Here is a 115,343-nt window from a genome sequence, read left to right as displayed (position 1 = left end):
GTTCCAGGACCATATCCTTCAGTACTAGGATTAAGGAAACCTGCTGGTTTTCCGATATATGCACCGTCTACATCGTTAGCATAAACTGCTAATCTAGGGTCACCTTCAGCTAACATATAATCTACTAATGGTTTACCCATTCCCCATTCTCCTTGTCTACCTGTTAATACGATATCGTAAAATGGATTCGCGTTTGGTAAAGCAATTGTTTCAAATGAGATAAAAGCTTCATCATCGTTAGATGTTATTAAATTTCCAGAATTAACTAAAGCTTGTAATTCTGCAGCATCAAATAAAGAGGTATCAGAAATACGCATCATTGCTCTAAATTTAACTGTAGTAGCAAATTTAAGCCATTTAGAAATATCTCCACCATAGATTAAATCTTGAGACGCTGTTATAGATCCAGAACCTGATTCTAAATGCGCTATAGCTTCGTCTAACATTGTAAATATTCCCTTGTATACGTCTTCTTGAGTATCGTAAGCAGGATTGTAAATTCCTTCGTCTGCTCTATTTGCTTCAGACATAGGGATGTTTCCAAAATTATCTGTTAAATATTGGTAAGCCATAGCTTGTAATACTAAAGCAGTACCTTGAACAGCTTGGTTATCTGCTTCTGCTGCTAATCTTTCCATTTCTACAGCATCTGCAATTACAGAACCGTAAAGAACTGTCCAGAAATTGTTAATAGAACCAAGTCTTGGATAATATCTATCTGCATCATTATACTGTGTTTTAGATATGTGTTGGGTCCAGTCTGAAGCCGCTTCACCTGCAATAAAGTAATTGTGAACTTCGTTAATTAAAGTTCTTTCTATGAAACCCAATTGTAAATCTTCAGTGATTACGGTAGGGTTATTAGGATCTGTATTGGTTTCTTCAAAATCATTATCACAAGCAGTAGTAAAGACAAGCAAACCTGTAATAGCGATTAGAGACCATGATTTAAATATATTTTTCATTTTCATTTCTATTAAAATTTAACATTAAGGTTTACACCAATTGTACGTGTAGAAGGCGTTTGAGCGTATTCTAAACCTTGTTGACCAGTGCTTACACCGAATGCAGTTTCTGGGTCAATATGTGGAACGTTTTTAGATATAATAGCTAAGTTTCTAGCATTTATTCCAAAGTTGATAGCTTGTAATCCTGTGTTTACAAAATACTTGCTTGGGATTGAGTAAGAAATTGAAAGCTCTCTCCATTTAACAAATGAAGCATCGTATACAGATGATTCTGCAATGTTTTGGTTATAAGCTGCAGAGTAGTAGTTTTGAGCACCTACAACTACGTTGTTTGCTACAAATCCACCATTACCGTCTGCCATTTCTCCAGAACCAATAACTCCAGTTTCTCTACCTACAAGAGTTTCTTCAAGTACTCCTGATAACATACCCCAAGTATTTGTTTGTGAGTAAACATCTCCACCTTCTTTAATATCAAATAATGTTCTGAAAGTAAATCCTTTCCAAGATGCGTTTATTGCTACACCTCCAACCCAGTCAGCTTGAGAGTTTCCTAATACTTTTGAGTCACCAATAACTGGTAATCCGTTTTCGTATAAGATTTCTCCATTAGGAGTACGTGCAAAAGCAGGTCCCCAGATTGCACCAATGGCTTCACCATTTCTAGCTTGTGTATTAACATTCCATAAACTACCGTAGTCTAAGTTAATTACACCTTCTCCTTCTACATCGCTTACTTCGTTTTCGTTCTTAGCAAAGTTTACGTCTATACCTAAGTTAAATCCATCGCCTTGGCTTCTAACTAAGTCAACACCTAATACCAATTCGATACCTTTGTTTGCTACTGTAGCAGCATTTTTCCATACACTTGTAAATCCAGAAGCAGCAGACACTTGTAGTGGCATAATTACATCTTCGTTTAACTTGTCGTAGTATGTGAAATCTACACGTAATCTATTAGCAAAGAAACGCGCATCTAAACCAAATTCTGTTGCAGTTTCAGTTTGAGCAGTAATATCTGGATTCCATTGTGTATTTGGGTAAAGCGCTGTTGGCGTACTACCGTTTAATGGAGATGAAGATAATTCGTAAGTTGGCGTAACACTGTAAGGTACTAATGGTCCAGCACTACCTGTTTCTGCCCAAGATGCTCTTAATTTTAAGAAACTTACGACATCAGATTTCATGTTTAGCATATCGCTAACTACTGCACTTAAAGATGCAGATGGGTATAAAATACTGTTATTTTTAGATGGTAAAACACTTGCCCAGTCATTACGTACTGTAGCGTCTAAGAATAAGAAATTTTTATAACTTAATTGACCTGTTGCAAATAAACTATTAATTTTATAATCACTACTGTCGTCTGTAATTAGTGGTGCTCCTGAAGAGTTAGATAAGTTAAATAAACCGTCTAATACTAAGTTTTCTGCTGTTCCTGCAAATAAAGTGTAATTGTTACTCATCATTTGTCCACCGGCGCTAACTGAAACTCCAAATTGGTCGTCTGATCCATAACTATCATCGAAAGATAATATTGCTTGGCTGTTTACTTCGTAACGATTTCTTTTTACAAGAGAGTAATATCCGTTTCTGTTATCTACAGTACCGAAATTTCTCATTGTTTCTCTTGAGTCATCAAAGTAGTCGATACCTGTACTCATGTTAAGGGCTAATTTATCAGAAATTTGGTAACCTAAGTTTGCTGTACCAATCCATCTGTTACGCGTCCATGGGTGTAAGTTATTATCTAAAGCCCAGTATGGGTTGTTGTTGTAAGCTGTATTCCAGTTTAGAGGTGTTGTAATACCATCTCCTGCAATATCTACTAAAGGTAAATTTTCCCAGTCTCTAAGAGCTCCGAAATCTACTTGTCTTGCACTCCATACTAATTGACCTACTTGGTTGTCTGGATCTCCATAACCAACAGCATTTCTTTGATCTGAAGAAGATTGGATAAATCTAGAACTAAAACCAACTGTCCATTTTTCTCCTAATTCGTAATTTACATTTCCAGAAATGTTATATTTCTTAAGATCTGTATTGTAGATAATTCCTTTAGAATCTACTAATCCTAAAGATAAACGGTAAGTTGAAGTATCTGTTCCTCCAGAAAATGAAACTGTATTATCTGTTGTAATACCAGTACTATAAAAATCATTTTCAACACTGTTTGGGTTAGATACCCATGGTAATGCTTGAGGATTGTTTGGATTATCGATAATTGATTGGTATTGAATAAAGTCATATCCAGCATCTAAAGCAGGACCCCAACTTTCGTCAATTCCACCATCTCCACTGTTACCATCTACATATTCGAAGTAGTTTGGGCTATATCCTTGACCATAAGAGTTTTGGTAGTCTGGAAATACATAAGCATTTGAAAAACTAACAGAACTGTTAATTTCTACACCTAAAGATTTACCGTTTTTACCAGATTTTGTTGTAATAACAAGAACTCCGTTTGTACCTCTCATCCCGTATAAAGCAGTGGCTGCACCACCTTTTAATACGTTTACAGACTCGATATCTTGAGGATTTATATCTGCTAAACCATTAGGAACATCAGTCCCTGCACTAGATCCAGTGTAAGTGTTGTTGTCTATTACAGCACCATCAAGAACTATTAAAGGTTGAGAGTTTCCGTAAATAGAAGAAACACCACGAATAGTAATACGTGAAGATGCACCTACATCTCCAGATGATTGTGTTATGTTAACACCTGCAATTTTACCAGATAATGAATTTACTACGTTTGTAGTAGGTACATTAGAAATCGCATCAGATTTTACTTGCTGAGAAGCATAACCAATAGCTTTTTCATCTTTCTTAATACCAAGTGCTGTTACTACTACTTCGTCTAACTGTGCTAAATCTTCTCTTAAAACAACATTAATTGTATTAGATGAAGCTACAGTTACACTTTTAGTCTTGTAACCAATAAATGAAAAAGATAATGCATCTCCGCTAGCAGCAGTTAATGTATATTCTCCATCGAAATTAGATTGAGTACCTTGAGATGTACCTGAAATTATAATGTTAACTCCAGGAAGTGGTAATCCGGTCTCATCCGAAATTGTCCCTGAAATTGTTTTTTCTTGTGCAAAAGCAAACTGCACAACGAACGCTAGAAATAGCGTTAGAATTCCACTAAACTTTGTTTTCATGTTTATTTTATTTGAATTAGTCTGACCCAAAAATCATAATAATAAGTTAATAAAACAATATTTTTATATTAAAATATTCGAAGATGTCTGATTTCAAACCTAATAATAGACAGTATTGTCAATAAAATGTGCGATTCGTTGTGTACTTTTTTGCGTTACTCATATTATAATGTTAATATTTTGTTTTTACATTGGCATAATGTGTTTTTAAAGGGGGCGCAATTGTTAATACTGTAAAACCCTTGCAGATGTAGACTAGTTTGAATATGCTATAAATTATTTTATATGTTTTGTAGGAAAATTCTTTAATATTTAGAGTTGTTACAGAATTAATAACCAATTATTAGCATAATAATTTATTGATGTTATTTCTGTTGTCGTAATCTTGGATTGTTAGGAAATAATATTTAACAATTTCTTAATATAGGTATAACTATGTGTGATTTTGCTCGTAAATTGGAGCTAAAATCGTAGAATTAATTACTTTTTTGTTGAATAAAGTGTTGAAATTGAAATATAAGAACACTTAGGATAAGACTTTGTTTACTTCTATTAATATTGGTTTTGGATGATTCTAGACACGTTTATTTTTTAGTTTAAAATAGGTTGTATTTCTTGTTTGTTGCATGTGGATTTCTAAGGTTTGTAACCTTGCTGTGTCCAATTTTCACGTTTTCAATTTGATTACTATAGTTAAAGATGGATTTGGATTATTTACATCATTAGGGTTACTGCTTGCTATTTTTATAGAAATATCTATGCTTTCTTTTTACTCCTTAACAAGTAGAACTCCTTGGAATCTGTTTTTAGTAATCTACTTCGATATCTAAGGTATTTATCTACTGCGTAAGGTGTGCCGAAATAATATTTTGTTATCTAACTGGAGTGTAATCTATGTGATGTTGGATTATCGTTTTACATATCGTAATACCTTTTACATAGTCATTTCATGTGGTACAGTGATTTCATTTGTACGAATCTCTATTCGTTTAGTATGTCCCTTTGTAGTTTTCTACATGGGTCTTATTTTGAGATTAACCAGATCGTATTATGATGTATATGTTTTAAAAACTATAGATGGATTATATAATTTAGGTTCAACTTTTGGTTAAGAAAGATATAAACCTAATTAGGTTTTGGTTTATACAGTTTATCTTATAAAATAATTTCGGACTTGCTGTAGAGTACCTACTTGATTAAGTTAAGTATTAAGTACTACTTGGATGTATGTAATATAATAGGAAAGAATATTGCTGCGATCTAAAAATAAGAGGTAATACTTAAGTGTACTTTTGAATCGCTTATATTAAAAGGTGAGTTCTCAGTTTTACCGTTGGCATAATTCATTTTTAAAAGGCCTGCTTTTGTTAGTATTGCAAAACCGACTCCTAGTGCTATTAGTTTTTCTTTTTGATTAATCATTTGATTTTCGAAATAAGAAAAGTCAGTAATGCTATTAATAAATATCGTTGGACTTAGTTGTAATCTGTATTCTAAATTAAAAACACCATACAAACTCGCTACTAAACTATTTTCTTCAAAACCACGTATAGAATTAATCCCTCCAAAGCGTAATAATTCGTTTTCTAAATAGGTGTCGGATTTTAAGCCGCTAACTGCTATTCTGGAATACAGACTATTTTTTGTATTTAAATAGAAAATATTAGATAGATCGATATTATATTGGATTTGGTTCTCCTTCGTTGTTTGGTAGGTTCGGTCTCCAAAACCTAGATTTACATCTGCGTAAGATTTTATAGGAAATAAATTGTTGTCTTCATCTGTGTGAGTGAAGTTATATTTAGATTGAAAAAAGTTTGAGTTATAATCGTCTATTACTGTAGAAAGATTTTCTTTAAGTAGGTTATTCGACTGCGAAGATGTTATTCCCAGGTAGGTGGTGTGTTCTGTTTTAAATTGATAATATAGTTTCAAGGATTGGTTTACAGTGGTAAAAGAAGAATCTTTTTTAAAAATGTTTAATTCAACATTAGCACCTATTGGAGATTTAAAGATATAAGGTGCATCCAGATTTATATTGAATGTCTTTTGGTTATTTTCGTCACTGCGATACAGTAGTTTTATCGATTCTCCGTAATTCAAATTATTTTGTAGTAACATATTTAGATAGCCACTAAATTCTAACTTATTAGTATTGTCGTTCGTGGTGAACCCCAAGTAACCATCAAAATTATTACTTTTCTGTTTTTCCACATATATATATAGTGTTGTAGAATCTTTTGTGAAGAGTACTTCGGTATCTCGTATTAAATTTGCAAAAGATAATTTGTTAAGTGTATTTGTTTTCTTTTTAATGTCTTCCATGTTAAAGACATCTCCCGTTTTAAGTCGTGCATATTGTTTTATAAATTTCTTTGGAAATTTTTCATATCCTTTAATTATAATATGATCAATGTGACGTTGGATTGTTTTTTTAGAAGATATTAAATCTGCGTGAACACTATCGTTTTTAATAGTTATATTTTGTAGTTGTAATGTTGTAAACGGTAAACCTTGTTCTGCTAATTTTAAATTTAATGCGTTAAGAGATTGCTTTGTCTCTTGTAATGGAAGTGTAATAAATTTGTTATTAGATTCTATTCCGAGTGATTTTAATAGCTGATAATGTATATCGGTATACCTTATATATATATAGGAGTAATTTTTGTTAAGGGTTAAGTAAGCTTCAAATAAAGAATCATTGCTTTTTTTAAAGTCTGTTATTTTATGGTCTAAATAACCTGTACTGTTAAGTGTTTTTGATAAATTTTGTATTTCTAATATGATACTATTATAGTCTGTATGCTGGTTGACATATGTAAGTGTATCGATAATAGGACGATCTGTATCTAATTTACTGTGAATTTTCAGTGTTAAATTCTGACACAATACATGAGACGATATGATTAGAAGAAGGCTTAAAAAAAATATTTTAGGTTGCACTATATGACTTTCTTTTAGAATTGTAAAACTAACGGAAAAAGTATACTAAATATATGAGGATGTGAATAAAAGTTAAATTCTATTGAAAATTAATTGATTAGGGTTTGAAAAATAAAAATAAAACCTTACATTTGCAGCCCTCTAAGAAGAGGTATTTTATAAATTTTATAGAAAAATATGCCAACAATTTCACAATTAGTACGAAAAGGAAGAGCCAAAATAACCAAGAAGAGTAAATCGGCTGCTTTAGATTCGTGTCCTCAAAGACGAGGGGTTTGTACGCGTGTTTACACTACTACACCTAAGAAACCTAACTCTGCAATGCGTAAAGTAGCAAGGGTTAGATTAACTAACGGTAATGAAGTGAACGCTTATATCCCTGGTGAAGGTCACAATTTACAGGAGCACTCGATAGTATTGGTTAGAGGTGGAAGGGTAAAAGATTTGCCAGGAGTTAGATATCACATCGTTCGTGGTGCCTTGGACACAGCAGGTGTTGCAGGTAGAACACAACGTAGATCTAAGTACGGTGCAAAACGCCCTAAGAAGTAATTAAAATCTTTTAAAGAAAAGACATGAGAAAAAGAGCAGCAAAAAAGAGACCGCTTTTACCAGATCCGCGTTTTAACGATCAGTTAGTAACTAGATTCGTTAACATGATGATGTGGGATGGTAAGAAATCGGTAGCTTTTAAGGTATTTTACGATGCAATTGACATCGTAGACTCAAAAAAAACAGACGAAGAAAAAACAGCTTTAGAGTTGTGGAAAGAAGCGTTATCTAATGTTATGCCTCACGTAGAAGTACGTAGTCGTAGAGTAGGTGGAGCAACATTCCAAATTCCAATGCAAATTCGTCCAGACAGAAAAGTTTCTACAGCAATGAAATGGCTTATTAGCTTTTCACGTAAAAGAAACGAAAAATCTATGGCACAACGTTTAGCATCAGAGATTTTAGCTGCGGCTAAAGAAGAAGGAGCGGCTGTTAAGAAAAGAGTTGATACTCATAAAATGGCAGAAGCAAATAAAGCATTCTCACACTTTAGATTCTAAATAAAATGGCAAGAGATTTAAAATTAACTAGAAACATAGGAATTGCTGCTCACATTGATGCTGGTAAAACAACAACAACGGAGCGTATTCTTTATTATACTGGAGTTTCTCATAAAATAGGTGAAGTGCATGATGGTGCTGCGACTATGGACTGGATGGAGCAAGAGCAAGAGCGTGGTATTACTATCACATCTGCTGCTACAACTTGTGAGTGGGTATTTCCAAGATTAGATGGTCAGCCAACTGCAGATTCTCAAGGATACCATTTTAATATTATCGACACTCCTGGTCACGTTGATTTTACGGTTGAAGTAAACCGTTCATTACGTGTATTAGATGGTTTAGTTTTCTTGTTTAGTGCAGTAGATGGTGTTGAGCCTCAATCTGAAACTAACTGGAGATTAGCAGATAATTACAAAGTGCCTAGAATAGGTTTTGTTAATAAAATGGACCGTCAAGGATCTAATTTTTTAGCAGTTTGTGATCAAGTAAAAGAAATGTTAGGTTCAAATGCTGTGCCTATAGTTTTAAACATTGGTGATGAAGAAAACTTTAAAGGTGTTGTAGATTTAGTTAAAAACAGAGCTATCATCTGGCATGATGAAACACAAGGGGCAACTTTTGATATCATCGATATTCCAGAAGATTTAAAGGCTGAAGCTAAAAAATATAGAGCATTACTTATTGAGGAAGTTGCATCTTATGATGAAAACTTACTTGAAAAATTCATGGAAGATGAAGATTCAATTACAGAAGAGGAAGTGCACAACGCACTTAGAGCTGCTGTAATGGATATGGCTATTATTCCTATGATTTGTGGTTCTGCTTTCAAAAATAAAGGGGTACAATTCTTATTAGATGCTGTATGTCGTTATTTACCTTCTCCAATGGATAGAGAAAGTGTTATAGGAACTAATCCTGACACAGATGTAGAAGAAAGACGTAAGCCAGATGTAAAGGAGCCATTCGCTGCTTTAGCATTTAAAATTGCAACTGATCCTTTCGTAGGTCGTTTAGCATTTTTCCGTGCATATTCTGGACGTTTAGACGCTGGATCTTATGTGTTAAATAACCGTTCTGGTAAAAGAGAACGTATTTCACGTATCTACCAAATGCATGCTAACAAGCAAAATGCTATCGATTATATCGAAGCAGGAGATATTGGAGCTGCTGTTGGATTCAAGAGTATTAAAACAGGAGATACGCTTTCAGATGAAAAGCACCCTATTGTTTTAGAATCTATGGATTTCCCAGACCCAGTAATTGGTATTGCTGTTGAGCCAAAAACAAAAGCAGATGTAGATAAAATGGGTATGGCTTTAGCTAAATTAGCAGAAGAAGATCCTACATTTACAGCGCGTACTGATGAGGCTTCAGGACAGACTATTATTTCTGGAATGGGTGAGTTGCACTTAGATATTATTGTAGACCGTTTAAGACGTGAGTTTAAGGTTGAAGTAAATCAAGGTCAACCTCAAGTGGAGTACAAAGAAGCTATTACACAAGCTGCAGATCATAGAGAAGTCTATAAGAAGCAATCTGGTGGTCGTGGTAAATTCGCAGATATTGCATTTACTGTTGAACCAGCCGATGAAGGTGTTGTAGGTCTTCAATTTGAATCTATTATTAAAGGTGGTAACGTTCCTAAAGAATTTATCCCTTCAATTGAAAAAGGATTTAAAGCAGCAATGATCAATGGACCATTAGCTGGATACGAGATAGACTCAATGAAAGTGACATTGAAAGATGGATCTTATCATGATGTGGATTCTGATGCATTATCTTTTGAATTGGCTGCAAAGTTAGGATTCAAGAATTGTGCTAAAGCTGCTAAAGCGGTGATTATGGAGCCTATTATGAAAATTGAAGTTATTACTCCTGAAGAAAACATGGGTGATATCGTGGGTGATTTAAATAGAAGAAGAGGACAAATGAGTAGTATGGGAGACAGAGCAGGTGCAAAAACTGTAAAAGCTACCGTACCATTATCTGAGATGTTTGGTTATGTTACTACATTAAGAACATTATCTTCAGGTCGTGCTACATCAACTATGGAATTTTCACATTATGCTGAAACACCTTCTAACGTATCTGAAGAAGTGATTAAGGCAGCTAAAGGTACAGACGCTTAAAACTAAGAATATGAGTCAAAAAATCAGAATTAAACTAAAATCTTACGATCATAACTTAGTAGATAAGTCTGCTGATAAGATTGTAAAAACTGTAAAAAGTACAGGTGCAGTTGTAACGGGACCAATTCCATTACCAACACACAAGAAAATTTTCACTGTATTACGTTCTCCTCACGTTAATAAAAAAGCAAGAGAGCAATTTCAATTAAGTTCTTATAAGAGATTACTTGATATTTATAGCTCTTCTTCTAAAACTATTGACGCTTTAATGAAACTTGAATTGCCAAGTGGAGTAGAAGTAGAGATCAAAGTTTAAGTAGAGAATACTTTCACAAGTAAAGTTTACAGAAACATTAGTTTCAAAAACATGTCCTAAGCTGCGAGCGAAGGAAAAACGGTAAAAATACATTCAGGGTTGAACGTGTTTTGACCCTGAATTTTTTTATAAATAATACTAATAAATAAATTAATAATTATGTCTGGGTTAATTGGAAAAAAAATCGGTATGACCAGCATCTTCGATGAAAATGGAAAAAACATTCCATGTACAGTAATCGAAGCTGGACCATGTATCGTTACCCAAGTCAGAACTGAAGAAGTTGATGGTTATATAGCCCTTCAACTTGGTTTCGATGACGCGACAGAAAAAAGTGCTACTAAAGCTGACTTAGGTCATGCTAAAAAAGCAGGAACTTCTGTAAAACGCAAAATCGTTGAATTTAAAGGTTTTGATGCGGAGTACAAATTAGGTGATGCAATCACTGTAGAGCACTTTGTAGAAGGTGAATTCGTAGATATTGCTGGAACTTCAAAAGGTAAAGGTTTTCAAGGGGTTGTTAAACGTCACGGCTTTGCTGGGGTAGGACAAGCAACTCACGGTCAACACAACCGATTAAGAGCACCGGGTTCTATTGGAGCGGCATCTTATCCTGCAAGAGTATTTAAGGGTATGAAGATGGCAGGAAGAATGGGAACTGATAGAGTAAAAGTTGAAAATTTAAGAGTTTTAAAAGTAGTTGCTGAAAAGAATCTACTTGTGGTTAAGGGATGTGTTCCTGGTCATAACAACTCTTATGTAATCATTGAGAAGTAATGAAAGTAGCAGTTTTAGATATTAATGGAAAAGAAACTGGAAGAAAGGTAGACCTTTCTGATTCAGTTTTTGCTATAGAGCCTAACAATCATGCTGTGTATTTGGATGTTAAACAATATTTAGCAAACCAAAGACAGGGAACTCACAAAGCTAAAGAGCGTGCTGAGATTTCTGGATCTACACGTAAGATTAAAAAGCAAAAAGGAACTGGTACCGCTAGAGCAGGTAGTATTAAGTCTGGAGTTTTTAAAGGTGGTGGACGTATGTTCGGACCAAGACCAAGAAACTACAGTTTCAAACTTAACAAAAACCTTAAGCGTTTAGCACGTAAATCAGCATTAACAATTAAAGCTTCAGAAGAAGCAATTGTTGTAATAGAAGATTTAAATTTTGATTCAGCTAAGACTAAAAATTTCACTAGTGTATTGAAAGCTTTAGACTTACAGAATAAAAAATCTCTATTTGTGTTGGGTGCGTTAAATAATAATGTATATTTGTCATCACGAAATTTAAAGGGCTCTGAGGTTCTATTGAACTCAGAATTAAGCACTTACAAGATTTTAAACGCAAATAAAGTAGTTCTTTTAGAGAGTTCTTTAGAAGGAATTGAATCGAATTTAAGTAAATAAGGAAACGATGAGTATCTTAATTAAACCTATAATAACAGAAAAAGCGACTGCAAACAGTGAATTAAACAACTGTTTTAGCTTTATGGTTAATACAAAGGCGAACAAGGTAGAAATTAAAAAAGCAGTGGAAGCTGCTTATGGCGTTTCTGTTGAAAAAGTTCGTACAATAAATGTCCGTCCAGATAGAAGTACTAAGTTTACAAAAACTGGTATTCAACATGGTAAAACAAATGCTGTTAAAAAAGCACTTGTACAACTGGCGGAAGGTGAAGTGATTGATTTATACAGTAACATGTAATTAGACAAAAATGTCAGTAAGAAAATTAAAACCGATCACACCAGGTCAGCGATTTAGAGTAGTTAATGGATTTGACGCCATTTCTACTGATAAGCCGGAGAAAAGTTTATTAGCTCCGAAGAAAAGATCAGGTGGTAGAAACAGTCAAGGAAGAATGACCATGCGCTATATTGGTGGTGGGCATAAACAAAGGTATCGTATCATTGATTTTAAAAGAACTAAAGCAGGAATCCCTGCTGAAGTAAAATCAATTCAGTACGATCCAAACAGAACAGCTTTTATTGCATTATTAAATTACCAAGATGGTGAGAAAACATACATAATTGCGCAAAACGGATTACAAGTTGGTCAAACAGTTGTATCTGGGCAAGAAGGTGTGGCTCCAGAAATTGGTAATGCAATGCCATTAAGTCAAATTCCATTAGGAACAATTATTTCTTGTGTAGAGTTACGTCCAGGACAAGGAGCTGTTATGGCTCGTAGTGCTGGTGCTTTTGCTCAGTTAATGGCAAGAGATGGTAAATTTGCAACAATTAAACTTCCATCAGGAGAAACTAGATTAATTCTAGCTAACTGTATGGCTACAATAGGTGTTGTGTCTAACTCAGATCATCAATTACTTGTATCAGGAAAAGCTGGTAGAAGCAGATGGTTAGGAAGAAGACCTCGTACAAGACCGGTAGTAATGAATCCTGTAGATCACCCAATGGGAGGTGGTGAAGGTAAATCTTCTGGAGGTCACCCTCGTTCAAGAAATGGTATACCTGCTAAAGGATTTAGAACCCGTTCTAAAACAAAAGCGAGTAATAAGTATATTGTAGAACGTAGAAAGAAATAAGACATGGCAAGATCATTAAAAAAAGGACCTTACGTTCATTATAAACTTGATAAGAGAGTCCAAGAAAATGTTGACGGCGGAAAGAAAACGGTAATCAAAACATGGTCTAGAGCCTCAATGATTACTCCAGATTTCGTTGGACAAACTATCGCAGTACACAACGGACGTCAATTTGTCCCTGTATTTGTTACTGAAAACATGGTAGGACATAAATTAGGAGAATTTTCACCAACAAGATCTTTTAGAGGTCACGCAGGTGCTAAAAACAAAGGTAAAAAGTAAGCTATGGGAAGTCGTAAAAAACAGATGGCAGACGCTATTAAGGAAGATAAAAAGCAAGTTGCTTTTGCTAAACTTAATAACTGTCCTACGTCACCAAGAAAAATGCGCTTAGTAGCCGATTTAGTGAGAGGTGAAAAGGTAGAAAAAGCGCTTAATATTTTGAAATTTAGCTCGAAAGAAGCTTCAAATCGTTTAGAGAAATTGTTATTGTCTGCAATTGCAAACTGGCAATCTAAAAACGAAGATGCAAGTATCGAAGATGCTGAGTTGATAGTAAAAGAGATTAGAGTAGATGGCGGATCTATGTTAAAAAGATTACGTCCAGCTCCTCAAGGTCGTGCGCACAGAATAAGAAAGCGTTCTAACCACGTTACAATCGTAGTTGGAGCTAACAATAATATACAAGCTTAATAGATATGGGACAAAAAACAAATCCAATCGGAAATCGCTTAGGAATTATCAGAGGATGGGAGTCTAACTGGTACGGAGGAAACGATTATGGCGACAAATTAGCCGAAGACGATAAGATCAGAAAGTACGTTCATGCACGTCTATCTAAAGCAAGTATATCAAGAGTAATTATCGAAAGAACTCTTAAACTTGTAACCGTTACTATAACTACTGCAAGACCTGGTATTATTATCGGGAAAGGTGGACAAGAAGTAGACAAGTTAAAAGAAGAACTTAAGAAAATTACTGGTAAAGAAGTTCAAATAAATATATTTGAAATCAAAAGACCAGAACTTGATGCATTTTTAGTAGGGTCAAGCATTGCTCGTCAAATTGAGAACAGAATCTCTTACAGACGTGCAATCAAAATGGCTATTGCTGCTACAATGCGTATGAATGCAGAAGGAATTAAGATCCAAATTAGTGGACGTTTAAACGGGGCAGAAATGGCACGTTCAGAACACTACAAAGATGGACGTATTCCATTATCTACATTCAGAGCTGATATTGATTATGCTTTAGTTGAGGCACATACTACTTATGGTAGATTAGGTGTTAAAGTATGGATCATGAAAGGTGAAGTATATGGTAAAAGAGAGCTTTCTCCGCTTGTTGGATTGTCTAAGAAGCAAGGAAAAGGTGGACCACGAGGAGGAGGAAATACTAACAAACCTCGTCGTAGAAAGTAATTTTTTAAAGTAAAGAAAAATGTTACAGCCTAAAAGAACAAAATTTCGTAAAGCACAAAAAGGACGTATGAAGGGTAACTCTGGTAGAGGGCACCAATTATCAAACGGAACTTTTGGAATAAAATCACTTGATTCGAATTTTTTAACATCGCGTCAAATAGAAGCAGCACGTATCGCCGCTACACGTCACATGAAAAGAGAAGGTCAACTTTGGATAAAAATATTTCCAGACAAGCCTATTACAAAGAAACCTCTTGAAGTACGTATGGGTAAAGGTAAAGGTGCCGTTGAATATTGGGCAGCTGTTGTGAAGCCAGGTAGACTACTTTTTGAAGTAGGAGGAGTACCGTTAGACGTTGCAAAAGAAGCATTACGTTTAGCAGCTCAAAAATTACCGGTAAAAACAAAGTTTGTTATCGCTAGAGATTACGAAGCATAATTTATTTGATGTTATGAAACAATCAGAAATTAAAGAATTATCTACTGCTGAGTTACAAGAGAAACTTGGTGAGACAAAAAAGAGTTATTCAGACCTGAAAATGGCACATGCAATATCTCCTTTAGAAAATCCAATTCAATTACGAAACGTAAGACGTGACGTAGCTAAAATTGCGACAGAAATAACTAAAAGAGAATTACAATAATTCTGCTGAAAGATGGAAAAAAGAAATTTAAGAAAAGAACGTGTAGGAGTCGTTACTAGTAACAAGATGCAAAAATCTATAGTTGTTGCTGAAGTTAAAAAAGTAAAACACCCTATGTATGGTAAGTTCGTGTTAAAAACGAAGAAATACGTTGCACACGACGAGACTAACGATTGTAATATTGGAGATACTGTAAAGATCATGGAAACACGACCTATGAGTAAATCTAAATGTTGGAGATTAGTTGAAATAATCGAAAGAGCTAAGTAATTATGTTACAACAAGAATCAAGATTAATCGTAGCAGATAACACTGGAGCAAAGGAAGTTTTAACTATCCGTGTTCTAGGTGGAACTAAAAGAAGATACGCTTCTGTAGGAGACAAAATAGTTGTTTCAGTTAAGCATGCAACTCCTAATGGAAACATTAAGAAAGGTGCTGTTTCTACTGCAGTTGTTGTACGTACTAAAAAAGAAGTAAGACGTCCAGACGGATCTTATATTAGATTCGACGACAATGCTTGTGTATTATTAAACCCAACGGGTGAGATGAGAGGTACACGTGTATTTGGACCTGTTGCTAGAGAACTTCGTGATAAACAATTCATGAAAATTGTATCATTAGCACCTGAAGTGCTTTAATGACTAATAAGATGACAAAGCTTAAGATAAAATCAGGAGATACAGTAAAAGTAATAACTGGAGATCATAAAGGATCTGAAGGGAAAGTACTTAAAGTATTAACAGATAAGAACAAAGCGATTGTTGAGGGTGTAAACTTGGTGAAGAAACATACTAAGCCAAGTGCACAAAGCCCTCAAGGAGGAATCGTAGAAAAGGAAGCTCCAATTCAAATATCTAATCTATCTTTATTAACTTCTAAGGGTGAAACTACTCGTATTGGTTATAAAGTAGAAGATGGTAAGAAAGTGAGATTTTCTAAAAAATCTAATGAAGTAATATAGTTATGGCATATTCACCGAGACTTAAAGAAGAGTATAAAAGCAAAGTAATTGCTGCTCTTACAGAAGAATTTGGATATAAGAATGTTATGCAAGTTCCAAAATTATCTAAGATAGTAATATCTAAAGGTGTTGGAGCTGCTGTTGCAGACAAGAAGTTAGTAGACTACGCAGTAGAAGAACTAACAACTATTTCTGGACAAAGAGCTATAGCAACTATATCTAAAAAAGATGTTGCATCTTTCAAATTACGTAAAGGAATGCCAATTGGTGCGAAAGTTACGTTAAGAGGAGAAAGAATGTACGAATTTTTAGACCGTTTAGTTACTTCAGCCTTACCTCGTGTAAGAGATTTTGGCGGAATTAAAGCAACAGGATTTGACGGAAGAGGTAATTATAACCTTGGAGTTACAGAACAAATTATCTTTCCAGAAATTGACATTGATAAAGTGAACAAGATTTCAGGAATGGATATTACTTTTGTAACATCTGCCGAAACTGATAAAGAAGCAAAATCATTATTAACTGAACTAGGTTTACCTTTTCAAAAGAACTAAGATATGGCTAAAGAATCAATGAAAGCCCGTGAGGTTAAAAGAGCAAAAACAGTAGCAAAATATGCTGAGAAACGTAAAGCTTTGAAAGAAGCTGGAGATTACGAAGCATTACAAAAGTTACCAAAAAACGCTTCTCCTGTACGTATGCATAATAGATGCAAACTAACAGGTAGACCTAAAGGTTATATGCGTACCTTTGGTATCTCTCGTGTAACATTTAGAGAGATGGCAAATAACGGCCTTATACCAGGTGTAAGAAAAGCAAGCTGGTAAAATTTAATTTTTAATTGGTTTAAGGTTCAACGGAGTGTTGAAAACCAAAACCGCAATTTAATACATATGTATACAGATCCAATAGCGGATTATCTAACAAGAATTAGAAATGCTGTGCGTGCTAACCACAGAGTGGTAGAGATACCTGCTTCTAACTTGAAAAAAGAAATCACAAAAATATTATTCGACCAAGGATATATTTTAAGTTACAAATTCGATGATTCTTCAGTACAAGGGACTATTAAAATAGCCCTTAAGTACAACAAGGAAACTAAAGAGCCTGTAATTAAGAAGATTCAAAGAATCAGTAAACCAGGTTTACGTAAGTACGCAAGTTCAACCGAACTACCTAGAATTTTAAATGGTCTTGGTATTTCTATCATTTCTACTTCTCACGGAGTAATGACAGGAAAACAAGCCAAAGCAGAAAACGTAGGTGGTGAAGTATTATGTTACGTTTACTAATTTAAAGACTATAAGAAATGTCAAGAATAGGTAATAACCCAGTTGCGATTCCAGAAGGAATTACAGTTGATATTAACGAAAATATTGTAACAGTAAAAGGAAAATTAGGAGAGTTATCTCAGGAATTTTCTGATGTTACAGTAAAAGTTGAAGATGGAAACGTTATAGTTGAGCGTTCTTCTGATAGAAAAGAAGAAAAATCTAAACACGGTCTTTATAGATCTTTAATCAATAACATGATTGAAGGTGTAACTAAAGGATTTACTAAGGAATTAGAATTAGTAGGTGTTGGATATAGAGCTAGTAATCAAGGTCAAAAACTTGATTTAGCATTAGGATTTTCTCACAATATTGTTTTAAACATTGCTGATGAAGTAAAAGTTGAAACAATATCAGAGAAAGGTAAAAACCCTATAATTAAATTATCTTCTCATGATAAGCAACTTGTTGGACAAGTAGCTGCTAAGATTAGAGATTTTAGAAGACCTGAGCCGTACAAAGGAAAAGGTATTAAGTTTGTAGGAGAAATATTAAGAAGAAAAGCAGGTAAATCAGCTTAATAATTTATAAGTTATGGCGTTAACAAAAAACGAAAGACGATTAAGAATTAAAAGCAGAGTTCGTAAAGTAGTTTCTGGAACAGAAGCTAGACCGAGATTATCTGTTTTTAGAAGTAATAAAGAAATTTATGCTCAAGTGGTAGATGATGTAACTGGTAAAACTATCAGTTCAGCATCTTCAAGAGATAAAGATATTAGTGCTGCAAAAGGATCTAAAGCAGAAATTGCTACTCTAGTAGGAAAATCTGTAGCTGAAAAAGCTTTAAAAGCAGGTGTAGACACTATCTCTTTTGATAGAGGTGGATATTTATACCATGGTAGAGTAAAATCATTAGCTGAAGGAGCTAGAGAAGCAGGACTTAAATTCTAAGAAATTATGTATCAAAAATACAAAAGCGCAGAGCTAGTAAAACCAAGTGGATTAGATCTTAAAGATCGTTTAGTTGGTGTACAGAGAGTTACAAAAGTAACTAAAGGTGGTAGAGCATTTGGTTTTTCAGCAATCGTTGTGGTTGGTGATGAAGCAGGTGTTGTAGGTCACGGTTTAGGAAAGTCTAAAGATGTTGCAAGTGCTATTGCTAAAGCGATAGAGGATGCAAAGAAGAATTTAGTTCGTATTCCAATCATAAAATCTACTTTACCACATGAACAAAAAGGTAAATTTGGTGGGGCAAGAGTAAACATTATTCCTGCAGCTCCTGGTACAGGGGTAATTGCTGGTGGAGCTGTGAGAACAGTTTTAGAAGCAGTTGGAATACACGATGTTTTATCTAAATCTCAAGGATCATCAAATCCTCATAACGTTGTTAAAGCAACTTTCGATGCATTACTTCAATTAAGAAGTGCTAAGAAAATTGCTAAAGATAGAGGCGTTTCATTAGAAAAAGTTTTTAAAGGTTAATAGCGATAGAGATGGGAAAGATTAAAGTAACGAAAGTTAAAAGCGCAATTAAACGTACACAAAGACAAAAGAGAACTTTAGAAGCTCTAGGTCTTAAACGTATTGGGCATGTCGTAGAGCATGAAAACACACCAAATATTCTTGGTATGGTTGCTAAAGTTGAACACTTAGTTTCTGTAGAAGAAGCTTAATAATAAACTGAGAAATGGATTTAAGTAAATTAAAACCTGCAGAAGGTTCAGTTAAAAATCAAGGAAAAAGAATAGGTCGTGGACAAGGTTCTGGTAAAGGTGGGACTGCTACACGTGGTCACAAGGGAGCTAAATCTCGTTCTGGTTATTCTAGGAAACTTGGATTTGAAGGAGGGCAAATGCCACTTCAAAGACGTGTACCTAAATTTGGTTTTATTAATATTAACCGTGTAGAGTATCAAGGTGTAAACTTAGATAAATTACAACAGTTAGTTGATGAAAAGAAAATTAACGACACAGTAAATTTAGACTCATTAATGTCTATAGGTGTAACTGGAAAGAATGATCTAGTTAAAATCTTAGGTAGAGGTGAACTAAAAGCAAAATTAAAAGTAACTGCTCATAAATTTACTGCTTCAGCAAAAGCTGCTATCGAAGCTGCAGGAGGAGAAGCTGTAACTTTATAATCACGTAATAGAGCATGAAATTTATAGAAACGTTAAAGAATGTTTGGAAAATTGAAGAACTAAGAAATAGAATCATCTTAACGGTGGGTCTATTATTAGTTTATCGATTTGGTGCACAAGTTGTTTTACCTGGTATCGATGCAGCACAATTAGAAACCTTACAAAGTAATACAGATTCTGGATTACTTGGTTTACTTAATGCATTTACAGGTGGAGCTTTTGCTAATGCATCAATATTCGCTTTAGGTATTATGCCTTACATTTCTGCTTCTATTGTAGTGCAATTAATGGGAATAGCAATTCCTTACTTGCAAAAATTACAAAAAGAAGGCGCAAGTGGGCAAAAGAAAATTAATCAAATCACGCGTTGGTTAACTATAGCGATCTGTTTGGTGCAAGCACCAGGTTATTTAGCAAGTTTACCTAGTTTAGGTATTCCACAGAGTGCGTTCTTATTAGGACAAGGTGGTTTATTCTATTTTTCTTCTATAGTCATCTTAGTTACAGGTTGTATCTTTGCAATGTGGTTAGGGGAAAAGATTACGGATAAAGGTATTGGTAATGGTATATCACTTTTAATTATGGTGGGTATTATTGCACGTATGCCATTGTCTTTCTTCCAAAACGCAGCATCTCGTTTAGAAGGGAATAATGTAATGTTAATCCTTATCGAGTTAGTGTTGTGGTTTGTTATTATCTTTGCATCTATTATGCTTATTATGGCAGTGAGAAAAATCGCTGTTCAATATGCAAGACGTACTGCTTCTGGAGGATATGAGAAAAACATTATGGGATCTAGACAATATATTCCATTAAAACTTAACGCTTCTGGAGTAATGCCAATTATTTTTGCTCAAGCAATTATGTTTGTGCCAGGTTTAATAGGAGGGACTTCTATGATGAAGGATTCTGCTGCGGGACAATGGTTACAATCACAATTTTCTGATATATTCGGATTTTGGTATAATTTATTATTCGCATTCTTAATTATCATATTCACGTATTTTTATACTGCGATTACTGTTCCTACGAACAAGATGGCAGACGATTTAAAACGTAGTGGAGGTTTTATTCCAGGGATTCGTCCAGGGTCTGAAACATCTGAGTATTTAGATAAGATTATGTCTCAAATAACATTACCAGGTTCTATTTTCCTTGCTCTTATTGCTATATTTCCAGCGATAGTTGTAAAGTTAATGAACGTACAATCGGGATGGGCTTTATTTTTTGGTGGTACATCGCTATTAATTTTGGTAGGAGTTGCAATTGACACGATGCAACAAGTAAATTCTTACTTGTTGAATAGACACTATGACGGCTTGATGAAAACTGGTAAAAATAGAAAAGCAGTAGCTTAATATATTATACAATGGCAAAACAAGCAGCAATAGAACAAGACGGAACAATTATAGAGGCATTATCTAATGCTATGTTTCGTGTTGAGTTGGAGAATGGTCACATTGTGACTGCTCATATATCTGGTAAAATGCGTATGCATTACATTAAATTGTTACCAGGTGATAAAGTAAAATTAGAAATGAGTCCTTACGATTTAACTAAGGCTAGAATAACTTATAGATACTAATACGATGAAAGTAAGAGCATCAGTTAAAAAAAGAAGTGCAGATTGTAAAATCGTGCGTAGAAAAGGTAGACTTTACGTAATTAACAAAAAGAATCCTAGATTCAAACAAAGACAAGGGTAGTTATGGCAAGAATTGCAGGTGTAGACATACCAAAACAGAAAAGAGGAGTGATCTCTTTAACTTATATCTATGGAATAGGTAGTACTAGATCACAACAAATTTTAGCAGAAGCTAAAGTTGACGAAAATACAAAAGTTCAAGATTGGACGGATGATGAAATAGGGGCTATTCGTGAAGCTGTTTCTAAGTTCACTATTGAAGGTGAATTACGTTCTGAAACTCAATTAAGCATTAAGCGATTAATGGATATTGGATGTTACAGAGGTATTCGTCATAGAGCGGGTCTTCCTTTAAGAGGACAACGTACTAAGAACAACTCTAGAACTAGAAAAGGTAGAAGAAAAACTGTTGCTAACAAGAAGAAAGCAACTAAATAATTAAAAGTCATTAGTATTTAGATGCTAGATGAATCTGCTTGAAATCGCAAGGTTTAGGATTCTATCACTAACAACTAACAACTAGAAACTAAAATAATATGGCAAAGTCAAATACAAAAAGTACTAAAAAACGTAAAGTTATAGTAGATGCTGTAGGAGAAGCTCACGTTACTGCTTCTTTTAACAACATTATTATTTCTCTTACCAACAAAAAAGGAGACGTTATTTCTTGGTCTTCTGCTGGTAAAATGGGATTTAGAGGATCTAAAAAGAACACACCTTACGCAGCACAATTAGCTGCAGAAGATGCTGTTGCTGTTGCTCAAGAGGCAGGTCTTAAAAAAGTAAAAGTTTATGTTAAAGGACCAGGGAATGGTAGAGAATCTGCTATTCGTTCTATTCATAATGCAGGTGTTGAAGTAACAGAAATTATTGATGTTACTCCATTACCACATAATGGATGTCGTCCTCCAAAACGTAGAAGAGTATAATTTTACATTAAATATCAAAAAAAATTAATATCAGCTATTTTACAGTTGGTATTAATTTTTTTATATGTAAATTTGCACACTTTAAAAAAATAATTTAACAAGTATAACAAAGAGATTAACGATTATCGAAGGATAAGATTAAGACCTTAATTCATAATCACTCTTTAAAATCAATTTATTATGGCAAGATATACTGGTCCTAAAACTAAAATAGCTCGTAAGTTTGGTGAAGCTATTTTTGGAGATGACAAATCTTTCGAGAAAAGAAATTACCCTCCAGGTCAACACGGAGCTAACAAGCGTCGTGGAAAAAAATCTGAATATGCAATCCAATTAATGGAAAAGCAAAAAGCGAAATATACTTACGGTATATTAGAGCGTCAATTTAGAGGTTTATTCAAAAAAGCAACTGCTTCACAAGGTATTACTGGTGAAGTATTATTACAATTATGTGAATCTAGATTAGATAACGTTGTTTATAGAATGGGACTTTCTCCTTCTAGAAGTGGTGCTAGACAATTAGTATCTCACAGACATATTACTGTAAATGGTGAGTTGGTAAATATTCCTTCTTACAATTTAAAAGCAGGAGATGTTGTTGCTGTAAGAGAAAAATCAAAATCACTTGAAACTATTGATAGATCTCTATCAAATTCAAGTCAAGTTTTCGAATGGATTACTTGGAATAATGAAACTAAGCAAGGAACTTACGTTTCTGTACCTGCTAGAATTCAGATTCCTGAAAACATTAACGAGCAGTTCATAGTAGAACTATATTCTAAATAATAATTAACAACTATTGGTATTTAGCCAAAGGGTTTATTCGTGTTTCTTCAAACTTATAATCCGCGCAACTAAATAACAATTAAAACGAAGAAAATATGGCAGTATTTAATTTTCAGAAGCCCGATAAAGTAATCATGATCGATTCTACCGATTTTCACGGTAAATTCGAATTTAGACCTTTAGAACCTGGTTATGGATTAACAGTTGGAAATGCTTTAAGAAGAGTTTTACTTTCTTCTTTAGAAGGGTTTGCAATTACATCAGTAAGAATAGAAGGTGTAGATCATGAGTTTTCAACAATACCTGGTGTTGTAGAAGATGTTACAGAAATAATTTTGAATTTAAAACAAGTACGTTTTAAAAGACAAATAGAGGATGTAGATAACGAATCTGTTTCTATTTCTATTTCTGGACAAGACAAAATCACGGCTGGCGATTTCCAAAAATATATTTCCGGTTTCCAAGTTTTAAATTCAGATTTAGTTATCTGTAATTTAGATCCTAAGGTAACAGTAAATATGGAAATTACTATTGAAAAAGGGAGAGGTTATGTTCCTGCAGAAGAGAATAAAAAAGCTACTGCACCAATTGGAACTATCTTTGTAGATTCTATATATACTCCTATTAAAAATGTTAAGTATAGTATTGAGAATTACCGTGTAGAACAAAAGACAGATTACGAAAAATTAGTTTTCGAAATTGAATCTGATGGTTCTATTACGCCTCAAGATGCTTTGACTGAAGCTGCTAAGACGCTAATTCACCACTTTATGTTATTCTCTGATGAGCGTATTACATTAGAAGCGGATGAAATTGCACAAACTGAAACTTATGATGAAGAATCCCTTCACATGAGACAGTTGCTTAAAACTAAACTTGTAGACATGGACCTTTCAGTTCGTGCTCTTAATTGTTTAAAAGCTGCGGAAGTTGATACGTTAGGTGATCTTGTATCATTTAATAAAAACGACTTAATGAAGTTCCGTAACTTCGGTAAAAAATCTTTAACAGAGCTTGAAGAGCTTGTTAATGTTAAAGGTTTAAACTTTGGTATGGACTTATCAAAATACAAATTAGATAAAGATTAATTAATCATATTTTGCTCCTCGATCACGAGTTTGGTAGCAAGATGATAACACAAATGTCATGAGACACGGAAAAAAAGTAAATCACTTAGGTAGACAAACAGCTCATAGAAAAGCTATGCTTGCTAATATGGCTTGTTCTTTAATAGAGCACAAACGTATTAATACTACTGTTGCTAAAGCTAAAGCTTTAAAACAATTTTTTGAGCCTTTAGTAACTAAGTCTAAAGCTGATACAACACACAACAGACGTATTGTATTTAGTAAATTAAGACAAAAAGAAGCAGTAACTGAATTATTTAGAGATGTTGCTACTAAAGTAGGTGATAGACCAGGAGGATACACACGTATCATTAAACTTGGAAATCGTTTAGGAGATAATGCTGATATGGCAATGATAGAATTAGTTGATTACAACGAAATCTATAATGCTGGTAAAGCAGAGAAGAAAACTACACGTAGAAGTAGAAGAGGTGGTTCTAAACCAGCTGCTGCTCCTGCTGTAGACACTACTGAAGCTTCTAACGAAGAAGAATAAATGTTAATAGCATTATATAAATAAAAAGAGGCTACCCTATTTAGGGTGGCCTTTTTTTTTATATTTGCGTGAAAAAAATTATGAAGTATATAATAATATTATTATTCAGTGGTTTTATTAGTACCACGATTAGTGCTCAAACAAATACTAACACGATGGTTGATGCCTCAAATGAGCATCAAGTTAGTGCATTACCAATTACTGCAGGTGCAACCATTTCGACTTATAATGTAAATAAGAGCTCAGATATAAAGGGGTCTATTTATTTATATGATGATTGGTATAACGATGGTAAAATCTTCTTTTCTAACAATGCTAAAGCATATAGTTTGCCTACCTCAAATTTTAATATTCAGTCTAGACGATTTGAAATGAAGTATGCCAAGGATTCTTTATTTGTAATAAATTCATCTCATATAGATAAAATTATAATTCGCGATAAAACCTTTAAGTTATTTAAAGATCCTGATTATAATAGTAATGCTCTATTTGAGGAAATTTTTTCTTCAGATGATATATTGTTAGTTAAAAAATATAAACTTGCTGTAAACGAGGGTCAGGTTAATCATATGACAGGTCGTAAACTTAGTCCAGACAAGTATATTAAAAAGGAGATATATTATATTTCAAAACATCCAGAGCAGGAGGATTTTAATGAAGTTAATTTTAATAAAAAATTAGTATATAGCTTAGTCGACAAGGATAATCAAGATAAAGTGAAGGCTTTTTATAAAGAAAAGAACTTGTCTTATAAAGATGAAAATGATTTAAAAATTCTTCTTAATTATTCTAAGTCTTTATAAGTTTAATCAATTTTGTAACGTATTTTAAAAAATGAAATATCAAAAAAGAAATAAGGCAGTTGTATTGTTAGCCGATGGTACTATTTTTCATGGTAAAGTTGTGGGGAATAGAGAAGGTACTGCATTTGGAGAAGTTTGTTTTAATACTGGTATGACAGGGTACCAAGAAATTTTTACAGATCCTTCGTATTTTGGACAATTAATGGTGGCTACCAATGCACATATTGGGAACTATGGTACTGAAGAAAGTGAAATTGAATCTGATGGAATTAAAATTTCTGGATTAATTTGTAAAAATTTCAGTTACAATTATTCAAGACCTTCAGCCGATTTAAGTTTAGAAGATTTTCTAAATAAAAATAATTTATTGGCTGTTTCAGATATAGATACACGTGCACTTGTAAGTTACATTAGAGATAATGGAGCCATGAATGCTGTTATTTCTACAGATGTGGATAATATAGAAGGTCTTAAGGCGAAACTGAAGGATATTCCTGAAATGAACGGGCTTGAGTTGGCTTCAAAAGTGTCTACTAAAGAACCTTATTTTGTAGGAGACGAAAATTCAGATATTAAAATTGCTGCTTTAGATTTAGGTATTAAAAAGAATATCTTACGAAATTTAGCTAAACGTGGGGCTTACATTAAGGTGTTTCCTTATAATTCTACTTTCGAAGATTTAAGTGCTTTTAATCCTAACGGATATTTCTTATCTAATGGACCTGGTGATCCTGAACCTTTAACTTCTGCTCAGGAAGTGGCAAGAGAAATTATAAAGAGAGATTTACCTGTATTTGGTATTTGTTTGGGGCATCAAGTTATTGCCTTAGCGAATGGTATTTCTACCTACAAAATGCATAATGGGCATCGTGGTATTAACCATCCTGTTAAAAACTTAATTACTGGTAAAGGTGAAATAACATCTCAAAACCATGGTTTTGCAGTCAATAGAGAAGAGGTTGAAGCCCACCCAGATTTGGAAGTGACTCATGTGCATTTAAATGATAATACATTGGCTGGATTAAGAATGAAAAATAAGAATTGTTTTTCAGTTCAATATCATCCGGAAGCAAGTCCTGGACCAAACGACGCCAACTATTTGTTTGATCAATTTATAGAGAATATCAAGAAATAAATATTAAAAACCTCAAAAAAAGCTTGCTTTATTTGAGGTTTTTTTGTTACGAAAACAATGTAGTAATATTATAAGATAAATATAACCTTATTTCTTAAAATGTAGACTTACAATTTTGTAATTTAGTGTTTTATAACAAAAAAATTAACTTTTTAAATACTAATACGATGAGTAGAATTATCAAGATTCATGCAAGACAAATTTTAGATTCCCGTGGAAATCCAACAGTTGAAGTAGATGTAGAAACAGAAATTGGAGCATTTGGAAGAGCAGCAGTTCCTTCAGGAGCATCTACAGGAGAGCATGAAGCAGTAGAATTGAGAGATGGTGGAGATTCTTATATGGGAAAAGGAGTTTCTAAGGCTGTAGATAATGTAAACAGTATTATAGCTGAAGAATTATTAGGAATGTCTGTATACGATCAAAATCAAATTGATCAAGTCATGATAGATTTAGATGGAACGCCTAACAAATCAAAATTAGGGGCTAACGCAATTTTAGGGGTGTCTTTAGCAGTAGCTAAAGCAGCAGCTTTCGAATTAGGAGTGCCTTTATATCGTTATGTAGGTGGTGTTTCTGCAAATACATTACCAGTACCAATGATGAACATCATTAATGGTGGTTCTCATAGTGATGCGCCTATTGCGTTTCAAGAATTTATGATCATGCCTGTTAAAGCTAAAAACTTTACACATGCAATGCAAATGGGAACTGAAATTTTCCATAACCTTAAAAAAGTATTACACGATAGAGGTTTAAGTACTGCTGTAGGTGACGAAGGTGGATTTGCTCCAACTTTAGAAGGTGGAACAGAAGATGCTTTAGACTCTATTAAATTGGCTGTAGAAAAGGCTGGTTATACATTCGGAGATGATGTTATGGTTGCTTTAGATTGTGCTGCGGCAGAATTTTTTGTTGATGGAAAATACGATTATACTAAATTCGAAGGTCCAACAGGTAAGATCAGAACTAGTGAAGAACAAGCTGAATACTTAGCTGAATTATCTGCTAAATACCCAATAATCTCTATTGAAGATGGTATGGATGAAAATGACTGGGCAGGTTGGAAATTACTTACTGACAAAATTGGAGATAAAGTGCAATTAGTTGGTGATGATTTATTTGTAACTAACGTAGAGCGTTTATCTCGTGGTATCGAAGAAGGTATTGCAAATTCAATTCTAATTAAAGTTAACCAAATTGGATCTTTAACAGAAACTATCGCAGCAGTAAATATGGCTAAAAATGCAGGGTATACTTCTGTAATGTCTCACCGTTCTGGAGAAACTGAAGATAACACTATTGCAGATTTAGCAGTAGCATTAAATTGTGGTCAAATTAAAACGGGTTCTGCTTCTAGAAGTGACCGTATGGCTAAATACAACCAATTATTACGTATCGAAGAAGAATTAGGAGATGTAGCTTATTACCCACAAGGGAAAGCTTTTAAATTCTAATATTTTTTTAAAATATATTCTAAAAACGATTATTTGTGAAAATAATCGTTTTTTGTTATTTATATATTTACGTATTAATTAATTATTGATATTGGATTTATATTAATAATTAGTAATAGATTTTGTATTTTAGCGCGAATCAAGAAAAAAAACAAAAAAACATAAGTATATTAATATGTCAAAACAAGCCACAATTGAAATCGATGGGGAAAAGTACGAATTTCCTATAATAACAGGAACTGAAAATGAAGTCGCAATCGATATAACTACTTTAAGAACTGCTACAAAAGGAGTAATTACGTTAGATTCAGGTTTTAAAAACACTGGGTCTTGTGAGAGTGCTATTACCTTTTTAGATGGTGAAAAAGGAATTTTAAGATATCGTGGTTATTCTATAGAAGAACTTGCTCAGAAAGTAGACTTCTTAGAAGTTACTTATCTTTTAATCTTTGGAGAATTACCTACAAAAGCTCAGAATGATAAATTTCATGATGATATTAAAGCGCAATCGGCAGTCGATGAAGATATAAAGAAAATTTTAGATGCTTTTCCAAGGACCGCACATCCAATGGGAATAATATCTTCTCTAACAAGTGCTTTAACAGCATTTAACCCGTCTTCTGTGAATGTAAATTCAGAAGAGGATATGTATAAAGCCATCGTTAAAATTTTAGGTAAAATGCCTGTTTTAGTAGCGTGGACTATGCGTAAGAAACAAGGTCTTCCTTTAGATTACGGAGATGACGAATTAGGATATGTAGAAAATATTCTTAAAATGATGTTTTCTAGACCTAGTACTAAATATGTACAAAACCAAGTTTTAGTAGATGCGTTAGATAAATTATTAATTTTACATGCAGATCATGAACAAAATTGTTCTACATCTACAGTAAGAATAGTAGGTTCTGCTCATGCAGGATTATTTGCTTCAATTTCTGCTGGTATTTCTGCCTTATGGGGACCACTTCATGGTGGTGCTAATCAAGCCGTTTTAGAAATGCTTCAAGCTATAGAAGCTGATGGTGGTGACACTAAGAAGTATATGGCTAAGGCGAAAGATAAGAATGATCCATTTAGATTAATGGGATTCGGACACCGTGTATATAAGAATTTTGATCCAAGAGCAAAAATCATTAAAAAAGCGGCAGACGATGTACTAGAGGCTTTAGGAATAGAAGATCCAATCTTAGAAATAGCTAAAGGTTTAGAGAAAGAAGCTTTAGAAGATCAATATTTTGTTGATAGAAAATTATATCCAAACGTTGATTTCTATTCAGGTATCATATACAGAGCAATGAATATTCCACAAGAGATGTTTACTGTTATGTTTGCAATCGGACGTTTACCAGGTTGGATCGCACAATGGAGAGAAATGCGTTTAAGAAAAGAACCAATTGGTCGTCCTCGTCAATTATATATTGGTGAAACACTAAGACCTTTTATTGAAGTTGAAAATCGTTAGTAGATAACGATTTTATAATCAAATGTCATTTTGAATAATTTTAAAGCATAATTTTGTTTTATAAATATTCGGAATGACATTTTTATTTAAAAAGATATGTTGTCATTAAAAGTAACAAATGAAACCTCGCGGTTACGTGCCGTTGTATTAGGAACAGCTATTTCTAACGGTCCAGTGCCTTTAATTGAAGAAGCTTACGATCCGAAGTCCATTGAACATATTAAGGCAGGAACCTATCCTTTAGAAGCCGATATGGTTAAGGAGATGGAAGCTGTTGCAGAAATCTTTAAAAAGTACAATGTAAAGGTCTTTCGTCCTAAACTTATCGAAGATTATAACCAAATTTTTGCTAGAGATATTGCATTTGTAGTTGGTAATAAATTTATAAAAGCAAATATACTTCCCGATCGCGAACAGGAGTTAGAAGCACTTCAAGATGTTATTAATTTAATTCATCCAGATCATATTATTACACCTCCAGAGGAAGTACATATCGAAGGAGGAGATGTAATGCTTTTTAACGATCATATTTTTATCGGAACCTATAAAGGAGACGATTACTCAAGTCATATTACAGCACGTACCAATCTTGAAGGTGTGAAATTTATAAAAGAGCTGTTTCCTGATAAAATTGTAAAAGAATTTGATCTGGCTAAATCAAATATAGAGCCTAGAGATAATGCATTACATTTAGACTGTTGTTTTCAACCAGTTGGTAGAGATAAAGCTATAATTTATAAAGATGGGTTTAGAGACGAATCTGATTATTTGTATTTAGTAGATTTATTCGGAGCATCTAATCTGTTTCATATATCAAGAGATGAAATGTATAATATGAACAGTAATATATTTTCTATTGATGAGAATGTTGTCATTTCAGAAGTGAAATTTCTTAGACTAAACACGTGGTTACGCTCTAAAGGTGTAATCGTAGAGGAGGTTCCTTATGCAGAGATTTCTAAACAGGAAGGTTTATTACGTTGTTCTACTATGCCACTAATTAGAGACTAACTGAAATCTATTTTTGTAAGACGCTTAAAGGTATAATACTATTGGTTTTTAATTAGTTTCATTTACATTTGTTGTAGAATGCATAACACACTTCAAGGCTATATACCAGAACATTCAATTCCTCAAGTATTGGAATTACTGGCTAACGATAAACTCGATTTTATTGTAAAACGAGAACGTAAAACGAGACACGGAGATTATAGAAAATTGAAGAATGGGAGACATCTCATTACAGTTAATTCTAATTTGAATTCATATCGGTTTTTAATTACCCTAATTCATGAAATTGCTCATTTTGAAGCCTTCCAGAATTATGGACAGTTTATAAAACCACATGGTAAAGAGTGGAAATTTACTTTTCAGCATTTAATGTTGCCTTTTTTAAATCCAAAGGTATTTCCCATTGATCTATTACCTTTATTAGCAAATCATTTTAAAAATCCGAAGGCAACTAGTGACACAGATCATATTTTATCTTTAGCTTTAAAACAATATGATGATAATTCGGATAAAACTTATATTTTTGAAGTGCCGCGTGGTAGTATATTCAAAATACATAATGGTAGGCAATTTAAAAAAGGTAATAAGCGTGTAAAACGTTTTGAATGTATTGAAATAAAAACGGGAAAAACGTATTTATTTAACCCGAATGTAGAAATAGAACTTATTTAATAACAAGTAAGAATGAACAAGAATAATTACGCCATTATTATGGCAGGCGGAGTAGGCTCAAGATTTTGGCCTATAAGCAAAAACAGTTTTCCAAAACAGTTTCACGATATGTTAGGAACTGGAGATACTTTAATCCAAAAAACATTTCAGCGTTTAGCAAAATTTATTCCTAAACAGAATATTTATATTCTTACTAATGCCGACTATAACGACCTTGTTTTGGAACAACTTCCAGAAGTGTCTCAAGAGCAAGTGGTTTTAGAACCAGCGATGAGAAATACCGGACCTTGTATTTTATATGCTGCATTAAAAATTCAGAAGGAGAATCCAGATGCTTTAATGTTAGTAGCTCCAAGCGATCATTGGATCGAAGACGAAGATGCGTTTGCTAAAAATGTAGTAACGGCTTTTGATTTTTGTCAGGAAAAAGATGCTTTAATGACATTAGGTATTCAACCGACATTCCCAAATACAGGATATGGATATATCGAATTTGATACAGAAACAGAAAATGTTGTAAAACAAGTAAAGCAATTCAGAGAAAAACCAGATTATGAAACAGCAAAATCCTTTATAAAGCAAGGTAATTTTGTATGGAATGCTGGTATTTTTATGTGGAGTGTTTCGAGTGTGGTAAAAGCATTTAAATCTAATCAACCAGAATTATTTCAATTATTTGAAAACGGAATTCCCGCATATAATACCGAATTAGAATCTGAATTTATTGCGGAAAATTACGAGAAAGCAGAAAATATTTCTGTGGATTATGCAATTATGGAAGGGGCGAAAAATGTTTATGTTTTATCTGCCGAATTCGATTGGAACGATTTAGGTACTTGGGGAAGTTTATACGATAAGTTAGATAAAGATGCCGATAATAATGCCGTTGTAAACGCTAGAACTTTAGTAAAAGATGCAAGTGGTAATATGATTAGAACTAAGGGCGATAAAATTGTTGTCGTAGAAGGTTTAAATGATTATATTATAATAGATAAGGATGATGTCCTTTTAATTTATCCAAAAGAGAAAGAACAAGATATAAAACAATTGCGTAATAAAGTTAGGGACGTGTTTGGAGATGAATACTGTTAATTTATGAGCGAAAATAAATTTAATTTCGAAGAGGATGAAGCAGACAAAGTGAAAGCTTCAACACAAAAATCGACTGTAGAGAATTCTAAGGAAGGTATTAAGAAAGATGCGAAAGGCTTACTTGAAAACCTTAGGAATTTTTTGTCAGAACTTTTAGATTTCAGACAAGATACAGATCAGCAAGCGACTATAGATGCGATTAAAGGAGATATCCCTTTTAAAGGTGCTACCGCTTGGATTTTGATTTGTTCTATCTTTGTCGCCTCTATCGGATTAAATGCAAATTCTACAGCAGTGGTTATTGGTGCCATGTTAATCTCTCCCTTAATGGGGCCTATTTTAGGAATTGGATTATCGGTTGCAATTAATGATATCGATACGCTTAGAAAATCCCTTATTAATTTTGGGGTCATGATACTATTAAGTGTTTTGACCGCATTTTTATTTTATAAATTTTTCCCTTTACAAGAAGAATCTTTAGAGTTATTAGCACGTACAAAACCTGATATTAGAGACGTTCTTATTGCCTTTTTTGGTGGTGCGGCGCTAATTATAGCGCGTACTAAAAAAGGAACAATCGCATCTGTGATTTTTGGTGTAGCGATTGCAACAGCCTTAATGCCTCCTTTATGTACAGTAGGATATGGATTAGCTGTCGCTTTCGACGATTTCTCTAAAGGAATTGGCTATGCTTCAGGTGCTTTTTACTTGTTTATAATAAATACTATTTTTATTGCTTTAGCAACGTTTATTGCACTTAAGATTTTACGTTTTCCAATGATTAAATACGTAAATTCTAAGAAAAGAAAGCGTATATCACAAATAGCTTCTGTATTAGCTATAGTAGTTATGATTCCTGCAATGTGGACATTTGTAGATGTTTTAAAAGAGAGCAATTTTAATAGAGAAGCTCAGTTATACTTAGACCGAGAATTAAAAGGGTTGCCACAATATGAGTACATTAAAAAGAATGTTGTTTACAAATATTCGAATAGTAAAGACGGTTCTATTTTTGAATTCAATACCTATGGTTTAGGTTATATTCCTGTAGAAACTATCCAACTATTAAAGGCTAGATTAGCGGATTATCCTTCTTTACAAAATTCTCATTTTGTATTCAATCAAAATAGTTCAAATGTGGATAACGTGAAATATATGGAGCAATTACGATATCGTGATTCTTTAGATTTACTTTCTCAAACTCAGAAAATTGCGTTTTTAGAAAAAAAAGTTGGTCAGCTGCAGTATTTAGAAGATAAAACGATTCCGTTTGAAAGTATCCTTAAAGAGGTTCAAATTAACTATGATAACTTGGTCTCATTTAGTTATGCTCCTGTAATTACCTCAAATTTTAAAAAGATTGATACGGTGCCTGTTTTCGGAGTAAGTTGGAAAGAAGGCATGAAGGAAGAGTCTTTAGTAAAAGATCAAGATAAGTTAGAGCGTTGGTTAAAATATAAATTAAAGTTAGATACTTTAGTTATCGAACGTGTGAAACATTAATTGTTTTCTTCGATATACATCTTACGTACCTTTTTAAATAACTCTGAGGAATAAACAAAGTCTGTTACAACTTCATTGTCCGTTCTAAAAATGGTGTCTTTAGAACCTTCCCAGGCCTTTAGACCATCTTTTAAAAATATAATTTTTTCGCCAATTTCCATCACCGAATTCATATCGTGAGTATTTATAACGGTGGTAATATTGTATTCGTTTGTGATTTCTTGAATAAGATTATCTATAACAATAGCTGTTTTTGGGTCTAATCCAGAATTGGGTTCGTCGCAAAATAAGAACTTTGGTTTATTCACTATGGCACGTGCTATAGCAACTCGTTTCTGCATACCTCCGGAAGCTTCAGAAGGAAGTTTATTGTGAGCTCCTTCTAGATTTACACGTTTTAAAACAAAGTTAACACGGTCGTCCATTTCACTGTTACTTTGTTTAGTAAACATCTGTAAAGGAAATTTTACGTTTTCAGCAATCGTCATAGAATCAAATAAAGCACTGCCTTGAAACACCATGCCTATTTCTGCTCTAATTTCACGTTTTTCTTCATCAGATAATTTTGAAAATATGCGTCCTTCATATGCAATACTTCCAGACTCATAATTGAATAAGCCTAAAAGACATTTTAAAAATACTGTTTTACCAGAACCACTTTGTCCGATAATAAGGTTTGTTTTTCCTTTTTCAAACGTCGTGCTAATTCCTTTTAAAATGTGAGAATCTCCAAAGGATTTCTGTAAATCTTTAACTTCAATCATTAGCTTAATAAGATTTGTGTTAGTATAAAATTCAATGTTATTATGGCAACACTGGTCCAAACAAACGATACTGTACTTGCTTTACCAACATCTAAAGCTCCACCTTTCATATAAAAACCATGATATGCCGGAATGGTTGCTAAAAGTAATGCAAAACCAATGGTTTTTATAAAAGCATATGCAATATGATATGGAATGAAATCTTCTTGAAGTCCAATAATATAATCGTTTACAGATGCAAAATTACCAAAAGCACATGCCGCTAATCCACCTACAATTCCTAAAAACATAGAAATAGAAATAACAAAAGGATATAGCATTAATGCAATCAATTTAGGGAAAACTAAATAGTTAAGCGCATTAATTCCCATTACCTCCAAAGCGTCTATTTGCTCTGTTACACGCATAGTACCAATACTAGAGGTGATAAAAGATCCTACTTTCCCTGCCATAATTATGGAAATAAAAGTGGGAGCAAATTCTAAAATTACAGATTGCCTAGTGGCAAAACCTATTAACGATTTCGGTATTAATGGATTATCCATATTTAAAGCTGTTTGAATAGTAACAACACTTCCAACAAAAAAGGAAATGAATGCAACTATACCCAAAGAACCAATAATTAAATCATCGATGTCTTTAAGAATGAGTTTTTTCATAACCGACCACTTCGTCGGTTTCTTGAAAATCTCAATAATCATTATGGCGTAAGCGCCAATACTGTGCAGATAGCTCATAGAATGTTTTGTAAGTGCTAAAGTAAATAAATACTATAACTTATTTAATGATTATTTAAGTTAAGAAAGATTTTAAAATCTTAATTTTGTTTTAGAAATAATATAATGTTTATGAAAAATTCAATTTTACTTTTTACAGCTTGTTTACTTTATGTTGCAGGTTTTGCACAAAAAGCTCAAGAAACTGAGTCTTCAAAAATATACGTAAAACCAAAGTTAGTGGTTGGTATAGTAGTTGACCAAATGCGCTACGATTATTTAACTCGATTTTATAATAAATATGGTGAAGGTGGGTTTAAGCGCATGATGGATGAAGGTTTTAACTGTAAGAATAATCACTTTAATTATATCCCTACATATACGGCACCTGGGCATGCCTCTGTTTATACAGGGACGTCTCCTGCTAATCATGGTATTATAGGGAACAATTGGTACGACAAGGAAACTAAAAGCAGTGTATACTGTGCTGGCGATGAGAATGTAACTCCTGTAGGAACTGAGGATGTTGCAGGGAAGATGTCTCCAAGTCGTATGTTAACGACAACATTCGCAGACGAAAATAGATTATTCACTCAAATGGAAGGTAAAACTATCGGAATTTCTATTAAAGATAGAGGGGCTATTTTACCTGCAGGTCATACGGCAAATGCGGCTTACTGGTTTCATGGTAAAGATGAAGGCGTATTTATCTCGAGTACATATTATCAAGAAGAATTACCTAAATGGGTAACAAAGTTTAATTCATCTAAAACTGCAAAATCTTATTTAAAAGATTGGAATACCCTTTATAATATTAAAAATTATACAGAAAGTGGTAGTGATTTAAATGAATTTGAAGGTGGTTTTAAAGGTAAGGATGAGGCAACTTTTCCATATGATTTAAAAAAGCTTAGTAAAAGTAATGGCGGTTTTGATATTATTAAAGCAACACCTTACGGAAATAGTATAGTAGCAGATTTTGCTATAGCAGCAATTAAAGGAGAAGATTTAGGTAAGGATGATGTCACCGATGTTTTAACTGTTAGTTTTTCGTCTACAGATTACGTAGGACATAATTTTGGAGTGAATTCAAAAGAAGTGGAAGATACGTATTTACGTCTAGATAAAGATTTAGAACGTTTATTCAAGATCTTGGATAGTTATGTTGGTAAAGGTGAGTATACAGTATTTTTAACTGCAGACCATGGAGCTGTAGATGTCCCTTCTTATTTGCATTCTCATAATGTACCAGCAGGATATTTTGGTAAAGACGAGTTTAAAGAGAACTTAAATAGCTTTATGGCTAAAAAATACGGAGCTTCAGATCTAATCGAAAACATCAGTAATAATCAGATTTTTTTAAATCGTGATAAAATAGATCAATTAAACTTGAACTTGGGAAATGTACAACAAGAGGTTGCTAATAAATTAATTTCTCTTGAGGATATTTATGTAGCGTATCCTGCCACCGAAATCGGTAACAACGGATATTCAAATGGGATACAAAATTTATTTAAGAATGGATATAATCAAAAACGTTCAGGAGATGTACTTTACCAATATAATCCAGCAGTAATATCTTATAGTAAAACCGGATCTACGCATGGTTCAGGATTAAACTATGATACACATGTACCGTTATTATTCTTCGGGAAAGGAATTAAACATGGAAGTACGTTACAAAAAACAGAAATTATTGATATTGCTCCAACGATTTCAGGAATGTTAGGAATAAGCTTTCCTAATGGTGCTACAGGGCAACCTTTAGAATTTGTTTTAGATAACAATTAAAATTAGCATTTAAAGCTTACAAAATTTATGTAGAAAGTAGTTCTTAGGAGCTACTTTCTGTATAAAAAATAATTATTTACAAGATCAATATAAATACGTTTAGCTTCGTCTTGGGTAATATCTTTAACTTGGAATAATGCATTAGTTTTAAATGCATTTATAATAGGTTTCCCCGAGCTAGGTCTTCCATAATCGTTTGTAGCTTTTTTGTAGTAGGCATACAGGCGTAATAGAAAATCTGCTGGAAAAGGTCCAGGAAGATTACTGATGCGTTCTACGGCATCTCTAAAGTCAATATCTAATTCTTCAGAAGTCATTATAATTCAGCTATAATACTTTCTCCACCTTTAACTTTTTGGTTAAGGCTAACATTAATTTTCGTTCCTAGAGGTAAAAATAAATCTACTCTAGATCCAAATTTTATAAATCCAGAATCACTCGCTTGCATGGCAACATCTCCTACTTTAGCATAGTTCACAATGCGTTTAGCTAATGCTCCTGCGATCTGGCGGTGCAATACTTTTATTTTCTTATTATTTTCTACAACTACCGTAGTACGTTCGTTTTCTTCACTTGCTTTTGGGTGCCAAGCAACTAAAAACTTCCCAGGATGATATTTACTAAATACTACTTTTCCTCCAATAGGATATCGTGTTACATGCACGTTTAAAGGCGACATAAAAACACTGACTTGTAATCGTTTTTCGTTGAAATATTCTTTTTCGAAAACTTCTTCTATAACTACGACTTTACCATCTACAGGAGATAATACCTCATTTTCGTTAAGGATTCCATTTCGTTTAGGGTTTCTAAAGAATTGTAAAATAAGAATTAAGAAAACTAGTAGAGTGAAAAATAATAGGTATCTCAACCATAATATTGATACTAAATTATCAACGATTAAAAACGAAATAACCACTGATACAAAAGTGATTAAAATAATTTTGAAACCTTCCTTATGAAACATAATCTATAAGTCTTAAAAATAAATAAATGAATGGTGCTGCAAAAATAATGCTATCTAATCGGTCAAGTAATCCGCCATGTCCTGGCATAATTACCCCACTATCTTTAACATTAACCTGGCGCTTAAACTTAGATTCTACTAAGTCTCCTAATGTTCCAAATACACTTACAATAATAGCTAAAAAGAGCCATTGAGTAAAGATTAGGGAGTGGGTAAAGGTAGCAATAAAATAGCTAGCAATACAAGCAAAAAATAGACCGCCAATAAAGCCTTCTACCGTTTTTTTAGGTGAGATTTTTTCAAATAATTTTTGTTTCCCAAAGTTTTTACCCACTAAGAAGGCAAAAGTATCGTTTACCCAAACTAAAATAAATGATCCTAAAAGTATACTCGGGTTATATTCATTCCCAAATCTTGCTATCAATAGAAAGAATATAAATGAACTAGAAAGATAAAAGCTGGTTAATAGGAAGCGTTTAAACTTGAATAGTGGAATACCTTTTTTTGAAAATAAATCTTTGGTCAGAAATAAATTCACAAAGATAGAAAGGACAAGTAATATTTGAGTTGCTTCATGAAAGCCTTTTAATTCTGGAGAAAGCATATGCCAATATCCAAAACCAAAATACATAAGTATAAAAATGGCAAAAGGATAAAAGGCTCGAAACTCTATTAGCTTTTTAAATTCAGCTATAGAAATAATTCCAAAAATAAAAAACAGTACTGCTAATGCGTGCTCGTTGTATAAGGATCCAATAAGTAATACTATATATATTAGACCAAATATAGCTCTAGTAACAATTTCTTTCATGTTAAAGGTCTTCTAAAAGAAGTAAATAAAGGTTTTTAGAATTACTTCCGTAGGTCATGAAGTTTTTTTCCTCAACAGATTTAAAATGTTTTATGGTAGTAATATTTGTTGGTATTCTTTGGGTGTTTTTAGACTTAATACCCCTTAATCCTTCACCTATACTTGCGACAATCTGACTAGTTGTAGCGAATACTATAAAGTTGTCAGGTAAATCTACAAGTTTCTTTTCCGCTATTTGTTTAGAAGTGATAAGAAGTGACCCATCGTCTGCAATTAAGTTTTCACAACTTGTTAAAAAATAAGTTGCATCAGTATCGTTTGGTTTGGCTAGGTTTAAACTAGATGAACCAAAACGTTTTTTTAATTCGTTATCTAGAAAAAGTATTTTTTTGTCCTCCCAATTATTTTCTTCAATTATAAAATCTAAGGTTTGGAAAATTTCATCTAAATTTTCACAATACAAAAATTTACCCCCATTAGATTTAAAGTTTATTGTAAACTTTTCGTCTATGGGTAAATTAATTTCAGGCATATATTTGCCTCTTTCCTCAGATTGTATTTCCTCTTCTGATTTGTTTGATTTGGAACCAAAAAGTTTTCTAAATAGACTCATTAAGACTTTTGCTATTAATCTGTATTATTTCGGGGTTCTTCAAAGATAAAAAATCTTAAACTAACCTAACGATTAATTTAAGATTTTTCGTGTTATTAAGCTTTTGGGGCTTAATAAATTATTTATCTAAAAGAGGTTTCAATTCAGGGTCGAAAGGACGTCTCCCAAATATTTTCTCAAGATTATCTTTAAAGATTACTTCTTTTTCTAAAAGAACATCAGCCAACTCAGTAAGTTTGTCTTTGTTATCTTCAAGAAGTTTTAAAGCTCTTTGGTATTGATTTTCAATGATGTCTGAGATTTCTTTATCTATAAGTTCAGCTGTTTTTTCACTATACGGTTTTGTAAAACCATATTCGTTTTGTCCAGAAGAATCATAATAAGTTAGATTACCTACTTTGTCACTTAAACCATAAACAGTAACCATAGCTCTCGCTTGTTTTGTTACTTTTTCAAGATCACTTAATGCTCCGGTAGAGATTTTATTAAAAATAACTTTCTCTGCAGCACGACCTCCTAATGCAGCACACATTTCGTCTAGCATTTGTTCAGGTCTAACAATTAAGCGCTCTTCTGGTAAGTACCAAGCCGCCCCTAATGAGCGTCCACGTGGTACAATAGTTACTTTTACAAGTGGTGCAGCATGTTCTAGCATCCAACTTACAGTAGCATGACCAGCTTCGTGATAAGCAATAGCTTTCTTTTCGCTAGGCGTAATTATTTTATTTTTCTTTTCTAAACCACCAACAATACGATCTACAGCATCAAGGAAATCTTGTTTGTCTACTGCTTTTTTACCTTGTCTTGCAGCGATTAAAGCCGCTTCGTTACAAACGTTGGCAATATCTGCTCCAGAGAAACCTGGTGTTTGTTTCGCCAAGAAATCTGTATCTAAGTTTTCAGATTTTTTGATTGGTTTTAAGTGAACTTCAAAAATTTCTTGACGTTCTCTAATGTCCGGTAAATCAACAAAAATTTGTCTGTCAAAACGTCCAGCACGCATTAATGCACTATCTAAAACATCGGCTCTGTTTGTTGCAGCTAATACAATAACATTTGTATTGGTACCAAAACCATCCATTTCTGTTAATAATTGATTTAACGTGTTTTCTCTTTCATCGTTAGACCCTGACATGTTATTTTTTCCTCTTGCACGTCCGATAGCATCAATTTCATCAATAAAAATAATTGCTGGAGACTTTTCTTTTGCTTGTTTGAATAAATCTCTCACACGAGATGCACCAACACCTACAAACATCTCAACGAAATCTGAACCAGATAGAGAGAAGAAAGGTACTTTAGCTTCACCAGCAACAGCTTTTGCTAATAACGTTTTTCCTGTTCCTGGAGGTCCAACAAGTAGAGCTCCTTTAGGGATTTTACCTCCTAAAGATGTATATTTTTCAGGGTTTTTAAGGAAGTCTACAATCTCTTGAATTTCTTCTTTAGCACCTTCTAAACCAGCAACATCTTTAAACGACGTTTTTACATCTGTATTTTGGTCGAATAATTTAGCTTTAGATTTTCCGATATTGAAGATTTGACCTCCAGCACCGCCGCCACCACCGCCGGACATTCTACGCATTATAAAAATCCAAACACCTATTAATAAAATAAACGGAAGAATTCCAAGAAGAAAGTCACCCATTAGGTTTTGTTCAGTTTTATAATTTACTGCTGTTTTTAAGTCTAAATCTTTAATTGTAGAGTTTACTTGATTTTCGAAATTTTGTAAATCTCCAAATTCAAAACTATAATTAGGTAATTTAGTTGCAGTAGGTAGTAAGGTTGAAGGTTTAGAATTTTTATGTTCTGCCTTTTGTAATGCTTCATCCGTTAGAAAAACTTCCGCTTTTCTTTTATTTACAATTTCAACAGTTTCTATATCGCCACTTCTCAGATATGTCATAAAATCTGATGGTGTCGTAGCTGTAGAGTCTTGTAAACTACTACTGCTAAAAAGTTGAATTGCAATAAAGATCGCTATGATTGCTCCATAAATCCAATACGGATTTAATTTGGGTTTCTTATTTGGAGTTTTTTTGTCGTTTGCCATTAAATATTAATAGTTAGTTTCAATTAAAGTTGTTTTTGCGTCACCCCAAAGGCTTTCAATGTCGTAATACTCGCGGATATGTTTTTGAAACACATGAACCACAACATTTACATAATCCATTAATACCCATTCTGCATTATCTTGCCCTTCTATATGCCAAGGTTTGTCCTTAAGTTCTTTACTAACTTTTTTCTGAACAGCGTTTACAATAGCATTAACTTGGGTATTTGAAGTTCCCTCACACACTATAAAGTAGTCGCAAACCGTGTTTTCAATTTCACGTAAATCTAAAATACTTATTTCTTTTCCCTTAACATCTTCAATTCCACTTAGTATAGTGGAAATAAGTAGGTCTGAATTTATGTTTTCTTTCGCCATTAATTTGATTTAATTTGTACAAAGTTATTATTTTTTAGTTCTTTATACTTTAAAAATTGCAGAAGTTTTCATCCTGCCTATATAAATATTACAAATGCCTATAATCAAACTTGATGCCATCGATTCAACAAACACGTATTTGAAACAATTAAGTAGTTGTGAACTCTTAGAAGACTATACTGTTGTTGTTGCTAATACCCAGACCATGGGCCGCGGACAAATGGGAACCGTGTGGGAGTCTGAAACGGCTAAAAATCTTATGTTTAGTGTGTTTAAGGATGTTTCTTTTTTAGCAGTAGAGAAGCAATTCTATATAAGTATGGTTACTGCAATTGCGATATATACAGCTCTAAAAAAACTCATGTTACCTAAAGTTCAGATTAAATGGCCAAACGACATATTGTCAGACAATAAAAAGATTTGTGGTGTCTTAATCGAAAATATTGTGACGCAAAGTGGATTAAGAGACAGTATCTTGGGAATTGGAGTAAATGTAAATCAGACCAATTTTAAAGGCTTACCAAAAGCATCTTCCATTGTAAATAAAACAGGAAGAATTTATCACTTAGACGAAGTGTTGCATCATATCCTTATCGAATTAAAAGAGTGTTTTACATGGTTGGAGTCTGGGCAATACGATAAAATTCTAGAGGAATACGAAAATGCATTATTTAAAAAAAATAAACCTTCAACATTTTTAGATGCAGAAGGTTTTATGTTTGGAGGGTTTATCCTCGGTGTTACAGATTTTGGTAATTTAAAAGTACTGTTAGAGGACGAAATTGTAAAAGAGTTCGATCTTAAGGAATTAACCTTATTATATTAAACGGATTCCGGCATTTTAGTAACTAACGTTTCAATAAATTTTGAAATTGGACCTTTAATCATCATGGCCATCATAGGATTAAAATCACCTTCAAATTTTAGTTGAACATCGCTTTTACCTTCAGTAGTTTCGTTAATATGTCCTACTAAAGAAAAATCTATTTTTCCACCTGCAGCACCTAGAACGATTTTATTTGGAGGAGTTACTTCCTTCTTCTTTAAAATTATTTCAGGCATACCTTTTAATGCAAATAAAAACTTATCGTCGTCTAAAATTTCAAACTTACTAATGTTATCAGGCATTAGTTTTTCAAAATTTTTAATATCCGAAAGAAAATCGAACACCTCTTGAGACGATTTATCTATAGTTACTTTTGGAGATTCTAAATTCATGATTGTATCTTTTATTACCGGTAATTAAATCGCGTTCCATTCACTTGGATTCGCATTCCAGTCGGTTAATGTTTTTACTTCAGATTGTGAAACATAATTAGTTTCAACGGCTTGCTCTATTAAACTTTCGTAATTGCTTAAGGTTTGAAGTGTTACATTTTCTTTTTCAAAATTTTCATTAGCAACATTAAATCCGTAAGTAAAAATAGCAATCATACCTTTTACATTAAGGCCAGCTTCTCTTAGAGCTCTAACTGCATTTAAACTACTTTTTCCTGTGCTAATTAAATCTTCTACAACAACAACATTCTGTCCTTTTTGAACAAAACCTTCAATCTGGTTTTGTCTACCATGGCTTTTAGCTTCGGGTCTTACATAAATAAATGGCAGACCTAAATATTCGGCAACAAGCATTCCAATACCAATAGCACCAGTGGCAACACCTGCTATAACATCGGGTTTGCCATATTGCTTTTCAATATCTTTAGCCATAGTTTCACGTATGTAATTTCTAATTGGTGGAAAAGACAATATAATCCTATTATCACAATAAATAGGAGACTTCCATCCAGAGGCCCACGTAAAAGGAGCACTAGGGCTAAGTTTTATTGCATTTACTTGCAATAAAACTTCAGCAGTTTTTCGAGCGGTATGTTTGTTAAAAATCATAGATACAAAATTACACATTAATTAAAATAATAGTTCTTGTGTATTAAAATTATTTTTTTAAAGTTAATAGGTTTGCCTTAAAAAATTATACTTTTACCGCAAATAATATTGGATATTTTTACCATGTATAAAATTTTTGTCAACGAGAAGCCAATCGTATTAACCACTATGGTTGAGAAAGAAACACATTTTAAGAATTACTTACTAGATACGGTTCACATAGGCAAAGTTATAAAAGAATTAAACAATACATCTTTAAAGGAGGTGCGATTAATTCATGAAAATCCAGATAAGCTTCTTAAGAAATTTCTAAAGAAGTTACCTAACGTGGTTGCTGGTGGTGGAAAAGTATACAATAAAGATGGGAATATTTTATTTATCTATAGAAATGATAAATGGGATTTGCCAAAAGGTAAAGCCGAAGCTAAAGAGACTATCGAAGAAACGGCTTTACGTGAAGTAGAAGAAGAAACAGGGGTTACAGGTTTAAGAATTACTAAACCTTTGCATACGACTTACCATATTTTTAAGCGTAATGGGAAGTATAAAATTAAAGTCACACATTGGTTTGAAATGGCAACCGAATTTAAAGGAAACCTATGGCCACAACTTAACGAAGGCATTACGAAAGTTGAATGGTTAAATGAAGTTGAAGCTATTCAAGCGTTAGAAAATTCGTATGCTAATATCCGTCCGCTTATATAAGTAAGCCTGCTTTTAATGTGTTATAAATTTGATGCTTTAAATTTCCAGGCATCTGATTGTTTGTTGAAAATTTCTGATTGACTTCTATCTCGATACCTAAATAATTATTCGGAAATCGATGACGTAAATAGGTTGTAAAGCCATCTGCGGTTCCAAGATACGGATAGTTAAATCGGACCTTTAAATTTGGATTTTCTGAATGTAATAGCGATTTTAATTGTCTACATAATTTAGATTCTTCAGTTCTCGAAGAATCATATAAAAACCCAATGTCACAATTTCGTTGTATTTCACTTAAAATAGGAGTGAAGCTGTGTACAGAAATATGAAGAATAACTTCTCCTTCATCTATATTTTTTGAAATGTAATGCTCTACAGAATTACGATATACTTTATAATATCTTTCAATTAGCCGTTCCTTTTCTAAAGGTGAAAGTGTATTAGAATATTCTGAAAATAAATTTTTATGATGTAACGATCTATTCAATTCTATTAATAATCGGCTCGTTATGCTAGAATTTGAGTAGTCTGAAAGAGGCTTTAAGTAGTTAAAGACATCTAAAGCACCAATATCAAAACCACGATGCGATTGCAACGTGGTTTTGATATTTTTAAAGTAAGGTAGATATTGTTTAGGAATGGTGTTACCGCCGTGTTCACAAGTTAAAATAAGTTTCATTTTGTAAATAGCGTGTTGTTCTCCAAGCATTCTGCTAAAGCGTTGTATACCTCTAAAATGTGTTCTGCAGAAAAATCGTCTTTTAAAGCGCCTTCAATTCTTGTTGCTAAAGTTCCTTCTTTTAATATAGTTTCAATAGCTTTATAATGTGATTTATGAATATTTGGTTTTGCCAAAGCATATAAATGTTTCCATACATTCTGAATCGTCGTTTCATCTTCAATATCAAAAACATTTAAGTAGTCTAAATTCTTAACTACCGATGTTTCACCGTTTTTTATAGCATCATTTAAGATTACGAATAAATCTTCTTTCACCCATCGCTTTTGTGCTGCTAATGGCGATAGTTTTTTATTTACTAATAGTTTTAAAGTCTCTATTATTAAAGCACATATGGCTATATCTGCCTTTGGACATTCTTGAATATCTACTAAACGAATTTCAATAGCATTTCTGTCGAATCGTGCAATAGCACCTCGAGAATTTAGAAAGTGGTGGTCTAAAACATTTTTAGTATCGAATGGTTTTATCGCCTTTTTAATTGGTTCGAAAATAGTAGCGTAATAATCCAATTTTGTAAATACACGTTCAGGAATAACAAGGCCTGCCATTTCAGGAATCTCTTTTTGATTGTCTTTATAGTACTCTAATCTCGTATCTTTAAATCCGGTTAGTTCTCCTTCTAAAATAGGAGAGCTCGCGCTTAAGCCTGGAATTAAAGGTAAAATAATGCGTATTGCAGCGTGTAGTCTTTCAAACTCTTTATCGTCAAAAAAAGGCAAGTTTATATGTACACTCTGTACGTTGCTCCATCCGTGGTTTTTACAATTAAAAATACGGTTATACAATTCGTACACCTCACTATAGCTGTGTTTCCAAAGTTGCGTATCTGTTTTCGGATTCATAAACGGATGTGCTGCCGATGGTAATAGTTTGGTTTGTAAAGGTTTTAAAATGGCATTGATTTCCTTTATATTTTGATGAAATAGCGGTGCCAAACCATTCAAATCTTTTGTAGGTCCGTTGGTTTTAAGTTCTACTACATGCGCAACCAATTCGTTGCTCCATGCAATTTTACCATTTACAATGTCCGATGTTAATTTGCCTTTCTTTTTCGTTAAAAGGGTATCAACAATTGGAGCAATTTTTAAGTCAGATTGATTTACTAGCATGTATTCTAGTTCAATCCCGTAAACATCAAAAAGATGATATTTTTTATTCATTTTAATCTAAACGTTTTTTTAATGCTGATAAAATTTCAATGTAAACAGCATCGCCATAATAGGCATCTTCTACACCAAAATCAATATTTGGATTGTCGTTAATTTCAATTACCATTGGTCTGTTGTTTACCACTTTTATATCGATACCATAAAGACCTTTTCCCATAAGTTTAGCCGATTTTATAGCCATATTCAGCACCTTTTTAGGAACAGATTCTATTGGTAAACAGTCGGCGTTTCCATCCTGGTCGTCTTTCTTTTTCGCATCCCAATTGTATATTTGCCAATGTCCTTTTGCCATATAATATTTACAGGCATAAAAGGGTTTGTCGTCTAAAATTCCAATACGCCAATCGTAATCGGATGGACAAAATTCTTGAGCAATTATTAAGTCAGATTCTTTAAGCATTCCAGAAACAAGTTCGTGATACTCTGCCTCGGTTTTGGCTTTTTTTACGCCGAACGAAAATGTGGAGTCTGGTGCTTTTAAAACACAAGGCAAACCAACGGTGTCTAAAACCAATTGCTTATTATCTTTATGTACAATAATAGTTTTTGGCGTATCTATATTGGCATTTTTTAATGCTTCAGCCATGTAAACCTTATTGCAACATTTTAAAATAGCACTTGGATAATCTATTATCGCGAGTCCTTCTTGTTGTGCTTTTCGAGCAAAGGCATAGGCTTCGTTATTGACTTCTGTACTCTGACGAATAAATAAAGCATCGAAAGATGATAAACGCGACAAATCTTTAGGCTCGATTATTTCGGCATAAATGTTCATCTTTTCAGCCAAGTCGATAAACTTTTTTAAGGCTTTCGGATTGCTTGGTGGCGCAGGATCTTTTGGGTTTACCAATATCGCTAAATCGAAATCACTTTTGGTTAACTTCGGAATATCGTAGCGTTTTTTAGAAAAATACTGATTCGCAAATTCCTGAACACTTTCCATATGTTCTGCAGGAATTTCAGATTCTGAAATCGCTTTAATACTCTGAATGTTCCACTTTGTGGTATGACTAAATTTAACACGTAAAAACGGCACTTGAAAATGTTTGTAAAACAACACGCTTAACTCTTTGTATTTCTGAGCTACATTTTGTCCGAAATAAATGCTTAGCGTAAATTCTTGCGACTTTATATTCTTTAAACTTTGTTGAATGGTATCGTCAAATTCGTCCGAAACAATTCTAACGAGCTTTAAAGCTTTTAAGTCGACAATATTTTTAACTGTCGGGATTGCCAAATGTCCACGTGCTTCAGCTAAAAGTGAAACGTAGTATCCTTTAGATTGATAAGAATAATCTTTACATAAATTGAAAATTCTAGCTTTTTTTAGAAGCGAAAACTCAGGGTTTGTAAGATATTCTTGTGAGGAAATCACCTTAATATTCTCAATTGAAAAATTCCATTTTTCAGGTTGATTTACAACAATATACTTATTCATTAAAACGCATCATGGCGATATAAATTTTAATTAAATGTATATTATTTTTAAATATGATTTGCGTTTAGACTGACTTTTTTTATTTTTTTTTAATGTCTTAATCCTGATGCTTTTGAGCGCTAATAAACGGGATTCTAGGAGCGAGAAAATATCCGGTTAAACTGGCAAAAAGAATAGGGATTAAGTGTCCGAATCCGGTTAGCGTTGTAAGCAGAATCGTTGTACTCATAGGTGTTCGTGTTACGCACGCATTTATGGCTGCCATGCAACTTACAATAGTTAGTGTTAAGCTAACCGATGGTATAAAATGATGAATAATTAAACCCAGAGTTGTGCCTACAAAAAACAACGGAATTATAAAACCACCACGCCAACCTGAAGTCACTGTTATTGCAATAGCAATGATTTTAAATATTAAGATAATGAATAGTAGTTTTAAAGGGAAATGCTCAGTTATAAGTTCGTTAATCTCATGATGACCAAAATAGCGTGTAATTGGTATGTAATACGCAATAACGCCTAAAAGTAATCCGCCAATAAGTGTTTTTATATAAATTGGAATGGGATATTTTTCGAAAATTACTTTGAAAAATTTGACACAAAAGATAAAAGACCAGCCTACTGCAGTGGCTATAATAGCAAAGAACACGGCATACCCAAAATCGAAAATTCCAGAATATTCGTAAGCAGATAAATTCCAAGTAGGGCCAAGGCCTAAATGAACAATTAATGCAAACACAATATAACTAAAACTGCTGGCTACAAGTGCAGGGATAATGGCTCGGTAGTATTCTACAGCATGTTTATAATGCAGAATTTCTAAAGCGAATAAACTTCCGCCAAGAGGCGCACCAAATAAAGCTGTAAATCCAGAAGCCATTCCTGCGATACTTAACGATCGTAATGCTTCTCCTTTAAGTCTGAAAATTTTTCCTAACCATGTTCCTATCGATCCTGTAACTTGTACTAATGGTGCTTCTGGACCTAAGCTTCCACCAGAAGCGATGCAAAGGAATGATGATAAAATCATTGAGGGATTATTCTTCGGATTTAATTTTCCTTTATTAAAACGGATGTTGTTTACTATAAGTTGAATTTCTCCGGGATCTCCAATAAAATGAATAACTAAACCTGCCAACAGCCCCGCAATAGACATGACAGGAATAACTTGCCAACCTTCAAAAAAGGCAACTTTATGCGTCAAGAACTCTAAAATAATCCAATAAATTCCTGCGGTAATACCACCAATAAGTCCTAAGACCGCCCAAAGTAAAAACGACCAACTAAAGACAAACGGATTGAATTTTATAGGTTGGTCTAGTATGTTGAGATATTTAATTATCTTTTTCTTTCTATGTAATTTCACGTAACAATAAGTTTTAAATTGATGTTTTTTATAAATATTTGTGTCTAGTTTACTCTATAAATAGGGTAACGCATATGTGCCTTTTCGTAATAATTACTTTGCTTATGTATCCAATCTAATTGGGCATACCAGTTATTAGAAAATGCGTTGTCAGATTGTTTTTTAGCTTCAAATTCTTGTTTAAGCTCTGCATTGGTATTCAATAGTTCTAAGGCTAAATCTTCCCAAACGTAAGGCGAAAACCCTTCTTTTTGTTGAAGAATCGTGTCGAAAAAATTCCAATTAAAAAAAGAATCTACGGCTTGGGGCTCTAAAGTCTCTAGGAGATACCGAATTGCTGGCTGACGGGTTTCGATGTAATAATCGCCTGTTCTAAACTGTAATGTTTCTGTAGTCGAGGATACAGTTGTATTGGAGTGTAAATAGTGACCTTCGTAAGCGTCTTCCTTGGTGTCGAAATTTGTAATATGGTAGGTTTCAACTGTAAATGTTTTGTTAGCTTTTAACGGCGTCATCTGTACCTGATTCAATTTCAATAATTCGATGATAGAATACCAACCTTGTGGAATAATATATGCCTTTGGAACGGAAATTTGTGTTGTAGGTTTAAAGTAGTTTTGATAGGTTACAGGTTTAGTAAAAGGTTTAGATCTATCGTATTTTAAACGTTTTAGTCCAGTAACATCGCTTGCGATATATTCGCCTTCAAACCCTTTAAATTGTAAGGTCGAAAATTTAGTCGTGTCTACCGTCCAATTTAAATCGTAAGTTTTAGCATTTAAGAAAGTCGAATTGGCTTTAGCTCTTAATGTTTTAATGACTTTGTAGTCTTTTTCAATAAGTTCAATCATACTTATCATGAGTTCGTAAGTACCTTCAACTCTTGGTTTGTATGGCTTAAGCATATGTGTCTCTACCATCATTCCTAAAGTATTAAATAAGGTCGTGTAACCTGTAGAATATCTTGGATGATCTAAAAACTGACTAAAACCAATCTCAGGAACTTGATTAAAAACATTTACATATGGTGTAATATCCCAATCTTTAGATGCTAAATTTTGTTCTAATTCAGGCATCATTTTGGTGTGTAAATAATTACCTAAATCACCCCCAAGTTTATTGTGCTGTGTGAATAGGTGTGTTAACGTATACTGATAATCGGCACCATTACTTACGTGATTATCTATAAACACATCCGGCTGAATCGTGTGAAAAATTTCAGCGAAAGCTTTTGCATTTTTAGTGTCACTTTTTATAAAATCGCGATTTAAATCGTAATTACGGGCATTACCTCTAAAACCATAGGTTTCGGGTCCGTTTTGGTTGGTTCTCGTTGTCGAATTTCTATTTAAACTCCCGCCAATATTGTAAATAGGAATGGTGACTAATACGGTATGTTTTGGCATATCCACCTTACCTTGAACAATATCTCTATACAGCATCATTGTGGCATCTATACCATCACTTTCTCCAGGATGAATCCCATTATTAATAAGTAAAATACGCTTGTTTTCTCTGATTTTAGGAAAATTAAAATCCGAATCAGAGTTAAGTGTTACCATGTGCAACGGCTTTCCTGAGTCCGTTTCTCCCATAGTTTTAACTGAAATCTGAGGATAGGTTGTGGCTAAATTCTTATAAAACTGAATAACTTCATCATAGGTAGCCGTTTCTTTACCATCACTTTTTTCAAAATGTGTAAGGAAGTTATTTTGGGTTTGAGCATGTAAAGTATTTGTTAGTAGTAATGTAAAGAATGCGTAAGCGAAATATTTCATTCTGAATTGTTTTGAGTCAAACTTAATGAAATTATCATTGCAAGAACTTGCGTATACTTATTTTAACTGTACTTTTGCGCCTTTAAAAAATAGAAACATGACAGATTTTATAAGGAAAATAACACCAAACGCTAAAGACGATGTGTTGGCTGGTATAACAGTATCGTTAGCGATGATTCCTGAGGTTGTTGCCTTTGCCTTCGTTGCTCAAATTAGTCCAATTGTAGCGCTTTTTGGTGCGTTTATAATAGGTATAGTTTCTGCACTTTTTGGAGGAAGACCAGGTTTAATTTCTGGTGCAGCTGGAGCAGTTGCTGTTATTTTTGTACACATGATTCAGGAAGGACATGCTAAAGGTCTTTTGTTTGACACGCCTGTAGAGAACATGGGGTACTTTTATCTGCTAGCGGCTGTTGTTTTAATGGGAATTATTCAGGTGTTATCAGGAATTTTTAAGCTTGGTAAATTTGTGCGTTTAATTCCGCATCCTGTAATGCTAGGGTTTGTAAACGGTTTAGCCATTGTTATTTTTATGGCACAATTGGGAATGTTTAAAGAAAATACAAAAGATATTTTCGGACAAAATATGCGAAAAACTGAATCTAAGGAATTGGTTTATAATGTAAATGATAATACGGTAACAGATTTAATTTCTGGTAGTAAATTGTTTTCAATAGATGGTAAATCGATTAATAATATTGCTACTGGCGAAGAAGTATTTATCATGTCGGAGAATCAAGTTTTCGATGTAAATACTAAAAAAGTAGTGTTCAATGTTCAGGATAATGGCTTCTACTCTGTAAAAGATAGCGGCGTTGTAAAATCGATTATGGAAGGCAATAAGCTTTATATTATGATCGGTTTGGTTTTATTAACCATGCTTATTATTTGGGGTTTACCTAAGTTAACAAAAAAGGTGCCTGCGGCATTAACGGCTATTTTAATAGTGACTTTAATTTCGATTTTTGGAGGCCTTAATTCGATTAATGTAGGAGACTTTATTAGAGATGGAGGTGGGGCAGGCCTTAATGGCTTTGACGAACTTTCAAGCAAACTAAATCTTGGAGAGCTTTGGAGTCATTTACCATTTAATTTAGATACTTTAAAATTCATTGCACCTTATGCGTTCTTAGCGGCTTCTGTGGGATTAATAGAAACCTTAATGACGATGAATCTTGTAGACGAATTAACGGATTCTCGAGGAGATGGAAACAGAGAATGTGTGGCTCAAGGTGCAGGAAATATGCTAAGTGGAATACTTGGTGGAACCGGAGGTTGTGGTATGATTGGACAAACTGTGATTAACATTAATGCCGGTGGTAGAGGACGTCTATCTGGTGTAATGATGGCAATTACTCTACTTACCTTTATTTTATTTGCAGATAAATATATCGAGCAAGTGCCAATTGCTGCTTTAGTAGGTGTAATGTTTATGATGGTTATTGAAACCTTTGCATGGTCTAGTTTACGAATCATGAAAAAGATACCTGTTTCCGATGCCGTTGTGCTTGTTATCGTTTCTGTGGTCACTGTGTTTTTCGATTTAGCAATCGCTGTATTTGTTGGGGTAATCATTTCTGCGCTTGCTTTTGCTTGGGAGAATGCTAAAAAGATTAGAGCTAGAAAGCGTTTTACAGAAGACGGAAAAATTAAAACGTACGAAATTTGGGGCCCATTATTTTTCGGTTCTATTACAGCTTTCAACGAAAAGTTCGATATTAAAAATGATCCAGATGAAGTCTATATCGATTTTGTGGAGTCTCGTATAAGCGACCATTCGGCTGTAGAAGCTATTACAAATATTGTAAACAAATATGAAGCGGTAGGGAAATCAATTAAACTGAAGCATTTAAGCGAAGATTGTAAAATACTAATGTATAAAGCGAATCCGAAGTTTAAAGATGTTATTGTTGAAGATGTTCACGATCCAAGATATCACTTGGCGGCGAATCCAGAGGATTTTCCAAAACCACTTTCAGAATATAAATTTTAATAAAAAAAGCGCCAATTATGGCGCTTTTTTTACTCTTACATTATCGGGAACAAGGAGTGTGTAATTCCCATTGTGCCGTATTACATCTCTAACAATACTAGAACTAATAAATGAGGTTTTAGATGAGGTTAGTAAAAACACGGTTTCTATTTCCGAAAGTTTTCTATTGGTCTGCGCGATGGCTTTTTCAAATTCAAAATCTGCAGGGTTTCTAAGTCCTCTTAAAATAAATTCAACATCCATTTTAATACAGAAGTCTACTGTTAAACCTGAATAGGTTGTGACCTTTACCCTGGGTTCGTCTTTAAACGTGTCCTTAATAAATTGAAGGCGTTCGTCTAAAGTGAACATATATTTTTTGTCAGAATTGATTCCGATAGCAACAATAACTTCATCAAATACATTTACTGCACGTGATATTATATCGAGATGTCCTAAAGTTATTGGGTCGAAAGACCCTGGGAAAATGGCGCGTTTCATAGTTTAAAAATACGGTTTTTATTTTAAAATGTGCTTTTTAGACTTTCAAGATTTTTGAATAATAAAGTTTCAAAGATATAAAGCTTTTTTGTTTCAGAAATCTTGAAATGTTCGTCACCCAGAACGTGTTTTAGGGGCGCAAGGAGTGCGGTTCTGAAACAAGATCAGGATGACGCTATCTTAAAGCTTCTATAATGGCACTTTCAAACAATTCCGATAACGAAATTCCTGCAGCAGCTGCTTGTTGCGGTAATATACTTTCTTTAGTCATTCCTGGCACCGTGTTTATTTCTAATAAATGAGGTTCTCCATCTTTAAAAATAAATTCACTTCTAGAGAAACCTTTCATTTTTAAAACCTCGTATACTTTTTTCGCTAAGCTATTTACTTTTTCTTCTTGCTCAGGAGTTAATCTTGCAGGTGTTATTTCTTGCGATTGTCCTAAATATTTTGCTTTGTAATCGAAAAAATCATTTTCACTTACAATTTCAGTAATTGGTAACACTTTAGTTTCACCTTTATACGTAATCACGCCTACAGAAACTTCTACACCATCTAAAAACGATTCAATTATTATTTCGTCATCCTCTTTAAATGCAATGTCGATAGCTGCTTTTAAGTCTTCTTTTTTATACGCTTTAGTGACTCCAAAACTACTTCCGGCTTTGTTTGCTTTTACAAAACAAGGTAATCCTACCTTTTCAATAATAGCATCTTCATGTATAACATCTCCTAAATTTAAATAGAATGCTTCGGCTGTTTTTATACCATAAGGTTTTAAAATACTTAAGCAATCGCGCTTGTTATAAGTCACGGCAGCTTGGTACATGTCGCAACTTGTCTGAGGCATATTTATAAGATTAAAATAACCTTGTAAGTATCCGTCTTCACCTGGAGAGCCATGAATCGCATTAAAAACACAGTCAAATGTTGTTTTTTGATCATCGATAGTTACCGAAAAATCATTTTTATCGATAGAAAATTCTTCATTGTCGGCATTCACATATACCCATTTATCTTTGAATATATGGACGCTGTATGCATTGAATTTTGATGCGTCAAGTGATTGGTAAACAACGTTTCCGCTATTTAAAGAGATTTCAAATTCGCTAGAATAACCACCCATAATGATGGCAATATTTTTTTTCATAATAATAACAATTAAAAGAAATAATCGTTTAGCTAAAATATCATTTATTAATCAAAAGTAAAAACAGAACGGTTTTTATATCTTTGCCAATCAAATTCTATTTCATGAGCTTTATAAAATTTCTTACGAGTAAAACTTTTTTTCTGAATTTACTCTTGGCTGTAGTCGCAATTTTTGTGATTAGTTATTTAATGTTGAAGTGGTTAGACAGTACCACAAATCATGGTGAATTCGAGACGGTTCCAGATTTAACAGGAACGTCTATTTCTGTAGCTAAAGCGGAATTAGAAAAAAACAGATTAGTTATGGAGATTCAGGATTCTGCGAATTACAATCCAGATTATCCTAAATTTGCAGTTATAGAACAAGATCCTAAAGCAGGATTTAAGGTAAAAGAAGATAGAAAAATTTACATTACACTTAATCCTTCAGGATATAGAAAAGTGTTAGTGCCAGAATTAACAGATCGCACATTCCGACAGGCTAAACCAACTTTAGAAGCCTTAGGCTTTTTAGTAGGAACGATTAGATATGTAGACAATATTGGAAAAGACATGGTTTTAGAAGTGTCTCATGAAGGTGAAGAAATAAAGTCGGGCGATATGTTGCCTAAAACATCTAAAATCGATTTAGTGTTAGGAAACGGTAATAGACCAAATTAAATTATGAGTGAGTATACACCACAAAACGAAGAGGCCGAAGACGAGCTTTACGAGCATTACGCGTTTACAGCAGAAAAGGGGCAATCGCCACTTCGTATTGATAAGTATTTAATGAATTTTGTTGAAAATGCAACCCGAAGTAAAATTCAGGCTGCGGCAAAATCTGGAAATATTTTTGTTAACGGCGTTGCCGTTAAATCTAATTATAAAGTAAAAGGTAACGATGTTATAAAAGTACTTTTTGCGCATCCACCGTACGAGAATTTACTTGTTGGGGAGAATATTCCAATAGATATCGTTTACGAAGACGACGATTTGTTAGTCGTGAATAAACCAGCCGGAATGGTAGTACATCCTGGTCATGGTAATTATTCGGGAACCTTAATAAATGCTTTGATTTATCATTTCGATAATCTTCCAGAAAACTCTTCTGGTCGCCCAGGTTTGGTGCATAGAATAGATAAGGATACTAGCGGATTGTTAGTGGTTGCTAAGACGGAAGAAGCTATGGCCTACTTGTCTTTACAATTTGCAGAAAAAACATCGGAGCGTGAATACGTAGCGATTGTTTGGGGAAATGTGGAAGAAGAAGAAGGTACTGTGGAAGGTAATATTGGACGTCATCCTAAAAACAGACTTCAAAACACTGTGTTTTTCGGAGACGATGAAGATAAAGGAAAACCAGCCGTTACCCATTATAAGGTAATAGAGCGTTTAGGATATGTAACTTTGGTGTCTTGTAAGTTAGAAACAGGACGTACACACCAAATTCGTGTGCACATGAAACATATTGGACATACCTTATTTAACGATGAACGTTATGGTGGTGAACGTATTTTAAAAGGAACAACATTTACTAAATATAAGCAGTTTGTAGATAATTGTTTTAAAATCTTACCAAGACAGGCGCTACATGCTAAAACATTAGGATTCGAACACCCTAGAACAAAAGAGTTTATGCGTTTTAATACCGATATTCCTGAAGATATGCAACAATGCATCGCAAAATGGCAACATTATGTGAAGCATCAGGAGTTTGAATAGATATAAGAAAATGTTATTCTAAAATAAGAAATAACAGTAATTATCTATAGCTCTTGAGTGGTTAGAATTGTAAATTTGAACGATCTTAAAGTTAAGGTTAATTAGAACATAGAATTATAATATCCCATGCCCATGAAATTAGTAATATCTCCAGCGAAGTCTTTAGATTTTGATCGTAAATTACCTTCCAATGTTTCAACAGAAGCTATCTTTTTAAAAGAAGCAGAACGTTTAAATAAGGTGGTAAAAAAGAAATCGGCTAAAGATTTATCTGAATTAATGAAAATTTCTGAAGCTCTAAGTCAGTTAAACTATCAGAGAAATCAGGAGTGGGAATTACCATTTACAGAAGATAACGCAAGGCAAGCGATTTATGCGTTTAGCGGCGATGTCTATCGTGGTTTTGATGCGTATTCTATTCCTGAAGATAAATTAGGGAAACTTCAAAATACGGTCCGAATTATATCTGGACTTTATGGCGTGTTAAAACCGTTCGATTTAATGCAGGCTTACCGTTTAGAGATGGGAACCAAATTACCTGTTGGGACAAAAAAGAATTTATACGAATTCTGGAAAAAGTCTCTAGTTTCTGCTTTAAATGAGGAATTAGAAGACGGTGAATTGTTTCTAAATTTGGCAAGTAACGAGTATTTTAAAGCAGTAGATGTGAAGTCATTAAAAGTTCCTGTAATAACGGCGACTTTTAAAAACTTCAAGAATGGTGAGTATAAAATGATCGCGACTTATGCTAAGTTAGCAAGAGGATTAATGGCACGTTATGTTATAGATACCGATGCCAATACGATTGAAGATTTAAAAGGTTTTAACTACGAAAACTACAGATACGATGAGCAATTCTCAACAAAAACCGAGTTGGTCTTTACAAGATAATAAACGATCTGAAGACCAACGAAAAGCGTTTAAACCCACTGGTAAAACACCAAAGAAGTCGACTGCTAAATATATAGTTTCCGTAATTTTGGTCACTTTTCTAGCAAGTTTATCCCTAACGGTTGGATCTCAGAAGAAGTTAGAAGCGTGTTTGTTTTCAGATTTCTGCTTTAATTCTAAAGACGATGTTTTAGTATATTCCCTTTATGTGTTTAGTACAATCACTATAATCGTGATAACTATTTTTATAGCATACAAATTTGGAAAACGATTTGGAGAACAAGTAAAGCAATAGTTATCGCTTTACTGTCGGATCTTTGTCTACGTTAATTTTATCTTCTGCGCGTACTTTTTTCTTTATTCTTGGTCGTTTTACACCGTAAGTTCCTCGGTTAATTTTTCCACGTTTGGTTTTTTTATCTCCTCTAGCCATTGTTTTTCTTTTAAAATACTAATTTTAGATAAAACTACAAAACAATGTTTAAGCATCGGCATCCTTATGCACCATTTATTCCAGAAAATGCAACCAAGTTAATAGTTGGGACTTTACCACCTCCAAGATTTTCTATGGGCGAATTAAAACCTGGCGATGTTAACTTTTGTTACGGAAGTATAGATGGTCTGCTTTGGCCTGTTTTAAATACTATTTTCGATTTAAAATTAAAATTTGAAACTACAGAGGCTGCAATTCTGCAACGTAAAGATTTCTTAAATTCTAAAGGAATCGGAATTTGTGATATTGTTGAAAGTGCAGAGTGCGAGAAAATAGATGCTTCAGACTTAGGAATGAGAAATATAGAATTGCGAGATGTTATCGGCTATTTAAAAAATCATCCTAAAGTCGATACCTTGTTATTTACTGGAGGAAATAGTAAAAATGGTCCAGAATATTTTTTCAGGAAACACTTAAAAAGTTATGGGTTGTCCCTTGAGGTAGAAAACGATGAGGTGCCACGTATTCATAGTTTTATGTATGAAGGAAGACTAATAAAAACAGTCTCTTTAACAGCACCCTCCGGTGCTGCTAATAGAGCTGTTGGCGGCATGCCATGTTACAAACAAATTAAACAAACTAATTCTAACTTCAATACATTCGATTTCCGAGTATTGCAATACCGTAATTTTTTTTAAAGACTAATTCAAAATAATAAAGCGTTTAAAATCTTTTTGTTAACCGTGTGATTATAAAATTCATCTGGAAAACCAAATTGGAAAACCAGATTGGTTTACCAAAAATAACGATTAATATTTTATATCAAAGAAAAAATCAATAAATAAATGACATTATCATAATTAATTTATCGATTTTCTAACAAAGTGATAGTGTATGCTGTAAGTGTACGGATCTTTAGTCTCGATTTATTGACGTAAAAAGCAGAATTTTAACGCTAATTAATCGTCTTTAGTTTTTTATGGGTCAAATCTTCATTAATACACATCAAATCATTAAATTTGCGTTTCTTAAAATTTGATGAAAATTTATGTTTAATAATTTAAGTGAGAAGTTAGATAAAGCGTTACACGTTCTTAAGGGACATGGAAGTATAACGGAAGTTAATGTTGCAGAAACCTTGAAAGAAGTACGTCGTGCTTTATTAGATGCCGATGTTAACTTTAAAATCGCTAAAGATTTTACTAATAGAGTAAAAGATAAAGCACTTGGACAGGATGTATTAACAGCATTACAACCCGGTCAATTAATGGTTAAAATCGTTAAAGACGAATTAACCGAATTAATGGGAGGAGATGCCGAAGGTATTAATTTGTCTGGTACACCTAGCATTATTTTAATGTCTGGTTTACAAGGTTCAGGTAAGACTACGTTCTCAGGAAAATTAGCAAACTACCTTAAAACTAAAAAAACAAAGAAACCTTTATTGGTGGCCTGTGATGTGTATCGTCCTGCGGCAATCGATCAATTACATGTAGTTGGAGGTCAGATTAATGTTGATGTTTTTAGTGATAAAGGAAATAATGATCCCGTTGCTATTGCAAAAGCGGGTGTTGCTCATGCCAAAGCAAACGGATACAATGTGGTTATTATTGATACCGCAGGTCGTTTAGCTGTAGATGAAGCGATGATGGCCGAAATTTCTGAAATTCATAAAGCCGTTCAACCACAAGAAACGTTATTTGTTGTAGATTCTATGACAGGTCAAGATGCCGTAAATACAGCAAAAGCATTTAACGATGTTTTAAATTTTGACGGTGTTATTCTTACAAAATTAGATGGTGATACGCGTGGTGGAGCTGCAATTTCTATTAAATCAGTAGTCGATAAACCCATTAAGTTTATTGGTACAGGTGAGAAAATGGAAGCTATCGATGTTTTCTATCCATCTCGTATGGCAGATCGTATTCTTGGAATGGGAGATGTTGTTTCTCTTGTTGAACGTGCTCAAGAGCAGTTTGATGAAGAGGAAGCAAGAAAGCTTCAAAAGAAGATTGCAAAGAACCAATTCGGATTCGATGATTTCTTAAGTCAGATTCAGCAAATCAAGAAAATGGGGAACATGAAAGACCTTGTTGGAATGATTCCTGGTGCTGGAAAAATGATGAAAGATATCGATATCGACGATGATGCTTTTAAACATATCGAGGCGATTATTCATTCTATGACTGTTCATGAGCGTACAAATCCTTCAGTTATTAATGCGAGTAGAAAAAAACGTATTGGTAAAGGTTCGGGGACGTCTGTACAACAAGTAAATCAGTTGTTAAAGCAGTTCGACCAAATGAGCAAAATGATGAAAATGATGCAAGGCGGTGGCGGAAAACGAATGATGCAAGCCATGAAAAATATGAAATAAATTGGTTTTTAGGTGTTGGTTGTTAGTTCATTGTTTAACTGAATTAAAGCCTCACTAAAGAAAATCAATTGTAACAATATAAATATTAAGACTAATCCATTTTAGGATTAGTAATCCAAGTAAGTTTGGAATGTAATTAATAAACTGTAGACTGAAAACTGCAAACTGAAGACGAATAAAAACATGACAATTTTAGACGGAAAAAAGGTTAGTAACGATATTAAAGATGAAATCACCGAGCAAGTAAAGAAAATGAAAGCTAAAGGTGAAAAAGTTCCACATTTAGCAGCAATTATTGTTGGTAATGATGGTGCTAGTTTAACTTATGTAGGAAGTAAAGTTCGTGCTTGTGAACGCGTGGGTTTCGAATCTACATTAGTTAAAATGTCTAGTACAACGAGTGAAGTTGAGCTGTTAGATAAGATAAAAGAACTAAACGATAGTCCTGAAATCGATGGGTATATTGTTCAATTACCTTTACCAGATCAAATTGATACTCAAAAGGTTTTATTAGCTGTAAATCCGGATAAAGATGTAGATGGTTTTCATCCAGCTAACTTCGGTAAAATGGCGTTAGATATGACTACTTTTATTCCTGCTACACCATTCGGGATTTTAGAGTTACTAGAACGTTACGGTGTAGAAACGAGTGGGAAGCATACGGTCGTTATTGGTCGTTCTCATATTGTAGGTCGCCCAATGAGTATTTTAATGGGAAGAAAAGGTTTTCCAGGAAACTCTACAGTAACACTTACACACAGTCATACAAAAAATATTACACAAATCACATCTCAGGCAGATATTATTATTTCGGCTTTAGGTGTTCCTAATTTCTTAAAAGCAGAAATGGTTAAGGACGATGTGGTAATTATAGATGTTGGAATTACCCGTGTAGCGGACGATACAAAAGAAAAAGGATACAGAATTACAGGTGATGTAGATTTTGCTAACGTGAGCAAAAAAGCTAGTTATATTACTCCAGTACCAGGTGGTGTTGGTCCGATGACTATTGCCATGTTGTTGAAAAATACATTATTGGCATGTGAAAGACATCGCGTTAAGGCATAAGCCAACTCTTGAAAATAGATAATAATAAGCATAATTACACTACGTAGTTATGCTTATTTTTTTGTCAGAACTTTATCAGTGTCGTTTTTTTTATTAGCTTTAGTAACCTAACTAACCAAAACGCTTACAGGTATTTGAGAATTGAATATGTCCTATTGCTATTTCTGTTCGGAATTAGTAATGTAAATGGACAAAACTCAGAAACGTTACAAATTAATTATTTAGGGCAAGAACATGGGCTTTTACAATTAAATACAACCGCTCTTGCTTTAGACGATATGGGGTATCTATGGGTTGGAACAGAGGATGGTTTACACCGTTTTAATGGTTACGAATTTAAAAACTATGTTGCCAAACCAGATGATAGTACGACAATTTCAGACGACCATATTCGGGGTTTGTTATCGGTAAAAGATACACTTTGGATTGCAACAAATTCTAAAGGAATTCAAGGATATAAACGTTCAGAAAATACATTTTTTTCGTTGTTACCGATACCTAATAAAGTAGACTTAAATAATGCGTACGGTGCCTTTCAGATTAATAATGATTTGTTATTATTCTCCGTAAAAAATCACATTATTTTATTCGACAGAATCCTCAAGACGAGTAAAATTATAAATCTTCCCAATGAATCCATAGAGAATCGTGTAGACGATATACTGAGTTTTAAAAAAGATATTATTTGGTTGGCGACTAAAGAGTCCGGAGTGTTACAACTCAATTTAAGCGATTATACCATTTCATCATTATTAGATTATGAACGTAAGAATACGTCCTGTTTTATTGATACTAAAAACCAGATTTTTATTGGTTCGGAAGATGGTGTTGAGGTTTATAATAAATCTGAAGGATGTCTTACTAAAACAGCGATTACAACGGAAGTTGTTGGATTCTATAAAATAAATGATTCTGAATATTATGTGATTTCAAAGAATGGAATATTAAAATATAATGCTAAAACAGATCGTTTTAAAACCATCATTTTTGAAAATGTAAAGGAAAATAAACATTATACTTCTGTGGCGTTTACACAAGTGTTGGAGGATAAGCAGGGTAATATATGGTTCGGTACGCAAGGCGAAGGCGTATTTCACCATAATAAATTTCAGAATAAATTTGAAAGTCATAGGGTAGAGTTGCCTGATTTATATGGAAGTCAGCGTATAAGTGTATTTCCAATTCAAAAGGTTAACGATTCCACATTATGGTTAGGTACTTATGCCGGAACTGTTAAATATAATTTGAATACGCGGGAATATTATTTATACGATACGGGGAAAGGAGGCATTACTTATGACTTCTGTAAAGACGAAAATGACGTGCTTTGGGCTGGAGGTATTTCGGATGGTTTAATGAAATATGATGCCGTAACCGATAAGTTTCAGCAATGGAAACATAGTGATTCCAACAACAGTTTGTCTGATGATGAAATACTAAAAATTCTTCAGGTTTCTAAAGATAAACTTTGGATTTTTACCTGGTCTGGTGGTATTAACGAATTTGATATGATTTCAGAGCTATTTACTCCAGTTTTATTTGATGGTCTACAAATTGATCGCGCAAGATCCGCAATTATTGATTCTAAAGGATGCATTTGGTTGGGAACCGATAACGGACTTTATCAAATTGAATCCAATACTATTATTCATCATTTTACCGATAGTGAAAGCGATAATCTAAAATTAACGAATAATCGTGTCTTCTCAATTTCGGAAGATAGTCAGGGTGATTTATGGGTTGGGACAAGTTCTGGCTTAACGCATATAAATACTAAAAACCATACTTCAGAATTGTATTTTAAGCAGAAGGGGTTTCCAAACGACTTTGTTTATGGTGTTGTAATAGATAATACTGGTAAAATTTGGATGAGTACAAATTTTGGATTATCAGTGTTTAATCCAGAAAATAAAACTTTTAAAAATTACACCAAAGAAGACGGTTTACAGGATAATGAGTTTAATGGGAAATCGTTTTATAAAGATGATAAAGGGCTGTTGTATTTCGGTGGAATAAACGGTTTTAATATTATAAATCCGGATAAGGTGGTAGATAATCCGTTCTTGCCTAATGTGTATTTAGAGTCTGTTGCCCTTTTTAGTCAGCCTATAAAACGTAACGAAATGTTTAAGGATACGTTATTTTTTAAAAGTGAAGAAAATGTTTTAACATTCAATTTCTCGGCCATAAACTACCTTAATCCTGAAAAATGCTTATATCAATATAAGTTAGATAATTTCGATGAAGATTGGAGTCCGCCAGCGAAAAAGAATAATGTAACGTATACCAATTTAAACCCTGGAAATTATACGTTAAAAATAAAAGCGTCTAACGATGTCGGTGCGTGGAATACAAAATTTAAAACGGTGCAATTAATTATTGTTCCGCCTTGGTATTTAGAAACGTGGTTTAAAGTAATGCTAGTCGGTCTGTTCTTGTTTTCCGGGATTGGGTATTACAAGTTTAAAACGTCTATGTTAAAACGGGACAAATTAAAATTAACAGCTTTGGTTAATTCTAGAACTCAAGATTTAATTCGTAAGAATAAAGAATTAAATTCTTCCCACGCTGTTATGGTAGATCAGAAAGATAATATTGAGTTTTTAATGAAAGAGTTAAATCATCGTGTTAAAAATAATCTTCAAATTATTTCTAGTTTACTAAATATGCAGGCTAAAAATATAGAAGAACAAGAGGTGAAAGATATCTTGAATATAGCTAAGAATAGAATTTTAACCATATCTTATATCCAGAATGACTTAACTTCGAATAAAGGTATTATAGATATTCCTGTTTTTTTAAAGGAGTTTTCAAATAAAATCTTGAGTTTACTGTCAGATCAGAATACCCAGAAATTTAAAATTGAATTCGATTTACAGCCTGAATGTAAATGTGAAGTAAATACGACATTGCTGGGTTTAATCTTAAACGAATTAATTACAAACACCTATAAGTATGCCTTTAAAATGTATAGTGAAGCACATGTTTTAAACATAAAATGCTCTTTGTCTAAAGGACAATTAGAAATTATAATAGCGGATAATGGTGTAGGATACGAACTGGAAAAGATTTGTGATACTTCGTTGGGATTAGATTTAGTAAAAACGATGGTACATCAATTAAATGGCACAATAGAAGTGTCTGCTGTATATGGTGTAAAGAATGTAATACAATTACCCTGTTAATTAAAAACCGATTAAAATGAAACAGATTTTATTAATTGAAGATGAGTTAATTGTCGCTATGGATATAAAAAAATCCTTAGAAAAAGAGGGCGAGAATCAGGTCATTTCTGCACGGAATTATTTAGAAGCAAAAACGGCTTTCGTTAAACATGATTTCAACATTATTATCTGCGATATTAATTTAAACGATGTCAAGGATGGTATCGAAATTATAGAAGAATTAATGCAGCTCAAAGAAGTGCCTGTGGTATATTTAACGGCCTATGATAACTCGGAGATATTAAATAGAGCTAAGGAAACAGTGCCGTATGCTTATTTGTTAAAGCCTTTTAATGAGTTGCAGTTGAGAATGACAATAGATCTAGCTGATTTAAATTTTAAGAAAAAGGAAGAAGGCTATATCGCAGTCGAAGAAAATATAAATAAACTCGAAGGCTTAACAAAACGGGAAAAAGAGATTTTATTGGTGGTCGCTACTGGGAAAACAAGTAAAGAAATTGGTAAGTGCTTAAATATTTCTCAGCATACTGTAGATCAGCATAAAAAAAACATAAAGAAAAAACTCAATTTAAATACGATTGGTGAGCTGGTCAGTTTTACTATGACAACAAACTTAGATCACGTTTTTTAGTCCTTGATTATTGTCGTCTTTTAGGAGGATGAGCAGGAGAAAATGTTTTTGTAGAATCTCCTATTAAGGCTTGTAATTCTTTCATTTCTTCTTTCGTAATATTGCGATATTCACCAATTGGCATATCACATTTAATGTTCATAATTCGAACACGTTTTAAAGTCTCTACTTCGTACGTTAAATACTCACACATTCTACGAATTTGCCTGTTTAATCCTTGAGTAAGGATAATTTTAAATTCGTAAGTTCCTAACTTTTCAACTTTACATTTTTTAGTCACACGATCTAAAATTGGTACACCATTAGACATACGCTCAATAAAGGTTTGAGAAATCGGTTTGTCTACAGTAACAATGTATTCTTTTTCGTGATTATTACTTGCACGTAGAATTTTGTTTACAATATCTCCGTCGTCTGTAAGCAGAATTAAACCTTCACTAGGTTTGTCTAAACGACCAATTGGAAAAATACGTTTTGGGTAATTTATATAATCAATAATATTGTCTTTTTCTACACGAGTATCGGTAGTACAAACAATCCCTACAGGTTTGTTAAATGCTAAATAGACAGATTCTGTTTTTGTATTTACAACAGATTCGCCGTCTACAGCAACTACATCGGTAGGACTAACTTTGGTCCCCATTTCTGGAACAACACCGTTAATTGTTACTCGCCCAGCTTCAATAAGTTTATCTGCTGCACGACGTGAGCAATAACCTACTTCACTTAAATATTTATTGATTCGTTTTAATTCCATTTCCATGTGGCAAATATACGATAAGTTTAGTCTTCTAAGAAGGTGTAAATATGATCTCTTACAGAGGCGTCGTTTAAAGAATGTCCTAAACCATCTGTTGTGATTAAAGCACTGTTTTTGTAACTGTCTTTAATAAGTAGAGCATCGTTATACGGGATAATTGTATCACTTTTATCGTGAATAATTAATCCTTTAGTTTTATTGTTTTCTAAAAATTTAGCAGAAGAAAATGCTTCTGGAGCAACTCCAAAACGTTTAAGAATTGTTTTGTTTAACTGATTAGAAATACGTGTGTTATAGCCCAACATGATAACATATCTGCTAATGATATCTTTAAACTCTGAAGGTGCTCCTAATAGAATGAATTTTTCTAAACTAGGGGCTTGATACTTGTTTTGGAAAACCGTTGCTGCCATGCCTCCAACAGAATGTGCTATAATAGTTTCTGGTTTGAAACGTTTTGCTACAACGTTTATATATTCGGCATAAATAAGGGCGTTAAATTCTTTATTTCCCGAACGACCATGGGCTGGCGCGTCTAATGCAACTACGCCATAACCTTTTTTTAATAATTCTGGAACTAGAGGTTTCCATCGATATGAATTGCTTTCCCAACCATGAGCTAATAAAATGGTGCCTTTTTTACCTAACCAACGATAGGTCATAATCGGTTGGTCTTTATAAAAAAGCTCTTCATTAAAAGCTGTCTCTAAAAAATCGACCTGCCAATCTTGAACACGACCTTTTCTAGGTTTAGTAAATAAATTTAATGCCTTGTTAGCCGCATACGGCTTCGAGAAGTAGCTAAGTAAGTTAATGTAATTTCCAACAGATTTAATTAACAGGCTTTTCATTATTCCTCTCTGTTTACAGCGTCCATAGAAAATGCAGGTGTACAAATCGCAATATATTCACACGGATTTTCAAATGGATTAGAATACTGTACACGAGTGTTTTTTTCAATCTTTATAGATTGACCAGCTTCTAGAATAACCACCTCATCTTCAATAATAAATTGTTTTTTACCTTTGATAATAAATGTGAATTCATCAAATGTTGGAGTTTGAAAAGGCTCGTGCCATCCAGGAGGTGCTACCATATGTGCAATACTAATATTAGAATCGCCAGTAGTTGCATTTCCAAAATGTTCTTTTATAACTTTACCATCTGTTGTTGGTATGCTAAATGGATTTGTAATAAGTGTGTACTTTTTCATATGCAGTTATTTTAAAGGTTTTTTCTTAATCATACCACCTTTCAGATCTTTTACAACACCCATAATAATAAAAGCTTTTTTATCAATTTTAGCAATTTCTGTTTCTAGATTTGCTAATTCTAATCGGGTTACAATTGTATATATGATATCTTTTTCTTCGGCACCACCTTCTTGATTATAACCACCTTTTCCGACGTAAATTGTACAGGCACGTCTTAATTCTTCAGTAACCATAATTCTAATTTCCTCGTGTTTATTGGAAATTATAGTAACACCGACATACTCTTCAACCCCATCAATAACAAAGTCGACCGTTTTCGCTGCAGACATATACGTTAATATAGCATAAAGTGCAGTTTCTATAGATAGAATATAAGCTCCGAAAGAGAAAATAATAATGTTTATTAAAAGTAAAACATCGCCTACAGTCATCGAAAATTTACGACCTATAAAAAGGGCTAATACTTCTGTTCCGTCTATTACGGCACCACCTCTCATTGCCATACCAATTCCTAAACCGAGGAAGAACCCTCCGAAAACTGAAATTAATAATTTGTCGTCTGTTATGGTTGGATAGTCTACATTATGAACCACAAAGGCTAGAAATGAAATGGCGATAATACTCTTTATAGCAAATTTTATACTGAATGTTTTCGCGCCTAAAATTAAAAAAGGCAAATTCACGATTAGTAATAAATAACCTAAAGATATATTTGTTAAGTTTTCTAACAATAGCGAAATTCCTGTTGCGCCACCATCGATAAATCGATTTGGAAGTAAAAAACCTTTTAGTCCAAATCCAGCAGAAACCACACCTATCGCAATAAATATAATTTCTTTTATAGCATGACTAAGCTCTATATGGAGCGTCCTTACTAGGGGCAGAATTTGTTTTAAACTTGCAGGATTTGCAGTTTCATCTGTCTCGAGTTTTTTTCGAGCAATAATAATAAGAAGTCTAGAGACAAATGAAGTCATAGGTTGTAGCTTACCAGTTTAAGAAGAAATATTTAATTTTAGCTGTGTCAGGAATTTGTGAAGCTTCGATATGTAAAGACATATCGAATCTTAAATTCGATGGCAATTCTTTTTTGTCTATAGTAAACGAAGCGTTTAATTCGTTAACAGAAACGATTACAGAGTTAATCAAGTTGTCTACACTAGAAATTTTATAATTATCCTGAATGTCTTTAAATGTACTAAGCGCAGAGATACCTTTGTCTGATTTGTATCGAGGATCGAAAACTTGAACCGTTTTAATTACAGACGTAGAATCCATGACATTAGCAGGAGATAATGTTAGCATTTTAGAACCTCCTTTTTCAAAGATTTCAATTTCATCAATACTTACCGTAAATTCTCCTCCGGGTACATATTTTACGATAGAATCGTTTTTAAATACGGTTTCTAAATCTTTTAATTGAGTTTCTGAAGTCAGTTCTCCAATACTGTCTTTTGCAATTGCAAAGTTGTCGTTTTTTGTAGAGCAACTAAAACATGTAACGGCTAGTACAGCCAGACTTAATATGGTTTTTTTCATTTTAAGATAATCTTGTTTTATATTTTTTTTGAGGCTACGAAAGTAATTATTTTTTCATCACTTTGTTTAAAATACCGAAGACACTTCTAATAAATGTAGCGCTTGTTAGTACTTTTATAATCGGATTCATAGCTGTACTTTGGCGGCGTGTAGCTGTTTTTTTTGTACTTTGTTTTTGATGAATCACTTCGGCTTCTGCACGTTCTATTTTTTTATTTAAGATCTCGTAGGCACTTTCTCGATCTATGGTTTCATTGTATTTTTTTACCAATTTAGATTCAGAAATTAATGTCGATAATTCCTTATCAGACAAGATGTCCATCCTACTCATAGGTGCACGCATCATGGTTGCTGCTAGCGGTGTTGGTCGTCCTTTTTCATCTAAGGCAGAGACTAAAGCTTCTCCTGTACCTAGAGATGTTAAAATATCTTCAGTATTATAATAGTCGGAAATTGGATAATTTTGAGCTGTCAGTTTTATTGCTTTTCTATCCTTGGCAGTAAAAGCACGAAGCGCATGTTGAATTTTTAAACCTAACTGTCCTAAAACAGCTTCTGGAACATCGGTTGGGTTTTGCGTTACAAAGTACAAGCCGACACCTTTACTACGAATAAGTTTTACAATACTTTCAATCTGATCTAAAAGGGCTTTGGATGCTTCATTAAATATAAGGTGTGCTTCGTCTATAAATATTACCAATTCTGGTCTGCCACTATCTCCTTGTTCCGGGAAGGTTGTATAAATTTCTGCAAGTAAACTCAGCATAAATGTAGAGAATAGTTTCGGTCTATCTTGAATATCTGTTAGACGTAAAATGTTTATATAACCACGACCTTCATCATCTATTCGTGTTAAATCGTCTACATCGAAAGAGGTTTCTCCAAAGAAAAGGTCTGCACCTTGCTGTTCTAACTCGACCACTTTTCTTAATATGGCACCGGTAGATGAGGTAGAGATTCTTCCGTAGGCTTCTTGAAATTCTTCTTTACCTTCCTGTGTCGCGTATTGCAGTATTTTTTTAAAATCTTTTAAATCTAATAAAGGTAATTTGTTGTCGTCGCAATATTTAAATATAACCGATACAATCCCTGATTGGGTGTCTGTTAAATCTAAAATTCGTGATAATAAAATAGGACCAAATTCACTAACTGTAGCACGTAAACGCACCCCGTCTTGGTTGGAAAGCGTAAGTATATCTACGGGAAAGCCTTTAGAAGTGTAAGGCAGACCAATTTTTTCATGGCGTTTTTCAATAAAGTCATTATTAACACCAGGTTTTGCTAGACCACTTAAATCACCTTTGATATCCATAAGTAAGACAGGGATTCCTTTTTCTGAAAGGTTCTCTGCCATAACTTGTAACGTTTTAGTTTTTCCAGTTCCCGTTGCACCAGCAATTAAGCCATGTCTGTTTAACGTTTTTAAAGGAATATTTACAAAAGCATTTTTTATAGGCTTTTCATTTAACATTGCAGAACCCATAGTTATGAATTCGCCTTTAAACGTGTTTCCTTCAATTATCTCTTCTAAAAAAGCATCGTTATTGGTCATGTTTTTTAATTTTTTTATAAAAATACTAATCTTGAAGGAATAGGCTTCAAATCTTTTCAACATTTTATATGTAGACAAAAAACTGTAAACTATCTTTGCACGTTATGAAGAAAGAGATTCAAGAGTTGGTAGACAAAGGCGAAATGTTGCCTTTAATGGAAGAATTTTACACTATTCAGGGTGAAGGGTTTTACAAAGGAACAGCGGCATACTTTATTAGAGTAGGTGGTTGCGATGTCGGATGCCATTGGTGTGATGTAAAAGAAAGTTGGGATGCAGAACTGCACCCGCCAACAGAAACTACTAAAATTGTTGAAAAAGCAGCACTTCACAGTAAAACGATTGTTGTTACTGGGGGAGAGCCTTTAACTTGGGATATGACTGCGCTTACAACACAGTTAAAAGAAAAAGGATTGCAGGTGCATATAGAAACATCTGGTGCATATCCGCTAACAGGTACTTGGGATTGGATTTGTTTATCGCCTAAAAAAATGAAATTACCTACAGCAGAAGTGTCTGCAAAGGCGCATGAACTGAAAGTGATTATTTTTAATCGTGACGATTTTAAATTTGCAGAGGAACAAGCGGCATTAGTGAACGATGATTGTATTTTATACATGCAACCGGAATGGAGTAAGCGTGATAAAATGATTCCTGAAATTGTAGAATATGTTATGGCAAATCCAAGATGGAAAGTGTCATTGCAAACACATAAATATTTAAATATCCCTTAATTTAAATTTAAGGTTTTGAAATTATAAGACATAAAAAAAGCGACTATCTATTACTATAGAAAGTCGCTTTTTTAAATATATACTATTTCTAGTTTCTTTTAAAAGGCATAGAAACACGAGTTGTTCCCCATGCTAAGTACATTGTTTCTTGATCATCGAAAGCAATAGAAAATGCTTCAATAGATTCTGCGTCTATAGATGCGATAGCATTATAACGTGCAACATCTTGATCTGGGTTGTAAGAGTAAGCACCCCAAGTGTTAAGATCTTTGTTTAAAATCATAGTCCACGTTTTTTCTCCTCTAATAGCGAATAAAGAGTAAGTTCCTGCTTTTACAGGTGTATCTCCAAAATGTGAATCTTTGTAAAACGTGATTTCTGCAGCTTCATTAGCTCCCAATCTCCAAACTTTTCCTAAAGGAACTAAGTCGTATAATTCACGATCGTTTAGTTGAGGTCTACTGTAAACAACTTTGATTTTTTTGTTAGAGTCTTTGTAGCTCGCTGGGAATGCAGCAGCATCCATTGGACTTTTGTCTAATTTACTAAAGTTTTGAGCTGTCATTGCTGTGTTAAAGCTAAATGCTACTAAAAGGCAGATTGCCGATGCGCTAAATAATTTCATAATGATTTGTTTTAAAGTGTAAATATATACGTTGATAGACTAATGGTCGGTAACTTTAAGTAAAGTTTACAATTTTTAAATTTTGAAAGGCAGATTAGTAGATATGGTTTCGTATTTAACTAAAAAATGCAATTATTGTTTCAAATTGTAATCAATTTTTGATTTATAGTTTTATAATGTGATTGATATGTTCATATTTGCTTCAGAATTAAAATAAAAAGAATTTAAAATATATAGATATGTGTGGAATTGTATGTGCATTCGATTTGAAACAAAAAACGGATGATTTAAGACCTCAAATTTTAGAAATGTCAAAGAAAATTCGTCACCGTGGTCCAGACTGGAGTGGGATTTTTAGTAATGACAAAGCTATTATGGCGCACGAACGTTTAGCTATTGTAGACCCAGCTTCTGGGAAACAACCTTTATTTAGCCCTGATGGTACATTAGTGCTAGCAGCGAACGGAGAAATATACAATCACCGTGAACTTCGTAAGCAATTTGAAGGGAAATATGATTTTCAAACTGAATCTGATTGTGAAGTTATTTTAGCTTTATACAAAGAAAAAGGAGCTGATTTTGTTGATGAAATGAACGGAATCTTTGGTTTTGCAATTTATGATGTTGAAAAAGACGAGTATTTTGTAGCTAGAGATCATATGGGAATTATTCCTTTATATGTCGGATGGGATCAAAACGGAACGTTCTATGTTGCTTCAGAATTAAAAGCTCTAGAGGGACAGTGTACTAAAATCGAATTATTTCCTCCAGGACATTATATGTCTAGTAAAGATGGGGAATTCGTAAAATGGTACAATAGAGAATGGAGTGAATATGATGCTGTAAAGGATAACGAAACAAGTATTGCTGAAATAAAAGAAGCTTTAGAAGCTGCCGTGCACAGACAGTTAATGTCTGATGTGCCTTACGGTGTATTGCTTTCTGGAGGATTAGATTCTTCAGTAACATCTGCAATCGCTAAAAAATATGCTCAGAAACGTATCGAAAGTAACGATGAGTCTGATGCTTGGTATCCGCAATTGCACAGTTTTTCTGTAGGGTTAGAAGGATCTCCAGATTTAGCTGCTGCACGTAAAGTTGCAGATCATATAAAAACAATTCACCACGAAATTAAATTTACAATTCAAGAAGGATTAGATGCTATAAAAGATGTTGTTTATAACCTTGAAACTTACGATGTAACTACAATTCGTGCCAGTACACCGATGTATTTAATGGCTCGTGTTATTAAATCTATGGGTATTAAAATGGTATTGTCTGGAGAGGGAGCAGATGAATTATTTGGAGGATATTTATACTTTCACAAAGCACCAAACGCTAGAGAATTTCACGAAGAAACAGTTCGTAAGTTAAGTAAACTTCATATGTACGATTGTTTACGTGCAAACAAAAGTTTAGCGGCTTGGGGTATTGAAGGTCGTGTGCCATTCTTAGATAAAGAATTTATGGATGTTGCAATGCGTATCAACCCACAAGATAAAATGATTAACGGAGAACGCATGGAAAAATGGGTAGTTCGTAAGGCATTTGAAGATATGATTCCTGAAAGTGTTGCATGGAGACAAAAAGAACAATTTAGTGACGGTGTTGGTTACAGTTGGATTGATACATTAAAAGAAGTTGTTGCTGCTGAGGTTTCGGATGAACAATTAGCAAACGCAAAATATAAGTTCCCATTACAAACACCAACAAGTAAAGAGGAATTCTATTACCGTTCTATATTTGCAGAACATTTTCCTAGTGATGCGGCTGCATTATGTGTGCCACAAGAAGCTAGTGTAGCATGTAGTACAAAAATTGCATTAGAGTGGGATGAAGCATTTAAAAACATGAACGACCCAAGTGGTAGAGCTGTTGCAAATGTGCATGCAGATGCTTATGGGAAAGCTTAATTAGACACTTTTTTACGGTCTTGCAATAAAAGAGTAGTTGCAGGTTTGCTTACGGGGATTTTCTATAGGGAAATTAGACGTAGTGAGCTTGCAACTACTTTTTTTTGTTTTGAATAGTTAATATTTAAACGTCTATAATGAGTTTTAAGGATTACCTACAGGGTGGCATAAGGTTTATGTGGGTTTTTATAGTAGAAAGTATATTGTACTTAATCAACGTATGGAAAAGGGGGAATCTAAATTAGGCAGTGATTATATGTGGGGCTTAATTTGAGTTGATAATTACGGAGTCTACTTCTGATAAGTGTTAATAGTGTCTGGAGTTGGATTCATTTTGTGAGGTGTTATTAAGTTGTAATACTATGTATTATGCTTATAGATACAGCCGCATGGGATAAGTATGGCTTGGAGGTTTTAATACCTCTATATTCGGGGCTTATTAATATTCATTTATAAAGGTTGTTTAGCATTTATTTAACTTCTCGATTTTGGCATAAGAACTAAAAAAAGCCTTCATGTATTGAAGGCTTTTTTTTACTCTTTATGTATTGTAATTAACTTTTGCTTAATGGCGTAATTTCTAGTTTTCTAAATTCTACAGAACCATGGTCACCTTGAATTAAAACTGGTCCAGCTTCTGCTTCATTGTTGTCTAAAGCACCACCCGTCATACCGTCAATATTTTGATTAGAAATAATGGTTTTTCCATTGGCAACAATAGTTACGCGTCTACCAATTAAAGTAATATCAAAGCTTTGCCATTCACCAGCCTTCATTGCTGCGTTTTCATTTGGAATTAATAAGCCATAGATTCCTCCAAAATATATAGAAGAAGGTTCTAACCCAATATTATCTGCAATTTGTACTTCGTAGCGACCTCTTAAATAAATACCACTGTTGCTTTTTTCAGGAATACGAAATTCTGTATGTAATTTAAAATCTTTGAATTTCTCTTCAGAAACTAAATTTACACCAGATTTTGGACTAGTTAAAATACCATCGACTACTTCCCATTGATTTCCTGGTTTGATTACCCATCCATTTAAATTTTTCCCGTTGAAAAGTTTAATGGTTTTTCCTTCTTTAGGATTGTCGTAATATGCTAGCTTTGGTGCTCTTGTAGCGGTCCAAGAGTACGTTTTTCCATTCACATAAATCATCTTTCCTTGAAGTTGGTCATCCTTCATTTTTCCTGTAAAAACCATGTTAGAAGCACCTGGTTCCCATTGTGGTGGAATCTCGAAAGAGAATATGTCTCCATGTTTTTCTATTTCGGCTATAGGTCTAGCACTACCTATAGCGTAGGTAAATCTTCCAATTAATGCTTTAGAACCTGAGTGTCTAATTTCTAGCCAAGATGGTAACTCGTTTCCTTCCTGATCGATAGTTAAATTCCATTTCCCTTCCAGAGAATGACCTTCTTGAGCTTGTAATAGTGTTAAATTAAAAGCCATTAGAAATAGGAAAGCAACTGTTTTAATAGTATTCATATTGTTTTATATTTGATAAGTAAGTAAATATAAAGTAATATTTAAATTATGTTTCTTAACAAAAAATTAAATGTTTTCAAATTCGAAAAAAACAACATTATAATATGATATTAATAATTAAATAGGGGTTTAATTTCGTTATTGATTAACGATTTTGTGAAGTCATCTTGATTTTTCTTGATGAAAATAAATTTGTGTAGTGAAACATAAAACTACAATCTCATTTTAAAGGTATGAGAGAATTGAAATTGCACCTTATTTGTATTAGCAATGTTAGAGCCCATCTCTGGCAACTATAGCGACTTGTTGCATATTAGATCTGTTTTTTATTATCTCTGCTCTAGTATTCATTCAAAAGTTTCGAATTCGATTATAAAATAACCTTTAGTCTCCTTTTTATTAGTCTATATAGAACATAATTTAATATTTTGAAGACTTCAATATCTCGATTCTCAGAGATTTTTGTGTTTTTACATTTTTAACATAGTGTTAAAACAGTGCGTAATTTAGTTTAAGCGTATTTTAAGCCGTTTTAAGCGTGTTTTTTCTAATTAACAAATGTTCATAATTTTAAGCCTAGATTCGTAATAAGCTTTTAAAACAGCTTATTAATTTGTATATTTGTTTGTATCGAAAATGATGCGCTTTGCATCATTTTTTTTTATGCCATAAATAGAATTAAAACGTATTCAAAATAATGAGCGAGAAAAGAGAAGAATTTAATAAGGATAATTATTCTGCAGATAGTATCCAGGCCCTTGAGGGAATGGAACATGTGCGTATGCGTCCTTCCATGTACATTGGAGATGTTGGTGTACGAGGTTTGCACCATTTAGTTTATGAAGTTGTAGATAACTCTATAGATGAAGCTTTAGCTGGTCATTGTAACAAGATTAGTGTTACTATAAATGAAGATAATTCGATTACTACTGAAGATGACGGTCGTGGGATTCCTGTAGATTTACATAAAAAAGAAGGTGTATCTGCTCTTGAAGTTGTAATGACTAAAATTGGTGCAGGTGGTAAATTCGATAAAGATTCTTACAAGGTTTCTGGAGGTCTTCACGGTGTTGGTGTAAGTTGTGTTAACGCATTGTCGGAGCACTTAAAAGCCACTGTTTATAGAAAAGGCGAAATTTGGGAGCAAGAATATGAAAGAGGAAAAGCAATATATCCTGTAAAGAAAGTTGGTGATACTGATAAAAGAGGTACAGTTGTAACTTTTAAACCAGATTCAACAATTTTTAAACAAACATTAGAGTATAGTTATGATACTTTAGCAAGTAGATTACGTGAATTAGCCTATTTAAATAAAGGTATTACAATTCATTTAATTGATAAACGTTTCGTAAAAGAGGATGGTGAATTTGAAGGTGAAACATTTCATTCTGATGAAGGTTTAAAAGAATTTGTAAAGTTCTTAGATGCAAACCGTGAACCAATCATTACAGAAGTTATTGCTTTCGAAGGTGAAAAAAATGATATCCCTGTTGAGGTTGCGATGATTTATAATACATCGTATGCAGAGAATTTACATTCTTATGTAAACAATATTAATACGCATGAAGGGGGAACTCACCTTTCAGGTTTTAGACGTGGTTTAACACATACGTTAAAGAAATATGCAGATAGTTCTGGATTAACAGATAAATTGAAGTTCGAAATTTCTGGAGATGATTTCCGTGAAGGTTTAACAGCAATTATTTCGGTAAAAGTTCAAGAACCGCAATTCGAAGGACAAACAAAAACAAAATTAGGTAACAGAGAAGTTTCTGCTTCAGTAAGTCAAGCTGTTTCAGAAATGTTAACCGATTACTTAGAGGAACACCCTGAAGATGCTAAAACCATCGTTCAAAAAGTGATTCTTGCAGCACAAGCACGACACGCAGCTCAAAAAGCTCGTGAAATGGTTCAGCGTAAAACCGTAATGAGTATTGGTGGTTTACCTGGGAAATTGAGTGACTGTTCTGAGCAAGATCCTGCTAAGTGTGAAGTATTCCTTGTCGAGGGAGATTCGGCAGGTGGTACGGCTAAACAAGGTCGTGACCGTGCATTTCAAGCCATCTTACCTTTACGTGGTAAAATTCTTAACGTAGAGAAGGCTATGAAACACAAAGTTTTCGAAAACGAAGAGATCAAAAATATATTTACAGCTTTAGGTGTTACCATTGGTACCGAAGAAGATAGTAAAGCGCTTAACCTTTCAAAATTACGTTATCATAAAGTAGTGATTATGTGTGATGCCGATATCGATGGTAGTCACATTGCAACTTTAATCTTAACGTTCTTCTTCAGATACATGAAAGAGCTTATTGAAAACGGACATATTTACATTGCAACGCCACCTTTATATTTAGTTAAAAAAGGAGCTAAAAAAGAATATGCTTGGAGTGATGCTGCACGTGATAGTCTGGTAGAACAATTTGGAGGTGCAGCGATTCAACGTTACAAAGGTCTTGGAGAAATGAATGCCGAGCAACTTTGGGATACAACAATGAATCCTAGTTTCAGAACATTAAGACAAGTAAATATTGATAACGGTGGAGAAGCCGATCGTATTTTCTCTATGTTAATGGGAGATGAGGTACCACCTCGTCGTGAGTTTATCGAAAAGAATGCAGTATACGCTAAAATTGATGCATAACTAATAACTAAAAGCACCTTGAAATTTATTTTTAGGTGCTTTTTTATAGGATATAACCAGTATTGAAAAATATTGAATGTATCAAAATACAATAAATTTAAAAGTAGGTAAGTTTAATTTATAATGTTATGATAATTCGCATTGTAATTTGTGTGAATTGCATTAAAATCGTTAATTTTACGTACATAAAAATAATCTCAATCTAAAAATATATTATAATGAAAGTAACAGTAGTTGGAGCAGGAGCAGTAGGTGCAAGTTGTGCAGAATATATCGCTATTAAAAACTTCGCTTCAGAAGTTGTTTTGTTAGACATTAAAGAAGGTTTTGCAGAAGGTAAAGCAATGGATTTAATGCAAACAGCTTCTTTAAACGGATTCGATACAAAAATTACAGGTGTAACTGGCGACTATAGCCAAACTGCAGGTAGTGATGTTTGTGTGATTACAAGTGGAATTCCTAGAAAACCAGGAATGACAAGAGAAGAACTTATCGGTATTAACGCTGGTATTGTTAAGAATGTATCTACAAGTTTACTTGAGCATTCTCCAAATATGATTCTTATTGTTGTAAGTAACCCAATGGATACTATGACATATTTAGCTCATAAAGCTACAGGTTTGCCAAAAAATAGAATTATCGGAATGGGTGGAGCCTTAGATTCTGCACGTTTTAAATACAGATTAGCAGAGGCTTTAGGAGCGCCTATTAGTGATGTAGACGGTATGGTAATTGGTGGACATAGTGATACTGGAATGTTTCCATTAACACGTTTAGCAACTAGAAATAGTGTGCCAGTTTCAGAATTTTTATCTGAAGAACGTTTAAATCAAGTTAAAGAAGATACTAAAGTTGGTGGAGCTACATTAACTAAATTATTAGGAACTTCTGCTTGGTACGCTCCAGGTGCAGCTGTGTCAGGAATGGTACAAGCTATTGCTTGCGATACTAAAAAGATTTTCCCTTGTTCTACATTATTAGATGGAGAATACGGTTTAACTGATATTTGTTTAGGTGTACCAGTTGTTTTAGGTAAAGATGGTATCGAGAAAATAGTAGATATTACACTTAACGATGAAGAAAAAGCGCATTTGGCTGCAAGTGCTGAAGGTGTAAGAAAAACAAACGGATTGTTAGAAATCTAATTTTTTTCTAAATATATAATACTAAAGACTGTCTGTAAAGGCAGTCTTTTTTGTTTTTGGTCCATTTTTGTATACCATGATCTTGGTTTTAATGCCTTAACTATTTACAAAATAGAGCGTTGTATTTTCTGTATTTAGAATGGTGTTTTGCCGGGATTGGTTTCCTTCTTTAAAAGAAAATATGGGGCTTATTTCCTTGCTGAAAATTGATTAATTAGGTAACTTAGTGGGAGTAAAATCTATCAAGTTATGGGACCAATTATAGTAGCAACAAACTTTTCAAAATTAGCAAATAATGCAGTTGATTATGCGGCCGCAATAGCAGCACATTTTAATGTAAAACTCCTGCTTTTTAATGCATTCCAAATTCCTCTTCATGCCTCAAATACAAGGTTTCCGGCAACGTATATAGATGAATTAATAGAAAATAATCGAAATAAATTAAAAGAAAAAGCATCGTCTTTAGAATCTAAATATAAGATTTCTGTCGATTATGAATGCATCTATGCGCAATTAGAGTTTAAGATAGATAATCTTATGGACGAGTTAGATGCATCACTTTTGATTATAGGGATGTCTGATAAATCTTTAGAACAAAATTTATTAGGGAATCCGACGACCACATTAATAAGTATGAAAAAATTTCCTGTATTAGCCGTGCCAATACATGCGGAATTTAAAGGGATGAAGAAAATACTATTTTCTTGCGACTTGATGCAAGCTGTGCCTTTAAAAACGTTAGCAAAACTTAGAGTCTTATCAAATAATTTAAAATCGGATGTCACTGTATTTTATGTAGATAAAATGATCGACGAATTAAAATTGAATACCAATACGATTAGTAATATAGATGCTCAATTAGAAAAGGTTACGTACCTATATAAGAATATAGAATCGGATACTGTTATTGAGGAAATAGAAAAGGAAATCAAAAAATCTAATTCAGAACTATTGGTTATGATGCCTAAAGCTTATGGTTTTTGGGAATCTTTAGTACATAAAAGCAAAACAAGAGTGATGGCTTCTGGTTTAAATATTCCGCTATTATCTATTCCTATTAAGTAATTTAATCTGTAATTTATAGTCGTAAATCTGTTGGTTTTAGGAAGAATTTAATTCGCATGGCTTTTAGAGTTGAAGATTACGTATTAAATTAACAAATCGAGATAAAAAAGTTTATGTTTTTACATGGTTCTCGGTATTTTTAAAGTGTTATCTATTTAATACGTAGTCGTTTAAGTTGCTTCGGATAAATATCATGAAGCATAGAATGTAGTGTTAAATTTTTCCTATATTTGGCGCATGGATTTGAAATGGTACATTAGTACTTTAACGGTAATCGTTGCCTTCTTTTTTGGTGTTGCTAATCAACAACCAAATGCTGTGCCTAATCAGGAAATTGTTCTGCAACTTTCTGGTTATGAATCTGCGCAAGAAAATGCCGAGAAAGCCATTTCTACCATTACCAAACAACTGGAACGCATTGGTGCCGAAAACATTCAGGTTAGCGCAGGTGAAAAAGGTGTTTTAAATATTACTTACTATAGTGATTCGGATGTAGATCGTATAAAAAACATATTGTCTGAAGACGAATTTTTAGCATTCGATAATTCTACTGCAAAGCCTAATCAATTTCCTTCAGAAGATGACGGAACTCGTACTACTTATAATTTTAATGTTTTTGAAATCCATGACGGACACGATTTTGCTTTCGAACATTCAGGTAAAGTTGCTGTAGAGTTAAAAGCGAGCAGTCATCATTTTAATAATTCAAACGATTATCCATCTACTACATCTACTACGGATGTTATTGAGTTCTCTTCAATAAAAGTAGCATATAAGTTTTACAAAAATATTGCGCTTGCAATAGATAATAATGCTAAGAAAATACCCGAAGTTAGGGCAGGACCTATAGTTTAAGGAGGTTCAATGTTTCTTAATTCAGAATGTCATCATAGGTAAGTGTTTATGATGTATTTAACTTCCTCCAAAAATTAACGGTGTGGCGGAGCAATCAAGTCATCACTCCTAAAAAGATAGTTAGACAAATCGGTCTACAATTATCCTTCACTTATATATCTAAAAACTACATGTTAAGCCGTCTTAAGTACAGCTTACATGTCATAATATTATTAATAAATAATTAAATAATGCAGAATAAAGGATTAGTAAAGTTGTTTGCAGTCTTGTTCGGTTTGGTGAGTATTTACCAATTATCGTTCACGTTTAAAGCAAACAGTATCGACGACGCGGCAAAAGCGTATTCAAATGGAGACTCCGTAAAAGAGGCTAGATATTTGGATTCATTATCAACAGAAAAAGTGTTCAACTTAGGTGTTGCAGATTACACTTACGACGAGGTAAAAGACAAGGCAATGAATCTTGGACTTGACCTTAAAGGAGGAATAAACGTTATTCTTCAGGTATCTGTAAAAGATATCTTAAAAGGTTTAGCTAATCATACTAGCGAGCCAGCTTTTAATAAAGCATTAGATGATGCTTCAGAACTTCAAAAAAACAGTCAGAATACATATTTAGAAGATTTCTACATCGCGTTCGACAAAATTAAAGGAGACACTAAATTAGCATCTCCAGACATTTTTGCAAACAGAGCATTAAGTGATGAAATTACTTTCGATATGACAGACGACCAAGTGAAGCCTGTTATCGATAGAAAAATTGATGAATCTATTACATCTGCTTTCGAAGTATTACGTAAGCGTATTGACGAATTTGGAGTTACATCTCCAAACATCCAACGTTTAGGTGAATCTGGACGTATCTTGGTTGAATTACCAGGTGTTAAGGATGTAGAGCGTGCTAAAAAATTATTACAAAGTACAGCACAATTAGAATTTTGGGATGTTTATAAAGGAGAATCTTTAATTCCTTTTATTATTCAAGCAAACAATGTGCTTAAAGAAGAAGCAGATGCTAAAACTTCAACTACAGATGATGTAGTTGCTGAAGCTTCAGAAAGTGATTCTCAGATTGATGATTTATTAGGTGAAGCGGTAACAGATTCTACTAGTGTTTCTGCAAACCCGTTATTAGATTTAATAATCGGACAAGGATACCAAGGTGGGCCAATTGTAGCTCAATTCGATATTGATGACAAACAAACTGTTTTAGATTACTTAAACAGAGCAGATATTAGAGCTTTACTTCCAGCGGAGCAACGTTACGTTAAATTTGCTTTCGGTATGCCTGAAAAAGGTAGTGATGCTGTAGGTTTATATGCCTTAATTGGTAACAGAGAAAATGTACCACCTATGAGTGGAGCAGTTGTTACTAACGCAACACAACAATACGACCAATTAGGTAAGCCTGCTGTGTCTATGCAAATGAATGCAAAAGGAGCTAAGATTTGGGAAGAATTAACTGGAAAAGCATATTCTCAACAAAGTCAGATTGCTATCGTTTTAGATAACGTCGTGTATTCTGCACCGGGTGTAACTACTGGACCAATTGCTGGAGGAAATTCAGAAATTTCTGGACAATTCTCATTAAATGAAGCTGTCGATTTAGCAAACGTTTTACGTGCTGGTAAATTACCTGCTTCTGCAGATATTATTCAGAGTGAAGTTGTTGGACCATCTTTAGGTCAAGAAGCGATTGATAGTGGAGAGATTTCTTTCGTTATCGCGTTAGCATTAGTATTAGTTTGGATGTTCTTTTACTACGGTAAAGCAGGATTATTTGCAGATATTGCAATGGCATTAAACATCTTATTAATCTTTGGTGTATTATCTGGATTAGGAGCTGTATTAACTTTACCTGGTATTGCCGGTATTGTATTAACTATTGGTATGTCGGTAGATGCGAACGTGTTAATTTTCGAACGTATTCGAGAAGAGATATCGAATGGTAAAGGTCAGAGAGAAGCAGTTCAAGACGGATTCAGTAATGCATTATCTTCAATTTTAGATGCAAACATTACTACAGGGTTAACAGCTTTAATCTTATTTATATTTGGTACAGGTCCAATTAAAGGATTTGCAACTACATTATTAATTGGTATTGTAACGTCATTATTCACAGCGATCTTTATTACTAGATTATTAATTGACTGGTACATAAACCGTGGTGGTAAATTAGATTTCTCAACAGGAATTACTAAAAACTTATTCAGAAACATTAATATAGAATTCTTACAAAAACGTAAAATTGCTTATATCGTTTCAGGTGTTTTATTAGTCGTTAGTTTAGGTTCTTTATTTACAAACGGATTAGATCAAGGTGTAGATTTTGTTGGAGGAAGAAATTTCCAAGTACGTTTTAACGAAAATGTTAGTCCTTCAGAATTAGTTCCTACTTTGGACGAAGCTTTTGGTAGTGCAGATGCTAAAACTTTTGGTAGTGCTAACCAAGTTAAGATTACAACGAAATTTAAAGTAGACGAAACAAGTGCTGAGGTTGATGAGGAAATCAGAAAAAGCTTATATACAGCTTTAGAGCCACATTTAACAGGTATTTCTTACGAAGACTTTATTAGCGATAACGAGCACAAAACGGTAGGATTAATGAAATCTTACAAAGTAAGTCCAACAATTGCCGATGATATTAAGAAAGAATCTTTCTGGGCTGTATTAGGATCTCTAATTGTAGTATTCTTATACATCTTATTCCGTTTCAAGAAATGGCAATATTCATTAGGAGCTGTAGCTGCAGTATTCCACGATGTTATTATTGTATTGGGTGTATTCTCTTTAACATACAAATTCATGCCATTTAACATGGAAATCGACCAAGCGTTTATCGCAGCAATCTTAACCGTAATTGGTTACTCGCTGAATGATACCGTGGTTGTATTCGATAGAGTTCGTGAGTTTTTCGGAATCCACACAGAATGGAGCTTAAATAAAGTTGTAAACACGTCTTTAAGTAGTACACTTAGTAGAACGTTAAATACATCGTTAACTACATTAGTTGTGTTATTAGCAATCTTCGCTTTCGGTGGAGATTCTATCCGTGGATTTATGTTCGCATTAATAGTTGGGGTTGTAGTAGGTACATACTCTTCATTATTTATAGCGACACCTATTATGTACGATACTTTAGCTAATTCTGAAAAGAAAAGAAAGTTAAAAGGAGGAGACGAAGTTGCTGCATAAGTAACCGAATCTTAATAAGTATTAAAAAGCCTTCTAAGCGTAAGTTTAGGAGGCTTTTTGTTGTTTAAAACAGGGCTGCTGTAAGCTTGTAATATTGATTCGGAAATAAGATTTATCCTCACATTGAAATGTCAAATGAGGCGGTCATTCAGATCGAAGCGTAACAGACTGAAGAATCTATTTTTATTAAGACACTAGTTTTTATAATCGTGAGCTTAGAAGTTTTGTTAATTTTAAAATTAGAAATGGGAGCGTCATGCTGGATGTGTTTCTGCATCTCATCAGGCTCTAGGCTATCAATACTTGTGTGATCTTGAAACATATTCAGGTGATGAAAAACGTATAATAACACGGGTTAATAGTCTCTAGATGAATTTTTTTATAGAATCAAGCAAAGGAGAGTTAAGACTAAAAACGAAAAAGCCTGCAAAACTCTCAGTTTTACAGGCTTTTTTTATCATAATCTAGTCTTGAAATACTATCGTCTATAAAAATTTAGGCTTTAAAATAAGCATTGCCCAAACCCAATTTTGAGAATTTGCAGCTAAGTCTTCCGTTACACCTTTAAGTTCGTACATTCCATCTGAAGCAAACATTTGTGAATATCCAGCGGCTACAGAAAACTCATTAAACTTGTGTTGAAACACTAAATCAATTTCTGTTCCTAAGCTTTTCTCTCCGCTAGATAATTCTTCAGCTCCAGAAAAGTTTAAAATACTTACACCTAGCACCGATTTTTCTCCTAATGTAAAATCTGCATTCATATGAATATCAACTAAACCTATAGAATTTGCGTGATTCCCTACGTAGAAATAATCCATGTATCCATTAAATTTGTGGTTGGTACCATATAAGGGAAAGAATGCTCCTGTTTCGTCTGCAGATTCATCTTGAGATTTTCCACTTATATATTCAAATCCTGCTCCTAATTTTACTTTAGAAGTAACTTTATAATGAGCATCTATACTAGCTAATAATCCGGTGTTTACTTTTATATCGCCTTGACGATTCCCTGTTTGTAAGTATATGTTACTCGCTACATCATAGTTAGCTTTCTTGTATACTAAATGGGTTCCAAAGGTTTGTAAATTACTTAGTCCATCTGCTTTGTTGTTGTCATCAAATTCTTGGAAACCGTTATTCATAAATAGGAAACTCGCAGAAAACGCATCCCAAGTGTTTTTTACGTAACCATACTGCATGGTTTTGTAAGAGAAATAACCAGTGGTATAATAGGTGTTATCCGTATTCTGAAACCCAGAAGGGTTATTGTAATCCTGATTGTAAGCAAACCCTGCATCAAATTTTAAGGATTCTTTTCCTAATTGAATAAGAACCGCATCGTGATTTCGGCCTTGTTGTGTCCAATCTACGCCTCCTAAAATACGCTGGTCGTCGTAAGCAATAACTTGACGCCCTAATTTAGTCGACCAATTTTCATTTAGTTTAAGTTTAGCCCATGCTTGAAAAAGAGATAATGAATTGTTAGCATCTTCAATTAAAAGTTGTCTGTTTTCTCCCCAAACAAAAACATCTTGAACGCCAATATAGATTTCATAAGTCTCTTTTTTATATCCTAGATTAACGCGCGCCCTAGTCGAAATCCCAAATCCCGGATCGGCATCATCTGCGATTAAAGTGCCGTAACCATGTCTGAATTCTGTTCGAGGTCTCAATTCTCCATCAATAGAAAATTGAGCAAAACAGCTACCTGAAACCATTAAAAGTAAAACTGTTAGTAGAGTAATTTTAGTCATAATATATAGTAAAATTGATTAATAATTAGGTGTTAAGTCCTTATAATTAAATGAATTAATTCTAGTTATTTATGTTCAAAAATCTAAAAGCGATAACGGATTTAGCGTTCCTTAAAAATAACGATTTCTAATTTTATTAATTAGAATTTCACTATTAATAATTTAAAAGCCTTTTGTTTTAGTTTTTGGTAAAAATACGTATTTTTTTGAAAAATATTTAATTTTCGGCAACATAATTAAGTATTAATACTTACTTTTGAAATAAGTAATCGAATAATAACTACGTATATGAAAAAAGTGATTGTTGTAGGAAACGGAATGGTAGGGTATAAGTTTTGTGAAAAATTTGTAGCTAAAGAAGGAAGTGAAGCATTTAAAATAACTGTGTTTGGCGAGGAGCCAAGACCTGCATACGATCGTGTTCATTTGAGTGAGTTTTTCGAGAATCAGGATGCAAAAGCCTTAGAAATGGCTCCTAGATCTTGGTACGAAGATCATAATATAGATTTAATTACGGATGTCCGTATTTCGGATATTCACAGAAATAAAAAAACGATAACCAGTGTTGAAGATCAAGAATATGCTTACGATTATTTGGTGCTGGCAACAGGGTCTTCAGCCTTCGTACCTCCCGTAAAAGGCGTAGAAAAAGAAGGTGTCTTTGTATATCGAACAATCGAAGATTTGGAAGGTATGTTGGCATATGCTGCTAAAATAAAGGCGAAAAACCCTAATGCTAAAGCGGCTGTTCTTGGTGGTGGTTTATTAGGTTTAGAAGCAGGTAAAGCGGCAATGGATATGGGATTAGAGCCGCATATTGTTGAGTTTGCTCCTAAATTAATGCCTAGACAATTAGATTCTAGAAGTAGTCAAGTCTTACAATTAAAGTTAGAGTCCATCGGATTAAACATCCATTTAAGTAAGGCAACCAATCAAATTTTAGGAGACGATGGTTATATCACAGGATTGGAGTTTGGAGAAGATGATAAGTTAGATGTAGAGATGTTAATTATTTCTGCAGGTATTCGACCTCGCGATGAATTAGGAAAAACGTGTGATTTAAAAATGGGAGTTCGAGGTGGAATTGTTGTGAATAATAAAATGCAAACTTCAGATTCGGATATTTTTGCTATTGGTGAAGTCGCTTTATATAATCAGATGATTTATGGATTAGTTGCTCCTGGTTACGACATGGCAGAAGTTGCTGCAAGTCAAATTATAGGTAATGTAGAGGTTTTAATGCCTGCAGAAATAGACATGTCTACCAAATTAAAGTTAATTGGTGTAGATGTCGCTAGTTTCGGAGAACCTTTTATGCCTGCTTCAAAAGGGCATTCGGTTATTTTCGAAAACAAAACACAGTATTTATATAAGCGAATAAATGTAAGTCTAGATGGTAAATCTTTATTGGGAGGAATCCTAGTGGGAGATGCATCGGACTATAATATGCTACATCAAGTGTATTTAAACGGTATGGCTATTCCCGAAGATGCAGCACAACTTATTTTACCTGCAACCGAAGGCGGTGCATTTGGTAGTGCATTAGACTTGCCAGACGAAGCTCAGATCTGTTCCTGCGAAAACGTGAGTAAAGGTCAGATTTGTGGGGCTATTAAAGATGGTTCTTGCGAAGATTTGGCTAGTGTTATTTCTGCAACAAAAGCGAGTACAAGCTGTGGAGGTTGTAAACCTATGGTTACCGATTTAGTAAACGAAACGTTGAAGTCTCTAGGTAAAACCGTAAAAAATGTGATTTGCGAACATTTCGAATATAGCCGACAAGAATTATACGGCATTATAAAAGTAAAAAAACTAACCTCTTTTAATGAGGTATTAGATGCTTGCGGAACAGGACATGGTTGCGAAACGTGTAAACCTTTAGTGTCTTCAATTTTTGCGAGTTTATATAATACAACACCAAATAAGGAAGATGTTACTCAGGATACTAACGATAAATTTTTGGCAAATATTCAGCGTAACGGAACGTATTCTGTAGTGCCAAGAATTGCTGGTGGAGAAATCACACCAGAAGGCTTAATTGTTTTAGGTCAGATTGGATCGAAATATAATTTATATACAAAAATTACAGGAGGTGCTCGTATCGATTTCTTCGGAGCACAATTAAATGATTTACCTGCCATTTGGAAAGAATTAATTGATAATGGTTTTGAAAGTGGTCATGCCTACGGAAAATCTTTACGTACAGTAAAAAGTTGTGTAGGTTCTACATGGTGTCGTTACGGATTAGATGAAAGTGTCTCTTTCGCCATCGCTTTAGAAAACAGATATAAAGGATTGCGTTCGCCGCATAAAATAAAAGGAGGTGTTTCTGGCTGTATCAGAGAATGTGCAGAAGCTAGAGGAAAAGACTTTGGAGTGATTGCTGTAGAAGGTGGATGGAATTTATATGTTGGCGGAAACGGTGGAGCAACACCAAGACACGCAGAATTATTAGCTGAAAAAATAGATAACGAAACCGTAATAAAATACATAGATCGCTACTTAATGTATTACATACAAACCGCAGCACCCTTAATGAGAACTGCAGCGTGGTTAGATAAATTAGAAGGTGGAATAGAACAGCTTAAAAAGATTGTTATTGGCGATAGTTTAAATATTGTTGAAGCGTTAGAAAAAGAGATGCAATTTTTAGTGGATGCCTACGAATGCGAGTGGAAACAGGCGATTGAAAATGATGAGATGAAGAAGCGTTTTAGTCATTTTGTGAATTCAGAGGATAGAGATGATAATTTAGTTTTTGTGCCTTTAAGAGATCAAAAAATGCCAAAACATTGGGAAAAAGAGGTCAAAGAAGTTACACTATAGCTAAATAACGTTAACGTTTTAAAACATAAATTATGGAAAAAGTAATGTCAAAGTACAAAACAACGACTCAAGAAGATGTTAAGGTTTGGTTTAAAGCGGCTTCAACAGAAGCGTTTCCAAGCGATGGTGGTGCATGTGTGAAATATAAAGATTTACAAATAGCAGTGTTTAATTTTTCACGATTAAATACCTGGTATGCTTGTCAGAATTTATCACCAGAAAAGCAGGAAATGGTGTTGTCTAGAGGTATGTTAGGCGATCAAAAAGGAACACCTAAAATCGCTTGTCCGTTACATAAAAAAACATTTTCATTAGAGACAGGCGAAAATTTAAATGGCGATTTAAATCCTATTGCAATTTATCCTGTAAAAATAGAGGACAACTTTGTGTATATCGGATTTTCTGAATAGATTTGATAGATACCAAAAAACTTTAAAACCGTGAGTGCAAAATTTGAACAAGCTATAGCATTAATTGATGAAAAAAATGCTCAAGATCTAAATCGTGACATCAGTAATGGCGAATCCATGCCAAAAGAATTGTTGTATTCACAGCGCATGACAGATTGCTTGTTGAACTATATGCCAACGGCTTCCGAAAGTTTACAAATCGCTGCTCGTGCACAGCATATTTGTCGTTGGGAAATTCCTAGAAACGAATATCCAATGACGAAGGCGGGATATATGAATTGGCGTAACGATCTTAAAAAAATGCACGGTGATTTAACAGGTGAAATAATGAAATCTGTTGGGTATGATGATGAATTTATCGAGCGTGTACAGTTTTTAATGAGTAAGAAATCATTTAAAAAAGATCCAGATTCACAGACGCTAGAAGATGTGGTGTGTTTAGTATTCTTACAAAACTATTTTGAAGATTTCGCAACGAAACATGACGAACCAAAGTTAATTGATATCGTACAAAAAACATGGAATAAAATGTCTGATGCAGCGCATAAAAAAGCGATGACTTTAAATTATTCAGAATCCAGTTTTAAGCTTATTCAAAAGGCATTATCTTAAACATATTTTAAATGAATGATCGCAGTAGTTCGTTAGATACGAGTACGTTTAATAGGCTACGTCGGTTATATATTTTTGCATTAGGTGCTATTGCATGTTCTGTAATTATAAGTCAAATAATCGTCCGCAATTTCTTAATTGATCAGCAGGACGATTCTTCAGTTATAAACGTTGCTGGTCGGCAACGTATGCTTAGTCAGAAACTAAATAAAGAAGTGCTTTTAATAGCACATGCAACAGATTTTTCGGAACGTTTAGTTTTAAAGGATACTTTAAAGAAGACCTTAGCACAATGGAAAATATCGCATACAGCCCTTCTTCAGGGAAGTGATAGCCTAGAACTTTCAGGAACCAATAGCGACAAAATTGTTGCGTTGTTCGATCGTATTCAGACTCCGTTTTCTGAGATGTACGACGCTTCAATATCCATAATATCCCTTTTAGAAAAGGAACCTAATACAGAACAAAATCAGTTGACTCCTTATGTGAATCAGGTCAATCCGAATGCATTTCGTTTTTTAAGCCTTATGGATACGATTGTAAATCAATATGATTCTGAAGCTAACGAAAAGGTAAATCTGTTAAGTAAGTGGGAATTGTTTTTAATGATTTTTACATTACTACTTCTCGTTTTAGAGTTTCTGTTTATTTTTAAACCGACAGCTAGAATGGTTAAAAAAACCATTACTAGACTCTTGCGATCAGAAAAAAGAGCAATCAATACGGCTCAGGAAGCTGATTTTCTAAGAAAAGAAAATGAAAAATCGGTTAAAGAACTACGTGTTTTAAATCAGACTATGGATAAAACCTTGTTGTTTGCACGTGTAACGCCAGAGGGGGCTATTCTTCATATTGGTGAGAAATTTTCTAAATTATTTGAGCAGTCGGCATTCAAAATCAATTTAAATTCAAATTTCTCTGAATTAATTTCAACAGTAAAAAACGATCAGCAATACGTAGAGCATATTTTAAAAACCTACAATAAATCGGGTTGGCAAGGCGAGATTAAAGCCGTAAAAAACTCTGGAGAGATCTTGTGGTTAGAAATGTATTTAATTCCGATTAATTCAAAATCTGAAAAATCTGAAATTTTAATTATTGCTTCAGATATTACAGAAAAAAAGCAAGCTCAGCTAGATTTAGAATCGTTAACGAAGTCGAGTTACGAGGAAAAAATGAATCAGCAAAAGATCATTTCATCTAAAATTATTGAGAACCAAGAGAAAGAACAAAACCGAATCGCAAAAGATATTCATGATGGTATCGGGCAAATGCTAACGGGGCTTAAGTATAATTTAGAGAGTGTAAATTTAAACGACCTAGAAAAGGCGGCTTCAAAAATAGAGCATCTAAAAAGTCTAACAGGCGATATTATCCAGGGCGTGCGTGCAGCGACGTTTAATTTAACACCGCCAGAACTAAGCGACTATGGTATTGTTCCTGCACTTTCAAAATTAACACAAGAATTATCTAGACTTACAGGTAAAAAAATAGAGTTATATAATCGTACAAATTTCAATAAACGACTAGATTCTTTAGTCGAAATTAATATGTATCGCATCACTCAAGAGGCAATAAATAATGCCATTAAGTATGCCGATTCTACGTATATATTGGTGTCTATTTCTCACAGTGAGCATATATTAAGTATCACGATAGACGACGATGGTAAGGGCTTCGATATTAACCGTCCAAAAAACATTAGAACCGGAGTTGGTGGTATGGGAATGACTTTTATGAATGAACGAATTAACTACATTGATGGGCGCCTGTTTATAAACTCTTCTGAAGCGTCGGGAACGCGAATAACCTTAAATATCCCTATCTAATTCTGCGTATTTACTTAATTTTTGATTATTTTGCTACGTATTAATTTTGAAAATATAAGTAGATGATAAATGTAGTGTTGGCCGACGATCATGTCTTAGTCCGTGATGGAATAAAATCTTTATTAGAAGATCAGGAAGGCGTTCATGTATTGGATGAAGCATCAGACGGGAAAGAAGCACTTAAAGTTGTAGAAGCTTGTAATCCAGATGTCTTAATTGTGGATATTCGTATGCCAGAAATGAATGGGATAGAAGTTGTTGCAGTACTTAATAAGGCTAAAAGCCCTGTTAAAACATTGGTGTTGTCTATGCATGATTCTGAAGAATACGTTTTAAATGCCATAAATGCTGGTGCCGATGGTTACTTATTAAAAGGATCGAGCAAAGAAGAATTTATAAAGGCTTTACAAATGATTGCCTCTGGAGGTAAGTATTTTACAGGGGATATTTCATCTATTATTGTTAATAGTATGATTAATAAAGGAGGTGCGAAACAAACGGAAGTATTAGAAAAACCAGAAGCAACGTTTAAGCTTACCAAACGTGAAAAGCAAATCCTAGCTTTAGTCTTAGATGGGAAAAGTAATAAAGAAATTGCTGAAGATTTGGAGGTTAGTAAACGGACAGCAGAAGTTCACCGATTCAATCTTATGAAAAAGCTGGATGTGAAAAATCTAATCGAGCTTACTAAAATGGCCTCTAAGTATCAGTTAATATAATACTTAGGACTAAATATCATTATATTTTGGCTTCTTAATGTCTCTTTTTGAAAGATTAATAATTTAAGCGTGAATTTTTACTAAGTACGTAATAATTGAAAAAATACGTAATTTTATACGTAGTAATTAAGTATTAATACTTAATTTTATCACACTAACGTATAAATTCAATTGTTATGAGTTCTACAAAAGCTACAAAATTAGATCTTTTAAATGTCAAGAGTCTTCCAATCCGAACGTTTTGGATCACATCAATCGCCTTTTTCTTATGTTTCTTCGCTTGGTTCGGTATCGTGCCGTTTATGCCAGACGTGGTTAGGGATTTGGGGTTAACACCTTCGCAAAAATGGAATTCCATTATACTTGCTGTTTCGGGTACTGTATTTGCGCGATTATTAATCGGTAAACTTTGTGATAAATATGGACCACGTCTTTGTTATTCGTGGTTATTAGTAATAGGTGCTATTCCGGTAATATTATTAGGCTTTGTGCAAACGCCTCTTCAATTTTTAGTGTGTAGATTCTTTATTGGGTTTATTGGAGCTTCATTTGTAATTACGCAATTTCATACTTCAATTATGTTTGCGCCAAATATTGTAGGAACGGCGAATGCTACTTCTGCTGGTTGGGGAAATTTAGGTGGAGGTGCCAATCGTTTAGGGATGCCTTTAATCGCTGCAGCGGTTGTTGCTTTTGGAGCAGCCGAATCGGAAGCGTGGAGATATTCTATGATTATAGCTGGTGTGGTTTGCTTTTTAATGGGACTTGTGTATTATAATTTTACTCAGGATACTATAGATGGAAATTATAAAGATTTAAAAGCAGCTGGTAATATGCCGCAAACCAAAAAGGATGATGTTGGTTTTATGGAGGCCGTTAAAGATTACCGTGTTTGGATCTTATTCTTTGTATATGCAGCATGTTTCGGAATTGAATTAACCGTGTATGGAACGATGGACGATTATTTACAGAATACTTTCCAGTTAGAACGTGTTACAGCCGGAAATATCGTACTCTCCTTTGCCTTGATGAATATTTTTGCTAGAACCTTAGGAGGATATTTCGGAGATTTATTTGGAAAATTAAAGGGATTACGCGGACGTGTTTTATTTCTTGCCGCCATATTAGCTATCGAAGGCGTAATGTTAGCTTTGTTTTCTACAGCAACGGGAATCGTAGTGGGAATATCACTTTTAATACTATTTAGTTTATCAGTGCAAATGGCAGAAGGTGCGACATTCTCTGTTGTTCCTTTTGTGAATTCTAAAGCGATAGGTTCTATCTCAGGAATTGTTGGAGCAGGAGGAAATGTAGGCGCTTTTTTAGCAGCCATATTATTAAAATCTAAATCGGCTGTTGCAGAAAAAGCAGCGATAACAGCCAGTGAAGGACTAGGGGCAGAAGCAGTTCAGGCCGCTCAAGCCGCAGCAGCTTCCTCGGCAGTATCAAGCGGATTTTTACTAATAGGTGGAATTGTAGTCTTGGTTGGAGTAGGAACATTAGCCATTAAGTTCGCAACCGCGACAGATAACGTTACTGAAGAAGAATATGACGAGGAGTATGATGCTCAAATGGCAACACAGTCCATATAAATTACGATTAAAAAATACAGTTATGTAATAATAGTTTTATTACATTTAAGATGAATAGACAAATGTATTAAGTACATATGATGCCTCAAAAAGAGATTAAAACAACGTGTTCGTACTGTGGTGTAGGCTGTGGTATTATCGTAAAGAAGGATGAAAATAATAAAGTTTATGTGGAAGGTGATAAAGACCATCCTGTAAACAGAGGGATGTTATGTTCTAAAGGAATGAATTTGCATTATGTTGCAAACGATGTGTCCGATAGATTATTATATCCGGAAATGCGATGGAGTAAATCGCATCCTTTGGAGCGCGTTAGTTGGGATACAGCTTTAGATCGGGCAGCAAAAGTTTTTAAATCGGTTATAGAAAAGCACGGTCCGGATAGTGTTGGGTTCTATGTTTCTGGGCAGTGTTTAACCGAGGAGTATTATATTGCAAATAAGCTAACAAAAGGGTTTTTAGGAACTAATAATATTGATACCAATTCAAGGTTATGTATGAGTTCTGCAGTTGTTGGGTATAAAAAAACATTTGGTGAAGATTCAGTGCCAATTTCTTATGAAGATATTGAATTAGCAGATTGCTTTTTAATCACGGGAGCAAATCCAGCATGGTGTCATCCCATACTTTTTAGACGTATCGAACAACACAAAGAAAAGAATCCGAATGTAAAGATTTTGGTGGTTGATCCGCGTAAGACTGATTCTGCTAATTTCGCAGATGTTCATCTTCAAATTTTACCAGGAACAGATGTCATTTTATATAATGCTATTGGCCGACGCTTGATAGAACGTCGTATGATTGATAAAAGTTTTATTAAAAATCATACAGAAAACTTTGAAAAATATAAGAAACAAGTCCTTTCTACATCGTTAAGTGATGCTGCAAAATTATGCGGTATTACTGTAGATGAAATTAAAAAAGCAGCGCAAATTATAGGGCAATCTAAGGCCTTTATCAGTATGTGGGCCATGGGTCTAAATCAGAGTGCAATTGGGACACATAAAAATTATGCGCTTTTAAATTTATCTTTAATTACAGGACAAGTGGGGAAGCCGGGTTCTGGACCATTTTCGTTAACAGGCCAGCCCAATGCCATGGGGGGGCGAGAAGTAGGAGGAATGGCAAATTTATTGGCTGTTCATAAAGATTTATTTAATGAAAAACACCGTCAAGAAGTTGCCGATTTTTGGAAAGTAGATAAGATTTCGGATAAAGCTGGGTATACGGCGACCGAAATGTTTGATGCTTTAGAGTCCGGTAAAATGAAAGCAGTTTGGATTGTATGTACGAACCCAATGGTGAGTATGCCGAATGCCCATAAAATAGAGAAAGCTCTAAAAAATGCTAAGTTTGTAGTGGTTCAAGATATTTCAAACCGATCGGATACTTTAGAACATGCCGATTTGGTTTTACCAGCAGCAGCTTGGTTAGAGAAGGAAGGTACTATGACAAATTCTGAGCGTCGTATTTCATATTTACCGAAAGGTATCGAAGCGCCCGGAGAAGCAAAACCGGATGTCGAAATTCTATGTGAGTTTGCTCAGAAAATGGGATTCAACGGATTTAACTATAACTCTACTGCCGAAATCTATCAGGAATATTGCGAGATGACTAAAGGCTCGAATATCGATGTTTCTGAATTAAATTACGAGAGATTAAAAAGCGAGGGAACGTTTCAATGGCCAGTTTCAGAAGGCCAAAAAGAAGGAACGCCACGTTTGTTTCAAGATAAAAAATTCTATACGCCGTCGCAAAAAGCGATATTTAATATCCCCGATTTTATTAATAATGTATCCGATTTACCTAACGAAGAGTATCCATTAATTTTAACAACAGGTCGTGTTCGTGATCAATGGCATACTATGACAAAAACAGGGAAAGTGTCGCGTTTAAAAACGCATTATTCTACACCCGTTTTAGAGATAAGTCCTGTAGATGCTTTTTTAAATAAAGTAAAAGATGGCGATGTTGTCGATGTTAAAAGTGGATTAGGGATTGTAAGAGTCCGTGCAAAAGTAACCGATAGTGTTAAAAATGGTGTGGTCTTTTTACCAATGCACTGGGGAAAACAGCTACAAAGCGATTTAAATCGTGCGAATAATTTAACGCATACTATTGTCGATCCAATCTCTAAAGAGCCAGATTTTAAATATACACGGGTAGCGGTATCCAAGTATAAAAAGGAAAAAGAAAGAATACTAGTGGTTGGTGCAGGTGCTGCAGCCTTTCGTTTTATTCAGAATTATAGAGAACATAGCGAAACAGATGAAATAGTTGTGTTTTCAAAAGAAATTAATCCGTTCTATAATCGCGTTTTACTTCCAGAATATGTTACTGAAGAGTTAACCTGGGAGCAACTTTTAAAGATTAAGGCTAACGAACTCAAGAAGCTTCAAATTGAATTATATGCGGAAACGTTTATTGTTGAAATTGATCGTGATAATAAATTAGCAACCGATAATCATGGAAATCATCATGCGTACGACAAGCTAATTATGGCTACAGGAAGTCGTTCTTTTGTGCCCAACGATGTGCAACTTAATTTGCCTGGTCGCTTTACATTGCGCTCCAAAGATGATGCAGATCGCTTTAAGTCGTATTTAGATGGTACTAATCTTAAAGCCGAAGATCAGCATGTGACTATTGTTGGTGGTGGACTTCTAGGCTTAGAACTTGCGGCGGCACTAAAGCATAGAAATGTAAACACGACGATTATTCAGCGCGCTTCTAATTTAATGGAGCGGCAGTTAGATCCCATTTCAAGTAAACTATTAGCGAAACATGTTCAAGAATTGGGGATTCAAATTTATTTCTCTAATGAAGTCAGTACGGTTTTCGACGACGACGACACTAAAAACGCTCTAAATATTACCTTAAAGAGTGGGAAAACATTTAAATCGAATGCCATTGTATATGCTATCGGTACACGTCCGAATATTGAAATAGCAAAATCTAGTGGTGTTATTTGTGGTCGTGGCATCAAGGTGAATCATCACTTACAATCTTCAGATCCCAATATATTTGCTATTGGCGAGATAGCAGAATTCAATAATAATATTTTAGGAATTACTTCCGCAGCCGAAGAGCAAGCAGCGATTTTAGCAAACTATTTAGCGGGAGATATTAGCAGTATCTATAAAGGTTCTGTTTCTATGAATATCTTGAAATTTAGCGATTTAGATTTATGTAGTTTAGGTAATCTAACGGTTCCTGAAAACGATAATAGTTACGAAGAAATCATTTTTATGGACATGTCTAAACGCTACTATAAAAGATGTATCGTAAAAGACGATCTCTTAGTTGGAGCGGTACTGATGGGAGATAAGAATGAATTTGCCGAGTTTAAAACACTTATTGAAAGTAAAGTAGAGCTGTCTGACAAACGCGATAAATTATTAAGAGGAGCATCTAACGATAAACCTGTAATAGGGAAGTTGGTGTGTTCTTGTAGTCAAGTTGGAGAGGGGAATATTAATGATGCCATTAGTAAAGGCTGTACGAATTTTACCGAATTATGTAACCAAACAGGTGCAGGATTGGGATGTGGTAGTTGTAAAACTGAAGTACGAGAGATATTAAATAATCATAAAGTTTTAGCCTAATGCAAGAGTTATCTAGATTAATTGTAAAAGGAGGTGTATTGTCTCCAGGAGAGTTAAAATCGATTTGCTTAACAGCAGAAAGTTTAGGTTTAGATACCATTTCTTTTGGGTCTCGACAAGATATTTTACTGTCAGGAAAAGTAGATCCTAAGGACTTAGAGACCGTCGATAATCTTCAGGTTGTGCCATCTCATGGCGAAGGCTCTGTGAATATAGTGTCGTCTTATGTAAGTGCAGGGATTTTTTCTAGTACCTCGTGGTTAACTGGAGAAAAGTACTTGTATGTGTTGGAGCAGTTTCGTGAAAATCCGCAATTAAAAATTAATATTACAGATCCTAGACAGCGTTTGGTACCACTATTTACAGGGCATTTAAACTTTATAGCCTCAGAGCACGAAGATTATTGGTATCTGTATGTCCGTCTGCCAGAATGGGAGAAAACAGAAGTATATCCGGCTTTAATTTATAGTTGGGATATGGCGAAAATTGAAACGACAATTGAAGGCCTTTTAAAAGAAGAGCCTGAAAGTGTCGAGATGATTTTCGATTTAGTAAACGATGCAATAGACACGAATAACAGAACCATAGATAAACCATTACAAGTGCCATTTTATCCGTTTCCGTATTACGAAGGGATGAATCGGATTGGGAACGATAAATATTGGTTGGGCTTATATTGGCGAAATAATAAATACGATTTAGCCTTTTTAAAAGCGATGTGCGATTTATGTTCCGATTGTAAAATTGGTAAAATATCTATCACACCGTGGAAATCGTTTATCGTGAAAGATATACCAAATGACACCAAATTGATTTGGGAAAAGTTCTTAGGGAAATTCGGAATTAACGTGCGCCATTCCATGCTAGAACTGAATTGGCATTTGCCAGTAGCTAACGAAGATGCTTTAAAATTAAAAAAATATTTAGTGGCTAATTTCGATCAAAACGATATTAGTACATATGGTTTAACCTTCGGAATAACGGAGCTTGCTAAAAAAGCATATTATTTTACGTCTATCGTGATCGAAAAAAATGAACAGCCTAAAGCGTTGTCAGATTATAAAATTCGGGATACTTATAATTTGTTATACGCTAAAAATTTCGACCCTAATTCAAGAGAATACATTACGCACGTTCAAGATGTAGATCAAGTAGAATTACCAGGTTTACTTATGGAATTGAGTCAGTTGTATTTCGAGCAATTAGGAACAGAACGTGACGAAGAAAAGTTAGCTAAAAAAGCGGATAAAACGATTGAAGCAGAAGTGCACCAATGTCAAGATTGTTTGACGGTTTATAATGAAACGTATGGAGATCAAACGCAAGACATCGCTCCAAATACACCCTTTTCCGATTTGCCAGACACGTATGCGTGTTCGCTTTGCGAAGCGCCGAAATCGAACTTTATCAGTAAGATATTAACACAGCACATCAAACAAGATTAACCGCCAATGGTAATCATGCTGCGGTTGTTCGTGTGATTCTCTGGATTATTTAAGGATTCAAAATCTCTCATACCTGCGCGTACCGCATATTTCTTTTGGATTAAATTAGCGATAAGCGGTTCTATGTTCTCACCTTGTCTGTATGCTGTAAGTAAATTGGTTTCTTGGTTCGAGAACAAACAGTTTTTAATATTTCCATTAGCCGTCAATCGAATACGATTACAACTGTCGCAAAACGGATTACTAACCGAGCTTATAATTCCGAAAACACCTTTATAGCCTTTTATCTGATAATTTCTACTCGTGTAATTCTTTTCGTTTTCTAGTGAAATTATTTCATCTTCATCAAAATGTGAATGCGCTTGTTCTAAGATTTCCGCTTGAGTGACTAGTTTCTCTTTATTCCAATTATTACCATCAAAAGGCATAAATTCTATAAAGCGAATTGCTATAGGAAGATGTTTTGTGAATTTAATAAAATCGATAATTTCATCATCGTTAAAACCTTTAATCAAAACCACATTCATCTTTACATTGAAGCCTTCTTCTAATAAAAGAATGATGTTATCGTATGCTTTCTTAAATTGATCTCGGCGTGTTATAAATGTAAATTTTTCTGCTTGCAAACTATCTAAACTCACATTAACATCCTGTAAGCCATATTGTTTAAAATCGTCTATAAACCGATCTACAATGACAGCATTTGTGGTAATTGAAAGTTTAATATTTAAGGCAGAAAGTTGTTTTAGAATTTCAGAAAAGTCTTTTCTTACCAAAGGTTCTCCGCCTGTTAACCTGATTTTAGTAACGCCATGTTTCACAAATACCGATGCGATTTTTAATATCTCATCAGCCGTCATGATGTGTTCTTTTGGGGTTAATGGTACGCCATTTTCTGGCATACAATATGTACATCGTAAATTACATTTTTCGGTTAATGAAATACGTAAATACGAATGATGGCGTCCAAAGTCGTCGGTTAATATGTTGGTGTTTGTATTCATTTTAATGTTGCTGACCTCTTAATATTTTAAATACATGAAGCACGTGCGGAAACACAGCATCCATAGATTCTTTAGCACCGTTTGTAGAGCCTGGTAAAGCCAAAACTAAGCAGTTTCCGATTGTTCCTGCAACACTTCTAGACAACATGGCGTAAGGCATACGATCCTGACCGTAGCTTCTAATAGCTTCTTCGATTCCAGGAATTCGGCGTTCTAAAATAGGTTCTAAGGCTTCTGGTGTCACATCGCGATACGATAAACCTGTTCCTCCTGTAAAAATGATGAGGTTATTGGTTTCTGCCAGTGATAATGCTTTTGCTCTTATCAAGTCAATTTCATCAGGAATAACATCGTAGTTCTGAATTTTTACTGCGTTTGCTTCCAGTTTTTCAATAATTGCTTTTCCTGCAAAATCTTCTTTTTTGCCTTCAGAAATGGAATCTGAACACACAATTACACTCGCATTTAGTGTTGCAATTTGCTTGTTCGGGTAACTGCTTTTCCCACCTTTTTTCTCAACTAATTTTATGGTGCCAATTTCAATGTGTTTGTCTATCGGTTTCAACATATCGTACATGGTCAATGCGACTACAGATGCACCGTGCATAGCTTCAACCTCAACACCTGTTTTATAAACGGTTTTCACATTAAAGATAATATGGATTTCCAATCCTTCAATGCGATAGGCTACCGAAGTAAATTCAATAGGCAAGGGGTGGCAATCGGGAATAACGGTATGTGTGTTTTTTACAGCAAAAAGCCCTGCTGTTTTTGCCATTTCTAAAACATTCCCTTTTGGAACTAGATTGTTCTGAATAGCTTCAATGGTTTCTGGTTTACTAACTTTTACAATGGCAGTAGCCGTTGCGGTGCGTAACGTGTTTATTTTGTGGGTAATGTCTACCATGTTATTTGATATTTGTTTTCCATTGGTGTGTGTCGTCTTCAAAGATTTCTTTACCAAAAATGGGCACTTTCTTTTTTATAATATTTACAAGATATTCGGTTGCAGCATAGACTTCTTTACTGTGTTTCGCGGAAACAAAAACAAAGAAGCAGATTTCTCCAGCGTTGATTTTTCCAAGACTGTGATAAATATGCATACAGGTTAAATCGAAGGTTTTAAATGCCTTTTCGCGAATCTCTGCAATTTGCTCTAAAGCCATCTCTTGGTAGGCTGTAAAATCTATCGCGGCTACAGTTTTACCATCTATCTCGTCTGCGCGAACTTGACCTAAAAATATATTGTGTCCACCAATAGTGTGTTTACTTTGGTGTTTTGCGATGGAATCTGAAATAAAGCTAGGTGAAATAGCACCGTCTATAAATACATTATTCTTTTTCATGAGTTTTACTTTTATAAATAGTCCGTATTAAAATGGGGAATCAAACGTCGGGCTGAACGTGTTTCAATATCTCATTATGCGCAATCTAATTTCATCCACCAGCAAATGGAGGTAACAACGCGATTTCATCTTGAAACTGAAGTGTGATATCTTCAGAATCTTGAATTAATTTCTGATTTAAAGCCACATTAAAAGATTCTGGAGTAAACTGATATTTTACATTTAAATCTTCTAGCAATTCAGCTAGTGTAATGGCTTTAGAGTCGTATTGCTCTTCATTACATTTTGTGTGTTCGGCAAGCATGCCAAAATATTTTATTGTAATCATCTGCCTATTCTTTTTTAGAAACTAAACCTTCTGTGATTTTGTTCATCTCGTCTACTTTATTCTGAAAATCACCTTTTAAGGTTTTTCTATACACGTTTAAATTTTGTACCATTTCGGTAATGTTTTCAGGAATGATTTCCTCAAAAAGCTGACGTAATCTTTTAGCTGTTGTTGGCGATTTTCCGTTAGTAGAAATCGCTATTTTCACATGGCCTTTAGTCACAACGCCTCCTAAATAGAAGTCGCATTGGTCAGGCGTATCAGCAATATTTACAAGTAAATGCTTTGCTTTCGCTTCTTTATTAATCTGTAAATTAACATCTAAATTATCGGTGCATCCAATCACAAAATGGCGCTTCTCTAAATCTGAAATATCATAGGCTTTTTGGATTAAATTCACATTAGGATGTTGATCTGCTAAGGTTTTTAATTCCTCTAAAAAATCGAGAGATATTACATCTACTATGGCATTCGGACTCGATTTTAATAAAAAACTTAATTTCTCTAAACCTACATTTCCGCCTCCAACAATAAGGACGTCCAATTGGTTAACTTTTAAAAATATAGGGTATAATTCGTTGCGTTCCATGTTATGCTGTTATAGGTTCTATGTCTAAATTTTGATATATAAAATCGTCTTCCATAAATTGCTCGTTATAATACGTAAGTAAACTTTTATGACCGTTTACAACCTCTCCAATAATGATAATTGCAGGAGACGATAATTGTTTTTCTTTTACTAAATCTACGATGGTGTCAATGGTTCCAATCGCTTGCTGTGCTTCTTTTTTTGTGCCGTTTTGAATAATGGCTACAGGCATATCTCCGCGGTTATTCAATTTGTAAATATCTGCAATTTCCGAGAGTTTAGACATGCCCATTAAAATAATGACAGTCGCTGTAGATTGTGCGGCTAGTTTAACATCGCTAGACAATGCACGACTTGATGTCGTTCCTGTAATTACCCAAAAACTTTCTGATACGGTGCGCTGTGTAACGGGGATTCCTACAGAAGCAGGTACGGCGATTGCTGAGGTGATTCCAGGAATAATAGCTGTTTTAATTCCGAAACGTTCTAGGTAATCGGTTTCTTCTTTACCACGACCAAATACAAACGGATCGCCACCTTTAAGTCTTACAATCTTTCCGTATTTCTTAGCATAACTCACTAACAAATCGTTAATCTGATCTTGGGTATAACTGTGGTTGCCTTTGCGTTTTCCAATATATAGTTTCACGGCATTTGGCGCGTGATCTAAAATGTCTTCATTTACCAAAGCATCGTATAATACGGCTTTAGCTTTTTTTAGTGCTTTTACGGCTTTTAAAGTCAGTAAATCAGGATCTCCAGGGCCCGCGCCAACAAGTGTTACTTTCGGTTGAATGTCTGTGTCTTTCATGGTCTGCTTTGTATTAAGGTTCGTAATTCGTCTTTGGTGTTTATATTGTAAAGGGCCTCGAAATCTCTTGAAGCCACTTGTATACGATGATAGGTTGAGGCTTGAATTAAGCTCATCAATTTTAAATGATTTTGCTGAATAGCGTCTTCAAACTTTTGAAGATTATTCACGCTATACATGCCTATTAAAGGATAATCTCTTGTGCTATCACTTACAAAAGCAATGTTCGAATTAATCACTTTCGAATTGATTAAATAGCGGTTTATAATGTGTGTCGATATCATAGGAATATCGCAACTTAATATTAAGTTTTGTTGGGTATTTGTATGCGTTAAAGCGGTATGAATTCCGCCAACTGGCCCTTTATTTTTATGAATATCTGCTAGTAACGGATAATTATAAATACTGTAATCTGTATTTTCTGTAATAAGGTATATCTGATTAGAAATGGGTTTTACTGCCTCTAAAATCCATTCAATAAACGGTTTATTATTAAACATAACCAAGCCTTTTTCTGTTTGCATTCTGGAACTTTTTCCGCCGCAAAGAATATAGATTGATATGTGTTTTTGTGTCTGCATTAAAACATGAATAATTTAAACGATGCCAATATTAAAACGAACGATAACATATACGTCAGTTTTACATTCGAGAACTTCTGACTCCCATAATAAGCGCCTGCTGTCCCGCCAATTAAAGCAAAAGGAATAAGATAGAAGGATTCTGTTGGGAAACTTTCATGTTTCAACAAAAAGCCTATAATACCAGCAATGGAGTTCACAAATATAAATAGGGCAGAAACCGCTGCCGATTCTTTTGTTGTTCCCCAAGCCAATAGTAAAATTATCGGACTCAAAATAATACCGCCACCAATTCCAATCATGCCAGAGAATAGCCCGATACCACATCCAATTAATAAAGCTAACGGAATCTGTACTGCTTTTTTATGGTACTGTTCTTTACCAAACACCCCTAAAATTCTCAAGACTGCAATCACTAAAAACACCCCTAAAATCTGTTTATATAGCGTGGTGTTTATGGTGAAATAGCCACCAAGAAATGCCGCTGGAATAGATGTGATTGCAAACGGATAAAATAGGTTCCAATTAAAATGTTTATTCTTTTTAAAGTACCAAAACGAAATCCCACTCACAAAAATATTCAGCAATAAAGCAGTGGGTTTAATCACTAAAATCGGAAACGAAAATAATGCCATTAAAGCCAAATAACCACTCGCACCACCATGACCAACCGAGGCATACAAAAAAGAAATGCATACCAGAATTAGGGCAAATACTATGAATATATTAGTACTAAGAAATTCCATTAGACAGTGGCTTATATTCGTTGTTTAAAAAAGTTTCACATTTTGTATTTAGGTGTTCAAATTGGGTGATGAGTTGTTTTCCGTAAGGTGTTAATTTAGAACTACCGCCAGATTTACCTCCAATAGATTTTACAAGTAAAGGCTCTTCGGCTAACTGTTCCATATCGTTTAATAAATTCCATGCCTTTTTATAAGACATCTTAAGGGCTTTGGCGGCTGCTGTTATCGAGTGCTCAGAATCTACTTTTTTAAGGAGTTCTATTTTTCCATAACCTATAAACGGTTTCCCGTCTTTTTCAATCCAAATACGACTTTTAATTTCCATAGCTCTCCAAATTTATACAGGTTACTATATCTTGTTTTTTAATGATTTCAACATCTTCTGGAACCATTAATAAAACATTACTGGTTGCGAAAGTATTGAGCATCGAGGATTGCTGACTAGGTAAAATACTAACCGTACCGTCTTTTAAGCAGGCTTTTAAAAACAACGTTTTTCCAGATGTATTTTTAAATTCGGTATCACTCTTAGCTTGTATTCTTGGTAAGTGATAATCACTATATCCAGAACATTTTTTAAGTAATGGCAGCACATATACATAAAAACAGCTTAATGCAGATGCCGGATTACCTGGAAGTGCAAATACAAATTGTTGATCTTTTTTTCCAAACCAAAGAGGTTTTCCTGGCTTCTGATTGATCTTGTAAAATAACTCATCCACATCATTCTTACCTAAAGCTTCTTTTACAAAGTCGTAATCACCAACCGATATGCCTCCCGAAATTAAAAGGACGTCGCTGTACGCTAACGCGTTTTTTATGCTCTTTTTTGTCGCCTTTAAGGTGTCTTTGGTATGAAACACTTTAACATGTTTAATCCCAAAACGGTGTAATGCCATTTTTAACATTACAGAATTACTTTCGTAAATAGCACCTTCTTTTAAAGGTTTGCCTTGCTTTTGTAATTCGTTCCCTGTAACCAAAATCGAAACCTTTGGTGTTTTAAAAACAGCTACAGTTTTTATGCCTAAGCCAGCTAAAAAACCTATAGCAGCTTCATTTAATTTTAGTCCTTTTTTTAATACTAGATCGCCAGTGCTTACTTGTTCGCCAACAGGTCTTACATTGCTCCCTTTATTAGGCATTTTTGTAATAGTTATGCTATTGTCTTGTTTGGTAACATGTTCTTGCATAACCACGGTATCGGCATCATCAGGAACTTTCGCTCCAGTAAAAATACGTACTGCTTCAAATGCTTGCAATGGTATGTGTTTTGCATCTCCTGCTTGAGCTTCTTCTGTTACTGTATAATGGGTGCTATCACTCCAAATTATCGCATAACCATCCATAGCCGATTGTCTAAAAGACGGCATATTAATAGGGGCAGATATGTCTTCAGCTAGTATATAACCTAGGCTTTTGGCGATCTTCACCTTTTTTATATGTTCTGCGACTACTGTGCCGTCTATAATATGTAATGCGTGTTCTACTGGAATCATTTTTAAAAGCGTTATGTCTGGTCGAATATAACGAAATAAAGCATTCAAAATACATAAACTAAGTATTTTTACGTAGTTTTTAAGTATTTGTTCTTTTTTTATTAATTATCCAAAGAAGTATGGGGTTTATTGCAAAAGGTGTTTTCGAATTACAATGAGAATGGAATGAGTTAACATATCAAAACACTACATTGTAATTTTAATCTTTCAAAATGTGATGTATGAAATCCTATCCGTTGTCGGTAATTATAATGCTTTGTGTAGCGCTTTTACTGGTAGATGTAGCGACATTTTATTGGTTACAATCGCTAATAAAAAGTATTCCAGCGGCAGGTGTAAGATTAATCATAAATGCCGTATTTATTTTAATATCTATCAGTCTAGTTAGTGCTATTCTTGTATTAAAAGTCCGATTAGATCATATCGATATTAAAAAGAAGCAACGTCTCATCTCTTCGTTTTACGGAATTACAGTGGCGTCGTTTGTGCCAAAAATCATTTTTGTCATTTTTATTAGTGGGTTCGCTTTAACCAATCGTGTGTTTAGTGATACCGAGTCGGTTTGGATTGTGCCTATTTTAGGACTAGTGACTTGGTTATTGCCATTTACTGCCATTTTATATGCCGTTTTTAAGGCGGTATATCATTTTAAGACCTATCACATTACAGTAAAACATGATGAGTTGCCAGAAGCTTTTGATGGTTTAAAAGTGGTGCATATATCAGATTTGCATTTGGGAAGCTTAAACTATCGCTATAAGGTATTAGATAGAGCAATTCAGATTATAAATAACTTGAAACCCGACGTGGTTTGTTTTACAGGAGATTTGGTAAACAATTATGCTTGGGAATTAAAAGGTTGGGAGGAATCGTTTTTGAAGTTATCTCCTGACATTAAGAAATACGCCGTTTTAGGAAATCACGATTATGGCGATTATAGTGTGTGGCATTCCGAAGACGACAAACAAGAGAATTTAGAACTATTGAAACGTTTTTACGACAACATTCATTTTAAATTATTACTGAATGAATGGGATGTTATTAGTGAAAACGGTGAAAATTTATATATAGTAGGTGTCGAGAATTGGGGCATTCCGCCATTTAAACAATATGGCGATTTAGAGAAGAGCATCTCGGGATTGCAGCCCGCCGACTTTAAAGTGCTTATGTCTCACGATCCTACACATTGGAGTGAAGAAGTGGTAACCAATACCAATATAGCACTTACACTGGCTGGACATACACATGGTATGCAAGCTGGGCTTCGTATAAAAAATAAGGCATGGAGTCCGATAAAATATAAATATAAGCATTGGGCAGGATTGTATAAAGAGACTAACCAATATTTATATGTGACTCGCGGGTTAGGATGGTTAGGATTTCCTGGCCGTTTGGGAATGCGACCTGAAATTACATTATTAACACTAAAAAAAGAGTGAACGAAAACACGTTTAAATTGTAGTACTTAAATAAATAATATTAACTTATAAAAACATTAAAATATGGACATTATGGGAGTTTTAGCAGAAGATAATAAACAATTGACTTTAATTTATAGTTCGGAAAGTTCTGTAGGAAAACAAACCTTGGCGTATGCAAATGCATCGGATAAGAAATTGTTATCGATAGATATTTCAAAAACAAAAGTAACAGGGACACAATGGGCAGAAATAGCGTCTAAATTAGGCTTGAAAATTGGAGATTTAGTAGATCAGGAGCATCCTAATTATGTTAAAAATTTTGGAGATAAAGGCGCGATTTTGAGTTCGGAAGATTGGATTAAAATCCTTCAAAACCAGCCAGAAGTTTTAAAAGGCTGTATCGTTATTAACGGTAAAAAAAGTTTAATCATTACAAATCCGTCAGATCTGGTAAAACACCTAGGGATAGAAGGGGAAGATGTTAAAAACTAAAGCAGAAATAAGTCATGCTGCATTTATTTCATAATTTCATAACAGCATTAAGATCATAAAAAAACCAGTATTAATCTAAATTAAACTTAGATTAATACTGGTTTTTTTTTGCCCCATTTAAGCCGTTTTTATGGCAAGCCCATCTAAAAATGAATTTAACTTAGCAAGGTCGTTTTCATTAATATATTCGGGGTTTATTTTAAGCGTTTTGGTTTCAGATTTTAAAATGTAGTTTGTTGGGGACTTTGTAACTGCTACGATGTCGCTAATATTCATATGTTTTGGAAATGGAGCATATCTAGAAATGACTTGATCCGTAATAGTTATATAGGCTAGTTTGTGTTCTAAAAAGTAAAGTCCAAATTGTGATACACCAAGTGTAAGCCAGCCATAATCTACCCATCTTAAACTATAATCAGGATTGAATATAAACTTTGAGAACACAAGGGCAAACCAAACAAACCCATAAATAAGATTTCTGTAGTGTTTCTTTTTCTTGTAAAATTTCTGAACCATTTTATGTTTTTTTAATATTAGATTATTTGTTAAGTACGTAATAGTTCTTGTATACCCGACGCAGTGATAGAAATGAATACAGAATTAAAAACGTGAGCACAGCATTTGATTTTTGAAATAAACTGACTTTAAACACGTCGGTCACAGCGATTATAATTAGAAATGAACTAAGGATCCAAAGCGCGGTGAAAAGGATAACTACTTTTTTTGTTGGGTATTTTATTTCAGTATCTGATTTAGAAGCCATAGTGTTAGGTGTTTAGGTGTTCAATTTTACTCAGATTTTTCTAACTGACCAATTTGCTCAGCATCGGCATTAATATCCATACTGACTTTTATTACTAACTTCTGATTTTTTGTGTTGTGCGTTGTACCAGGTTTCGGACTCCCATCAAACTCTTGAGGCTTTAATTTAAAGATGGCTCCCGTTATGGGATCTACGATAAGTCCAATTAATCCGCCAAACGCAATGTTTCCAATGTACCACGCATTAAACTTTTTATCCAGCCGTGTTTCGTATGGCTTATAACCGTCTAATTTAAGTACGACGCGATAGTCCTGATTTCTTTTTAGATTTTTCTGAACAGGTGTTTTGCCTATTTCAGCACCGTTAATATAAACTATGGCAGAGCTTGGGTCCGAATTAATCTCCACTTGTTGTCGTGATCCTGAAATGATTGTGGCGCAGCTGGAAAGCAATAACACAAATAAGAGTAAGGTCGATTTGTAAATAATTTTCATTAGTTTTTTTAAAATAGTAATCCAGTTATCTGAGACAATGTTTATGTCTCTCATAGTTCCGTGAAATTATACCCTAAAACTAATACAATTTGGTGTAATTCTTTTGTCGAACAACAGTATTTATATGTGTTTTATGGGGAGAGAAGATGTGATGTCTTTTTTCTTGTTTTTTAACCCTGAACTTTGGTTATTGTTAGCGCTAGTATGCACTAGTGCTGTCAACCTATAAATCCTGTATGGTCAATATTTAAGACAGTATCATTATCTTGAAAGGTTCTTGTGCCTGAGTATGTATAGTATAGTCTATTTTTTTTCTGTTCATAGCTTTATAATACATTAAATTATAATTTAATAGTATGGCTTCTTGTGGAAGACTATGAGGGGATAGCAGGTGCTATCGCTAGTGAGGGGGATTACTTAACTTTTCTATCAGCTCTTTTAGTTCTATATAATCCGGGGCATCTAAAATATCATACTCATTTATTGTTGCAAGTAAAATTGCGTTTCGACATTCTTCAATTCGTCTTAATACTGGAAAAACAATACTTTTACCGTGATTTATATATTTCTTCATATCACTTGCAGAAGTAGGAATTTTATATCCATCTCTACTACTTGCGATTAGAATTCCATTGTCTCTTAAATTACCAACTACGTTAGAGCTAAATCGTTCTTTGGTTAATGGACTTTTTCTGTTAACACTAATGTGTCGAACAAATTCTGCTGATGTAGTAAATTTTCTTGGGTGATTAGATTGATGGTATAGGAGTAATAATTTTAGAAAATTTATTCTATCAAGATTGTCTGTTGTATTACCAGTTGTTTTATCTATATAATCAAAAACTCTATTTAAACCCAGAGTTGCAATTGTTTCGTCATATTCACTAAAAGTTGCTTTTTCACTAAAATCTTCAATTTTATACTTTTTAGGAAAGTGATTAAGACTATGTAATTTGTCTTTGATTAATTCTAAGAACTCAGGCGATTTATCTGATTTTTTAAGTTCGTCAAAAATGTATCCTAGGGTGCCGGCCATCATATCTGCTAATTGAACTCCTAGGTCATTATGACTTTTTTGGATTTGAAAATCAGAACCGGCAAATAGATTTCTTATGTGATTTTTTTCAACATATTTCTTAAAACTTCTCATGAAATCATTTCCTCCGTGTTCGTCAACTTTTAACTCAAGTTGTGGGAATGTTCTATAGAGTTCCTTGTATAAAATTCCATTTAAGTATTTGTAAAATGATTGTTTATATTTAAATCCTTCTCCAAATAACTTCTTTTTGTCTATTACTACTGCGTAAACAGAAAAATTTATTTTTTGGAGTTCTTTTAAAATTAATATCCTCCGAATATGATTCTTTGATACTTTACTAGATTTAATCTCTCCCGTTTGAAAAAATTGTTTTCTTATTTTTTCTAGCTGAATTTTAATTACTTCTAATTCGTCTTGATTTATAATTACGCTTGCAATTATGAAATGACTACCTTGAGTACCAAAATCAAAAGAATTATTACCAAATTCGTCTGCAAATGCAATTACTTTCTTCATGTTTTTAAATTAACTCCCAACTCCCATCATACCAAAACAAACCCAAGTCCATCCAAGTCAAGAAGCTATTATAAAAATTAATCCACCTAAAATACCATAATTCTTCCACTTCCTATTACTGAAAACCGTAAAACCATAACATTAATTTAGAAGTGGGGATTGGCGTGCTATAAGTAGATAATCAGTTAGTTATTTCGATGTTATTGTATTAAAACATTTAAAATTTTAAGAGTATAAAAAAAGAAACCGTCTCTAAAGACGGTTTTTAATTATTGTCAAATTATGTAGTATTAGCTCGTGCAACGCTTACAGTTGCTAGCCACTAGTTTTTATGCAATTAAGCTTATACTAATCATGATATTCCAAAACATACTAAAGATTATAGATGGTCCGATTGATTTAGATTTAAAATATAAAATTCCAGATATTATGCCGCCAAATAATGCCAAATAGAATAAATGCCAATCTTGTTTTATTAAATCCAGTATTAAATTTGCGTAAGGTGCATGAATTGAAGCAAACAATAGTGACGTCAATAAAATGGCTACAACTGTATTCGTTTTTTTCTGTAAATTGTTCTGAATATAACCTCTAAAAAACAATTCTTCTCCTATAGGAATCATCAGAACAGTAGCAATTATATTTATATTCGTGAATTTTGCCTTTGCCAAGCCATCAATACTGTAGGCAATTTGGTATTCAGTTCCGAATATTAAATTATAAATCCAATTTAAAGGTGTTTGCATAAATACAAATGACATTCCTAATATTAGAGCGCATAGATACCATTTTAGATGCGTTTTTTTAATCAGGTTTTTAAAAGTCCGATTTCGTATAAAATAAATAAAAATCAAAACTCCGGTTAATTGTAGAATCCCTTGAATTAAATGGTAATAGGTATAAGAGTTTTCAAATCCGATCTTTTCGCCTATTATAAACCTAACGCCGATAAGTTGAATGCCTATGAAATAGAGTAGAGTAGCCAAAATAGCTTTTGGAATGGTTATTAATTCGCTTTTCATCATAATAGATTTTTTAGTTTATACCTAACTCCTAGCATACCAAACAAACCTAAGTATATACAAGCCAAGACGTTCTTATTAAAATTAACCCACGTAAATTAATAAAATTCTCCCACTTCTCATCACAGGAAAGCCATAATCATGCGAATTAATTTAAAAATAGGGTGTAGGGTGCCTATATTCAAGAAATCAGAGACTTTGTAAATCTGAGAGGTGAAGAGAATAAATGCGAATAGGACAGTAATGCGCAGTGTTATAGCGCTACGCTGAGGTCGGTTATGCCAAATCTAATGCAATTTCAATCATGTCTTTAAACGTGGTTTCGCGTTCTTTTGCAGTGGTGCGTTCACCCGTAACCAAAGAATCTGAAATGGTAAGGATGGCCAAGGCATTAACTTTGTGTTTAGCAGCTACGGTATATAAACCGGCGGCTTCCATTTCTACGCATAACACGCCAAAATCTGCCCATTTTTTATAGGAGTCGAAATCGTCTGCGTAAAACTCGTCGCTAGACAGTACATTTCCAGCTTTAATGGCAATCTGTTTGTCTTTGGCACGTGTTACTGCTTTTTGAAACAAGTCGAAACTTGCTGTAGGTGCATAATCGGCACCATGAAAGCGGGTTTTATTAATCCCAGACGAAGAGGCTGCCATGGCTAACACTATATCTCTAATCTTTATATCTTTCTGGTAAGAGCCTGCACTACCCACGCGGATTAAATTTTTAACCCCAAAATCTTTAATAAGCTCGGTAGCATAAATAGATATACTGGGGATGCCCATACCTGTTCCCATAACCGAAATACGTTTGCCTTTATAGGTTCCGGTATATCCAAACATATTTCTAACGGTGTTAAAGCAAACCGGGTTTTCTAGGTAATGTTCTGCGATCCATTTGGCTCGTAAGGGGTCTCCGGGTAATAGGATGGTTTCTGCTATTGCTCCTTTTTTGGCATCGATATGTAAACTCATGGGGTAATCATTTAATTAGATAAACTAAATAGTACTGGGAATTAGTGTTGGGCGTTATTGGCTTCTACAATTGCAACTCCAGAAGAAGTCCCAATGCGGTTTGCGCCAGCTTCAATAAATTGTAATGCCGTTTCCAGATCTCTAATGCCTCCAGAGGCTTTTACTTTCGCTTTGCCTTCGGCGGTTTTTTTCATTAATGTTACAGCTTCAATTGTAGCACCACTAGCCGAAAAGCCTGTCGATGTTTTTATAAAATCGGCTTTCGCCTTAATGCTAAGTTGTGTGGCTTTCATGATTTGGAAATCGGATAACTCGCTAATCTCAAAAATGACTTTTAAAGGTACGTTACCCATGCAGGCTTTTACCGCTTTAATGTCTTCGTAAACCATTTCAAAATCATTACTTTTTAACATGCCTACTTGTAAAACCATATCTATTTCTTCAGCACCTTGGTCTATCGCCATTTTTGTTTCAAATACTTTAGTTTCGGTACGCACAGCGCCTAATGGGAATCCGATAGTCGCGCAGACCTTAACGTCGCTGTCTTTTAATAATTGCTTAGCGTATGGTACAAAAAAGCTATTGACGCAAACCGAGAAAAACTTGTATTTGATGGCTTCTTCACACAAATTTTTTATCTCTTTTTTTGTTGCTGAAGATTTTAAAAGGGTATGATCTATATATTTGGCGATATCCATAATTCCAATATTTTAATGCGATTTATTCTAGTAAAAATACAACGAAGCAAAGTGAATTGAAACTATTTAGCCGAATAAATATGGAAGTATATTCATTTTTACAATGAAATCGATATAGTAGGAGGTCGGTTTTAATGTGTTGAGCCTTGCAAGGTGCCGAAGTCGTAAAACTTAAACGGTAGACTGCAAATATGGGCGTTATGCTATACGTGTTTAAAAGTCATTGACTGATTCTAAAACGGCCTCACATATTGTATTTTTAAAAATGATTTTAGGAACACTACAAAAGGAATAGTATCGGGTGTTGGCTACTTTTGAGTTTGGATTGAGAAGCTATAAACACGAAATGAATTCGGTTTGAATAATTGGAGGATAAAATAACGTCTATTGAGTAACTTTTTTGCTTGGTGTTCCAAAATGATGTACAATATCTATAAAAGGCGAAAGAGACATGCCTCCTGGATTTAAACCGAGTTGTTCTTCAGGAATATCGTAATCTAGATTCCTGAAATATACTTCCCAAATGGCATAAGTTTCATCTGTTTCTGGCGATTTAAACGTCATGGGTTGTTCTTTAAAAATCGCTTTATCGTTATTAGCAGACTTAAATGCCAAGTGAATCAATTCGGAACAATAGTATTTGTCGTTATCAATATCAAAATACGGATCGTAGGCTGCATCCATTTTACTCTGAATAAAGCTTATGGTTTTAGGAATTAAGTGGTTTAATTCAGGCTTTAATCGGCCAACAATCACTTTTGGGTTTTTATGAGCATCTAAACTTCTATTTAAAAAAGAATCAATCGGAGTTAATACTACACCTGCCGAAATGGCTTCCATGACTTTTAAATCGCCATTTTCACTTTTTATAACCAATCCAACATGCGAGAAATTGTAATTGTCTATGCCTTGTGTAACTGCTTCAATAGCGTCACAAAAGGGGCCGCAATCTACATCCTGAAATAATAAATCCCCTTCTTTTGTAGGGAACTCTGGTGTGTTTTTGCAACTGTATATTAGTAAAATAGGGAGTAAGAGACTTAAAATATAGTAGTTGTTTTTCATAAGGTCTGAGGCATTGACACAAAAGTAAGGAAGAAATTCTATAAATAAGAAACAGATTACCAATCTGTTCGGAAAATAAAGCACTTTTTTTATCTTCGCAGCATGAAAGCAATCGAAAGTTACATTCGCGATATTAACGATTTTCCGAAACCTGGAATCGTATTTAAAGATTTAACCCCTTTATTAAATAGTCCAGAGGCGACAAAATTATGTTTACAAGAACTATTGGCGCAAGTAGATGGACAGCACGTCGATAAAGTTGTTGGAATGGAAGCTAGAGGCTTTTTCTTCGGGACATTAATGGCACAAGCCTTAAACGCAGGATTTATTCCAGTACGAAAATCAGGGAAATTACCTTACGAAACCATTTCTGAAACTTATGCTTTAGAATATGGAAGCGATGTTTTAGAAATTCATGTCGATGCCATTAAGCCAGGAGACCGGGTGTTAATTCACGACGATGTTTTAGCAACTGGCGGAACAGCAGCTGCAGTTTGTAAACTGGTAGAACGTTTAGGTGGCGTTATTGTGCAATGCAATTTTATTATGGAACTTAGTTTTTTAAATGGTAAAGACCGTTTAAGAGCGCATGCCGTGCGCTCGGTGCTTACTTATTAGTATTTAAATAGTAATAAATCGTCTCCGCTCGAATACGATTTAAATAGCAACGATTAAACTTTTAGCTTCTCTTCTAGATTATATGTACAACTAATGAAAACACCATGTTTTTATGGTGTTCGAGCGGAGTCGAGAACGGAAAATAGGCTTTATAAACCTAGCGTTTTTTGTTTAGTTCACATTTTTAGAATTTAAATATAAGAGCTCATGAATCTCTTTAAATCGATTTGTTTTTAGGTAATTCAAAAAAGAAATAGGGATTTGGTTATTTTATAAATCCGCATGGGTGATTCTCGTCTCCACTTGAATATTGTTTAAGTTTCAGTGATTAAACTTTAAGCTTCTCTTCTAGATTATATGTACAACAATGAAAACAATATGTTTTTAAGGTGTTCGAGCGGAGTCGAGAACGGAAAATAGGCTTTATAAACCTAGCGTTTTTTGTTTAGTTCACGTTTTTATAATTTAAAAATAAGTGCTCATGAATCTCTTTAAATCGATTTGTTTTTAGGTAATTCAAAAAAGAAATAGGGATTTGGTTATTTTATAAATCCGCATGGGTGATTCTCGACGCCACTTGAATATTGTTTAAGTTTCAGTGATTAAACTTTTAGCTTCTCTTCTAGATTATATATACAACAATGAAAACACCATGTTTTTAGGGTGTTCGAGCGGAGTCGAGAACGGAAAATAGGCTTTATAAACCTAGCGTTTTTTGTTTAGTTCACATTTTTAGAATTTAAATATAAGAGCTCATGAATCTCTTTAAATCGATTTGTTTTTAGGTAATTCAAAAAAGAAATAGGGATTTGGTTATTTTATAAATCCGCATGGGTAATTCTCAGCGCCACTTGAATATTGTTTAAGTTTCAGTGATTAAACTTTTAGCTTCTCTTCTAGATTATATGTACAACAATGAAAACACCATATTTTTAGGGTGTTCGAGCGGAGTCGAGAACGGAAAATAGGCTTTATAAACCTAGCGTTTTTTGTTTAGTTCACGTTTTTATAATTTAAAAATAAGTGCTCATGAATCTCTTT

At 33.9% G+C, this 115,343-nt stretch carries 118 protein-coding genes (1 of these 118 running past the window's edge); 71 read left to right on the top strand and 47 right to left on the bottom strand.

Annotation, left to right across the window (positions count from 1 at the left end; translation table 11 throughout):
* The 3 genes from ACFFVB_RS15190 to ACFFVB_RS15180 form a co-directional block, all read right to left on the bottom strand.
* Positions 1-965: the 5' portion of a SusD/RagB family nutrient-binding outer membrane lipoprotein gene (locus tag ACFFVB_RS15190; protein WP_382384071.1), read on the bottom strand. It extends 460 nt beyond the left edge of the window; 965 of the gene's 1,425 nt are visible here — the first part of the coding sequence; the start codon lies at positions 963-965; the stop codon falls past the left edge of the window.
* Positions 966-976: 11 nt separating this feature from the next.
* Positions 977-4,135: a SusC/RagA family TonB-linked outer membrane protein gene (locus ACFFVB_RS15185; RefSeq protein WP_382384070.1), complete on the bottom strand. Its 3,159-nt coding sequence runs from the start codon at positions 4,133-4,135 to the stop codon at positions 977-979.
* A 1,260-nt stretch (positions 4,136-5,395) separates the two neighbouring features.
* Positions 5,396-7,024: a POTRA domain-containing protein gene (locus ACFFVB_RS15180; RefSeq protein ID WP_382384069.1), complete on the bottom strand. Its 1,629-nt coding sequence runs from the start codon at positions 7,022-7,024 to the stop codon at positions 5,396-5,398.
* A gap of 231 nt (positions 7,025-7,255) precedes the next feature.
* Here ACFFVB_RS15180 and rpsL point away from each other — a divergent pair, with 231 nt between their 5' ends.
* The 40 genes from rpsL to ACFFVB_RS14980 all read left to right on the top strand — a co-directional run bounded on the left by rpsL (position 7,256) and on the right by ACFFVB_RS14980 (position 33,678).
* Positions 7,256-7,630 carry a 30S ribosomal protein S12 gene (rpsL, locus tag ACFFVB_RS15175; protein ID WP_057783973.1) on the top strand — a complete coding sequence of 125 codons (375 nt, stop codon included), beginning with the start codon at positions 7,256-7,258 and terminating at the stop codon, positions 7,628-7,630.
* Positions 7,631-7,653: 23 nt separating this feature from the next.
* Entirely contained in the window at positions 7,654-8,130 is a 477-nt protein-coding gene (rpsG, locus tag ACFFVB_RS15170) for a 30S ribosomal protein S7 (protein ID WP_382384068.1), read from the top strand.
* 5 nt (positions 8,131-8,135) lie between these two features.
* Positions 8,136-10,262 carry an elongation factor G gene (gene fusA / locus ACFFVB_RS15165; RefSeq protein WP_382384066.1) on the top strand — a complete coding sequence of 709 codons (2,127 nt, stop codon included), beginning with the start codon at positions 8,136-8,138 and terminating at the stop codon, positions 10,260-10,262.
* Between the two features lie 10 nt (positions 10,263-10,272).
* Complete coding sequence (rpsJ, locus tag ACFFVB_RS15160) at positions 10,273-10,578, top strand: 30S ribosomal protein S10 (protein ID WP_100610637.1); 306 nt, start codon at positions 10,273-10,275, stop codon at positions 10,576-10,578.
* 159 nt (positions 10,579-10,737) lie between these two features.
* Complete coding sequence (gene rplC, locus ACFFVB_RS15155) at positions 10,738-11,355, top strand: 50S ribosomal protein L3 (RefSeq protein WP_382384064.1); 618 nt, start codon at positions 10,738-10,740, stop codon at positions 11,353-11,355.
* Positions 11,355-11,984, top strand: a complete 630-nt coding sequence (gene rplD, locus ACFFVB_RS15150; protein ID WP_382384063.1) for a 50S ribosomal protein L4 — start codon at positions 11,355-11,357, stop codon at positions 11,982-11,984. The genes rplC and rplD overlap by 1 nt, the downstream gene beginning before the upstream one ends.
* Positions 11,985-11,991: 7 nt before the next feature.
* Positions 11,992-12,282, top strand: a complete 291-nt coding sequence (rplW, locus tag ACFFVB_RS15145) for a 50S ribosomal protein L23 (RefSeq protein WP_038527285.1) — start codon at positions 11,992-11,994, stop codon at positions 12,280-12,282.
* A 10-nt stretch (positions 12,283-12,292) separates the two neighbouring features.
* A complete protein-coding gene (rplB, locus tag ACFFVB_RS15140) occupies positions 12,293-13,120 on the top strand; it encodes a 50S ribosomal protein L2 (RefSeq protein ID WP_382384061.1) in 828 nt (275 codons plus the stop codon).
* Between the two features lie 3 nt (positions 13,121-13,123).
* Complete coding sequence (gene rpsS / locus ACFFVB_RS15135) at positions 13,124-13,402, top strand: 30S ribosomal protein S19 (RefSeq protein WP_038527291.1); 279 nt, start codon at positions 13,124-13,126, stop codon at positions 13,400-13,402.
* Between the two features lie 3 nt (positions 13,403-13,405).
* Entirely contained in the window at positions 13,406-13,813 is a 408-nt protein-coding gene (rplV, locus tag ACFFVB_RS15130) for a 50S ribosomal protein L22 (protein ID WP_057783961.1), read from the top strand.
* Positions 13,814-13,818: 5 nt separating this feature from the next.
* Complete coding sequence (rpsC, locus tag ACFFVB_RS15125) at positions 13,819-14,541, top strand: 30S ribosomal protein S3 (RefSeq protein ID WP_382384059.1); 723 nt, start codon at positions 13,819-13,821, stop codon at positions 14,539-14,541.
* 19 nt (positions 14,542-14,560) lie between these two features.
* Entirely contained in the window at positions 14,561-14,980 is a 420-nt protein-coding gene (rplP, locus tag ACFFVB_RS15120) for a 50S ribosomal protein L16 (protein WP_159022785.1), read from the top strand.
* A gap of 13 nt (positions 14,981-14,993) precedes the next feature.
* Positions 14,994-15,185, top strand: coding sequence for a 50S ribosomal protein L29 (rpmC, locus tag ACFFVB_RS15115; protein WP_159022786.1), 192 nt, complete (start codon positions 14,994-14,996; stop codon positions 15,183-15,185).
* A 12-nt stretch (positions 15,186-15,197) separates the two neighbouring features.
* The gene (gene rpsQ / locus ACFFVB_RS15110) at positions 15,198-15,455 is read left to right on the top strand and encodes a 30S ribosomal protein S17 (RefSeq protein WP_038527305.1); all 258 of its coding nucleotides are present in this window, start codon (positions 15,198-15,200) and stop codon (positions 15,453-15,455) included.
* 2 nt (positions 15,456-15,457) lie between these two features.
* A complete protein-coding gene (gene rplN / locus ACFFVB_RS15105) occupies positions 15,458-15,826 on the top strand; it encodes a 50S ribosomal protein L14 (RefSeq protein WP_382384057.1) in 369 nt (122 codons plus the stop codon).
* 11 nt (positions 15,827-15,837) lie between these two features.
* Entirely contained in the window at positions 15,838-16,149 is a 312-nt protein-coding gene (gene rplX, locus ACFFVB_RS15100) for a 50S ribosomal protein L24 (protein WP_382384056.1), read from the top strand.
* Between the two features lie 2 nt (positions 16,150-16,151).
* Positions 16,152-16,703 (top strand): 50S ribosomal protein L5, encoded by a 552-nt coding sequence (rplE, locus tag ACFFVB_RS15095; RefSeq protein WP_299778429.1) that lies wholly within the window; start codon positions 16,152-16,154, stop codon positions 16,701-16,703.
* 3 nt (positions 16,704-16,706) lie between these two features.
* Positions 16,707-16,976: a 30S ribosomal protein S14 gene (rpsN, locus tag ACFFVB_RS15090; RefSeq protein WP_038527313.1), complete on the top strand. Its 270-nt coding sequence runs from the start codon at positions 16,707-16,709 to the stop codon at positions 16,974-16,976.
* Positions 16,977-17,042: 66 nt separating this feature from the next.
* Positions 17,043-17,441, top strand: a complete 399-nt coding sequence (gene rpsH, locus ACFFVB_RS15085; protein WP_382384053.1) for a 30S ribosomal protein S8 — start codon at positions 17,043-17,045, stop codon at positions 17,439-17,441.
* 17 nt (positions 17,442-17,458) lie between these two features.
* A complete protein-coding gene (gene rplF, locus ACFFVB_RS15080; protein WP_382384051.1) occupies positions 17,459-18,001 on the top strand; it encodes a 50S ribosomal protein L6 in 543 nt (180 codons plus the stop codon).
* A gap of 13 nt (positions 18,002-18,014) precedes the next feature.
* A complete protein-coding gene (gene rplR / locus ACFFVB_RS15075) occupies positions 18,015-18,371 on the top strand; it encodes a 50S ribosomal protein L18 (protein WP_382384049.1) in 357 nt (118 codons plus the stop codon).
* Positions 18,372-18,377: 6 nt separating this feature from the next.
* Positions 18,378-18,902: a 30S ribosomal protein S5 gene (gene rpsE / locus ACFFVB_RS15070; RefSeq protein WP_382384047.1), complete on the top strand. Its 525-nt coding sequence runs from the start codon at positions 18,378-18,380 to the stop codon at positions 18,900-18,902.
* Positions 18,903-18,913: 11 nt separating this feature from the next.
* A complete protein-coding gene (gene rpmD, locus ACFFVB_RS15065; RefSeq protein ID WP_299778445.1) occupies positions 18,914-19,093 on the top strand; it encodes a 50S ribosomal protein L30 in 180 nt (59 codons plus the stop codon).
* A 14-nt stretch (positions 19,094-19,107) separates the two neighbouring features.
* Positions 19,108-19,560, top strand: coding sequence for a 50S ribosomal protein L15 (gene rplO, locus ACFFVB_RS15060; RefSeq protein ID WP_382384045.1), 453 nt, complete (start codon positions 19,108-19,110; stop codon positions 19,558-19,560).
* A gap of 14 nt (positions 19,561-19,574) precedes the next feature.
* Entirely contained in the window at positions 19,575-20,918 is a 1,344-nt protein-coding gene (gene secY / locus ACFFVB_RS15055; RefSeq protein WP_382384043.1) for a preprotein translocase subunit SecY, read from the top strand.
* Positions 20,919-20,929: 11 nt separating this feature from the next.
* Positions 20,930-21,145, top strand: coding sequence for a translation initiation factor IF-1 (gene infA / locus ACFFVB_RS15050; RefSeq protein ID WP_007094967.1), 216 nt, complete (start codon positions 20,930-20,932; stop codon positions 21,143-21,145).
* A gap of 4 nt (positions 21,146-21,149) precedes the next feature.
* On the top strand, positions 21,150-21,266 hold the full coding sequence (gene ykgO, locus ACFFVB_RS15045; RefSeq protein ID WP_013305171.1) for a type B 50S ribosomal protein L36: 117 nt from the start codon (positions 21,150-21,152) through the stop codon (positions 21,264-21,266).
* A gap of 2 nt (positions 21,267-21,268) precedes the next feature.
* On the top strand, positions 21,269-21,643 hold the full coding sequence (rpsM, locus tag ACFFVB_RS15040) for a 30S ribosomal protein S13 (protein ID WP_057783938.1): 375 nt from the start codon (positions 21,269-21,271) through the stop codon (positions 21,641-21,643).
* A 98-nt stretch (positions 21,644-21,741) separates the two neighbouring features.
* Entirely contained in the window at positions 21,742-22,134 is a 393-nt protein-coding gene (gene rpsK, locus ACFFVB_RS15035) for a 30S ribosomal protein S11 (RefSeq protein ID WP_382384039.1), read from the top strand.
* A 180-nt stretch (positions 22,135-22,314) separates the two neighbouring features.
* A complete protein-coding gene (gene rpsD, locus ACFFVB_RS15030; RefSeq protein ID WP_382384037.1) occupies positions 22,315-22,920 on the top strand; it encodes a 30S ribosomal protein S4 in 606 nt (201 codons plus the stop codon).
* Positions 22,921-23,015: 95 nt separating this feature from the next.
* Positions 23,016-24,008, top strand: a complete 993-nt coding sequence (locus tag ACFFVB_RS15025; protein WP_382384036.1) for a DNA-directed RNA polymerase subunit alpha — start codon at positions 23,016-23,018, stop codon at positions 24,006-24,008.
* A gap of 58 nt (positions 24,009-24,066) precedes the next feature.
* Positions 24,067-24,543: a 50S ribosomal protein L17 gene (gene rplQ / locus ACFFVB_RS15020; protein ID WP_382384034.1), complete on the top strand. Its 477-nt coding sequence runs from the start codon at positions 24,067-24,069 to the stop codon at positions 24,541-24,543.
* A gap of 80 nt (positions 24,544-24,623) precedes the next feature.
* A complete protein-coding gene (locus ACFFVB_RS15015; protein WP_382384032.1) occupies positions 24,624-25,346 on the top strand; it encodes a hypothetical protein in 723 nt (240 codons plus the stop codon).
* Between the two features lie 31 nt (positions 25,347-25,377).
* Positions 25,378-26,481 carry a glutamine-hydrolyzing carbamoyl-phosphate synthase small subunit gene (carA, locus tag ACFFVB_RS15010; RefSeq protein ID WP_382384030.1) on the top strand — a complete coding sequence of 368 codons (1,104 nt, stop codon included), beginning with the start codon at positions 25,378-25,380 and terminating at the stop codon, positions 26,479-26,481.
* A gap of 167 nt (positions 26,482-26,648) precedes the next feature.
* Entirely contained in the window at positions 26,649-27,938 is a 1,290-nt protein-coding gene (eno, locus tag ACFFVB_RS15005; protein WP_382384028.1) for a phosphopyruvate hydratase, read from the top strand.
* 175 nt (positions 27,939-28,113) lie between these two features.
* A complete protein-coding gene (locus ACFFVB_RS15000) occupies positions 28,114-29,400 on the top strand; it encodes a citrate synthase (protein ID WP_382384027.1) in 1,287 nt (428 codons plus the stop codon).
* 96 nt (positions 29,401-29,496) lie between these two features.
* On the top strand, positions 29,497-30,411 hold the full coding sequence (locus ACFFVB_RS14995) for a dimethylarginine dimethylaminohydrolase family protein (protein ID WP_382384025.1): 915 nt from the start codon (positions 29,497-29,499) through the stop codon (positions 30,409-30,411).
* A 78-nt stretch (positions 30,412-30,489) separates the two neighbouring features.
* A complete protein-coding gene (locus tag ACFFVB_RS14990) occupies positions 30,490-31,083 on the top strand; it encodes a SprT-like domain-containing protein (protein WP_382384023.1) in 594 nt (197 codons plus the stop codon).
* A gap of 12 nt (positions 31,084-31,095) precedes the next feature.
* Positions 31,096-32,175 carry a mannose-1-phosphate guanylyltransferase gene (locus tag ACFFVB_RS14985; protein ID WP_382384021.1) on the top strand — a complete coding sequence of 360 codons (1,080 nt, stop codon included), beginning with the start codon at positions 31,096-31,098 and terminating at the stop codon, positions 32,173-32,175.
* A 3-nt stretch (positions 32,176-32,178) separates the two neighbouring features.
* The gene (locus ACFFVB_RS14980) at positions 32,179-33,678 is read left to right on the top strand and encodes a DUF389 domain-containing protein (RefSeq protein ID WP_382384019.1); all 1,500 of its coding nucleotides are present in this window, start codon (positions 32,179-32,181) and stop codon (positions 33,676-33,678) included.
* On the opposite strand, the gene ACFFVB_RS14975 is transcribed toward ACFFVB_RS14980, so the two are convergent.
* Positions 33,675-34,442 (bottom strand): ABC transporter ATP-binding protein, encoded by a 768-nt coding sequence (locus tag ACFFVB_RS14975; protein WP_382384018.1) that lies wholly within the window; start codon positions 34,440-34,442, stop codon positions 33,675-33,677. The genes ACFFVB_RS14980 and ACFFVB_RS14975 overlap by 4 nt on opposite strands.
* Positions 34,442-35,179 (bottom strand): MlaE family ABC transporter permease, encoded by a 738-nt coding sequence (locus ACFFVB_RS14970; protein WP_382384017.1) that lies wholly within the window; start codon positions 35,177-35,179, stop codon positions 34,442-34,444. Before ACFFVB_RS14970 ends, ACFFVB_RS14975 begins: the two co-directional genes overlap by 1 nt.
* Positions 35,180-35,290: 111 nt before the next feature.
* On the opposite strand from ACFFVB_RS14970, the gene pafA reads away from it, so the two are divergent.
* Entirely contained in the window at positions 35,291-36,949 is a 1,659-nt protein-coding gene (gene pafA, locus ACFFVB_RS14965) for an alkaline phosphatase PafA (RefSeq protein ID WP_382384015.1), read from the top strand.
* Between the two features lie 50 nt (positions 36,950-36,999).
* On the opposite strand, the gene ACFFVB_RS14960 is transcribed toward pafA, so the two are convergent.
* The 6 genes from ACFFVB_RS14960 to rsfS all read right to left on the bottom strand — a co-directional run bounded on the left by ACFFVB_RS14960 (position 37,000) and on the right by rsfS (position 41,774).
* Positions 37,000-37,266 carry an acyl-CoA-binding protein gene (locus tag ACFFVB_RS14960; RefSeq protein WP_382384013.1) on the bottom strand — a complete coding sequence of 89 codons (267 nt, stop codon included), beginning with the start codon at positions 37,264-37,266 and terminating at the stop codon, positions 37,000-37,002.
* Positions 37,266-37,916: a phosphatidylserine decarboxylase family protein gene (locus ACFFVB_RS14955; protein WP_382384011.1), complete on the bottom strand. Its 651-nt coding sequence runs from the start codon at positions 37,914-37,916 to the stop codon at positions 37,266-37,268. Before ACFFVB_RS14955 ends, ACFFVB_RS14960 begins: the two co-directional genes overlap by 1 nt.
* The gene (locus ACFFVB_RS14950) at positions 37,906-38,727 is read right to left on the bottom strand and encodes a phosphatidate cytidylyltransferase (RefSeq protein ID WP_382384009.1); all 822 of its coding nucleotides are present in this window, start codon (positions 38,725-38,727) and stop codon (positions 37,906-37,908) included. The genes ACFFVB_RS14955 and ACFFVB_RS14950 overlap by 11 nt, the downstream gene beginning before the upstream one ends.
* Before the next feature lies 1 nt (position 38,728).
* A complete protein-coding gene (locus tag ACFFVB_RS14945; protein WP_382384007.1) occupies positions 38,729-39,340 on the bottom strand; it encodes an LUD domain-containing protein in 612 nt (203 codons plus the stop codon).
* Between the two features lie 118 nt (positions 39,341-39,458).
* Positions 39,459-41,396 carry an ATP-dependent zinc metalloprotease FtsH gene (gene ftsH / locus ACFFVB_RS14940; RefSeq protein ID WP_382384005.1) on the bottom strand — a complete coding sequence of 646 codons (1,938 nt, stop codon included), beginning with the start codon at positions 41,394-41,396 and terminating at the stop codon, positions 39,459-39,461.
* Positions 41,397-41,402: 6 nt separating this feature from the next.
* Complete coding sequence (rsfS, locus tag ACFFVB_RS14935) at positions 41,403-41,774, bottom strand: ribosome silencing factor (RefSeq protein WP_382384002.1); 372 nt, start codon at positions 41,772-41,774, stop codon at positions 41,403-41,405.
* 94 nt (positions 41,775-41,868) lie between these two features.
* Between rsfS and ACFFVB_RS14930 the strand changes: the two genes are divergently transcribed.
* Positions 41,869-42,600 (top strand): biotin--[acetyl-CoA-carboxylase] ligase, encoded by a 732-nt coding sequence (locus tag ACFFVB_RS14930; protein ID WP_382384000.1) that lies wholly within the window; start codon positions 41,869-41,871, stop codon positions 42,598-42,600.
* Here ACFFVB_RS14930 and ACFFVB_RS14925 read toward each other — a convergent pair.
* On the bottom strand, positions 42,597-42,992 hold the full coding sequence (locus ACFFVB_RS14925) for an SRPBCC family protein (RefSeq protein WP_382383998.1): 396 nt from the start codon (positions 42,990-42,992) through the stop codon (positions 42,597-42,599). The genes ACFFVB_RS14930 and ACFFVB_RS14925 overlap by 4 nt on opposite strands.
* A 24-nt stretch (positions 42,993-43,016) precedes the next feature.
* The gene (pyrE, locus tag ACFFVB_RS14920) at positions 43,017-43,661 is read right to left on the bottom strand and encodes an orotate phosphoribosyltransferase (protein ID WP_382383996.1); all 645 of its coding nucleotides are present in this window, start codon (positions 43,659-43,661) and stop codon (positions 43,017-43,019) included.
* 123 nt (positions 43,662-43,784) lie between these two features.
* Between pyrE and ACFFVB_RS14915 the strand changes: the two genes are divergently transcribed.
* Complete coding sequence (locus ACFFVB_RS14915) at positions 43,785-44,366, top strand: NUDIX hydrolase (RefSeq protein WP_382383994.1); 582 nt, start codon at positions 43,785-43,787, stop codon at positions 44,364-44,366.
* On the opposite strand, the gene ACFFVB_RS14910 is transcribed toward ACFFVB_RS14915, so the two are convergent.
* The 5 genes from ACFFVB_RS14910 to ACFFVB_RS14890 all read right to left on the bottom strand — a co-directional run bounded on the left by ACFFVB_RS14910 (position 44,359) and on the right by ACFFVB_RS14890 (position 50,859).
* Entirely contained in the window at positions 44,359-45,045 is a 687-nt protein-coding gene (locus ACFFVB_RS14910; protein WP_382383992.1) for an N-formylglutamate amidohydrolase, read from the bottom strand. The genes ACFFVB_RS14915 and ACFFVB_RS14910 overlap by 8 nt on opposite strands.
* Complete coding sequence (locus ACFFVB_RS14905) at positions 45,042-46,268, bottom strand: glutamate-cysteine ligase family protein (protein WP_382383990.1); 1,227 nt, start codon at positions 46,266-46,268, stop codon at positions 45,042-45,044. Before ACFFVB_RS14905 ends, ACFFVB_RS14910 begins: the two co-directional genes overlap by 4 nt.
* A 1-nt stretch (position 46,269) precedes the next feature.
* A complete protein-coding gene (locus tag ACFFVB_RS14900; protein WP_382383988.1) occupies positions 46,270-47,715 on the bottom strand; it encodes a RimK family ATP-grasp domain-containing protein in 1,446 nt (481 codons plus the stop codon).
* Positions 47,716-47,812: 97 nt separating this feature from the next.
* Positions 47,813-49,081 (bottom strand): chloride channel protein, encoded by a 1,269-nt coding sequence (locus ACFFVB_RS14895; RefSeq protein WP_382383984.1) that lies wholly within the window; start codon positions 49,079-49,081, stop codon positions 47,813-47,815.
* Between the two features lie 44 nt (positions 49,082-49,125).
* Positions 49,126-50,859 (bottom strand): M14 family metallopeptidase, encoded by a 1,734-nt coding sequence (locus ACFFVB_RS14890; protein WP_382383982.1) that lies wholly within the window; start codon positions 50,857-50,859, stop codon positions 49,126-49,128.
* A gap of 97 nt (positions 50,860-50,956) precedes the next feature.
* Here ACFFVB_RS14890 and ACFFVB_RS14885 point away from each other — a divergent pair, with 97 nt between their 5' ends.
* Entirely contained in the window at positions 50,957-52,852 is a 1,896-nt protein-coding gene (locus ACFFVB_RS14885) for a SulP family inorganic anion transporter (RefSeq protein ID WP_382384190.1), read from the top strand.
* Between the two features lie 15 nt (positions 52,853-52,867).
* On the opposite strand, the gene coaD is transcribed toward ACFFVB_RS14885, so the two are convergent.
* Together coaD and ACFFVB_RS14875 are read right to left on the bottom strand one after the other, a co-directional pair.
* Positions 52,868-53,332 (bottom strand): pantetheine-phosphate adenylyltransferase, encoded by a 465-nt coding sequence (gene coaD / locus ACFFVB_RS14880; RefSeq protein ID WP_382383980.1) that lies wholly within the window; start codon positions 53,330-53,332, stop codon positions 52,868-52,870.
* A gap of 175 nt (positions 53,333-53,507) precedes the next feature.
* A complete protein-coding gene (locus tag ACFFVB_RS14875; RefSeq protein ID WP_382383978.1) occupies positions 53,508-54,482 on the bottom strand; it encodes a D-alanine--D-alanine ligase in 975 nt (324 codons plus the stop codon).
* A gap of 104 nt (positions 54,483-54,586) precedes the next feature.
* Here ACFFVB_RS14875 and ACFFVB_RS14870 point away from each other — a divergent pair, with 104 nt between their 5' ends.
* From ACFFVB_RS14870 to ACFFVB_RS14855, 4 genes are all read left to right on the top strand, one after another.
* Positions 54,587-55,144, top strand: a complete 558-nt coding sequence (locus tag ACFFVB_RS14870; protein ID WP_382383976.1) for a PASTA domain-containing protein — start codon at positions 54,587-54,589, stop codon at positions 55,142-55,144.
* A gap of 3 nt (positions 55,145-55,147) precedes the next feature.
* The gene (locus ACFFVB_RS14865; protein WP_382383974.1) at positions 55,148-56,188 is read left to right on the top strand and encodes an RluA family pseudouridine synthase; all 1,041 of its coding nucleotides are present in this window, start codon (positions 55,148-55,150) and stop codon (positions 56,186-56,188) included.
* Positions 56,189-56,320: 132 nt separating this feature from the next.
* Positions 56,321-57,079, top strand: coding sequence for a peroxide stress protein YaaA (yaaA, locus tag ACFFVB_RS14860; protein ID WP_382383973.1), 759 nt, complete (start codon positions 56,321-56,323; stop codon positions 57,077-57,079).
* Positions 57,036-57,374 (top strand): hypothetical protein, encoded by a 339-nt coding sequence (locus tag ACFFVB_RS14855; protein ID WP_382383972.1) that lies wholly within the window; start codon positions 57,036-57,038, stop codon positions 57,372-57,374. The genes yaaA and ACFFVB_RS14855 overlap by 44 nt, the downstream gene beginning before the upstream one ends.
* Here ACFFVB_RS14855 and ACFFVB_RS14850 read toward each other — a convergent pair whose 3' ends face one another.
* Positions 57,375-57,512 carry a 30S ribosomal protein THX gene (locus ACFFVB_RS14850; RefSeq protein ID WP_382383970.1) on the bottom strand — a complete coding sequence of 46 codons (138 nt, stop codon included), beginning with the start codon at positions 57,510-57,512 and terminating at the stop codon, positions 57,375-57,377.
* Positions 57,513-57,556: 44 nt separating this feature from the next.
* On the opposite strand from ACFFVB_RS14850, the gene ACFFVB_RS14845 reads away from it, so the two are divergent.
* The 5 genes from ACFFVB_RS14845 to ACFFVB_RS14825 all read left to right on the top strand — a co-directional run bounded on the left by ACFFVB_RS14845 (position 57,557) and on the right by ACFFVB_RS14825 (position 64,773).
* Positions 57,557-58,210, top strand: a complete 654-nt coding sequence (locus ACFFVB_RS14845) for a uracil-DNA glycosylase family protein (protein WP_382383968.1) — start codon at positions 57,557-57,559, stop codon at positions 58,208-58,210.
* Positions 58,211-58,560: 350 nt separating this feature from the next.
* The gene (ffh, locus tag ACFFVB_RS14840) at positions 58,561-59,889 is read left to right on the top strand and encodes a signal recognition particle protein (RefSeq protein WP_382383967.1); all 1,329 of its coding nucleotides are present in this window, start codon (positions 58,561-58,563) and stop codon (positions 59,887-59,889) included.
* A gap of 183 nt (positions 59,890-60,072) precedes the next feature.
* The gene (locus tag ACFFVB_RS14835) at positions 60,073-60,957 is read left to right on the top strand and encodes a bifunctional 5,10-methylenetetrahydrofolate dehydrogenase/5,10-methenyltetrahydrofolate cyclohydrolase (protein WP_382383965.1); all 885 of its coding nucleotides are present in this window, start codon (positions 60,073-60,075) and stop codon (positions 60,955-60,957) included.
* Between the two features lie 134 nt (positions 60,958-61,091).
* Positions 61,092-64,142, top strand: a complete 3,051-nt coding sequence (locus tag ACFFVB_RS14830; protein ID WP_382383964.1) for a ligand-binding sensor domain-containing protein — start codon at positions 61,092-61,094, stop codon at positions 64,140-64,142.
* Positions 64,143-64,158: 16 nt separating this feature from the next.
* Positions 64,159-64,773: a DNA-binding response regulator gene (locus ACFFVB_RS14825; protein ID WP_382383962.1), complete on the top strand. Its 615-nt coding sequence runs from the start codon at positions 64,159-64,161 to the stop codon at positions 64,771-64,773.
* A gap of 7 nt (positions 64,774-64,780) precedes the next feature.
* Here the strand turns inward: ACFFVB_RS14825 and rluF are convergent, their stop codons facing one another.
* The 6 genes from rluF to ACFFVB_RS14795 are packed head-to-tail and all read right to left on the bottom strand — an operon-like array spanning position 64,781 to position 69,838.
* Positions 64,781-65,536: a 23S rRNA pseudouridine(2604) synthase RluF gene (gene rluF, locus ACFFVB_RS14820; RefSeq protein ID WP_382383960.1), complete on the bottom strand. Its 756-nt coding sequence runs from the start codon at positions 65,534-65,536 to the stop codon at positions 64,781-64,783.
* Positions 65,537-65,556: 20 nt separating this feature from the next.
* Entirely contained in the window at positions 65,557-66,384 is an 828-nt protein-coding gene (locus ACFFVB_RS14815) for an alpha/beta hydrolase (protein ID WP_382383958.1), read from the bottom strand.
* Positions 66,384-66,746: a cupin domain-containing protein gene (locus ACFFVB_RS14810; protein WP_382383956.1), complete on the bottom strand. Its 363-nt coding sequence runs from the start codon at positions 66,744-66,746 to the stop codon at positions 66,384-66,386. The genes ACFFVB_RS14815 and ACFFVB_RS14810 overlap by 1 nt, the downstream gene beginning before the upstream one ends.
* A gap of 6 nt (positions 66,747-66,752) precedes the next feature.
* On the bottom strand, positions 66,753-67,724 hold the full coding sequence (locus ACFFVB_RS14805; RefSeq protein ID WP_382383955.1) for a YitT family protein: 972 nt from the start codon (positions 67,722-67,724) through the stop codon (positions 66,753-66,755).
* Positions 67,725-67,734: 10 nt separating this feature from the next.
* On the bottom strand, positions 67,735-68,286 hold the full coding sequence (locus ACFFVB_RS14800; RefSeq protein ID WP_382383954.1) for a hypothetical protein: 552 nt from the start codon (positions 68,284-68,286) through the stop codon (positions 67,735-67,737).
* A gap of 46 nt (positions 68,287-68,332) precedes the next feature.
* Positions 68,333-69,838: a helicase HerA-like domain-containing protein gene (locus tag ACFFVB_RS14795; RefSeq protein WP_382383952.1), complete on the bottom strand. Its 1,506-nt coding sequence runs from the start codon at positions 69,836-69,838 to the stop codon at positions 68,333-68,335.
* A gap of 104 nt (positions 69,839-69,942) precedes the next feature.
* Here ACFFVB_RS14795 and ACFFVB_RS14790 point away from each other — a divergent pair, with 104 nt between their 5' ends.
* Positions 69,943-70,572, top strand: a complete 630-nt coding sequence (locus ACFFVB_RS14790; protein WP_382383951.1) for a 7-carboxy-7-deazaguanine synthase QueE — start codon at positions 69,943-69,945, stop codon at positions 70,570-70,572.
* Positions 70,573-70,660: 88 nt separating this feature from the next.
* Here the strand turns inward: ACFFVB_RS14790 and ACFFVB_RS14785 are convergent, their stop codons facing one another.
* Positions 70,661-71,197 (bottom strand): DUF2911 domain-containing protein, encoded by a 537-nt coding sequence (locus ACFFVB_RS14785; protein ID WP_382383949.1) that lies wholly within the window; start codon positions 71,195-71,197, stop codon positions 70,661-70,663.
* 239 nt (positions 71,198-71,436) lie between these two features.
* Here ACFFVB_RS14785 and asnB point away from each other — a divergent pair, with 239 nt between their 5' ends.
* Positions 71,437-73,110 carry an asparagine synthase B gene (gene asnB, locus ACFFVB_RS14780; RefSeq protein WP_382383948.1) on the top strand — a complete coding sequence of 558 codons (1,674 nt, stop codon included), beginning with the start codon at positions 71,437-71,439 and terminating at the stop codon, positions 73,108-73,110.
* Positions 73,111-73,664: 554 nt separating this feature from the next.
* Here asnB and ACFFVB_RS14775 read toward each other — a convergent pair.
* On the bottom strand, positions 73,665-74,600 hold the full coding sequence (locus ACFFVB_RS14775; RefSeq protein ID WP_382383947.1) for a 3-keto-disaccharide hydrolase: 936 nt from the start codon (positions 74,598-74,600) through the stop codon (positions 73,665-73,667).
* Between the two features lie 697 nt (positions 74,601-75,297).
* Here ACFFVB_RS14775 and gyrB point away from each other — a divergent pair.
* The 5 genes from gyrB to secDF all read left to right on the top strand — a co-directional run bounded on the left by gyrB (position 75,298) and on the right by secDF (position 83,503).
* The gene (gene gyrB, locus ACFFVB_RS14770) at positions 75,298-77,244 is read left to right on the top strand and encodes a DNA topoisomerase (ATP-hydrolyzing) subunit B (RefSeq protein ID WP_382383945.1); all 1,947 of its coding nucleotides are present in this window, start codon (positions 75,298-75,300) and stop codon (positions 77,242-77,244) included.
* Between the two features lie 218 nt (positions 77,245-77,462).
* The gene (gene mdh / locus ACFFVB_RS14765) at positions 77,463-78,389 is read left to right on the top strand and encodes a malate dehydrogenase (RefSeq protein ID WP_382383943.1); all 927 of its coding nucleotides are present in this window, start codon (positions 77,463-77,465) and stop codon (positions 78,387-78,389) included.
* Between the two features lie 249 nt (positions 78,390-78,638).
* Complete coding sequence (locus ACFFVB_RS14760) at positions 78,639-79,454, top strand: universal stress protein (RefSeq protein WP_382383942.1); 816 nt, start codon at positions 78,639-78,641, stop codon at positions 79,452-79,454.
* A gap of 237 nt (positions 79,455-79,691) precedes the next feature.
* Positions 79,692-80,309, top strand: a complete 618-nt coding sequence (locus tag ACFFVB_RS14755) for a hypothetical protein (RefSeq protein WP_382383940.1) — start codon at positions 79,692-79,694, stop codon at positions 80,307-80,309.
* A gap of 230 nt (positions 80,310-80,539) precedes the next feature.
* On the top strand, positions 80,540-83,503 hold the full coding sequence (secDF, locus tag ACFFVB_RS14750) for a protein translocase subunit SecDF (RefSeq protein WP_382383939.1): 2,964 nt from the start codon (positions 80,540-80,542) through the stop codon (positions 83,501-83,503).
* Positions 83,504-83,988: 485 nt separating this feature from the next.
* Here secDF and ACFFVB_RS14745 read toward each other — a convergent pair whose 3' ends face one another.
* Positions 83,989-85,260: an alginate export family protein gene (locus ACFFVB_RS14745; protein ID WP_382383938.1), complete on the bottom strand. Its 1,272-nt coding sequence runs from the start codon at positions 85,258-85,260 to the stop codon at positions 83,989-83,991.
* A gap of 288 nt (positions 85,261-85,548) precedes the next feature.
* Here ACFFVB_RS14745 and nirB point away from each other — a divergent pair, with 288 nt between their 5' ends.
* The 8 genes from nirB to ACFFVB_RS14705 all read left to right on the top strand — a co-directional run bounded on the left by nirB (position 85,549) and on the right by ACFFVB_RS14705 (position 98,298).
* On the top strand, positions 85,549-88,086 hold the full coding sequence (gene nirB / locus ACFFVB_RS14740; protein WP_382383937.1) for a nitrite reductase large subunit NirB: 2,538 nt from the start codon (positions 85,549-85,551) through the stop codon (positions 88,084-88,086).
* Positions 88,087-88,118: 32 nt separating this feature from the next.
* Positions 88,119-88,496: a nitrite reductase small subunit NirD gene (nirD, locus tag ACFFVB_RS14735; protein ID WP_382383935.1), complete on the top strand. Its 378-nt coding sequence runs from the start codon at positions 88,119-88,121 to the stop codon at positions 88,494-88,496.
* 30 nt (positions 88,497-88,526) lie between these two features.
* Positions 88,527-89,108, top strand: coding sequence for a DUF4202 domain-containing protein (locus ACFFVB_RS14730; RefSeq protein WP_382383933.1), 582 nt, complete (start codon positions 88,527-88,529; stop codon positions 89,106-89,108).
* Between the two features lie 11 nt (positions 89,109-89,119).
* Positions 89,120-90,937, top strand: coding sequence for a sensor histidine kinase (locus ACFFVB_RS14725; RefSeq protein WP_382383931.1), 1,818 nt, complete (start codon positions 89,120-89,122; stop codon positions 90,935-90,937).
* Positions 90,938-90,999: 62 nt separating this feature from the next.
* Positions 91,000-91,656 (top strand): response regulator, encoded by a 657-nt coding sequence (locus ACFFVB_RS14720; RefSeq protein ID WP_382383929.1) that lies wholly within the window; start codon positions 91,000-91,002, stop codon positions 91,654-91,656.
* A 176-nt stretch (positions 91,657-91,832) separates the two neighbouring features.
* Positions 91,833-93,248 carry an MFS transporter gene (locus ACFFVB_RS14715; protein ID WP_382383927.1) on the top strand — a complete coding sequence of 472 codons (1,416 nt, stop codon included), beginning with the start codon at positions 91,833-91,835 and terminating at the stop codon, positions 93,246-93,248.
* Between the two features lie 80 nt (positions 93,249-93,328).
* The gene (locus ACFFVB_RS14710; RefSeq protein ID WP_382384189.1) at positions 93,329-96,853 is read left to right on the top strand and encodes a molybdopterin-dependent oxidoreductase; all 3,525 of its coding nucleotides are present in this window, start codon (positions 93,329-93,331) and stop codon (positions 96,851-96,853) included.
* Entirely contained in the window at positions 96,853-98,298 is a 1,446-nt protein-coding gene (locus ACFFVB_RS14705; RefSeq protein ID WP_382383925.1) for a rubredoxin, read from the top strand. Before ACFFVB_RS14710 ends, ACFFVB_RS14705 begins: the two co-directional genes overlap by 1 nt.
* On the opposite strand, the gene moaA is transcribed toward ACFFVB_RS14705, so the two are convergent.
* The 10 genes from moaA to ACFFVB_RS14655 all read right to left on the bottom strand — a co-directional run bounded on the left by moaA (position 98,295) and on the right by ACFFVB_RS14655 (position 105,202).
* On the bottom strand, positions 98,295-99,302 hold the full coding sequence (gene moaA, locus ACFFVB_RS14700; RefSeq protein WP_382383923.1) for a GTP 3',8-cyclase MoaA: 1,008 nt from the start codon (positions 99,300-99,302) through the stop codon (positions 98,295-98,297). The genes ACFFVB_RS14705 and moaA overlap by 4 nt on opposite strands.
* 1 nt (position 99,303) lies before the next feature.
* Positions 99,304-100,209, bottom strand: coding sequence for a bifunctional molybdenum cofactor biosynthesis protein MoaC/MoaB (gene moaCB, locus ACFFVB_RS14695; RefSeq protein ID WP_382383922.1), 906 nt, complete (start codon positions 100,207-100,209; stop codon positions 99,304-99,306).
* Between the two features lies 1 nt (position 100,210).
* Positions 100,211-100,648: a molybdenum cofactor biosynthesis protein MoaE gene (locus ACFFVB_RS14690; RefSeq protein ID WP_382383921.1), complete on the bottom strand. Its 438-nt coding sequence runs from the start codon at positions 100,646-100,648 to the stop codon at positions 100,211-100,213.
* A gap of 91 nt (positions 100,649-100,739) precedes the next feature.
* Entirely contained in the window at positions 100,740-100,976 is a 237-nt protein-coding gene (locus ACFFVB_RS14685; protein WP_382383920.1) for a MoaD/ThiS family protein, read from the bottom strand.
* Between the two features lie 4 nt (positions 100,977-100,980).
* Positions 100,981-101,565 (bottom strand): precorrin-2 dehydrogenase/sirohydrochlorin ferrochelatase family protein, encoded by a 585-nt coding sequence (locus ACFFVB_RS14680; protein WP_382383918.1) that lies wholly within the window; start codon positions 101,563-101,565, stop codon positions 100,981-100,983.
* A 1-nt stretch (position 101,566) separates the two neighbouring features.
* On the bottom strand, positions 101,567-102,376 hold the full coding sequence (gene cobA, locus ACFFVB_RS14675; RefSeq protein ID WP_382383916.1) for a uroporphyrinogen-III C-methyltransferase: 810 nt from the start codon (positions 102,374-102,376) through the stop codon (positions 101,567-101,569).
* A complete protein-coding gene (locus ACFFVB_RS14670) occupies positions 102,373-102,957 on the bottom strand; it encodes a molybdenum cofactor guanylyltransferase (RefSeq protein WP_382383914.1) in 585 nt (194 codons plus the stop codon). Before ACFFVB_RS14670 ends, cobA begins: the two co-directional genes overlap by 4 nt.
* A complete protein-coding gene (locus tag ACFFVB_RS14665; protein WP_382383912.1) occupies positions 102,957-103,703 on the bottom strand; it encodes a sulfite exporter TauE/SafE family protein in 747 nt (248 codons plus the stop codon). The genes ACFFVB_RS14670 and ACFFVB_RS14665 overlap by 1 nt, the downstream gene beginning before the upstream one ends.
* Complete coding sequence (locus ACFFVB_RS14660) at positions 103,690-104,028, bottom strand: winged helix-turn-helix domain-containing protein (RefSeq protein WP_382383910.1); 339 nt, start codon at positions 104,026-104,028, stop codon at positions 103,690-103,692. The genes ACFFVB_RS14665 and ACFFVB_RS14660 overlap by 14 nt, the downstream gene beginning before the upstream one ends.
* Positions 104,018-105,202 (bottom strand): molybdopterin molybdotransferase MoeA, encoded by a 1,185-nt coding sequence (locus ACFFVB_RS14655; RefSeq protein WP_382383908.1) that lies wholly within the window; start codon positions 105,200-105,202, stop codon positions 104,018-104,020. The genes ACFFVB_RS14660 and ACFFVB_RS14655 overlap by 11 nt, the downstream gene beginning before the upstream one ends.
* A 221-nt stretch (positions 105,203-105,423) precedes the next feature.
* Between ACFFVB_RS14655 and ACFFVB_RS14650 the strand changes: the two genes are divergently transcribed.
* Both ACFFVB_RS14650 and ACFFVB_RS14645 read left to right on the top strand, forming a co-directional pair.
* A complete protein-coding gene (locus tag ACFFVB_RS14650; protein ID WP_382383906.1) occupies positions 105,424-106,641 on the top strand; it encodes a metallophosphoesterase in 1,218 nt (405 codons plus the stop codon).
* A 72-nt stretch (positions 106,642-106,713) separates the two neighbouring features.
* Positions 106,714-107,115: a thioredoxin domain-containing protein gene (locus ACFFVB_RS14645; RefSeq protein ID WP_382383904.1), complete on the top strand. Its 402-nt coding sequence runs from the start codon at positions 106,714-106,716 to the stop codon at positions 107,113-107,115.
* Positions 107,116-107,232: 117 nt separating this feature from the next.
* On the opposite strand, the gene ACFFVB_RS14640 is transcribed toward ACFFVB_RS14645, so the two are convergent.
* The 7 genes from ACFFVB_RS14640 to ACFFVB_RS14610 form a co-directional block, all read right to left on the bottom strand.
* Positions 107,233-107,631, bottom strand: a complete 399-nt coding sequence (locus tag ACFFVB_RS14640; RefSeq protein ID WP_382383902.1) for a hypothetical protein — start codon at positions 107,629-107,631, stop codon at positions 107,233-107,235.
* A gap of 273 nt (positions 107,632-107,904) precedes the next feature.
* On the bottom strand, positions 107,905-108,372 hold the full coding sequence (locus ACFFVB_RS14635; RefSeq protein ID WP_382383900.1) for a PEGA domain-containing protein: 468 nt from the start codon (positions 108,370-108,372) through the stop codon (positions 107,905-107,907).
* 400 nt (positions 108,373-108,772) lie between these two features.
* On the bottom strand, positions 108,773-109,927 hold the full coding sequence (locus ACFFVB_RS14630; RefSeq protein WP_382383898.1) for a DUF3800 domain-containing protein: 1,155 nt from the start codon (positions 109,925-109,927) through the stop codon (positions 108,773-108,775).
* A 329-nt stretch (positions 109,928-110,256) separates the two neighbouring features.
* Positions 110,257-110,952, bottom strand: a complete 696-nt coding sequence (locus ACFFVB_RS14625) for a CPBP family intramembrane glutamic endopeptidase (protein ID WP_382383896.1) — start codon at positions 110,950-110,952, stop codon at positions 110,257-110,259.
* Positions 110,953-111,225: 273 nt separating this feature from the next.
* A complete protein-coding gene (gene deoD / locus ACFFVB_RS14620; protein ID WP_382383895.1) occupies positions 111,226-111,921 on the bottom strand; it encodes a purine-nucleoside phosphorylase in 696 nt (231 codons plus the stop codon).
* Between the two features lie 41 nt (positions 111,922-111,962).
* Positions 111,963-112,619, bottom strand: coding sequence for a deoxyribose-phosphate aldolase (gene deoC, locus ACFFVB_RS14615; protein WP_382383894.1), 657 nt, complete (start codon positions 112,617-112,619; stop codon positions 111,963-111,965).
* 384 nt (positions 112,620-113,003) lie between these two features.
* Positions 113,004-113,684 carry a YiiX/YebB-like N1pC/P60 family cysteine hydrolase gene (locus ACFFVB_RS14610; RefSeq protein WP_382383892.1) on the bottom strand — a complete coding sequence of 227 codons (681 nt, stop codon included), beginning with the start codon at positions 113,682-113,684 and terminating at the stop codon, positions 113,004-113,006.
* A 102-nt stretch (positions 113,685-113,786) separates the two neighbouring features.
* On the opposite strand from ACFFVB_RS14610, the gene ACFFVB_RS14605 reads away from it, so the two are divergent.
* Positions 113,787-114,302 (top strand): adenine phosphoribosyltransferase, encoded by a 516-nt coding sequence (locus ACFFVB_RS14605; RefSeq protein WP_382383891.1) that lies wholly within the window; start codon positions 113,787-113,789, stop codon positions 114,300-114,302.
* Positions 114,303-115,343: the final 1,041 nt, after the last annotated feature.

It is taken from the genome of Formosa undariae, from assembly GCF_042427615.1.
Taxonomy (GTDB): Bacteria; Bacteroidota; Bacteroidia; order Flavobacteriales; family Flavobacteriaceae; genus Formosa; species Formosa undariae.
Note: the sequence above shows the minus strand (reverse complement) of the source record. Positions and strands in the feature narration are given on the sequence as shown.

What these genes read in the sequence shown, in the direction of transcription:
- rpsS (WP_038527291.1), top strand. Translation starts at nt 13,124, where the DNA reads ATGGCAAGATCATTAAAAAAAGGACCTTACGTTCATTATAAACTTGAT.
- rplC (WP_382384064.1), top strand. Translation starts at nt 10,738, where the DNA reads ATGTCTGGGTTAATTGGAAAAAAAATCGGTATGACCAGCATCTTCGAT.
- ACFFVB_RS15000 (WP_382384027.1), top strand. Translation starts at nt 28,114, where the DNA reads ATGTCAAAACAAGCCACAATTGAAATCGATGGGGAAAAGTACGAATTT.
- ACFFVB_RS14635 (WP_382383900.1), bottom strand. Translation starts at nt 108,372, where the DNA reads ATGAAAATTATTTACAAATCGACCTTACTCTTATTTGTGTTATTGCTT.
- ftsH (WP_382384005.1), bottom strand. Translation starts at nt 41,396, where the DNA reads ATGGCAAACGACAAAAAAACTCCAAATAAGAAACCCAAATTAAATCCG.
- fusA (WP_382384066.1), top strand. Translation starts at nt 8,136, where the DNA reads ATGGCAAGAGATTTAAAATTAACTAGAAACATAGGAATTGCTGCTCAC.
- ACFFVB_RS14640 (WP_382383902.1), bottom strand. Translation starts at nt 107,631, where the DNA reads ATGGTTCAGAAATTTTACAAGAAAAAGAAACACTACAGAAATCTTATT.
- rpmC (WP_159022786.1), top strand. Translation starts at nt 14,994, where the DNA reads ATGAAACAATCAGAAATTAAAGAATTATCTACTGCTGAGTTACAAGAG.
- ACFFVB_RS14870 (WP_382383976.1), top strand. Translation starts at nt 54,587, where the DNA reads ATGAGCTTTATAAAATTTCTTACGAGTAAAACTTTTTTTCTGAATTTA.
- pyrE (WP_382383996.1), bottom strand. Translation starts at nt 43,661, where the DNA reads ATGATTTTTAACAAACATACCGCTCGAAAAACTGCTGAAGTTTTATTG.
- ACFFVB_RS14605 (WP_382383891.1), top strand. Translation starts at nt 113,787, where the DNA reads ATGAAAGCAATCGAAAGTTACATTCGCGATATTAACGATTTTCCGAAA.
- ACFFVB_RS14815 (WP_382383958.1), bottom strand. Translation starts at nt 66,384, where the DNA reads ATGAAAAGCCTGTTAATTAAATCTGTTGGAAATTACATTAACTTACTT.
- ACFFVB_RS14905 (WP_382383990.1), bottom strand. Translation starts at nt 46,268, where the DNA reads ATGAATAAAAAATATCATCTTTTTGATGTTTACGGGATTGAACTAGAA.
- ACFFVB_RS14725 (WP_382383931.1), top strand. Translation starts at nt 89,120, where the DNA reads ATGAATGATCGCAGTAGTTCGTTAGATACGAGTACGTTTAATAGGCTA.
- rpsK (WP_382384039.1), top strand. Translation starts at nt 21,742, where the DNA reads ATGGCAAAGTCAAATACAAAAAGTACTAAAAAACGTAAAGTTATAGTA.
- ACFFVB_RS14760 (WP_382383942.1), top strand. Translation starts at nt 78,639, where the DNA reads ATGGGACCAATTATAGTAGCAACAAACTTTTCAAAATTAGCAAATAAT.
- moaCB (WP_382383922.1), bottom strand. Translation starts at nt 100,209, where the DNA reads ATGGTAGACATTACCCACAAAATAAACACGTTACGCACCGCAACGGCT.
- ACFFVB_RS14705 (WP_382383925.1), top strand. Translation starts at nt 96,853, where the DNA reads ATGCAAGAGTTATCTAGATTAATTGTAAAAGGAGGTGTATTGTCTCCA.
- ACFFVB_RS14850 (WP_382383970.1), bottom strand. Translation starts at nt 57,512, where the DNA reads ATGGCTAGAGGAGATAAAAAAACCAAACGTGGAAAAATTAACCGAGGA.
- rpsN (WP_038527313.1), top strand. Translation starts at nt 16,707, where the DNA reads ATGGCTAAAGAATCAATGAAAGCCCGTGAGGTTAAAAGAGCAAAAACA.
- ACFFVB_RS14710 (WP_382384189.1), top strand. Translation starts at nt 93,329, where the DNA reads ATGCCTCAAAAAGAGATTAAAACAACGTGTTCGTACTGTGGTGTAGGC.
- ACFFVB_RS14775 (WP_382383947.1), bottom strand. Translation starts at nt 74,600, where the DNA reads ATGAATACTATTAAAACAGTTGCTTTCCTATTTCTAATGGCTTTTAAT.
- coaD (WP_382383980.1), bottom strand. Translation starts at nt 53,332, where the DNA reads ATGAAACGCGCCATTTTCCCAGGGTCTTTCGACCCAATAACTTTAGGA.
- ACFFVB_RS14855 (WP_382383972.1), top strand. Translation starts at nt 57,036, where the DNA reads ATGAGCAATTCTCAACAAAAACCGAGTTGGTCTTTACAAGATAATAAA.
- ACFFVB_RS14975 (WP_382384018.1), bottom strand. Translation starts at nt 34,442, where the DNA reads ATGATTGAAGTTAAAGATTTACAGAAATCCTTTGGAGATTCTCACATT.
- rplW (WP_038527285.1), top strand. Translation starts at nt 11,992, where the DNA reads ATGAGTATCTTAATTAAACCTATAATAACAGAAAAAGCGACTGCAAAC.
- rpsG (WP_382384068.1), top strand. Translation starts at nt 7,654, where the DNA reads ATGAGAAAAAGAGCAGCAAAAAAGAGACCGCTTTTACCAGATCCGCGT.
- ACFFVB_RS14810 (WP_382383956.1), bottom strand. Translation starts at nt 66,746, where the DNA reads ATGAAAAAGTACACACTTATTACAAATCCATTTAGCATACCAACAACA.
- ACFFVB_RS14945 (WP_382384007.1), bottom strand. Translation starts at nt 39,340, where the DNA reads ATGAGTCTATTTAGAAAACTTTTTGGTTCCAAATCAAACAAATCAGAA.
- ACFFVB_RS14630 (WP_382383898.1), bottom strand. Translation starts at nt 109,927, where the DNA reads ATGAAGAAAGTAATTGCATTTGCAGACGAATTTGGTAATAATTCTTTT.
- ACFFVB_RS14670 (WP_382383914.1), bottom strand. Translation starts at nt 102,957, where the DNA reads ATGCAGACACAAAAACACATATCAATCTATATTCTTTGCGGCGGAAAA.
- ACFFVB_RS14835 (WP_382383965.1), top strand. Translation starts at nt 60,073, where the DNA reads ATGACAATTTTAGACGGAAAAAAGGTTAGTAACGATATTAAAGATGAA.
- ACFFVB_RS14685 (WP_382383920.1), bottom strand. Translation starts at nt 100,976, where the DNA reads ATGATTACAATAAAATATTTTGGCATGCTTGCCGAACACACAAAATGT.
- ACFFVB_RS14825 (WP_382383962.1), top strand. Translation starts at nt 64,159, where the DNA reads ATGAAACAGATTTTATTAATTGAAGATGAGTTAATTGTCGCTATGGAT.
- ACFFVB_RS14715 (WP_382383927.1), top strand. Translation starts at nt 91,833, where the DNA reads ATGAGTTCTACAAAAGCTACAAAATTAGATCTTTTAAATGTCAAGAGT.
- rpsE (WP_382384047.1), top strand. Translation starts at nt 18,378, where the DNA reads ATGTATCAAAAATACAAAAGCGCAGAGCTAGTAAAACCAAGTGGATTA.
- ACFFVB_RS14795 (WP_382383952.1), bottom strand. Translation starts at nt 69,838, where the DNA reads ATGACCAATAACGATGCTTTTTTAGAAGAGATAATTGAAGGAAACACG.
- ffh (WP_382383967.1), top strand. Translation starts at nt 58,561, where the DNA reads ATGTTTAATAATTTAAGTGAGAAGTTAGATAAAGCGTTACACGTTCTT.
- ACFFVB_RS14805 (WP_382383955.1), bottom strand. Translation starts at nt 67,724, where the DNA reads ATGACTTCATTTGTCTCTAGACTTCTTATTATTATTGCTCGAAAAAAA.
- ACFFVB_RS14720 (WP_382383929.1), top strand. Translation starts at nt 91,000, where the DNA reads ATGATAAATGTAGTGTTGGCCGACGATCATGTCTTAGTCCGTGATGGA.
- nirB (WP_382383937.1), top strand. Translation starts at nt 85,549, where the DNA reads ATGAAAAAAGTGATTGTTGTAGGAAACGGAATGGTAGGGTATAAGTTT.
- ACFFVB_RS14645 (WP_382383904.1), top strand. Translation starts at nt 106,714, where the DNA reads ATGGGAGTTTTAGCAGAAGATAATAAACAATTGACTTTAATTTATAGT.
- ACFFVB_RS14925 (WP_382383998.1), bottom strand. Translation starts at nt 42,992, where the DNA reads ATGAATTTAGAATCTCCAAAAGTAACTATAGATAAATCGTCTCAAGAG.
- rsfS (WP_382384002.1), bottom strand. Translation starts at nt 41,774, where the DNA reads ATGGCGAAAGAAAACATAAATTCAGACCTACTTATTTCCACTATACTA.
- rplQ (WP_382384034.1), top strand. Translation starts at nt 24,067, where the DNA reads ATGAGACACGGAAAAAAAGTAAATCACTTAGGTAGACAAACAGCTCAT.
- ACFFVB_RS14660 (WP_382383910.1), bottom strand. Translation starts at nt 104,028, where the DNA reads ATGGAAATTAAAAGTCGTATTTGGATTGAAAAAGACGGGAAACCGTTT.
- carA (WP_382384030.1), top strand. Translation starts at nt 25,378, where the DNA reads ATGAAATATCAAAAAAGAAATAAGGCAGTTGTATTGTTAGCCGATGGT.
- ACFFVB_RS14690 (WP_382383921.1), bottom strand. Translation starts at nt 100,648, where the DNA reads ATGAAAAAGAATAATGTATTTATAGACGGTGCTATTTCACCTAGCTTT.
- ykgO (WP_013305171.1), top strand. Translation starts at nt 21,150, where the DNA reads ATGAAAGTAAGAGCATCAGTTAAAAAAAGAAGTGCAGATTGTAAAATC.
- rpmD (WP_299778445.1), top strand. Translation starts at nt 18,914, where the DNA reads ATGGGAAAGATTAAAGTAACGAAAGTTAAAAGCGCAATTAAACGTACA.
- ACFFVB_RS14980 (WP_382384019.1), top strand. Translation starts at nt 32,179, where the DNA reads ATGAGCGAAAATAAATTTAATTTCGAAGAGGATGAAGCAGACAAAGTG.
- mdh (WP_382383943.1), top strand. Translation starts at nt 77,463, where the DNA reads ATGAAAGTAACAGTAGTTGGAGCAGGAGCAGTAGGTGCAAGTTGTGCA.
- infA (WP_007094967.1), top strand. Translation starts at nt 20,930, where the DNA reads ATGGCAAAACAAGCAGCAATAGAACAAGACGGAACAATTATAGAGGCA.
- deoD (WP_382383895.1), bottom strand. Translation starts at nt 111,921, where the DNA reads ATGAGTTTACATATCGATGCCAAAAAAGGAGCAATAGCAGAAACCATC.
- rplF (WP_382384051.1), top strand. Translation starts at nt 17,459, where the DNA reads ATGTCAAGAATAGGTAATAACCCAGTTGCGATTCCAGAAGGAATTACA.
- ACFFVB_RS14610 (WP_382383892.1), bottom strand. Translation starts at nt 113,684, where the DNA reads ATGAAAAACAACTACTATATTTTAAGTCTCTTACTCCCTATTTTACTA.
- ACFFVB_RS14990 (WP_382384023.1), top strand. Translation starts at nt 30,490, where the DNA reads ATGCATAACACACTTCAAGGCTATATACCAGAACATTCAATTCCTCAA.
- ACFFVB_RS14930 (WP_382384000.1), top strand. Translation starts at nt 41,869, where the DNA reads ATGCCTATAATCAAACTTGATGCCATCGATTCAACAAACACGTATTTG.
- ACFFVB_RS14875 (WP_382383978.1), bottom strand. Translation starts at nt 54,482, where the DNA reads ATGAAAAAAAATATTGCCATCATTATGGGTGGTTATTCTAGCGAATTT.
- ACFFVB_RS14680 (WP_382383918.1), bottom strand. Translation starts at nt 101,565, where the DNA reads ATGGAACGCAACGAATTATACCCTATATTTTTAAAAGTTAACCAATTG.
- rplX (WP_382384056.1), top strand. Translation starts at nt 15,838, where the DNA reads ATGACAAAGCTTAAGATAAAATCAGGAGATACAGTAAAAGTAATAACT.
- ACFFVB_RS14790 (WP_382383951.1), top strand. Translation starts at nt 69,943, where the DNA reads ATGAAGAAAGAGATTCAAGAGTTGGTAGACAAAGGCGAAATGTTGCCT.
- ACFFVB_RS14950 (WP_382384009.1), bottom strand. Translation starts at nt 38,727, where the DNA reads ATGAAAGAAATTGTTACTAGAGCTATATTTGGTCTAATATATATAGTA.
- rpsH (WP_382384053.1), top strand. Translation starts at nt 17,043, where the DNA reads ATGTATACAGATCCAATAGCGGATTATCTAACAAGAATTAGAAATGCT.
- ACFFVB_RS14885 (WP_382384190.1), top strand. Translation starts at nt 50,957, where the DNA reads ATGACAGATTTTATAAGGAAAATAACACCAAACGCTAAAGACGATGTG.
- eno (WP_382384028.1), top strand. Translation starts at nt 26,649, where the DNA reads ATGAGTAGAATTATCAAGATTCATGCAAGACAAATTTTAGATTCCCGT.
- ACFFVB_RS15185 (WP_382384070.1), bottom strand. Translation starts at nt 4,135, where the DNA reads ATGAAAACAAAGTTTAGTGGAATTCTAACGCTATTTCTAGCGTTCGTT.
- nirD (WP_382383935.1), top strand. Translation starts at nt 88,119, where the DNA reads ATGGAAAAAGTAATGTCAAAGTACAAAACAACGACTCAAGAAGATGTT.
- asnB (WP_382383948.1), top strand. Translation starts at nt 71,437, where the DNA reads ATGTGTGGAATTGTATGTGCATTCGATTTGAAACAAAAAACGGATGAT.
- rpsD (WP_382384037.1), top strand. Translation starts at nt 22,315, where the DNA reads ATGGCAAGATATACTGGTCCTAAAACTAAAATAGCTCGTAAGTTTGGT.
- rplR (WP_382384049.1), top strand. Translation starts at nt 18,015, where the DNA reads ATGGCGTTAACAAAAAACGAAAGACGATTAAGAATTAAAAGCAGAGTT.
- rplO (WP_382384045.1), top strand. Translation starts at nt 19,108, where the DNA reads ATGGATTTAAGTAAATTAAAACCTGCAGAAGGTTCAGTTAAAAATCAA.
- ACFFVB_RS14985 (WP_382384021.1), top strand. Translation starts at nt 31,096, where the DNA reads ATGAACAAGAATAATTACGCCATTATTATGGCAGGCGGAGTAGGCTCA.
- rluF (WP_382383960.1), bottom strand. Translation starts at nt 65,536, where the DNA reads ATGGAAATGGAATTAAAACGAATCAATAAATATTTAAGTGAAGTAGGT.
- secY (WP_382384043.1), top strand. Translation starts at nt 19,575, where the DNA reads ATGAAATTTATAGAAACGTTAAAGAATGTTTGGAAAATTGAAGAACTA.
- rplN (WP_382384057.1), top strand. Translation starts at nt 15,458, where the DNA reads ATGTTACAACAAGAATCAAGATTAATCGTAGCAGATAACACTGGAGCA.
- ACFFVB_RS14745 (WP_382383938.1), bottom strand. Translation starts at nt 85,260, where the DNA reads ATGACTAAAATTACTCTACTAACAGTTTTACTTTTAATGGTTTCAGGT.
- ACFFVB_RS14890 (WP_382383982.1), bottom strand. Translation starts at nt 50,859, where the DNA reads ATGAAATATTTCGCTTACGCATTCTTTACATTACTACTAACAAATACT.
- rpsJ (WP_100610637.1), top strand. Translation starts at nt 10,273, where the DNA reads ATGAGTCAAAAAATCAGAATTAAACTAAAATCTTACGATCATAACTTA.
- ACFFVB_RS14785 (WP_382383949.1), bottom strand. Translation starts at nt 71,197, where the DNA reads ATGAAATTATTTAGCGCATCGGCAATCTGCCTTTTAGTAGCATTTAGC.
- rplD (WP_382384063.1), top strand. Translation starts at nt 11,355, where the DNA reads ATGAAAGTAGCAGTTTTAGATATTAATGGAAAAGAAACTGGAAGAAAG.
- rplV (WP_057783961.1), top strand. Translation starts at nt 13,406, where the DNA reads ATGGGAAGTCGTAAAAAACAGATGGCAGACGCTATTAAGGAAGATAAA.
- rpsQ (WP_038527305.1), top strand. Translation starts at nt 15,198, where the DNA reads ATGGAAAAAAGAAATTTAAGAAAAGAACGTGTAGGAGTCGTTACTAGT.
- rplB (WP_382384061.1), top strand. Translation starts at nt 12,293, where the DNA reads ATGTCAGTAAGAAAATTAAAACCGATCACACCAGGTCAGCGATTTAGA.
- rpsL (WP_057783973.1), top strand. Translation starts at nt 7,256, where the DNA reads ATGCCAACAATTTCACAATTAGTACGAAAAGGAAGAGCCAAAATAACC.
- ACFFVB_RS14800 (WP_382383954.1), bottom strand. Translation starts at nt 68,286, where the DNA reads ATGAAAAAAACCATATTAAGTCTGGCTGTACTAGCCGTTACATGTTTT.
- ACFFVB_RS14910 (WP_382383992.1), bottom strand. Translation starts at nt 45,045, where the DNA reads ATGAAACTTATTTTAACTTGTGAACACGGCGGTAACACCATTCCTAAA.
- ACFFVB_RS14955 (WP_382384011.1), bottom strand. Translation starts at nt 37,916, where the DNA reads ATGTTTCATAAGGAAGGTTTCAAAATTATTTTAATCACTTTTGTATCA.
- ACFFVB_RS14845 (WP_382383968.1), top strand. Translation starts at nt 57,557, where the DNA reads ATGTTTAAGCATCGGCATCCTTATGCACCATTTATTCCAGAAAATGCA.
- secDF (WP_382383939.1), top strand. Translation starts at nt 80,540, where the DNA reads ATGCAGAATAAAGGATTAGTAAAGTTGTTTGCAGTCTTGTTCGGTTTG.
- ACFFVB_RS14960 (WP_382384013.1), bottom strand. Translation starts at nt 37,266, where the DNA reads ATGACTTCTGAAGAATTAGATATTGACTTTAGAGATGCCGTAGAACGC.
- rplE (WP_299778429.1), top strand. Translation starts at nt 16,152, where the DNA reads ATGGCATATTCACCGAGACTTAAAGAAGAGTATAAAAGCAAAGTAATT.
- ACFFVB_RS14625 (WP_382383896.1), bottom strand. Translation starts at nt 110,952, where the DNA reads ATGATGAAAAGCGAATTAATAACCATTCCAAAAGCTATTTTGGCTACT.
- yaaA (WP_382383973.1), top strand. Translation starts at nt 56,321, where the DNA reads ATGAAATTAGTAATATCTCCAGCGAAGTCTTTAGATTTTGATCGTAAA.
- ACFFVB_RS14915 (WP_382383994.1), top strand. Translation starts at nt 43,785, where the DNA reads ATGTATAAAATTTTTGTCAACGAGAAGCCAATCGTATTAACCACTATG.
- ACFFVB_RS14650 (WP_382383906.1), top strand. Translation starts at nt 105,424, where the DNA reads ATGAAATCCTATCCGTTGTCGGTAATTATAATGCTTTGTGTAGCGCTT.
- ACFFVB_RS14995 (WP_382384025.1), top strand. Translation starts at nt 29,497, where the DNA reads ATGTTGTCATTAAAAGTAACAAATGAAACCTCGCGGTTACGTGCCGTT.
- rplP (WP_159022785.1), top strand. Translation starts at nt 14,561, where the DNA reads ATGTTACAGCCTAAAAGAACAAAATTTCGTAAAGCACAAAAAGGACGT.
- ACFFVB_RS14865 (WP_382383974.1), top strand. Translation starts at nt 55,148, where the DNA reads ATGAGTGAGTATACACCACAAAACGAAGAGGCCGAAGACGAGCTTTAC.
- ACFFVB_RS14900 (WP_382383988.1), bottom strand. Translation starts at nt 47,715, where the DNA reads ATGAATAAGTATATTGTTGTAAATCAACCTGAAAAATGGAATTTTTCA.
- ACFFVB_RS14755 (WP_382383940.1), top strand. Translation starts at nt 79,692, where the DNA reads ATGGATTTGAAATGGTACATTAGTACTTTAACGGTAATCGTTGCCTTC.
- gyrB (WP_382383945.1), top strand. Translation starts at nt 75,298, where the DNA reads ATGAGCGAGAAAAGAGAAGAATTTAATAAGGATAATTATTCTGCAGAT.
- ACFFVB_RS14970 (WP_382384017.1), bottom strand. Translation starts at nt 35,179, where the DNA reads ATGAGCTATCTGCACAGTATTGGCGCTTACGCCATAATGATTATTGAG.
- ACFFVB_RS14655 (WP_382383908.1), bottom strand. Translation starts at nt 105,202, where the DNA reads ATGATTCCAGTAGAACACGCATTACATATTATAGACGGCACAGTAGTC.
- ACFFVB_RS14665 (WP_382383912.1), bottom strand. Translation starts at nt 103,703, where the DNA reads ATGGAATTTCTTAGTACTAATATATTCATAGTATTTGCCCTAATTCTG.
- ACFFVB_RS15025 (WP_382384036.1), top strand. Translation starts at nt 23,016, where the DNA reads ATGGCAGTATTTAATTTTCAGAAGCCCGATAAAGTAATCATGATCGAT.
- pafA (WP_382384015.1), top strand. Translation starts at nt 35,291, where the DNA reads ATGAAAAATTCAATTTTACTTTTTACAGCTTGTTTACTTTATGTTGCA.
- cobA (WP_382383916.1), bottom strand. Translation starts at nt 102,376, where the DNA reads ATGAAAGACACAGACATTCAACCGAAAGTAACACTTGTTGGCGCGGGC.
- deoC (WP_382383894.1), bottom strand. Translation starts at nt 112,619, where the DNA reads ATGGATATCGCCAAATATATAGATCATACCCTTTTAAAATCTTCAGCA.
- rpsC (WP_382384059.1), top strand. Translation starts at nt 13,819, where the DNA reads ATGGGACAAAAAACAAATCCAATCGGAAATCGCTTAGGAATTATCAGA.
- moaA (WP_382383923.1), bottom strand. Translation starts at nt 99,302, where the DNA reads ATGAATACAAACACCAACATATTAACCGACGACTTTGGACGCCATCAT.
- ACFFVB_RS15015 (WP_382384032.1), top strand. Translation starts at nt 24,624, where the DNA reads ATGAAGTATATAATAATATTATTATTCAGTGGTTTTATTAGTACCACG.
- rpsM (WP_057783938.1), top strand. Translation starts at nt 21,269, where the DNA reads ATGGCAAGAATTGCAGGTGTAGACATACCAAAACAGAAAAGAGGAGTG.